This window comes from Streptomyces sp. NPDC050508 (assembly GCF_040655155.1).
GTDB lineage: Bacteria > Actinomycetota > Actinomycetes > Streptomycetales > Streptomycetaceae > Streptomyces.
Window position 1 is genome coordinate 230,687 of record NZ_JBFAJJ010000006.1, and the last position, 113,481, is coordinate 344,167.

Consider the following 113,481-nt stretch of genomic DNA (forward strand, 5'->3'; position numbering starts at 1 on the left):
CGGTGCCGCTCAGGCTGCCCTTGGGCGCCTTCTTGACGGCGACCTCGCCACCACGCGGGAGCTTCTTCGAGCCGCTCACCAGGTCCTTGAAACCCTGGCCCGCGCGGAAGCGCGGCACGGAGGTCTTCTTGACCCGAACCCGCTCGCCCGTCTGGGGGTTGCGGGCGTAACGGGCCGGACGGTCGACCTTCTCGAACGAACCGAAGCCGGTGACCGAGACCCGGTCCCCACTGACGACGGCACGGACGATGGCGTCCAGTACCGCGTCGACCGCCTCGGCGGCCTGCTGACGGCCACCGACCTTGTCGGCAATCGCTTCTACGAGCTGCGCCTTGTTCACGTCTTCCCCTTCGGAGACATTGCCAGAACGAAAGTGTTCAGGCTTTTCCGCACGTTAGGCAGATATATACCGCAAATCAAACACGAAACGGGCTAATCACCCGTGCGCCGCAACGAACTCGGCTGTCCTGGACTTGTTCAGCGTTCCTCTTCGGGGAATCGACCCGCGTCGAGGTCCGCAGTGAACCGGTCCAGTCGCCTTGTCGCGTCGGCGAGATCGTGCTTGGCCGCGGCCGTAATGACCAGCAGCTTCCGGGCCAGCGCCATCCGTACGCCCTCCGGGACTTGCAGTGCGCGCACCCTTGTGTGCGCTTCCTTGAGTTGGTCCGCGACTGCCGCATAGAGCTTGAGTTGGCCGTCGTGTTCCATGCACAGATTGTGCCATCTGGGGCGAGTTGTCGCCTGCGGGGGTCGCAACTGGTGCCTCAAACGGCCTGACGGAGCCCGGCGGCAGCCTTGGCTCAAAGCTGCGCCTACCCAGTCAACACCCTGTCTAACATGGGAAGTTGAGAGATGCGTTGGAGGCGCGCGGGGCCGTTCGAGTGCAGACATGGCTGTACCCCCAATCGTGGCGATCGGGGGTACAGACGGGGTGTCGCGTGGCCGGATCTCGACCTGTTGGGGAGTTCCGGGTCAGACCTGGACCGTCCGCGGCTTGTACGAGGGGCGCTTGGCCTCGTACGCGGAGATGTCGCCCTCGTTCTGAAGGGTGATGGAGATGTCGTCCAGTCCGTTCAGCAGCCGCCAACGGGCGTTCTCGTCGAGCTCGAAGGCCGCGGTGATGCCTTCGGCGCGCACCTCACGGGCCTCCAGGTCGACCGTGACCTCGGCCTGCGGGTCCTTCTCGGTGAGTTCCTGCAGCGCCTCCACGATCTTCTGCTCCAGAACCACCGTGAGCAGGCCGTTCTTCAGCGAGTTGCCGCGGAAGATGTCGGCGAACCGGGAGGAGACGACGGCCTTGAAGCCGTAGTTCTGCAGCGCCCACACGGCGTGCTCGCGGGAGGAGCCGGTGCCGAAGTCGGGGCCGGCGACCAGGACCGTCGCGCCCTTGCGCTCGGGGCGGTTGAGGATGAAGTTCTCGTCCTTGCGCCAGGCCTCGAAGAGCCCGTCCTCAAATCCGTCCCTGGTCACCTTCTTGAGCCAGTGGGCGGGGATGATCTGGTCGGTGTCCACGTTGCTGCGGCGCAGCGGGACGGCCCGGCCGGTGTGCGTGGTGAATGCTTCCATGACTCTCAGACTCCAGCGGGCACAGGGGCGTCGGACAGATCGGCGGGCGAGGCCAGGTGGCCCAGCACGGCGGTCGCGGCGGCGACCTGCGGCGAGACCAGGTGCGTACGGCCGCCCTTGCCCTGCCTGCCCTCGAAGTTGCGGTTGGAGGTGGACGCGGAGCGCTCACCGGGCGCCAACTGGTCCGGGTTCATGCCCAGACACATCGAGCAGCCCGCGTGCCGCCATTCGGCGCCGGCCTCCTTGAACACGACGTCCAGGCCCTCGGAAACGGCCTGCAGACCGACCCGCGCGGAGCCGGGGACGACCAGCATCCGTACGCCGTCGGCGACTTTGCGGCCCTCGACGATCGCGGCGGCCGCACGCAGGTCCTCGATACGGCCGTTGGTGCAGGAACCTACGAAGACGGTGTCCACCTTGATGTCACGCAGCGGCTGACCGGCCTCCAACCCCATGTATTCCAGGGCCTTTTCGGCGGCGAAGCGCTCCGAAGCGTCTTCGTACGAAGCCGGATCGGGGACGGTCGCCGAAAGCGGCGCGCCCTGACCGGGGTTGGTGCCCCAGGTGACGAACGGCGCCAGCGAGGGACCGTCGATGACGACCTCGGCGTCGAATTCCGCGTCCGCGTCGGTCTTCAGGGTCTTCCAGTACGCGACGGCGGCGTCCCAGTCCTCGCCCTCGGGGGCGTGGGCGCGGCCCTTGATGTACGCGAAGGTGGTCTCGTCGGGGGCGATCATGCCCGCGCGGGCGCCGGCCTCGATCGACATGTTGCAGATGGTCATGCGGGCTTCCATCGAGAGCTTCTCGATGGCCGAGCCGCGGTATTCGAGGATGTAGCCCTGGCCGCCGCCGGTGCCGATCTTCGCGATGATGGCGAGGATCAGGTCCTTGGCGGTGACGCCGTCGGGCAGTTCGCCGTCGACCGTGATGGCCATGGTCTTCGGGCGGGCCAGCGGCAGCGTCTGGGTGGCCAGCACGTGCTCCACCTGGGAGGTGCCGATGCCGAACGCCAGCGCGCCGAAGGCGCCGTGGGTGGAGGTGTGGGAGTCACCGCACACGACCGTCGTACCGGGCTGGGTCAGACCCAGCTGCGGTCCTACGACGTGCACGACGCCCTGCTCGACATCGCCCAGGGAGTGCAGGCGCACGCCGAAGTCGGCGCAGTTCTTGCGCAGCGTCTCCAGCTGGGCCCGGGAGACCGGGTCCGCGATGGGCTTGTCGATGTCGAGGGTCGGGGTGTTGTGATCCTCGGTGGCGATGGTGAGGTCGAGGCGCCGCACGGGACGCCCGGCCTGGCGGAGACCGTCGAAGGCCTGCGGGCTGGTCACCTCGTGCAGCAGGTGCAGATCGATGAAGAGGAGGTCGGGCTCGCCCTCGGCGCGCCTGACGACATGGTCGTCCCAGACCTTCTCCGCGAGTGTCCTACCCATCGCTTTCCCTCCGGCCGGCAACAGCGCCGACCCAACTAGAGATTCTTGGGAGACGGCGCTCGCACCCCTGGTTCACGGGCAGCCGCCGCCTGGCCCGTTTGGTACGCGGGCCGCTGTGCCTACAAGAGTTGCGCGTCTCACGAAAAAAGGAACTTGCGTTTCACAGAGTGAGACGCGAGTATCGTTTCATGGACAACAGTAGCGGCGTCGGCGTCCTGGACAAGGCAGCCCTTGTCCTTGGCGCTCTGGAGTCCGGTCCGGCCACCCTCGCGGGTCTGGTCGCGGCGACCGGGCTGGCACGACCCACGGCACACCGGCTGGCCGTGGCTTTGGAACACCACCGCATGGTGGCGCGCGACATGCAGGGCCGCTTCATTCTCGGCCCCCGTCTCGCCGAGCTGGCCGCGGCCGCCGGCGAGGACCGGCTGCTCGCCACGGCGGGCCCGGTGCTCACGCATCTGCGGGACATCACGGGCGAGAGCGCGCAGCTCTACCGCCGCCAGGGCGACATGCGCATCTGCGTGGCCGCGGCCGAGCGCCTGTCCGGCCTGCGGGACACGGTCCCGGTCGGTTCCACCCTCACCATGAAGGCCGGCTCCTCGGCCCAGATCCTGATGGCCTGGGAGGAGCCGGAGCGCCTGCACCGCGGCCTCCAGGGCGCCCGCTTCACGGCCACCGCCCTCTCGGGCGTACGGCGCCGGGGCTGGGCCCAGTCCATCGGTGAGCGCGAGCCGGGCGTCGCGTCCGTCTCCGCACCCGTGCGCGGCCCCTCGAACCGCGTGGTGGCCGCCGTGTCCGTCTCCGGCCCCATCGAGCGCCTGACGCGCCACCCGGGCCGTATGCACGCCCAGGCGGTCATCGACGCCGCCGCCCGCCTCTCCGAGGCCCTGCGCCGCACCGGCTGACTTTTCAGGGACGTCGACGAAGGGGCCTGCCTCAACGCCGCGGCAGGCCCCTTCGTTTCCCCCGATCCCCCCGGTTACCCGGTCTCGCCGGCCGCCTTCGCCGAACGGTGCGCGAACCGGTCCTTCGCGTAGCGGCCCCGCCGCTCCAACGGCACCTGGCCGTGCGCCCCCGCGAGTCCGAACGCCGGCATGTCGAAGTAGATCGACTCGTACGCCCCCTCGGGCACGACGTAGGCCTCGTGCCACAGCCCCACGTGCCCGCGCACCTTGCCCGCGCGCTCCTTGCTGTTCACGATCCCCCACACCTTGTGGTGGAACATGTCCGGCGAACTCGCGTACGCGTAGAGCTTCTCCTTGGACTCCCAGTACTGGACGACGTAGTACGTCCGTGGCGAGGCCGTCATCAGTACGTGCCCCAGCAGCCCCCGGGTGCTGTCCCGCGCAAGCTCCCCCAGCGTGCGGAACATCGCCAGCATCACCGGGAGCCACTGGTGCACTGCCCAGAAGTGGTTGATCCGCATGCCGATCAGCAACACGACCGCATCGCCGTCGACATCGGCGGTGGTGCGGCCCCGTACCGGTTTCGCGAACATGACGATCCCCCGGATCTCCGATCGGATAGCGGCACTATCCTTCTGAGCAATGCTTGGATAGTGACACTTCCCAAGGAGGGGCGCAAGCCCCCCGAAGAGAGGCGCGAGACATGCGGCTGGCCGAGTTGAGCAAGCGCAGCGGTGTGCCCGTCGCGACGATCAAGTACTACCTGCGCGAAGGTCTGTTGACGCCCGGCCGCCAGGTCAACACGACCACCGCCGAGTACGACGAGGAGCATCTGCGCCGGCTGCGGCTGGTGCGCGCGATGATCCAGGTCGGCCGGGTGCCGGTGGCGACGGTCCGCGAGGTGCTCGGGCATGTGGACGACGACTCGCTGGGCCGCACGATCCGCCTCGGCGCGGCGATGTGGGCGCTGCCGCAGGTGCCGGAGCCGGACGAGGACGACGAGTACGTCCGGGCCGCACACCAGGAGGTCGACAGGCTCCTGGACGAGCTCGGCTGGGAGAACGCCAAGCAGCTCTCGACCATCTCCCCCTCGTACCGCTCACTGGTGGTCTCGGTGGCCGCGTTCCGCCGGATCGGCTACGGCTGGGGGGCCGAACTGATGGCGCCGTACGCCGAGTTGATGCACCGGACGGCCGTCCTCGACCTGGACAACATGGAGGAGCACCCGTCGGAGGAGGAGCGGATCGAGTTCGCGATCCTGGGGGCGATCATCAACGAGCCGATCCTGCAGTCGCTGCACCGGCTGGCGCAGGAGGAGGAGACGGCGCGGCGGTACGGCTTCGAGTGAGCCGGGCACGAGGAAGGCCCCCCACCGAAGTGGAGGGCCTTCTCTGTATGTACCCCCGACCGGATTCGAACCGGCGCTACTGCCGTGAGAGGGCAGCGTGCTAGGCCGCTACACAACGGGGGCCTAGATCGTGCGTTTCCGCAGATCAGAGCTGGTCTACCAGGACTCGAACCTAGAATGACGGTACCAGAAACCGTAGTGTTGCCAATTACACCATAGACCAAGGTGATTCAAGGTAAAACGTACCCCCGACCGGATTCGAACCGGCGCTACTGCCGTGAGAGGGCAGCGTGCTAGGCCGCTACACAACGGGGGCCCTAGCGATCCTGCATGAGAGGTGGCGGGTGCGACCCGGACCACCTTCCTGGGAAGGATCTGTACCCCCGACCGGATTCGAACCGGCGCTACTGCCGTGAGAGGGCAGCGTGCTAGGCCGCTACACAACGGGGGCGTTGCAGAATTCAAAGCATCTGCGAGCTGGCCTACCAGGACTCGAACCTAGAATGACGGTACCAGAAACCGTAGTGTTGCCAATTACACCATAGGCCACTAAAACGCAAGCCCTTGCGGGGATCTTGTTCTAGTTGCCGCCTCCAGTTCCTGGCCCTTCGGCCCGTTCCCCGGCGGCGACAGGAACAACATTACCTGAAGGTGGACGGGGCTCCAAAACGGGTATCGGTGCCGAGGAGCGCGGGGAGTTCGGCGAGCGAGGCGATCCGGTGCCGTCCCACGAGGGCCTCACCAGGGGTGTGCCCGCCATGGCGGTCGATCCAGACGGAGAGCAGACCGGCGTCCGCCGCGCCCCGCCAGTCGATCTCCGGGTGATCTCCGACATACGCCACTTCGTGCGGCGGCAGTTCCAGCGCCTCGCAGGCCGCGAGGAAGGCCCCCGCCTCGGGCTTGGAGACGCCCAGTTCGGCCGCGCACAGGATGACCTCGAAGCGGTCGTGCACACCGAGGGCGCGCAGCTTGCGGTCCTGGACGATGAGGCTGGAGTTGGAGAGGACGGCGTGCCGGTGGGTGGCCGCGAGGGTGTCGAGGACGGGCAGGACGTCCGGGAAGAGGGCCCAGGCGGTCTCGTAGTGGACCTTGTAGCGCCGGAACCAGTCCTCGGCCTCGGCGTCGGTCAACTCCCGGTCCAGGAACAGCCGGACGCGGTCCAGTCGCTGTCCCTCGAACGTGACCTCCCCGGCCGAGAAGCGCGCCCAGTGGAACTCGGTGGCCACCCGCCAGCGCTCCAGGGCCTCCGCCACGCTCGCGTGCCCGTCGAGCAGTCCCTCGGCCAGCAGGTGCTCGCGCATGGCCGCGCGGTCCGCACCCGTGTAGTCGAACAAGGTGTCGTCGACGTCCCAGACAACGGCCCGAATGCTCATGATCCGACGGTAACCCGAGGCCCAGGGGCGCGTCTGCCCCTTGCCGGTGGTCAGACGGGCGCGACGAAGAAGTCCGTGACGAAGCAGGTGACTTCGCCGGCCGCCGTACGGCCGATCCAGGTGGGGTAGGCGCCGTCGCCCCAGCCGGAGGTGAAGGCGATCAGGTTGTGTCCGGTGTCGGGGGCGGTGATCAGGTGGGGGCCCGGGGCCCATTTGTTCCGGTCGAAGGCGTCCCACAGGGGGCCCTCGTCCGCCACGCACTCCGGGAAGGAGCCGTCGACCGACGCGTCGTAGAAGGCACCCGTGCCGGCGTCGACTCCGTAGCCGTAGAACTCGTCCTCGGTGAGTTCGGCGAGGTCCTGGCCGGGCTGGAGGGCGAGTTCCCAGGTGGTGGTGGGCTCGTCCTGTATGACCAGGCGGGCGGCTGCCACGCGCAAGTGGGGCTCGTCGGACGGGAGTTGGTCGGGTCGGGTGAGGGTCGCGACGGCCGCTTCGACTCGGTAGTGGCCGGGGCTCACGGCGACCGTGAACGGTTCGGACTCGCCCTGGCCGAGGCCGACGAAGGGGTCGCAGGCGACCACCTGGCCGGTGGGGAGCCAGAGTTGACCGCCGTCCACGAGGTGGATCACGCCGACCGTGCCGGTCTCGTCCTCCGTGAACGTGCTGCCGGGCGTGAACAGCCAGGTGTAGTCACGAGCGGTCATCGGCATGAAAGGCGCCTCTCCTGAACGATCTTCAATGATCCGGAACCCTAACGCCCCGCACTGACAACGCCGAAGGGACGACAGCCCGTTGCGGCTGCCGCCCCTTCACGCGTGCGTGCGTTACGCGGCCAGCTTGGCGAGGGCCGCGTCGATCCTGGCGAAGGTCTTCTCCTTGCCGAGGATCTCCAGGGACTCGAAGAGCGGCAGGCCGATCGTGCGGCCGGTGACGGCGACGCGGACCGGGGCCTGCGCCTTGCCGAGCTTGAGGCCGTGGGTCTCACCGGCGGCCAGGACGGCCTCCTTGAGGGACTCGGGCGAAGACCAGTCCGCCGACTCCAGCTTCTCGCGGGCCGTACGGAGCAGGGCGTCCGAGCCCTCCTTCATGGCCTTCGTCCAGGACGCCTCGTCCTCGACCGGCTCGGCCAGGAAGAGGAAGTCGACGTTGTCCGTGATCTCGGACAACACCTTCAGGCGGGTCTGCGCGTGCGGGGCGACCGCCTGCCACTTGGCCTCGTCGAAGTCCTCCGGCGCCCAGGGGGCGAAGGGGGCCCGCAGCCAGGGGGCGCAGCGCTCGGTGAAGTCCTTCACGTCGAGCAGGCGGATGTGGTCGGCGTTGATCGCCTCGCACTTCTTCAGGTCGAAGCGCGCCGGGTTGGGGTTCACGTCGGAGATCTCGAAGGCCGCGACCATCTCGTCCATCGAGAAGACGTCCCGGTCGGCCGCGAGCGACCAGCCCAGCAGGGAAAGGTAGTTGAGCAGTCCCTCGGGCAGGAAGCCGCGCTCCCGGTAGAGGTTGAGGGACGACTCGGGGTCGCGCTTGGAGAGCTTCTTGTTGCCCTCGCCCATCACGTACGGCAGGTGGCCGAAGGAGGGGATCTGCTTGGCGATGCCCAGGTCGATCAGCGCCTTGTAGAGGGCGATCTGGCGCGGGGTGGAGGAGAGCAGGTCCTCGCCGCGCAGGACGTGGGTGATCTCCATCAGGGCGTCGTCGACCGGGTTGACGAGCGTGTACAGCGGGGCGCCGTTGGCCCGGACGATGCCGTAGTCCGGGACGTTCTCCGGGGTGAACGTCAGCTCGCCGCGGACCAGGTCCGTGAAGGTGATCGTCTCGTCGGGCATCCGGAAGCGGACGATCGGCTTGCGGCCCTCGGCCTTGTACGCCTCGACCTGCTCGGCGGTGAGGTCGCGGCAGTGGCCGTCGTAGCCGGACGGCTTGCCGGCGGCGCGGGCGGCGTCGCGGCGGGCGTCCAGCTCCGCGGTGGAGCAGTAGCAGTCGTACGCGCGGCCGGCGTCCTGGAGCTGCTTCGCGATGTCCTTGTAGATGTCCATGCGCTGCGACTGGCGGTACGGCGCGTGCGGGCCGCCGACCTCGGGGCCCTCGTCCCAGTCGAAGCCCAGCCAGCGCAGCGAGTCGAGCAGCTGGTTGTACGACTCCTCGGAGTCGCGGGCCGCGTCGGTGTCCTCGATGCGGAAGACCAGGGTGCCCTGGTGGTGCTTGGCGAACGCCCAGTTGAACAGGGCGGTGCGGACCAGGCCCACGTGCGGGTTACCGGTCGGCGAGGGGCAGAAACGGACACGGACTGCTGGGGCGGATGCGCTAGCCACGCTTGACAACCTTGTTGGTGAGAGTGCCGATGCCTTCGATGGTGACGGCGACCTCGTCGCCGACGGTGAGCGGTCCGACGCCTGCCGGGGTGCCCGTGAGGATCACGTCGCCGGGGAGCAGCGTCATGGCCTCGGTGATGTTGACGATCAGATCCTCGATCGAGTGGATCATCTCGCTGGTGCGGCCGAGTTGGCGCTGCTGTCCGTTGACCGTGAGCTGGATGGTGAGGTCGCTCGGGTCGAGGTCCGTCTCCACCCAGGGGCCGAGCGGGCAGGAGGTGTCGAAGCCCTTGGCGCGGGCCCACTGCTTCTCGCGCTTCTGGACGTCCCGCGCGGTGATGTCGTTGGCGCAGGTGTAGCCGAGGATGACGTCCTTGACGCGCTCGCGCGGGACCTCGCGGCACATCCGGCCGATGACGACGGCCAGTTCGGCCTCGTGGTGGAGGTCCTCGGTGAAGGACGGGTACTGGATGTCGTCGCCGGAGCCGATCACCGAGGTGGACGGCTTGAAGAAGGCGAAGGGGACGTCCGGCACCTCGTTGCCCAGTTCCCGGGCGTGCTCGGCGTAGTTGCGGCCGTAGGCGACGACCTTGTTCGGGAGCACCGGCGGCAGCAGCCTGACCTTGCTCAGCGGGACCTTCGTGCCGGAGAGTTCGAAGTCCGCGAACGGGATGCCCTTGATGATGTCGAGGACGAGCTCGTCCGGCTTGTCGCCCTCGACCGCGCCGAAGGCGACGTTCCCGTCGATGGAGAATCTGGCGATGCGCACGGGATCCTGGCGCCCCTCACTGAGCTGGCTGGAGTCTGACGCTCCAGGCTAACGCGGTGCGGGGCCCCTGCTCGCGCGATTACTCCGCGGCGGCGGTGACCGGGATCTCCATGAGGATCGTGCGGCGCGGGTTGGCGGTCTGGGCCGGCAGGTCGAGCGAGTGTTCCTGCAGTTCCGGCGTCTGCAGCGCCTCGGCGTCCGTGAGGTGCGCCAGCGTCGTGCGTCGCGGGTTGGCAATGTTGCGGAACATCATCGTGGTCTTCACTGTTGTACTCGACCCTCGTCGTCCGTGGGTGGGCGGTTGGCAGTATGTGCCCTCATGCAAAGCGTCAGGCTAAACATCCAATTCCCGGCCGAACGCGTGAAGAGCCCTTGATCTGCATGTGAGTTTGCTCACCACCCTGTGGGCAAAGCGGCCAATACGGACCATCAACTCACCTCCACGAAACGGACATTGGCTCCCTGAAGCTGCCATTCCGCTCCTGATCATGGCGACTGGGGCACATCCCATGCCCTGTGGGGCCGTGGGGATTTGCCCCCTTTGGAGTGAATAGCTTTCTACGTCTCGTGACACTGTCCTCACGCGGTGTCACACAGGTCACAGCCTGGCCTACGGGCCTTGTTGGAGATCCGGCACTGTGCTGGAATTCCACGGACCGCCGCAGAATCAGCCCGGCGCGCAGAGGGCGCAACGCAGCGCCGAGGGCGGCGGAAGGGGGAGCAGCGCCGGTCACTCACGACCACACACTGGGGTGCGCGTTCAGGGCGCTCCCTAAGACGCCGACACCGTCCTTCCGTTCGCGCGGAGGGGCGCCTGGTCCAGAGGTTGCGACGCTAGTGCAGGGACGTTTCAAGAGGGATGGCAGTGCTTCGGCGGAGCCGGAGCCGCATGGCGGGGCTGGCCCCAAGACCGGCAGCTCCTCGCCCCAGCACGCCCAGAACCCGGGCCCGGCCCCGTCAGGCGACGGTGGAGGCCCCGGGCGCCCCGGTGTGTCCGCAGCCCCGACCCCCGCGCCCCCGGTGAAGCCGCCGGCGGGCCCGACCGGACCCGGCTCGCGCGTCGCCCTGCGCAACTGGCGCATCTCCACGCGCCTGGTGTCGCTGCTCGCGCTCCCCGTGGTCGCGGCCACCTCGCTGGGCGCCCTGCGCATCAGCGACTCCATGACCGACATCCAGCAGCTCGACAACATGAAGCTGCTGACGGACATGACCAAGCAGGCGACCGCACTCGCCACCGCACTCCAGGACGAGCGCGACCTGTCGGCCGGCCCGCTGGCCCACGGTGGCAAGGCCACCGACTACGAGGTCAAGGGCTACGAGGAGAAGACCGACCGCGCCCGCGACAACTTCATCAACGCCTCGGAAGAGGTGGACAGCGCCAGCAAGAGCGGCAACCTCCAGGGCGTCCGGGAGAGCCTCGTCGGCCTCGCCACCGAGCTGGACAACCTCGACAAGATCCGCAAGTCGGCGTACCAGTCGAAGAACAACTCGACGCAGACGGTCGACGCCTACCACCGTCTGATCACCCAGCTGCTCGACCTCTCGCAGGACATGGCGGAGGCCACCAGCAACCCGGAGATGATCCAGCGCACGCGCGCCCTGGCGGCCTTCTCCTCCGCCAAGGAGTTCTCGTCCGTACAGCGTGCCGTGATCGCGGCGGCCCTGCCCGCCAGCAACACGATCTCGGGCAGCCTCTCCGCCAACGACCGGCTGTACGCCGACTCCGCTCTGGAGAGCGAGAAGTCGGAACTGAGCATCTTCCGCAACATCTACGGCGACCAGGGCGCCGAAGAGCTCATCGCGCCCATCGAGGACAGCAACCCGATCATCGAGTCGGCGGACACCTACGCCCAGCGTGTCCTCGACAACCAGAACGGTCTGTCCTCCCTGGACAAGCGGTCGTACAAGGACTGGGTGGACGACAGCTCGACCAAGATCGAGCAGATGAAGAAGATCGAGCACTCGCTGCTCGAAGACATGGAGCAGAAGGCCCGCGAGCTGCGCTCCGCCTCCGAGCGTGAGGCGATCATCTCCGGTGCGCTGATCCTGCTCGTGCTCGGTGTCTCCCTCGTCGGCGCCTTCGTCATCGCCCGGTCCATGATCCGCTCGCTGCGCCGCCTCCAGGAGACCGCCAACAAGGTCGCCCAGGACCGGCTGCCCGAGCTGGTCAAGCAGCTGTCCGAGTCCGACCCGCAGGACGTCGACACGTCCGTGGAGTCGGTCGGTGTGCACTCCCGGGACGAGATCGGCCAGGTGGCCGCGGCCTTCGACGACGTGCACCGCGAGGCCGTCCGCCTCGCCGCCGAGCAGGCCCTCCTGCGGGGCAACGTCAACGCGATGTTCACCAACCTCTCGCGCCGCTCCCAGGGCCTCATCCAACGTCAGCTCTCGCTCATCTCCGAGCTGGAGTCCCGCGAGGCCGACCCGGACCAGCTCTCCTCGCTCTTCAAGCTCGACCACCTCGCGACCCGCATGCGCCGTAACGGTGAGAACCTCCTGGTCCTCGCCGGTGAAGAGCCCGGCCGTCGCTGGACCCGCCCGGTCCCGCTGGTCGACGTGCTCCGTGCCGCCGCCTCCGAGGTGGAGCAGTACGAGCGCATCGAGCTGGCCTCCGTGCCCACCACCGAAGTGGCCGGCCGGGTCGTCAACGACCTCGTGCACCTCCTCGCAGAGCTGCTGGAGAACGCCACCTCCTTCTCCTCCCCGCAGACCAAGGTCAAGGTCACCGGTCACGCGCTGCCCGACGGCCGTGTGCTGATCGAGATCCACGACACCGGCATCGGCCTCTCCCCCGAGGACCTCGCCGCGATCAACGAGCGGCTCGCCTCGCCGCCCACCGTGGACGTCTCCGTCTCCCGCCGCATGGGTCTGTTCGTGGTCGGCCGGCTGTCCCAGCGTCACGGCATCCGCATCCAGCTGCGTCCGTCCGACTCCGGTGGTACGACCGCGCTGGTCATGCTCCCCGTCGACGTCGCCCAGGGCGGCAAGAAGCCCGCTCCGGGCAAGCCCGGCCAGGCCGCCGTCGGCGCTGCCGCGGCAGCCGCCGCGGCCGGTGCCGGTGCGGCCCGCCGGGGCAACGGCCAGGGTGGCTCCGCGCTCGGCGCGGGTGCGCCCGCCGGTGGCAACGGTGGACTTCTCGGTGCCGGGGCCGCTCCGCGCGGCCAGGTCGGTTCCGGTCAGGGCCCGCGGGCCGCGCTGCCCGGTGCGGGCGGTGGACGTCCGGGTGGGCCCGGCGGTCCCGGTGGTCCGGGCGGTGCGCGTGGGCCTCAGGGTCCCTCGGCGCCGCAAGGCCGTCCGGCCGGTGCGGGTTCCGGTGCCGGTCTGTTCGGCCAGGCGCCCGGTGCCCCGCAGGGTCTGCAGGCCGCCGGTGCAGGTGCGCCGCAGGGCTTCAGTGACGGCCGCCAGGACGCGTTCGGCAGCCCGCAGCAGCAGAACGGCGCGGTTCCGCCGCAGCGTACGAACGACGAGCCCGAGCCGCCCCGCGGTGGTGGCCGTCGTCGCGGGCGTCAGCCGCAGCTCCCGCCGCGCGGTGGTGCGCGGGCCGAGCTGCCGGGTGGCAACAACCAGCGCCCCAGCTGGAGCGACGACAACGCGCAGCCTCCGCTGGGCCGCGGCAACCTCGACGCCCCGCGCGGCCACGACGAGCGCGACGCGGAGCAGACCTCCCGGATGCCGCGCATCGACGACCGTCAGGGCCCCGCGGCCACGACGGAGATGCCGGCGATCCCGCGTCACGACGCGCAGAGCACCGGGTCGTTCCCGCGCCCGGGTACCACCGGACCGCAGAACACGGGGTCGTTCCCCCGCCCGGGTACCGGCGCACCGCAGGACACGGGTTCGTTCCCGCGTCCCGGCGCCAACGGGTCCCAGAACACAGGGTCGTTCCCGCGTCCGGGTGCCAACGGCTCGCAGGACACCGGCTCGTTCCCCCGGCCGGACTTCGACGCCCCGCGTCCCGGCGCGAACTCCCCGCAGAACGGCGGCCAGTTCGTCCGCTCGGACGTCTTCGGCGCCCCGAACAGCCCGGCCAACAACCCGTCCAACCCGGCCAACACGGGACAGTTCGCCGTCCCGCAGGCGTACAACGGCAGCTCCACCGGCCAGTTCGCGACGCCGGGATTCGACAACGGGTCCACCGGTCAGCACAATCTGCCGGGACGTCAGAACCCCCAGAACACCGGGCAGTTCGAGCGTCCGCAGGTCAACGGGAACCGTAACGGCGCCGACTTCGGCACCGCGCGGCCGCCCGCCCCGCAGCGTCCCACCCGCCAGGAGCCCGAGGCGTTGCCGCCTGCCTCGGGTCCCGGTGACGGCAGGACGCCGCTGTACGACACGCTGGAGACCAACTGGTTCCACGGCCAGCAGGCGGAAGCGCAGAGCCAGAGCAACGGCTCCGCTCCCGCCGCCACGCAGCCGCAGGCACCGCAGGCTCCGGCGACACCCCCTCAGCGTCCTACGGGCGGTACCTGGCGCAGCTCGCCGAACGACGATCTCGTTCGGCAGGCAGAGCGCGTACGGCAACCGGCCGCGGGCGGCGTCACCACTTCCGGCCTGCCGCGCCGGGTGCCCAGGGCGAACCTCGTCCCGGGTACGGCTCAGCAGCAACAGCACCAAACGGGTCCGCAGGTCTCCCGTGCGCCTGATGACGTACGCGGCCGGCTGACCAATCTCCGTCGGGGCATCGCACAGGGTCGACAGGCCGGTACGGGTACCGGCCAGACCGGCAGCTTCCCCAGCCCCACTCACCAGCAGGAGCGTTAGTTGAGCCAGATGAGCCAGGCGGCACAGAACCTCAACTGGTTGATAACCAACTTCGTGGACAACACCCCGGGTGTGTCCCACACCGTCGTCGTATCCGCCGACGGACTCCTTCTGGCCATGTCGGAAGGTTTCCCGCGCGACCGCGCCGACCAACTCGCGGCCGTGGCATCCGGGCTGACCTCGCTGACGGCCGGCGCCTCCCGGATCTTCGAGGGCGGCGACGTGGCACAGACGGTCGTGGAGATGGAGCGAGGGTTCCTCTTCCTCATGTCCGTCTCGGACGGCTCGTCCCTGGCAGTGCTCGCGCACCCCGAGTGCGACATCGGCCTTGTCGGCTACGAGATGGCACTGCTCGTCGATCGTGCAGGGGCGGTCCTCACACCGGACCTGCGCGCCGAACTCCAGGGCAGTTTGCTTCACTGACCGGCACCGGCACCACCCGTCTCACCAAATCACCGTCCGGCCGCCACAATCCCCCCACCGGCCCTGTCAGACGGCTAGCCCGACCGACTTGCTGTCCCGCCCGGAGGATTCATGACCCCGCCCACCGCCTCTCACGACCCGTACGCCGAGCCGTACGGGGACGAGGGCGACCAGCCGCTGGTCCGTCCGTATGCGATGACCGGCGGCCGGACCCGGCCGCGCTACCAGCTCGCCATAGAGGCTCTGATCAGCACCACGGCCGACCCGGCAGCGCTGATGGGACTTCTCCCTGAGCACCAGCGCATCTGCCACCTCTGCCGCGAGGTCAAGTCGGTCGCGGAGGTGTCGGCACTCCTCGCCATGCCCCTCGGTGTGGCCCGGATCCTCGTCGCGGACCTCGCCGAGGCCGGACTGGTGGCCATCCACCAGCCGGGCGGCGACGAGAACAACGGCGGCGCTCCGGACGTGACGCTGCTCGAAAGGGTGCTCAGTGGACTTCGCAAGCTCTGACGGAGGGCGGGCGACCACCTCCGCGAAGATCGTGGTGGCGGGTGGCTTCGGCGTCGGCAAGACCACGTTCGTGGGTGCCGTCTCGGAGATCAACCCGCTGCGCACGGAGGCCGTCATGACGTCCGCGAGCGCGGGCATCGACGACCTCACCCACACCGGGGACAAGACCACCACCACGGTGGCCATGGACTTCGGCCGTATCACCCTGGACCAGGACCTGATCCTGTACCTCTTCGGTACGCCGGGTCAGGACCGCTTCTGGTTCATGTGGGACGACCTGGTGCGCGGCGCGATCGGCGCCGTCGTCCTGGTCGACACCCGTCGTCTCGCCGACTGCTTCCCCGCGGTCGACTACTTCGAGAACAGCGGGCTGCCCTTCGTCATCGCCCTCAACGGGTTCGACGGCCACCAGCCGTACAACCCGGAGGAGGTGCGCGAGGCGCTGCAGATCGGTCCGGACGCGCCGATCATCACGACGGACGCCCGGCACCGCTCGGATGCGAAGAGTGCGCTGATCACGCTGGTCGAGCACGCACTCATGGCACGTCTGCGGTAGCACTCAAGTCATCTATGACATACGGCAGTTGTCGTAGATGTACCGGAGCCGACTGTGGCCTTTGACACGGTCGGCCCCGGTGTTCATAACGTTTCGGTAGTGGAATCGGGTGGTACCGCAACGCGTCGCGGTCAACTGGTCTCGCTGCGCTCACATCAGCCCCGTCTTTTGACGGGGCTCGCTCTTTATGACCGTTTTATCTGGGGTTTACATCACTCGGAATCAGAGCTTTCCACTGTTTGGAAGTGCGGATGCTGACGTGCTGGAATGCCTGAACTGCCCAATAGTCAAAGACGTACTCAGTACTGCGGCACACCGTTGGTGCCGACCGCCGGAAGGTTGTTGGTCGAGTGAGGCGAAGCAAGAACGGTCCCGAGCCGTCGGCCCGGGGCAACTTCACCCCGCCGCCGCGCGGAGCGGCGCCCGCCCCTGTGCCAGGCTCGGAGCCCACGGGACCACCCGCCCCGAGCGGCGGCCGTTTCTCCCCCCGCAACTGGCGGGTGCCGACCAGGCTGAACGCGATCCTGCTCATACCCGTGGGCGTCGGCCTCATCATGGGCGGCTTCCAGGTCAAGAGCTCGATCGACACCTGGCAGGACGCACGGGACGCGGCGAACACCGCCCGCCTGATTCAGGCAGCCCTGGCCTACAGCAACGCGGTCACCGTCGAGCGCGACACCAGCGCCGCTCCGCTGTTGCTGGGCAAGGGTGAGAAGGACCCGACGGTCGTCGCGGTCCGCAAGGCCACCGACCAGGCCGCCGACGCCTTCGACGCAGCCGTCCAGACGATGCCGAAGCGGGCCAACCTGGAGCGCCGCCTGGAGCGCTTCCGCAAGGTGGAGCCGTCGCTGCAGACGATCCGCGCGACCGCCTACACCTCGAAGATGAAGGGCGTTCAGACCGAAGAGAGCTACGTCAACATCGAGCACCCGCTCCTTGAGTTCTCGAACGAGCTCGGCCTCGGCACCGGCAACATCACCAGCTACGGCCGGTCCGTCTACGCCATCGCACTCGCCAAGGGCGCGCTCTCCCTGGAGCGCTCCATCGGCATGCACCTGCTGGTCAAGCCCGGCCCCGGCCAGGGCAGCCTGGCCACCCAGCGCATCGCGATCACGTCGTACGCCTACCTGGAGGGCATCGCCATCCAGGAGTACCAGGCCGGTGGCACCGACGAGGACCTCGCGAAGCTGAACACGGCCACGGCGAAGATCAAGACCGACGGCGCGGCCATGGTCAAGCAGGCCGCCGCGCAGGCCAAGGCCGCGAACGAGACGTACGTACCGCCGCCGTCCAACCCGGTCGACATGGTCACGGCCATGTCGCAGCTGCAGACGACCGATGCCTCGGAGCGTGCGACGCTCGCCGAGAAGGGCATCACCGCGCAGAACTGGTGGGCGGTCACCACCCTCAAGTACAACGCGTACAACAAGCTGGAGACGAGCAAGGCCGACACCGCGGTGAGCGAGGCCTCGGTCATCTCCGACAACGCCAAGCGTGACGCCATCATCACCGGTGCCGCTGTCGTCGTCGCCCTCCTCCTCGCCTTCATCCTGGCCGGTGCGGTCGCCCGCCAGATGAGCCGCGCGATGCGCCAGCTGCGCAACGCCGCCTTCGGCATCGCCGAGCAGCGGCTGCCGATGCTGGTCGACCAGCTCTCGCGCACCGACCCGGGCCGCGTCGACACCCGCGTCCAGCCGATCCCCATCACCACCACGGACGAGATCGGCGAAGTCGCCCGGGCCTTCGACCAGGTCCACCGCGAGGCCGTCCGACTGGCCGCCGAGCAGGCCCTCCTCCGGGGCAACATCAACGCGATCTTCACCAACCTCTCGCGCCGCAACCAGTCGCTGATCGAGGGCCAACTGACCCTGATCACCGACCTGGAGAACAACGAGGCCGACCCGGACCAGCTGGAGAACCTCTTCCGCCTGGACCACCTCGCGACCCGTATGCGCCGCAACGGCGAGAACCTCCTGGTCCTCGCCGGCGAGGAGCCCGGCCGCCGCTGGGACCAGCCGGTCCCGCTGGTCGACGTGCTGCGCGCCGCCTCCTCCGAGGTGGAGCAGTACGAGCGCGTCGAGCTGTCCGGTGTCCCGGAGGCCGAGATCCACGGCCGTGCCGTGACCGACCTCGTGCACCTGCTCGCCGAGTTGCTGGAGAACGCCACCACGTTCTCCTCCCCGCAGACCAAGGTCCGCGTGACCGCGACCCGTCTCCCCGACGGCCGCGTGATGATCGAGATCCACGACAAGGGCATCGGCCTCACCGCCGAGGACTTCGCGGACATCAACCACAAGCTGGCCAACCCGCCGACCGTGGACGTCGCGATCTCCCAGCGCATGGGCCTGTTCGTGGTCGGCCGGCTGTCCGACCGGCACGGCATCCGCGTCCAGCTGCGCCCCTCGGGCGAGCAGGCCGGCACGACCTCGCTGGTCATGCTGCCCGACGCGATCACCCACGGTGGCGGTGGCGAACAGCAGCTCCAGCGCGACGAGTTCACCGTCTCGCAGATCATGCCGGAGCAGCCGCAGCAGCTCTTCCAGGGCGAGGACTTCAACCACGCCCCGATGCGCACGGCCGCCGAGCTCGGTTTCGACGACACCCGTTACTCCGAGGTGCCGGACGACATCCGCGAGCTGGACCCGGTCGGCCGCTCGCTGATGCGCGAGGAGCGCCGCGCGGCCCTGGAGTCCCAGAAGCCGGGCCAGGAGGCCCTTGAGGCGGGCGAGTACCCCGAGTTCGACGACCCGCAGCAGCAGCCGTACGGCAACGGGCAGCAGGGGTACCAGGAGCAGCCGTCGGCGTACAACGGCCAGCCGACGTACGAGGACCAGCAGCAGACGGCGTACGACGAGCCGCAGCAGCCCGCGTACGACGAGCAGTACTACGCACCGAACGGCACGGCGCCGCAGAACGACACCTTCGCCGACTCCTTCCCGGCGAACGGCGGTTACCCGGAGCCCGGGTATGCGGAGCCGGTGCAGGAGGAGCACGCGTCGGCGCACCCCGCGGCCCCGGAGACGTATCCGGCCTTCGAAGAGCCGTCCTACCAGGACGACTGGCCGCAACAGGACGGTTACCGCAACGGGTACCCGGACCAGTACGCTCCGGAGGCGGAGCCCGCGCAGGCCGCTGACGTGAGTGAGCGGGATCACGTAGGCTTCGAGCGTCCGGGACCGGCCCCTTCCGCCGTCCACGCGCTGACCGACGCCGGGTTGCCGCGCCGCGGTTCGTCCGCGAACGGCAGCAACGGCTCGCAGTCCGCGCACCAGGGGCCGTCGGCCTCCACGCCGGAGAGCAAGGTCGATATCTTCGGCACCGCGAGCAGCACCACGAACGGCAGCACCAACGGCACTACCGGCACCGTGGACTGGCGGTCGGCGAACGACGAGCGCTGGCAGCAGGCCTCGGCGCTGAAGAAGCCGAAGGCCGGCGGGGTCACCTCCTCCGGTCTGCCGCGGCGGGTACCCAAGGCCAACCTGGTCGAGGGCACCGCCGAGAGCACCCCCCAGGGCGGCCCCCAGGTCTCCCGCGCTCCCGAGGACATCCGGGGCAGGCTGAGCAACCTGCGCCGTGGGGTCCAGCGGGGACGCAGCGCGGGCAGTGAAACGAACGGTCAGGGCTTCGGCTCTGACAGCACCTACAACCAGGAGCGTTAGTGTGAGCCCGATGAGCCAGGCGGCGCAGAACCTGAACTGGTTGATCACCAACTTCGTGGACAACACCCCCGGTGTGTCCCACACGGTGGTGGTCTCCGCCGACGGACTCCTTCTGGCGATGTCCGAAGGCTTTCCGCGTGACCGTGCCGACCAGTTGGCGGCCGTCGCGTCGGGTCTGACCTCGCTGACCGCCGGTGCCTCGCGCATCTTCGAGGGCGGCAGCGTGAACCAGACGGTTGTGGAGATGGAGCGGGGATTCCTCTTCATCATGTCCGTATCCGACGGTTCCTCGCTCGCGGTACTCGCGCACCCCGAGGCGGACATCGGCCTCATTGGGTACGAGATGGCCCTTCTGGTGGACCGTGCCGGTACGGTCCTGACCCCTGACCTTCGAGCAGAGCTCCAGGGGAGCCTTCTCAACTAACAGACGGACGGTGCGTTTTGGCGTCCTGAGGCCATAAGGTTTCGGGACGCGGCTCCACATTGATGGGTGCCCGGCACAGTCGGAGGAGGAGAAAGTGGCAACACCCCCAGGCGGTTCGTCTTCGGGAAACTGGTCGTACGGCCCCGGCCAGGGGCAGGGCGACGGTTCCCAGAACCGGTACAACTTCCCCTCCTCGCCGTCCCCGCGCCGTGGCCAGCCGTACAACGCGCCCCAGGGCCCCGGTCCGTCGCCGTACGACCAGCCGCCGGCGCCGCGCATCCAGCCGGTGCAGCCGCACCGCCGCTCGCCCGAGCCCTCGCCCGCAGGGGCATCGAACAACCCCCTGGTGCGTCCGTACGCCATGACCGGCGGCCGGACTCGCCCCCGCTACCAGCTCGCCATCGAGGCGCTGGTGCACACCACCGCGCAGCCGCACCAGATGCAGGGCCAGTTGCCCGAGCATCAGCGGATCTGCAACCTCTGCCGGGAGATCAAGTCGGTGGCCGAGATCTCGGCCCTCCTGACGATTCCTCTCGGTGTGGCCAGGATCCTCGTCGCCGACTTGGCGGAGGCGGGCCTGGTCGCCATTCATCAGCCCGGCGGCGACGAGAACGCCGGCGGCCAGCCAGATGTGACACTGCTCGAAAGGGTGCTCAGTGGACTTCGCAAGCTCTAGCGGCGGTCCTTCCCGCTCCACCACCTCGGCGAAGATCGTGGTGGCGGGTGGCTTCGGCGTGGGCAAGACCACGTTCGTCGGGGCCGTCTCGGAGATCAACCCGCTGCGTACCGAGGCTGTGATGACGTCCGCGTCCGCGGGCATCGACGACCTCACCCACACCGGAGACAAGACGACCACCACGGTTGCCATGGACTTCGGACGCATCACCCTGGACCAGGACCTGATCCTGTACCTCTTCGGTACACCCGGCCAGGACCGCTTCTGGTTCATGTGGGACGACCTGGTGCGCGGCGCGATCGGCGCGATCGTGCTCGTGGACACCCGCCGTCTCGCCGACTGCTTCCCCGCGGTCGACTACTTCGAGAACTCGGGTCTCCCCTTCGTCATCGCCCTCAACGGCTTCGACGGCCAGCAGCCGTACAACCCGGACGAGGTCCGCGAGGCCCTGCAGATCGGCCCGGACACTCCGATCATCACGACGGACGCCCGGCACCGGGCGGATGCGAAGTCGGCGTTGATCACGTTGGTGGAGCACGCGTTGATGGCGCGGTTGCGGTAGGTGTAGTGGACGTGCGGCTACTGGGCTGCCTCTGACGGTTGTTGGCCGTCTGCGGGCAGTCCGTGGTCCTCGCGCAGTTCCCCGCGCCCCTTTGGGGCGCGAAGAAGGGCCCCTCTCTTTGGAGAGGGGCCCTTCTTCGTCTACGACGGCTCAGTGCCAGCTGTGCGGGGCCCGGAAGCCGCCCTCGCGCTCCAGGCGGCGCCAGCCGGCCTTGGGGAGGGGGCGGTGGGGCTCGGTCGTCGGGGCGGCCGCTGCGCGGGCCAGGAGGATGGCCGTGATGGCGGCGACTTCCTCGGGCTCGGCGTGGCCCTTCTCGACGCGAATGTCAGGGGTGCTCATAGGTTCAGTCTCCGTGGCTGAGGTTTCCGCACGGGTAGCGCGGGGGGTCCGCTGGGTTACTGCGGGGGGTTGCCGTGCTTGCGCGAGGGCAGGTCCGCGTGCTTGGTGTGCAGCATCGCGAGTGACTGGATGAGTACTTCGCGGGTCTCGGCCGGGTCGATGACGTCGTCGACGAGTCCGCGCTCCGCCGCGTAGTACGGGTGCATCAGCTCGGACTTGTACTCCTTGACCATGCGCGTCCGCATCGCCTCGGGGTCCTCGGCGTCGGCGATCTGCCGACGGAAGATGACGTTGGCGGCACCCTCGGCGCCCATCACGGCGATCTCGTTGGTGGGCCAGGCGTACGTGAGGTCGGCGCCGATGGACTGGCTGTCCATGACGATGTAGGCGCCTCCGTACGCCTTGCGCAGGATGAGCGAAATCCTCGGCACGGTGGCGTTGCAGTACGCGTAGAGCAGCTTCGCTCCGTGCCGGATGATTCCGCCGTGCTCCTGGTCGACGCCGGGGAGGAACCCCGGGACGTCCAGGAAGGTGACGATCGGAATGTTAAAAGCGTCACACATCTGGACAAAGCGCGCAGCTTTTTCACTCGCCTCGATGTCCAGGACGCCGGCCAGGGTCTGCGGCTGGTTGGCGACGATGCCGACGACCTGGCCGTCGAGGCGGGCCAGCGCGCAGATGATGTTGCGGGCCCAACGCTCGTGGATCTCAAGGTAGTCGCCGTCGTCGACGATCTCCTCGATGACCTTCGCCATGTCGTACGGCCGGTTGCCGTCCGCCGGGACCAGGTCCAGCAGGATGTCCGAGCGGCGGTCCGCCTCGTCGCTCGACTCCGCGCGGGGCGGGTTCTCGCGGTTGTTCTGCGGGAGCATCGACAGGAGGTAGCGCACCTCGGCGAGGCAGGTCTCCTCGTCGTCGTAGGCGAAGTGGCAGACGCCGCTCGTCTCCGCGTGGACGTCCGCGCCACCCAGTCCGTTCTGGGTGATCTCCTCGCCCGTCACCGCCTTGACGACGTCCGGGCCGGTGATGAACATCTGGGACGTCTCACGGACCATGAACACGAAGTCGGTGAGGGCGGGCGAGTACGCCGCGCCGCCCGCGCACGGGCCGAGCATCACGCTGATCTGCGGGATGACGCCGGACGCCTTGGTGTTGCGCTGGAAGATGCCGCCGTAGCCGGCGAGGGCCGAGACACCCTCCTGGATGCGGGCGCCCGCGCCGTCGTTCAACGACACCAGCGGTGCGCCGGCCGCGATGGCCATGTCCATGATCTTGTGGATCTTCGTGGCGTGGGCCTCGCCCAGCGCGCCGCCGAAGATCCGGAAGTCGTGCGCGTAGACGAAGACCGTGCGGCCCTCGACCGTGCCCCAGCCGGTGATGACACCGTCGGTGTACGGCTTCTTGGCCTCCAGGCCGAAGCCGACGGCGCGGTGCCGGCGCAGCTGCTCGACCTCGCGGAAGGACCCGGGGTCGAGGAGCAGGTCGATGCGCTCCCGGCCGGTCAGCTTCCCCTTGGCGTGCTGCGCCTCGGTCGCCTTCTCGCTCGGGCCGGCCAGTGCCCGCGCACGGATCTCGTGCAGCTCGGCCACTCGCCCGCGCGCGTCAGTCGGCTCACCCGGCGCCTCATCCAAAACGGTCATGTACTGACCCTACGAAGGACACCAAGGAAAGGGCGCCGTCGACTCTGCACAGTCTCCGGCCCGTTTTCCTGGTACCCCTGAACAGAACCTCACCGGCATGCAGCCGTTCCGACTGCTCAGGGGGCGTACTCGTTGTAGGGGTTACACAAAGGCGACAGCCGAGAGCCACCTCACATTCATGTGGGCGGATGCCACCCCCGGAGTGATTCCCGGACTGATTCCCGGAGGGGTTCTCGCGTTGCCGACACCGCCGGAGGAGCGTACTCGTAGTAGTTGGCGCAACACGCTTCCAATGATGTTGAAAATTGAATGGAATAGGTCTACGGTCCTTCTTGTTCGCATCGTTGAACGTTCAACAGATTCGACCCCGCACACTCCCCGTCCCCCTTAGGAGCACGTCATGGGCATCTTCGGCCGCAAGAGCGACGACACCGACACCACCTCGGCGCCCGCCGCCGTCAACCCCGACCTGGCCGCGCTGACCGGCGAGTACAGCATCGACCCGTCGCACACCACGCTCGGTTTCGTCGCCCGTCACGCCATGGTCACCAACGTCAAGGGCCACTTCCTCGACTTCACCGGCACGCTGCACCTGGACGGCAGTGACCCGGCCAAGTCCACCGCGTCCCTCGACGTCAAGATGGACAGCATCACCACGGGCTCCGACGACCGCGACGGTCACCTCAAGAGCGCGGACTTCTTCAAGACGGAGGAGTTCCCCACGATGACCTTCCGCTCCACCTCGGCCGAGGCCCTCGGCGGCGACGACTACCGCATCACCGGTGACCTGGAGATCCTCGGCACCACCAAGCCGCTCACCATCGACCTTGAGTTCAACGGTGCGGCGAAGGACCCGTTCGGCAACGAGCGCGTCGGCTTCGAGGGCAAGGCCGAGATCCTGCGCTCCGACTGGGGCCTCAGCTGGAACGCGGCCCTGGAGACCGGTGGCGTCCTCGTCTCCGACAAGATCAAGCTGAACTTCGACATCTCGGCGATCAAGAGCGCCTGAGCTTGAGCCAGACCGCCAGGTCCTCGATCTCGGCCTCCACGGCATCGGCGACGCTCCTGGTGAACTCCACGTCCTGATGGACGGCGTTCACCAGGAGCACGCCGGCCTTGCGGTCGGCAGTGGCGTCGAGCTTTCCGACGAGCTGGTCGCCGTAGAGGATCGGCAGGGCGAAGTAACCCCAGCGGCGTTTCTCGGCCGGCTTGTACATCTCCAACTGGTAGTCGTAGCCGAAGAGTTCTGTGGTGCGCTTCCGGTCGTGGGTGAGCCGGTCGAACGGGGAGAGCAGCACCGCGCGGCCGGTGAACGGCCGGTTCAGGTACGTCGGGTCGACGCGCCACTCCCCCTTCACCCCCTCGACGACGGCCGGTTCGCCGGCCTCGCCGACGACGGCGGGTTCGACCGGGAGTGCGGTGCCGGTGGCCCGGGCGATACCGAGGGCGCGCAGCCGCCGTTCGTTCCGGAGCCGGCGCGCCTCGTCGAGCGGGACGGCGGGTTCGTCCGGATAGACGCGTGACGCCAGGTCCCAGAGTCTTTCGCGTCCGGCCCGGCCCGCGATCGCGACTTCCCCCCTCAGCACCATCAGCTCCAGGAGCTGGCTGACGTTACGGTTGTGCGTCCAGCCTGACGACTTCCACGGCACCGCGCACGTGTCGGGCAACTCCCTTGAGGTGAGCGGCCCTTGACCGCCGAGCCGTTCCAGGATGTCGCGCCTGCACGCGTCGTTGGCGGCCACCCACTCGCGGTAGTGCTTCGACTCCTTCTCCCATACGGCCATGTCGGCGCGGTAGAGCGCCAGGTCCTCGCTCGGGCGGATCATCGCGCGGAGTTCGAGGAGGGTGCGGTTCGCGAGCGCGGCGGTGAGGTCCTCCCGCGCGTACGACGAGCCGAGGCGACTCCAGGCGACCAGGTCGGCGTTGGGGGCGACGGCTGCGGTGGGGTCGATCTGGAGGAGGGTCAACTGGCTTACGACAGCGTGGAGTTCGGTGGGGCGGGGGGCGTCGAGGAGTTGGGCCTGGACGGCGATGCGGCGGGCTTCGGGGCGGGTGAGTTCATGCATGGCGTGGGTGTGCTCCCGGGGTGTGTCCGAAGGTTCGGCCTGAGTACCTTCATCTCCCTCTACGCCCAGCAGCGTATGGGAGGCGGCGGTCCGGGTCAGACCTTCTGGCGCGTCCACGCCCGGCGCGCCCGGTTGCCGGCATCGGCGCGGACCGTGCGCGCGTCCCGGCCGACGTGCGCGTTCATCGCCGACCTCAGCCGGTAATGGAACGTGAAACCCGGAGCCGGTCCCGCCTTCGCGGACCGCTCCCGCACATCGGCCCTCCCGCACAGCTCGTCCCACACCCGCTGCGGGCACTCCCCGCGCCGCCAGAGGAAGTCGCAGTACGGAATGTGCGCGATCTCCAGGTTCAGCCAGCCGTCCTTCGTCAGTACGCCCTCCCACTCGGACAGGCGGAGCTTCAGATAGCCGTGCCGCCGGGTGGACTTGTCGACGCTGGTGACACCGAGCACGCGGACGAAGTCCGGGGTGCGTTCCAGCACGACCACCGGACGCTCCTTGTAGGTGTTGTCGTCGTGGGTGAGTTCGGCCGTCCACACGGCGCCGACGGCCGGTGGCCAGGGGGTCACTCCGGGAGGCGCGGGACTGGCCGGCGGCCCGGTCCTCAGCCAGCGCACCAGGCGGACGGGCACAGCGACAACGCAGCCGGCGGACAGTCCCGCCAGCGACCACCACAGGACGGCGAGCAGCAGCGTCCCTGCGGTGGCCTCGTCCGGGTCGGGGGTGAGGGTGCCGCCGGTGTGGTGGATCCAGTACCCGGTCACGACGGCCAGGAGCACCTTCCACAGTGCCGTCCGCAGCAGGACCAGCGGGAAGTAGCCGTGGTCCACGATCCGCATCAGCCCCAGTACGGCGGCGGTCGTCGCGTAGATCACGGTCATCCCGGCCATGGGCTGCCTGTCGACCCTCGCGTCCAGCGGTGCCATGACGCCCGCCACGACGCAGCAGAGGACCAGCGTGCGTACGGCGATCAGCATGCGGCTCCCTTTGAGCCGCGCGGGCGCCGTCATCCGGACCATCAGCCGGGCCACCAGAACGCACAGCACGAGCAACACCACACAGATCCAGGTGTCCCTGGTGCCGGTGAAGCCGACCCGGAACACCGGGAACATCAGCAACCACATCACCCAGGAGCCGAGGCCCACCGCCAACGGCGCCCCTGGCGTGGGTTCGGGCAACAGCCGCTTCGTCCTCAGCCGCGGATACTGCATCCCGCCCATCAACGGTGTGCTCAGACACACCAGAAGTACGGCCCCCGCCAGGATCGCCTGCACGTTTCCGCCCCCGCCTCTCGTCGCTGGCAGCAGCCTGGCCCAGCAGGCGGCGTGCCCCGCGTCGTTTCACTCTTCCGGGCCCGTGCACCTTCCGGTCTGGTAAAAGCACTACATTTCCCGCGCGAACTCGCACCACACGACCTTTCCCGGCGCCCGTTCCCCCACCCCCCACTTGTCCGCGAGCACGGCGACCAGCATCAGCCCGCGCCCGTCCTCCGCGTGCAGTGACCTGTACGGCGTCCGCACCTTGCGGAGTTCGCCGGTGCCGCTGTCGTGGACCTCGACTCGGAGTACTCCGTCGAGGTGGATACACAGGCGGAGGGCGAAACCCCGGCCCGGTGGTACGCCGTGCAGGATCGCGTTCGTCGTCAACTCGCTTACGCAGAGCAGGACATCGTCGGTCCGGTCGGTGATCTCCCAGTCCGCGAGGGTGTTCCGGGTGAACGCGCGGGCCAGCGCGACTGATCTGCGGTCGCGGCGGTAGAACGCCTCGCGGGTGTGGCCTTGTTGGAGTTGTTCGTTCATGAGGCCACTGTCACAGGGAGTCACTATCGTGGGTCAGTGAGTGAGGTCGTATTTGTTTTGTCTACGACCTCACTACGACGACTTCGGGTGTGCGCGGGGGAAAGGGACACGCATGCAATCGGCGAAGAGGCCTAAGAAGGTCGGCACTTGGGAAGCGGTGGGTGGGCTGGTCGCCCACTTCCGGAAGAAGGCGGGGTTCACGCAGGAGCGGTTCGCCGAGATCGCGAACCTGCACGTCGACACCATTCGGTCGATTGAGCAGGGGCGGCTGGCGCTCCAGGATTACCGGGCGGTGGAGTTCGATGAACTGCTCGGTACGGGTGGGGCGTTGTTCGCGCTGGTGGACAAGTTGCCGGTGCAGGCGCGGATGCCCGCGTTCGCGCAAGGACTCGTCGACAATGAGCAGGAGGCCATCGCCATCCTGTCGTACGAGACGCAGGTCGTGCCTGGTCTGCTCCAGACGGAGGCTTACGCCCGCTGCGTCTTTGAGTCCCGGCATCCGGCGGTCGAGGACGAGACGGCCGATCAGTGGGTGGCCAACCGTCTGACGCGGCAGGAGATCTGGACGCGCGAGCGGCCCCCGGTGGGGCACTTCATCCTGGAGGAGTCGATTCTGCGGCGGAACGTCGGCGGCCCGGAAGTGATGCGAGACCAGATCCGCAAGCTGATCGAGGCCAACGAACCGGCCCACATGGGCGTGCAGATCATGCCGATGGACCGGATGCCCCATGCCTCCCTCGGCGGTCCCCTGGTGCTGCTGGAGACTCCGCACCACGAGCGCCTGGCCTACCTGGAAATTCAGCGCGCCAGCTTCCTCATCGATGACCCGGAAGAGGTGAGTAACTACCACCTGAAATATGGAATGCTGCGGTCACAGGCGCTCTCTCCCTCCGAGAGCATGCGTCTCCTGGAGCGAATGCTAGGAGAGTAATGAACACCGCAGCACGGCAGTGGTTCAAGTCCAGCTACAGCAGCAGCGAAGGCGGCGACTGCCTTGAAGTCGCTTACGCCTGGCGCAAGTCCAGCTACAGCAGCAGCGAGGGCGGCAACTGCATCGAAGTCGCCGCCCACCCCGCCGCCATTCACGTTCGTGACTCCAAGGTGCCCGCCGGTCCCATCCTCACCGTCTCGCCCGGGACTTGGACAGAGTTCCTCGGTCGGGTCACGCGTCCCGGAGTCTGAACCACACTCCCCCAACCCCCAACAACCCCACCGCGTACGCCGCCAGCACCCCCAGCCCCGGCCACGGAGCGATCGCCAACCTGTCCAGGTTCGTCGTCGCCTGGATGGACAGGCCCGCCGGCATCGGGGCCCAGCGTTGCAAGCGGTGTTGCCAAGTGGGGGAGTTGAAGAGGTGGGACAGGACCGGGACGACGTAGAGGAGGCCCAGGCCCAGGGTGATCGCGCCGCCCGTGTCGCGGAGCAGGGTCGCCAGGGACAGGCCCAGTAGCGTCACCAGGACGAGGATGAGGACCGAGCCCGCTGCCGCTCGTAGCGTCGCGCCGTCCGTGGGGGTCGGGAGGATCAGGCGGGCCAGGGCCAGGGTGGGCAGCACCGCCAGCGCCCCCGCCACCGCCGTCAGCAGTGACAGGGCCGCCGCCTTTGACGCCAGTACCCGCCAGCGGCCCGGCATCGCCGTGAGCGTCGTACGGATCGTGCCCGTGGCGTACTCCGCGCCCATCGACAGCGCGCCCAGGACCAGGCATATCGCCTGGCTCAACTGGACCCCGGTGAGGGCCAGTTTGACCGTGTCCTCGTGGCAGGCGGTCGGTGTCGGGCACACCCGGGTCGTGAGGGACGAGACCGCCGCCGCGCCCATCGCCACCGTCAGGGCGACCGTTGCCGCCAGGAGCCACCAAGTGCTGGGCAGCGTACGGAGTTTGGTCCATTCGGCGTGCAGTGACCTCACGCGTCCCGCCTCCGGACCGTCCAGGCCGCCAGCAGCAGGGCCGCCGCCGTGTAGGCCACCAGGACCGTCAGGCCGTGGTACGGGGTGAGGGGGTAACAGCCCGCCTCCGGGAGGCAGTTGTGCTGGACCTGGGGGTAGTAGGTGAAGCCCTGTTGGATCGCGAAGGCCGCCGCCGGGGTTGCCCGCAGGAACCATTGCGCGACGGGTAGCGGGAGGGCGAAGGACAGGATCTGCGGGAGGATCACCAGGACCACGACCGTCGCGATCGTGCCCGCGCTGCTGCGCAGCACCACTCCCACGGCCAGGGCCAGTACCGCCACCAGGGAGAGGAGTACCGCGCTGCCCACGACCGCCCTGAGGGCCGGGTTCTCCAGCAGGGAGAGGTCGGGGAACTCGGGGGGCCTGAAGCCGTTGGAGCGGAGTGTCTTCTGGGCCAGGGTGAAGCCGATTGCCGTTGCCAGCAGGCCTGTTGTGAAGGTGATCGCCCCGATCACCGTCGCCTTCGCCGCGAGCACCTTCAGGCGCGACGGCGTCGCCGTGAACGTCGTACGGATCAGGCCCCGTTTGTATTCGCTCGTCACGAAGAGCGTACCCAGGGCGGCCATGAACAGGAGGCCCATGAAGACTCCCTGGAAGCTCATCTGGACCATGTCGGGGCTGGTTTCGTCGGGGGCGATGTCTCCCTGGCCGGTGAGGGTGTAGGTGCCGGTCGGGGACACCGTCGTCGTACCCGGTTGGCCGTTCGGGCCGTTGGGGTCGGGGGCGCCGACGTCCGTGCCCGCCCAGCCGCCGTCGGTCGACTTGCCCTGGAGGGTGAGGTGGTCGAAGGTGCCGGTCGCCTGGCCGCTGCCGGCGATCGAGCTCGTGCCGCCGAAGGACCGGTGGACGACCTCGCGGGCGGGCGCCGCCACGAACAGCCCCACCTGAACCGTCCGGCCCAGCCCCCCGACCCGCACCTCCCCCAGCTGGGTCCAATTCTGACCGTCTACCGACGCATAGCCGGTTAGTTTTTCCCCCAGCCTTTTCAGGCGGAGCCACTGCGGGGCCTTGGTCAGGTCGCTGCTCGGGCCCGCCTTGTCGTGGGTGAAGTTCCACTGCATGCGGACGCCGTGGCCGGGGGTCGCCATCACCGCCGCGTACGGCGAGCCCGGCTTCAGGCTCGACTTGACGACGATCCCGGCCTTCGTCCAGGGCCCAAGACCCCTGCCGGAGCGATCCGTCAGGCCGGTGACCCGAGTCGTGACCGTGCCGTCGCCGGTCAGTGCGCGGTGGGTGAAGCGGAAGGAGTCGTTGACCACCTCGCCACCCGGTCCGACGACGACCGGCGGGCCGCCGCTGACGCTGGAGCCGCTCGCGCCCAACTGGCAGATCACCACGGTCACCACGGCCGCCACCGCCAGCACCAGCAGCCAGGCCCTGACCGTCCAGAACTTCGTCCACTCCGCGCGCAGCAGCCGCCCGAAGCCGGCGTGCGCCGGATGGAGGGCCGAGCGGTACGGAGGGACCGTCCTCGTGGGTGTCGTCGTCATCGCGCCGTCACCTCGTCCTCGTCCTCGTCCGTGGCGGCGGAGCTGAACTCGACCGCGTCCCGGGTGAGTTCCATGTAGGCCTCCTCCAACGTCGCCCGATGTGCGCCCACTTCGGCGAAGGGGACCCTGGACGCGGAGAGCAGTTCGACGATCCGTTCGGCGGGCAGGCCGGTGACGGTGAGCGTGTCGCGGTCGGTGACGGCCACCGTGCCGCCCTCCCTGGCCAGGAGTTCCATGGCTTCCGTACGGCTGCTCGTGCGCAGGCGTACCCGGTCGCCGGAGGCCGCCGCGAGGAGGTCGGCCACGGCCGTGTCGGCGATCAGGCGGCCCCGGCCGATGACCACCAAGTGGTCGGCGGTGTCTTCGAGTTCGCTCATCAGGTGGCTGGAGACCAGGATCGCCCGGCCCTCCGTGGCGAGTTGACGGAGCAGGGTGCGGATCCACTGGATGCCCTCGGGGTCCAGGCCGTTGACCGGTTCGTCGAGGAGGAGGATCGGAGGGTCACCGAGCAACGCGGCGGCTATGCCCAGGCGTTGGCGCATACCGAGGGAGTAGCCGCCCGCCCTTCTGCGGGACGCCTGCTCCATGCCGACCTGTTCGAGGACCTCGTCGACGCGGTGCATCGGCAGGCCGTGCGAGTGGGCCAGCCAGCGGAGGTGGTCGCGGCCCCGGCGGCTGGGGTGCAGGGCGGCGGCGTCCAGGAGCGCGCCGACCTCCAACAGCGGGGTGTGCAGGGCGTGGTAGGGGCGTCCGCCGATCAGTGCCTGGCCGCCGTCGGGGGCGTCCAGGCCGAGAAGGGAGCGCATGGTGGTGGACTTGCCCGCGCCGTTGGGACCGACGAAGCCGGTCACCGTGCCGGGTTCGACCGTGAAGGAGAGGCCGTCGACCGCGAGGGTCCGGCCGAACCGCTTCCGTAGGTCACGGACTTCGATGGTTGCGTCGCTCATGGTGAGGGAGGCTAGGGGCGGCGAGCACCGCACGTCGTCACGCAGGGGAGGTCCCTCCCGCGGGGGACGCCGGGCAGGACCGGGGTCGGCACAATGGCCGGGTGGGTGTGGAGGGTTCGGCATCACCGGGGAGCGCCGTCGGGGTGAGCGCCGTCGCGGCGGAGGGGCATGAGTCGGTGACGGCCCCGCGCCGGGACCGGCTGGTCGCCGTCGGCCGTGCGGGCCTCGCCGCCGTCTCGCGCCGCGCGGCGCTCGCCGTGCCCGTCGCCCTGGCCGTCCTCGCCGTCGCCGAAGTCCTCGTCCGCAGCAGCGACTTGGCCGGTGGCCTCGCCGTACTGCCGCTGCTCGCCCTCGCCTCCACCCTCCCCCTCCCCTTCGTCCTCGGGACCGGGCGGCTCGCCCGGACCTGCGCGGCCCTCGCGCTGAGTGCCGCCTGCGTGCTCTCCCTCGTGCCCTTCGGAGTGCTCACCGCCGGTGGTGTCGTGGCCCAACTGGCGTGCGTGTACGTGCTGGGGCGGGCCGGAGCCACCCGGCTCGGCGGGCTGCTCGTCCTGCCGTACGTCGTGATCGCGCTCGGCAGCCACGAGGAGCTGACCCGGATCGTCGCCGTCCTCGTGGCGACCCTCGCCTCGGCCGCGGCGGCCACCGGGATCACCCACCATGTGCGCAGCACGGCACAGGCGCACAGCGCGACGGAGCAGGCCTTCGCGGACACGCTCCTCGAACACGCCGCCCGGGGTGAACGGGCCCGTATCGCACGGGAGTTGCACGATGTCGTCGCGCACCACATCTCGATGATCGCCGTGCAGGCGGAGACGGCCCGGCTCACCACCCCGGGGCTGCCGTCCGAGGGCGCCACCCGCCTCCTCGCCATCGGCGACACCGCGCGCACCGCCCTCACCGAGATGCGGCGACTGCTGGGCGTACTGCGGGAGGACGCGGACACCGGGGTCCAACGGCGGCCCCAACCCAGCCTCCGCCAGCTCATGGAACTCGTCGACGAGTCACGGGACGCGGCGGGTTCCCGTACCCGGCTCATCGTCAGCGGCCCCGTCGCGTCGCTCGACCCCGGCATCGAGGTCACCGCGTACCGGATCATCCAGGAGGCCCTCACCAACGCCCGCCGGCACGCGCCGGGCGCCGCCGTGGACGTGGAACTCCGGTACGGGGACGAGGACTTGGCGGTACGCGTGCGCGACAACGGACCCGGGCCGGAGGGCGACAGCCTCTCCGGCCACGGACTGCTCGGCATGCGTGAGCGGGCCGCGACCGTCGGGGGCACGTTGCTCACCGGGCCCGCTCCCGGCGGCGGTTTCCTGGTGGAGGCGCGACTGCCGGTCAAGCCGGAGGAGGCGACGGCGGCATGACCATCCGTATCGTCGTCGCCGACGACCACGAGATCGTCCGGTTCGGATACGCCGGACTCCTCGCCACCCAGGCCGACTTCGCGGTCGTCGGCACGGCCCGCGACGGCTCCGAGGCGGTGCAGGTCTGCCGGGAGCACCGACCCGACGTGGTGCTGATGGACGTACGGATGCCGGTCATGGACGGCATCGAGGCCACCGCGCGGCTCCAGGGACCTCACGCGCCCCGCGTGCTCGTCCTGACCACCTTCGACCTCGACGAACACGTCTACGACGCGCTCGCCGCCGGTGCCAGCGGCTTCCTCCTCAAGGACGTGACCGCCGAGCGGCTCTTCGAGGCGGTACGGGTCGTCGCCGCCGGTGAGGCGCTGCTCGCGCCCGGCATCACGCGACGCCTGATCGCCGAGTTCGCGCGCCTCCGCCCGAAGGCCCCCACCCAGGGCACGCTGGACGTACTCACCCCGCGCGAAACCGACGTGCTGCGGCTGCTCGCGGAGGGCCTGTCCAACCCCGAACTCGCCGAGCGGCTGCACGTCGGCGAGGAGACCGTGAAGACACACGTCAGCCGCATCCTGTCCAAGCTGGGGCTGCGTGACCGTACGCAGGCCGTGGTGATGGCCTACGAGACGGGGCTCGTCGTGCCGAGGGCAGGCTGACGGCGGCGGGCGCGCGGTACCGGCAGCAGCCACCACGCCGACGCCACCGACAGCACCGCGCCGACCGCGATCCCTTCGAGCCGGGTGGGCAGCAGGCTCAGGGCGTCCTGGCCGAAGTAGCCGAGGAGGAGGGAGAGCGCGCAGGTCATTCCGGCTGCCCAGTAGGCGTAGTTGAGGGGTCGCAGCCACAACGCCACCGCCAGGACGGCGAACATCAGCGCCACGGCTGTGTCGCCGGTGACACCGACCAGCGCCACGCCCGCGGCCAGCAGGGTGCCGACCGTGGCTCCGGATAGGCGTTCAATTCCCTTGCGCAGTACGTCGGTTCGGCCGCGGTTGCCGCTCGCGGCGACGTACGCGGTGAGGACGACCCACGGCCAGTGGTCGTCGAAGAGCAGCCTCCCCGCGATGAACGCGGCGGCGATCCCGGCCGCCATCTGGAGGGCCATGCGGGTGCTGGGGCGGGGGTGGAGGCGGGAGCGGCGCGGCGGTTGTTCGGGGGCGGGTTCCGCGCGCCAGGCCGGGGGCCCGAACCGGTCCCCCAGCCCCTGCACCAGCCAGACCCCGGCGCACGCGAGCGCCCCGACCAACGCCGACCAGCCCCAAGTGACCAGCCCGCTCTGCGCCTCGGGCGGGAGTGCGGGGCCCGGTACGACAAGGAGGGCCACTAGCGGGAGGGCCAGCAGGGTGCCGGCCTTCGTGGCGGCGGGGCCGTAGCGGCGGATCCAGATGGCGAACGCCATGCCTGCCGTGTAGACGGCGGCGCCGAGGGCGTAGTGGGAGGCGAGCAGTCGGCCGACGAAGATCGAGGCACCGGCCGTGACGGGCAGCAGTACGAGCGCGGTGAGTCGGCGGCGGGTGTCGGCGGTGCGCTGGGAACGGGCCAGGGTGAAGGTCAGGGCGACCGCGAGGACCAGCACGTCGGTGTGGAGTCCTTCGGCGCCCTCCAGCCAGAGGGCGGCGCCCCAGCAGAGCAGCACGGCCGACATCGTCAGGGCCACTTCGTACGCGTTGCGTATTAGTTTGGCGGTCACATCACGAGAATAGCCGGGTCGATGGACTCTCGATAGTAAGTATCCGCGTACAATGTCTGACATGGATCATCTCTCCGAGGCCGCCCGGATCCGTCGTGGTGTCGTACGGCTGAACCGGCGGCTACGGCAGGAGCGCGGTAACGAGGCCGGGCTCACTCCGAACCAGCTGATCGTCCTCGGTCATCTGCACCGGCATCGCTCCGCGACGCCCGGCGAGATCGCGGCGGCCGAGCGGCAGCGACCGCAGTCCCTCACGCGGGTCTTCGCCGAACTGGAGGCGGAGGGGCTGATCGCGCGCGAGCCGGGCACCGTGGACCGGCGTCAGTCCGTACTCACGCTGACGGCGGAGGGGCGAAGGGCGCTGGATCAGGACATGGTCGAGCGGGATGTGTGGCTGGCGGACGCGTTGGCGTCGCTGAGCACGACGGAGAGAGGGGTGCTGGAGCTGGCGGCGGCGTTGATGGAACGGCTCGCAGGTAGTTGATTGGCTGCGGGCCGGTGGGGGCTGGTCGCGCAGTTCCCCGCGCCCCTTAGGGAGTTGCCCTGACCGGAGTTGCGATGGGTCCGTGAGGTCTGTGAGCGCTTCAGAAGCCTCCGCCGAAGTCTCCTCCGCCACCGCCGTCGCCGCCCCCGAAGTCCCCTCCCCCGCCGTCGCCGAAGCCTCCGCCGAAGTCACCGGGGTCGAAGTTCGCGCCGGAGACGTCGCCGCCGTCGTAGCCGGCGCTGCCGAAGTCGCCGTAACCGGTGCCGTAGTCGGAGGCGTAGGACGGGGCGGACATCATGCTGCCGAGGACCGTGCCGACGAGGAGGCCGGGGAGGAGGCCGCCGCCGAAGTAGCCGCCTGCCCAGGGGCCGTAGGCCGGGCCCGCGTCCCAGTAGGGGCGGCGGCCGTAGTCGGTGTCGACCTCGCGGATCATCGGGTCGTGGCCGTCGGCGAGGCGGGTCTGGTCGGCCGCGCAGACCGGGACCTCGCGGGGTGCGCCGCCGGACGGTGTCCAGGTGGCGTCGGCGACCGACGGGCCGTGGCGCGGGTCGAAGAAGCAGGGGGCCCGGCGTTCGGGCAGCGGGCGGCCCTCGCGGCGGGCGGCGAGCTGGGCGAGGGAGAAGCGGCCGTCCTCCAGGGCCTGGGTGACCGACCGGACGTCCTCGGGTTTCGTGGCCGCCGCCATGTACGTCTTCGCCTGTTCGTATGCGTCGAGGGCGCGTTCGTAGTCGGCTCGCATCGCGTCGTCGGCGCGCGGTTCGGCCGGGTGGAAGTCGAGGCGGTCCAGTTCCTCGCCGAATGCCGTGATGTCCTCGTCGACGACCACCCGCAGCTTGTCGAGTGCCGCGCGCTGCTCCTCCTCGCGGCGGCGACGGCCGCGCTTCACCAGCGTGTACGCGCCCGCGCCACCGGCCACCAGGACCCCGCCAGCGACGATCAACGCCGTACCGGAGACTCCGCCGCCACCGTCCGAGGAGCCGCCCCACGACGACGGCGCCGAGCCGCCCATGCTGGCGAGCGCTCGGTCGGTGAAGTCGTCGAGCTGGGTCTTCGCGTCCTCGCCCTGCACGCTGCTGACCAGGTTCTTCACGGCACTGTTCGACAGGACCGAGGAGTCGGCGCGGGCGTCGAAACGGTCGCCGAGGCGGATCGCGTAGAGACCGGTGATGCCGGTGGCGGTGCGGAGGTTCGTGAAGAGGTTCGCCGTCGGGTAGTCGGCGGGGAGGACCACGACGAACACCGGCTTGTCGGCCTTCTTGATCCGCTGCGCGAGCGCGTCGGCGTCGGCGGACGACAGCCCGGAGGCCGCCGGGTCGACGTAGACCGGGCCCCCGCGCAGGGCCCGGCCGATCGTCGAGACGCCGGTGTCCGCGGCGGCGGGGGACGCCATGGTCAGCGCGGTGAGCAGCAGGGCCACAAGCAGCCCCGGGAGGCTTCGGCTCCAAGCGACAGCCTTCATAATCCGACGCTAGCCGAAGCGCCCTGAAGGGGCGCGGGGAAGTATCGATATGCGGCTCCGCCGCGTGGGCGCGATCAGCCACGACGTCGCCGCAGCCGACCGACAGCCCTCGCGCCCCTACAGCGGCTGGCTCACGCCGCCCTGTACGCCTCCTCCAGCTTCTTCACAGCCGCCGCGTACTTCCCGGTCAGCAGCAGATGGTCCGCGTCGGCGAACGGCTTCGACACCGCCGCCGTGATGTTCTGGCCCACCTTCTGCTGGACGATCAGCCGCGCCTCCGTGACGAGCGCCTTGCCCGTCTCCGCCGAGCGTGCCTTCCCCGCGGCGGCCTCCAGCGCCTTCAACGTGGACGCGCCACCCGTCGGCGTCTTCGTCACGGTCGTCAGACCCCAGCCGTACGGGAACTGCGGATCGTACGACGTGTCGCCGACGTTGATCGGCAGCTGGGCCTCCGACTTCGGCCAGGTGACCGGGAGTTGACCGGTGAAGGACCGCTTGCCGTAGAGGACGTCGGCCACGCCGTCGCCCTCCGTGCCGGGCAGCCAGGAGGCCACCAGGGCGTCGATCTTGGGGAGCCGGTCGCCGATCAGCTGCGGGCGCCCGGAGACGATCAGCACCGCGCACTTCATCGCCGCGCACACCTTGTCCACGGCTGCCTGGTCGGCGGGGGTCAACGTCAGGTCGTTGCCGTTGCCGACATCGCCGATGCCCTCGGCGTACGGGGTCTCGCCGACGACGACCACGCCAACGTCGTAACCGGTGGTGGATGCGGACGCGTCCTTGGAGTACGTGACGTCACCGCCGGCGTTCTTCATGCCCTGGAGGATCGTCGTGCCGGTGGTGTTGGTGCCGGACGAGCCCTGCCAGGTGATGGTCCAGCCGCCGGTCTGGTTGCCGAGGTCGTCGGCGTTGGAACCGGCGACGTAGACCTTCTGCGACTTCTTCAGCGGGAGCACGCCGCCCGCGTTCTTCAGCAGCACCTGCGACTCGGCCGCCGCCTGCCGCGCCACGGCCCGGTGCGAAGTCGAGCCGATCTGCGCCGCGTTGCTCGTGTCGGCGTACGGCTTCTCGAAGAGGCCGAGCTTGAACTTCTGGGTGAGGATGCGGGATACGGCGTCGTCGATCCGCTTCTCGGTGACGTGGCCCGCCTTCACCTCGGCGATGAGCGTCGAGCTGAAGTCCTTGTAGCTGTACGGGACCATCATCATGTCGACGCCCGCGTTGACCGCCGTGTCGACGTGCGCGGCGTAGTCGCCGGGGAGTTGGTCGATGGCGTTCCAGTCGCTGATGACGAAGCCGTCGAAGCCCATCCGGTTCTTGAGGACGCCGTTGATCATGTCGGCGCGGGCGTGCATCTTCACCGGGCCCAGGCCGTCGCCGACGATGTCGAGCGAGGAGTAGGACGGCATGACCGTGCCGATGCCCCGGTCCACCGCTGTTTGGTAGGGGGCCAGGTGGATGGCTTCCAGCTGCTGGCGGGTGACCGTGGTGACGCCCTGGTCGATGGTGTACGTGCCCGTCGTGGAGGAGCCGTAGGCCGTACCGCCGTCGCCGACGAAGTGCTTGGCGGTGGCGAGGACCTTGTCGTCGTCCTTCAACTGCTTGCCGTTCGCGGCTCCTTGGAGGCCCTGGATCATCGTCTCCATGGACTGCACGAGTGCCGGGTCCTCACCGAAGGACTCGTAGGAGCGGCCCCAGCGTTCGTCACGGGTGACGCAGAGGCAGGGCGCGAAGTCCCACGGGACGCCGGTCGAGCGGACCTCGCTGGCCGTCACCGCGCCTGTCTTCTGGGCGAGTTGGGGATCGCGGGTCGCGCCGATGCCGATGTTGTGCGGCATGATCGTGGCACCGGCCAGGTTGTTGTGGCCGTGGACCGCGTCGACCCCGTAGATCAGCGGGATCTGGAACCGGGTTGCCTGCGCCCGGAGTTGGAACGAGTCGATCATCTTCGCCCAGGCCGCTGCCGTGTTGGGCGTCGGGGTCGAGCCGCCGCCGGAGAGCAGTGAGCCGAGGTCGTAGGTGGCGATGTCCCCGCCGGTCCCCACGCCGCCGCGCTCGGCCTGGGTCATCTGCCCGGCCTTCTCCTCCAGCGACATGCGCTTGACCAGGTCGGCGACGCGCTTCTTGATCGGCAACTTGCTGTCCAGGTACGGCAGTCCGTGCGCGTCGATGACGACCTGCGGGGTCTCGGTCGGGGCCTTGGCGCCGGTGACCGTGAGCTTCAGCGGGATCGTCTCGGCGTTCTCGGCCGACCTGTCCTTGAGCGTGCCGACCTTGACGGTCTGGGTGGCGCCGGACACGGTGCCCGCCGGGAAGGTGAGCGTGCCGGAGACCGGGGTGTAGTCCTTGCCGGAGGTGGCGGTGCCGCCGTCGGACGCGTAGGCGACGGTCACCGGGTCGTCGAGCGGGACGGCGCCGGTGGTGGCGACGGTGACCTTGACCGTGGCCGTACCGCCCTCCTTGACCGGGTAGACGGCCGAGTCGGTGGTGACGGAGGCGCGCAGGGACTGGTCGGCCTTGCCGTACAACTCGACGTCGTCCATGGCGAATTGGCTCTTCACGCCGACGGGGAGCGTGACCGCGTAGCCCCACATCTGGGTGAGTCCGAGGACGTGGTCGATGCCGCCGACGGGCTGGTAGTCCGTGCGGTAGACGAAGTTCGTGAACGGGATCTCGATCTGCTTCCAGCCGGTGAAGTCGTCCGTGAAGGACGTCGTCCACAGCTCGGAGGCCTCGCCGTTCGTGCCACCGTCCTTGATCTCGAAGTTGGTCGCCTTGCCGGTGTTCTGGCCGTCCCACCAGAACCGGATGCCTTTGTGCGCCGACCAGTCGTGGCCGGGCGCGGTCGCGGCGTAGTCGTGGGTGAAGCCGCCGTAGCCGCTGATGTCGTAGGTGCCGGAGAGTACGTGTTCGCCCTCGGGGGCGTCCGGTCTCGCGGTCAGGGCGAGTTGGGGCGGGTCGTCGGTGTCACCGCCCCAGGTGAAGATGCCCTCGGCGGGCTGGCTCGCGAAGGGCACCTCGCCCTCGAAGCGGTCGACGGGGGTGGGTGCGGGGTCGTCGGCAGCGGACGCCTGGGTCACGGCGGCCGGTGTCAGCAGCGCGGCGCACAGTGCGGTGGAAACGAGCAGGGCGGTTCTTGGCATGGACCTTCCCTCGGCTCTGAGGCTCTGGTTCACTCTGGGTTCGCACAGTTCACTCATGACTTAGATCACGCCGTGAGTTAACTAACGGCCCGCAGACCCGTCAAGACATCTCGTCAGGAAGGGCTAACGCATCCATGTCCAGGAGAACCCCCCGCACGGCCCGGCTGCTGCTCGCCGGACTGCTCTCCGTGGCCGGCTTCACCGCGGCCGTACCCCCCGCCCACGCGGCCGGTGAACAGGTCACGGCCTGGCTCACCACCACCGACGACGCCGCCGGACGCCATGTCACGCGCGGCCTCCAGGCCCAGACTCCGTTCGCCTTCTCGTCCGGGACGGGCGGCAGCGGCGAGAACATCACCGTCGACGAGAACACCCGCTACCAGACGTTCACCGGGGGTGGCGCGTCCTTCACGGACACGGCGGCCTGGCTGATGAACAGCAGCGGCGCGCTGTCGGCGGCGACCCGGAACGCGACCATGACCAAGCTGTTCTCGCCCACGGACGGGATCGGCCTGTCGTTCCTGCGCAACCCGATGGGCGCGTCGGACCTGGCCCGGTACGGCTACTCGTACGACGACGTGGCGGCCGGCCAGACCGACCCGAACCTGACCTCGTTCTCCATCGCGCACGACCTCGCGGACGTCGTGCCGCTCACCAAGCAGGCGCTCTCACTGAACCCGTCTCTGACTGTCATGGCCTCGCCATGGACGGCACCGGCGTGGATGAAGGACAGCGGTTCGCTCAACGGGGGCTGGCTGAAGTCCGAGGACTACGCGGCCTACGCCAACTACTTCGTCAAGTACCTCCAGGCGTACAAGAACCAGGGCGTCAACGTCTCGTACGTCACCCCGCAGAACGAGCCCACCTGCTGCTCCGGCTATCCGTCGATGAGCTGGAACGCCTCCGGGCTGCAGTACTTCCTGGCCAACGACCTGCTGCCGCAGCTCCAGTCGGCCGGACTGACCACCAAGGTTCTCGCGCACGACTGGAACTGGGACGTCTACGACTCCTACGCGTCCGCGCTCGTGAACGACGCCACGATCCGCAACCACCCCAACTTCGGCGGGATCGCCTGGCACGGCTACGGCGGTGACGTCGCCGAGCAGACCACCATCCACAACCAGTACCCGACGCTGGACGCCTTCGACACCGAGCACTCGGGCGGCACCTGGGTCACGAACCAGCAGCACGACGACATGAACAACATCATCGACTACACCCGCAACTGGGGTAAGTCGGTGACCAAGTGGTCCCTCGCCGTGGACCAGAACATGGGCCCGCACAACGGCGGTTGCGGCACCTGCACGGGCCTGATCACCGTGCACAACGGCGACAGCGCGAGCGGGACCGTCGACTACACCGTCGAGTACTACACGATGGGCCAGCTGACGAAGTTCGTCCGCCCCGGCGCCCAGCGGATCGCTTCCACCGCGTCCACGAACGTGCCGAACGTGGCGTGGCGCAACCCGGACGGTTCGAAGGCGCTGATCGCGTACAACGACGCGTCCACGGCGAAGACGGTGACCATCAACTGGGGTGGCCAGCACGCGACTTACTCCCTGCCCGGCAAGACGTCCGCGACGTTCACCTGGACGGGGACGCAGTCCGGCAGCGGCAGCCAGACCGGCGCCTTCGTGGGCCTCGCGAGCAAGTGCCTCGACGTGGCCGGGGGTTCGACCACCAACGGCACGGCCGTCCAGCTCTACGACTGCAACGGCTCGACGGCCCAGCAGTGGACCGTGGGAACCGACGGAACGGTGCGTTCGCTGGGCAAGTGCCTTGACGTGACGTCGGCTTCGACGGCGGACGGGGCGAAGGTGCAGTTGTACGACTGCAACGGAACCGCCGCGCAACAGTGGTCGTACAACTCGTCGACCGGTGATTTGGTGAACACGGCGGCGAACAAGTGCCTGGATGTCACGGGCAACACGTCTACGAACGGGACTCGGGCGCAGATCTGGACGTGTACCGGGGCTGCCAATCAGAAGTGGCATCTGCAGTAGGTTTTCGCCCCCGCCGCCCCTACCCGTCCCATCCTTCTGGGGCTCTGCCCCAGACCCCGCTCCTCAAACGCCGGAGGGGCTGAAGATCAGCTCCTCCGGCGTTCGGGGCTCTTACTCCGCCGGCTCTACGCCTGCCCTCAGCAAGCCGTATGTGTACGCGTCCTCCAGTGCCTGCCACGACGCGGCGATGACGTTCTCGGCGACGCCCACCGTCGACCACTCCCCCGTGCCGTCGGACGTGGAGATCAGGACGCGGGTCGTGGAGGACGTGCCGTGGACGCCTTCCAGGATGCGGACCTTGTAGTCGACCAGGTCGAGCTTGGCGAGCTGGGGGTAGATCTTCTCCAGGGCTACGCGGAGGGCGCGGTCCAGGGCGTTGACCGGGCCGTTGCCCTCCGCCGTGGCGACGATGCGCTCGCCCTTGGCGTACAGCTTGACCGTGGCCTCGTTGGCGTGGGTGCCGTCGGGGCGGTCCTCGACGATCGCGCGCCAGGACTCGACCTCGAAGTAGGAGCGGGCCTTGCCCTCCGCCTCGGCGCGGAGGAGGAGTTCGAAGGACGCGTCGGCCGCTTCGTAGGTGTAGCCCTTGAGTTCGCGTTCCTTGACCCGGTTCACGACCCGGCCGACCAGTTCGCGGTCGCCGCTGATGTCTACGCCGAGTTCCTTGCCCTTGAGCTCGATCGACGCGCGGCCCGCCATGTCGGAGACCAGCATCCGCATGGTGTTGCCGACCTGCTCGGGGTCGATGTGCTGGTACAGGTCCGGGTCGACCTTGATCGCGGAGGCGTGCAGGCCCGCCTTGTGGGCGAAGGCGGACACTCCTACGTACGGCTGGTGCGTGGAGGGGGTCAGGTTCACCACCTCGGCGATCGCGTGCGAGATGCGGGTCATCTCGCGGAGCTTGCCGTCGGGGAGGACCTTCTTGCCGTACTTGAGCTCCAGGGCCGCTACTACGGGGAAGAGGTTGGCGTTGCCTACTCGCTCGCCGTAGCCGTTGGCCGTGCACTGGACGTGGGTGGCGCCCGCGTCGACGGCGGCGAGGGTGTTGGCGACCGCGCAGCCCGTGTCGTCCTGGGTGTGGATGCCGAGCCGGGCGCCGGTGTCGGCGAGGACCGTGGAGACGACCGCCTGGACCTGCGCCGGGAGCATCCCGCCGTTGGTGTCGCAGAGGATCACGACGGAGGCTCCGGCCTCGGCGGCGGACCGTACGACCGCCTTCGCGTACTCGGGATTCGCGCGGTAGCCGTCGAAGAAGTGTTCGCAGTCGACGAAGACGCGGCGGCCCTGGGCGGTGAGGTGGGAGACGGTGTCCCGGACCATTTCCAGGTTCTCGTCGAGGGTGGTGCGCAGGGCCAGTTCGACATGGCGGTCGTGGGACTTCGCGACCAGGGTGATGACGTCGGCGCCGGAGTCCAGGAGTGCCTTGACCTGCGGGTCCTCGGCCGCTTTCGCGCCGGCGCGGCGGGTGGCGCCGAACGCGACCAGCTGGGCGTGCTTGAAGTCGATCTCCTGCTTGGCGCGGGCGAAGAACTCGGTGTCCCGCGGGTTGGCACCCGGCCAGCCGCCCTCGATGAAGCCAACGCCGAAGTCGTCCAGGTGCCGTGCGATGGCCAGCTTGTCCGCGACGGTGAGGTTGATGCCCTCCCGCTGCGCGCCGTCACGCAGGGTCGTGTCGAAGACGTGGAACGAATCGTCGAGTTCGCTGGTTTCCGTCATGGTCTCTGGCTCCTGAGAATCTGGATCTCGGTCTGTACCGGAATGACCGGCTCCACCGTTCCCCAATGATCCCTCGCGCTGCGCTCCCGGCTGAAGGTGGGCCAGAAAAGCGAAAAACCCCTCGCGGGTGCGAGAGGTCTGCGCGCGGGTCGAGGACGACGATGGCCGCCCGTACGTGGTCGTACGTGGCGGTCACTGCGGACCGGCGCGCCTGCTGCCAATAATCGTGGCGAACGAGAGCACGGTGGCAGTCTGGCACAGACCACCGCCGCGCTCACCGTCCGTCTCATGATGCGAACAGTCGGTTGATCAACTCAGCCGGCGTACGAACACGTCGGAGACCCCGTTCGTGTCGCCCGGGACGAGGTTCGTGGCCGTGGACGAGAACGCGGCCGTACGGCCGTCCGCGTCGAGGGCGACGGTGCCCGAGGCGCCGTCGGCACCGCCGGTCAGCTGGTGGATCGCCCCGGTGCGGAGGTCCTTGACGAAGATGTCGGCGACGCCGTTCGTGTCGCCGGGGACGAGGTTCGTGGCGGCCGAACTGAACGCCGCGTAGCGGCCGTTGGCGCTCAGGCTCACGCCCTGGCTCGGGCGGTCGGCCTGGGTGCCGTCGGCCGCGGTGCTCAGCCGGACGGTCGTCCGCGCCTTCCGGTCGAACAGGAAGACGTCGGTCGTCTTGTTGGTGTCGCCGGGGACGAGGTTGTCGACGTTGGAGGAGAAGGCGACCAGGCGGGCGCTCGCGCTCATGGACGGTCCGAACGAGCCGTTCTTGTAGACGAAGCGGGTGGGGATGCTGACCTGCTCGGTGGTGCCCTTGGCCCGGTCGCGCACATACACGTTCGTGCCGTGGGTCCAGTCGTGCGCCGGGTCCAGCTGGGCCGCCGTCACGAACGCCACGTAGCGGCCGTCGGTGCCGAACGTGGCCTGGAAGGAGTCGCTGTCGCCCTCGGTGCCGTCGGTGTTGAACTGGACCAGTTCGTTCCGGCCGGTCCTGCGGTCGTGGACGATCACGTCGTCCCGGCCGTTGGTGTCACCGGGCGCGGCGTCCTCGGCCGCGGTGCTGTAGGCGACGTAGCGGCCGTTCCCGCTGATGCTGGGCTCGTAGTTCAGCTGGTAGCGGGGCGGGATCGCCGCGTGGCCGGTGCTGATGCGCTCGGTGCGGTGGGTCTTCAGGTCGCGCAGGTAGATGTCGGTGTCGTCGTTGCGGTCCCCCTTCACGAGTGCGGCCTTCGTGGCGAAGACGACGTACCGGCCGTCGGCGCTGAGCGCGGGATCGCTCGCCGGGCCTTCGGCGATGCGCTGGGTACGCCCGGTGCGAAGGTCGCGGACGAAGATGTCGGCGACGCCGTTCCGGTCGCCGGGGATGAGGTTGGCCGCGGCCGAACTGAACGCCACATAGCGGCCGTTGGCGCTGATCGCGGGCGCGACGGAGGCACCGTCGGCCTGCGTGTGGTGTGTGCCGGTGCTGACCCGCTCGATGCGGGGTGCGTGCGGTGCGGCGGTCGCGGTCACCGTGGTGCAGGCGAGCACGACGCCGGCGGAGAGGCCGACGGTGATGCGTGTGGACATGAACATGGTTCCCCCCGAAACCTTGTCTTCCCCCGGGCCCTTGCGGCGAGGGCTCCCTCCGAGGCAAACGCACCACCGACCACATGGTCAATCGGCCTTATTGCGTACAACCGGGGCGGAAGGTCACGCGTCCGCGAGGAGCCCCTCGTCGATGAACTCCCTTACGTGGCCGAGAACTTGCGCCCGGTCCGTCCCCCGCAGGCCGATCGCCACATGGAGGGAGAAGCCGTCGAGGAGGGTACGGAGACGGGTGGCGAAACGGTCCGGGTCGACGGCCCGGAACTCACCCCGTGACACGCCCTCCGCGATCAGCGCGACCAGGTCGCGGTGCCAGACACCCTCGATGGCGGCCTGCCGGTCGCGGGCCGCCTCGTCGGCGTTCTGCGAGCGGTTCCAGACCTCCAGCCACAGCGTCCAGTGCGGGTCGCGGTGACCGTCCGGGACATACAGGTCGACGTACGCGTCGACCCGCTCGCGGACCGTGGCCCCCGTGCGGGTGAGCAGGCGTCCGCGCTCGGCGCCCAGCCTGCCCTCGCTCCACTCCAGGGTCTGGAGCAGCAGTTCGTCCTTGGAGTGGAAGTAGTAGAGGAGGTGGCCGCTGCTCATGCCGACCTCGCGGCCGAGCGCCGCCATGGTGAGCTGCTCCAGACCGTGTTCGGCGATCATGCGCATCGCGGCGGCGAGCACGTCCTCGCGCGGCGGCGCGTTCTTCCGCGCACCGGCCATTCCTGGCTCCTCCGGTCCTAGATCTTCGGCTGCTGTTGGGTGATGCAGTGGATGCCGCCACCGCCCGCGAAGATCGTACGGGCGTCCACCAGGGTCACCGTCCGCTCGGGGAAGAGGCGGCGGAAGATCCCGGCGGCGATCTCGTCCTGCGGGTCGTCGAAGGCGCAGAGCACGACCCCACCGTTGCAGAGGTAGTGGTTGATGTAGGAGTAGTCGGCCCAGTGGCCGTCGGCCTCCAGCACGGTCGGGGCGGGGACCTCGACGACCTCCAGGCGGCGGCCCTTCGCGTCGGTCTCGGCGCTGAGGAGCGCGAGGTACTCCTGGGAGCGGGCGTGGTCCGGGTGGGCCGGGTCGCGCTGGCTGTGGACCAGTACGGTGCCGGGCCGGGCGAAGGCCGCGACGATGTCGACGTGGCCCTGGGTGCCGTAGACGCCGTAGTCGCCGGTGAGGCCGTGCGGGAGCCAGATGGCCTTGGTGGTGCCGAGCTTGGCGTGGATCTCCGCCTCGACCTGCTCGCGCGTCCAGCCGGGGTTGCGGCCGGCGCCGAGCTGGACCGTTTCGGTGAGCAGGACCGTGCCCTCGCCGTCGACGTGGATCGCGCCGCCCTCGTTGACGAGTTTCGAGGTGTACGTCTTCACGCCGGCGAGGTCCGCGACGTGCGAGCCGATCTTCGCGTCGTGCTCCCAGCGGGCCCAGTCCTGGCCGCCCCAGCCGTTGAACGTCCAGTCCACGGCGGCCAGTTCACGACCATCGGTGACGAAGGTGGGGCCGATGTCCCGCATCCACGCGTCGTCCAGCTCACGCTCGAACAGGTCCACGTCCGGGCCGAGCAGTTCGCGCGCCGACGCGCCCTGACCCGGCCCGTGCACCATCGTCACCGGTTCGAAGCGGCGTACGGCGTGGGCCACGGACGCCCAGGCGACGCGGGCCTCCGCCAGCTCCTCGGCGTTGGTGAAGGTCGGGTTGGGTCCGGGCCAGGCCATCCAGGTGCGTTCGTGCGGGGCCCACTCGGGAGGCATTCGGAAGCTCATCAGAAGTCCTAGGTCGTCTGCGTACTAGAGGAAGTAGAGGCGGTTGAGGGAGACGGACTCGGCCGGCTCGGAGCGCAGCGGTTCGCCGTCGAGGGTGACCAGGCCGGTGCGCTGATCGACATCGACCGCTCCGGTACGGGAGTTGAGGCGCAGGTCGGCGGGACCGATGCCCCGGGTGCCGCGAACTGCCACGCGTCTACGGCGAGTTGGCATCGAGTCGTTGCCCTGGTCGAGGGCGGCCTGCGCGACGAACGCCACGGAGATGTCGGCGGGTGTGGTGCCGTGGGCGCCGAACTGCGGTCCCAGGACAAGGGGTTCGCAGGTGTCGGTCGCCGCGTTGGGGTCGCCGACCACGCCGTACGCCGGGAACCCGGACTTCAGGACGAGCTGCGGTTTCGCGCCGAAGTACTCCGGCCGCCACAGCACGATGTCGGCCAGCTTGCCCACCTCGATGGAGCCCACCTCGTGCGAAAGGCCGTGCGCGATGGCGGGGTTGATGGTCAGCTTGGCGATGTAGCGCAGGACGCGTTCGTTGTCGTGGCCGACGTCCGGGGCGCCGAGTTCGGCCTTCATCTTCCCGGCCATGGCGAACGTACGGCGCACGGTCTCGCCCGCTCTGCCCATGCCCTGCGCGTCGGACGAGGTGATGCCGATCGCGCCCAGGTCGTGCAGCACGTCCTCGGCGCCCATCGTCCCGGCGCGGATGCGGTCGCGGGCCATCGCGGCGTCGCCGGGCAGGTCGGTCTTCAGGTCGTGGACGGAGACGATCATGCCGTAGTGCTCGGCGACCGCGTCCCGGCCGAAGGGGAGGGTGGGGTTGGTGGAGGAGCCGATGACGTTGGCAACTCCGGCCATTTTCAAGACGTTCGGCACGTGTCCGCCGCCGCAGCCCTCAATGTGGAAGGCGTGGATCGTCCGCCCCTCCAACACCCGCAGGGTGTCCTCGACGGACAGGCACTCGTTCAACCCGTCGCTGTGCAGGGCGACTTGGACGTCGTACTCCTCGGCGACCCGCAACGCGGTGTCCAGCGCGCGGGTGTGGGCGCCCATGTCCTCGTGCACCTTGAAGCCGGACGCGCCACCCTCGGCGAGGGCCTCCACCAGCGGGGCCGCGTCGGACGACGAACCCCGGCCCAGGAAGCCGATGTTGACCGGCCAGGCGTCGAAGGCGTTGAACGCGTGCCGCAGCGCCCAGGGCGAGTTGACGCCGACGCCCCACACCGGGCCGAACTCCTGCCCGATGATCGTGGTCACGCCGGAGGCGAGGGAGGCCTCCATGATGCGCGGCGAGAGGAGATGTACGTGCGTGTCGACGGCCCCGGCGGTGGCGATGAGCCCTTCCCCGGACACGATCGAGGTGCCCGTCCCCACGACGACGTCGACCCCGTCGAGGGTGTCGGGGTTCCCGGCCCGCCCGATGGAGCAGATCCGCCCCTCCCGAATCCCGATGGACACCTTCCGGATGCCCTGCGCCGCGTCGATCACGACGACGTTGCTGATCACGACATCGCAGGTGTCACGCACGGCGGCGGCCTTGAGGTGCAGTCCGTCGCGGGCGGTCTTGCCGAACCCGGCGAGGAACTCGTCGCCGTAGCGCTGGGAGTCGGACTCGACGCGGATGGTCAGCCCCGAGTCGCCGAGGCGGACCCGGTCGCCGGCACGGGGGCCGTGGGTGGCGGCGTACTCGTACGGGTTCACAGCTCAACTCCCAGGTAACCGCAGGCAGTTGCCCGCCGCAGGGCCTCCTCGCGGGCGCCCGGCGCGTCCAGCGGTCCGTCGACGAGGCCCGCGAAACCGATCGCGATCCGCTCGCCGCCGATCGGCAGCAGGCCGACGTCGGCGGTCTCGCCCGGGCCGAAGCGGACGGACGATCCGGCGGGTACGGCGAGGCGCATGCCGTAGGCCTCGGCGCGGGGGAAGTCGAGGCGCGGGTTGGCCTCGAAGAAGTGGAAGTGGGAGGTCACGGAGACGGGGACGGTCGCGGTGTTGGTGACCGTGACCCGGACGACGGCCTCGGGCTCGGCGTGCACGGGCCCCGGCAGCAGCGCGCCCGGAGCCCCGTCCCCCAGGCCGCCGCCGATCGGATCCGAGACCACCGCGAGCCGCGAACCGTCGTCGAAAACGGCCTCGACATGCACCTCGGTGACGACATCGGCGACACCCGGCAGGACGTCGTCCGGCCCCAGGACCGACCGGGCACGCTCGATCGCGAGGGCGAGTCGAGCGCCGTCACGGGCCGCCTCGCACACCGTGTCCGCAATGAGCGCGGTGGCCTCCGGCACGTTGAGTCTCAGGCCGCGCGCCTTGCGGGCGCGGGCCAGTTCGGCGGCCGAGAAGAGCAGCAGCCGGTCGCGTTCCGTCGGGGTCAGCCTCATCCCACATCCCTTCTTTAGAGCATCACTCTAAACCGTAAAACCCATCTCTGGAATGGTTGACGCGCGACCACCTCTCGGTTCACATTGAACGTCACTCTAAGAAAGAGATGGCCCACCATGCCGATCGAACAACACGGAGTCGACACCATCCCCGACGCGGAACGCACCAGCGGTCCGCGCGACCTCGTGTCGATCCTGCTCGGTTCCAACCTCTGTCTCGGCGTGATCATCTTCGGCTGGCTGCCGCCGTCCTTCGGCCTCGGCTGGTGGGCCTCCGTCTCCTCGATCGTCGCGGGCACGGTGGTCGGGACGCTGTTCACGGCCCCGCTGGCACTGGTCTCCCTGCGCACCGCCACGAACCTGTCGACGTCGTCCGGCGCCCAGTTCGGGGTGCGGGGCCGCTTGGTCGGCTCGGTCGTGGGCCTGCTCCTCGCCCTCGGCTACACCGCGCTGACCGTGTGGATCGGCGGCGATGTGATGGTGGGCGTGCTGCACCGGCTGTTCGGGCTGCCGGCGGGCGGGGCGTCGTACGCCGTCGTGTACGCGCTGCTCGCCGGGGCGACCGTCGCGGGCGCGGTCTACGGCTACCGGGTGCTGCTCGCGATGTCCCGCGTGCTCTCCGTCGGCATGACGGCGCTGCTGATCCTGGGCGTGGTCGCGTACGCCCCGCACTTCTCGACGGGCGCGCTGCCGGGGACGGGCGGCTATCTGCTGGGCGGGTTCTGGCCGACGTGGTGTCTGGCGACGGTGGCGGCGGGACTGTCCGGCCCGATCGCCTTCATCACCCTGCTGGGCGACTACACGCGCTACATCTCCCCGGCCCGCCACACCTCCCGCACGGTCCTGCACGCGACCTGGCTCGGCCTGATCGCGGGTCTCCTGGTCCCCCAGCTCTTCGGCACGTTCACGGCGTACGGGGCGCGGGCGGCCCTCGACTACGCGGGCCCGCTGGTGTCGGCATCCCCCACCTGGTACCTCGTCCCACTCCTCCTCGCCGCCTCCGCGGGCTCGGTCGGCAACGCCGGGCTGATGCTCTACTCCATGGGCCTCGACCTGGACGCGATCCTGCCCCGCGCGTCCCGGGCGCGGGCCACGTGCGCGGTCGCGGTCGTCGCCACGGTGTGCGTGTTCGTCGGCCACTACGCCTGGAACGCGCAGTCGGCGATGACGTCCTTCGTACTGTTGCTGACGGCGATCGGCACACCGTGGGCGGTCATCACGCTGATCGGCTTCGTGCGGTGCGGGGGAATGTACGACGCGGACGCCCTCCAGGTCTTCAACCGCCGCTCCCGGGGCGGAATTTACTGGTACCGGGCGGGCTGGAATGTCCCGGCGGTGATCTCCTGGGCGGTGGGGGCGGGGGTCGGGCTGCTCGCCGTGTCCCTGCCGTCTTACGAGGGACCATTGCTGTCGCTGACCCGGGGGGTGGACTGCAGTTTCGTGCTGTCGGGCGTGGTGGGCGGGCTGCTGTACCTGCTGCTCACGCCGTGGGCAACCACAGGCCCGGGCATCTCGCCCCTGCCCGCAGCGCGACGGGGCGCTACGGCAGGCCCACGGCCTTGAGGATGGAGAGCGCGAGCGCGAGTGTGGCTCCCACCGCGACGGCCGCCGACCGGACCACTCCCGGCCAGGGTTTCTCCTCCTTCAGCGCGAGCAGCGCGGCGCAGGCGCCGACCAGCAAACTGACCAACAACACCACACAACCCCAGGCCAAGAGGAGCTGAGCGTTTGCGCGCATGACAAGTTGACCTCTCCGTACGGGTGAGCAGACCATCGGCGGACAGACACGCCCTACCGTTGGGAAAAAGCGAAGGCGGCTCTCGCCTCAGCCGGCCTCAAGGCCCGGCAGGAACCGGCTCGCGCCGAAAGCGGGCTTCAGGTCGCTGAACCAGGTCGCGCCCTCGTCGTACGCGGCGAAGAACGGCCGGTCCACGAGGGCGGGGTCGCGGGCCTGGATCAGGTGGAGGACGAAGACCTTCTCGCCCGCCACCTCCGCGATGCCGTCGACGCAGACCTTGCCCGGCATCGCCGACATGACCGGGCCGCGGACCGTGCGGGCGAGGCCGGAGACGCGGGCGTAGGCGTCGCGAAAGATCTGGTGGCCGCGGGCCAGGGGGACGCCGAAGTAGCCCTGGGGGCCGGTGTCGCGCTCCACGAACTGGTAGTACGGCACCGCGCCGAGCGTGGTCGTCTCGTCCCACAGCTCGGCCCAGGCCTCGGCGCTGTCGTTGATGCCGGCCACCAGCGGGCCCTGACAGCGGATCACGGCGCCCGTGCCCCGTACCCGGCGCATCGCCTCCCGTACGACGGGCGGGCGCAGCTCCTGCGGGTGGGTGAAGTGGGCCATCAACGCCAGGTGTCGGCCGCTCGCCACCACCTTTTCGAAGAGGCGCAGCAGGTCGTCGGCGTCCCGGTCGGTCGTGAAGCGGTACGGCCAGAAGGCCAGGGACTTGGTGCCGATGCGGATCGAGCGGATCGTGTCGATCTCCAGGAGGGGGGCGACGTAGCGGGTCAAGACCTCAGTGCTCATGACCAGGGGGTCGCCGCCGGTGATCAGCGCGCTGGTGACCTCGGGATGGGCCTTGAGGTAGGAGGTGGTCGTGCCGATGTCGTCGGTGGCGATGCGGAGTTCGGACTCGCCGACGAACTGGGGCCAGCGGAAGCAGTACGTGCAGTAGGCGTGGCAGGTCTGGCCCTGGCGCGGGAAGATCAGCACCGTTTCGGGGTACTTGTGCTGGAGGCCCGCGAGGCGCTCCCCCTCGTGCGTGGGCACGTTGGCGTCCAACTGGCCCGAGGGATGCGGGTTCAGCTTCATCCGGATCTCGTGGGCCGCGCGCAGGACTTCGGCCTTGGGCGCCTCCTGGGAGAGGAGGTCCGCCATCTGCTTGAGATCGGGCTCGGGCAACATCCCGGCCTGCGGGAACGTCAGCCGGAAGATCGGGTCGTCGGGTACCGCCGCCCAGTCGATCAACTCGTCCACGACATACGTGTTCGTACGGAACGGCAGGACCGAGGAGACGGCCCGCAGGGCGAGCCGTTCGGTGGCCGACAGGGACACGCGCTTCAGCAGGCCGTCCAGGTCACGGGGTGTGAAGGCGCGAAATCGGGTGCTCGTGGAGGGAGCGAGGTGGAGCGCTGAACTCATTGGTGCAGGGCCTCTATTCCGTGACCGGGACCGCTATTCCGTGACCAGGACCGCCGGCCGCAACTCGACGAATGCGGTCGCCGACGCATCGTACTTCTCCGCGAAGTTCTGCCTGAGCAGCTCATGCAGCTCGCTCTCGTCGTCGACGACGATCAGCTCATGGGCGCCCGGCACGTTCAATGCCTCGCTGAACGCGGTGAGTTGGTCGAGGCGGTGGCGTGCCATGTACGAGACGACGTCGGGCCCGGCGATGTACAGACAGTCGTCGACGTAGACGAAGCGACAGGTGAACTCGCGGCGGCCGTCGGTCGCGTCGACGAGGGTCACCGGGAAATGGGTGAACCGTTCCATCGGCTTGCTCTGCTGCCACAGTTCGTCGAAGCGCTGCTCGACGAAGGCGCCGAGCGGGGAGCGGACGGCGACTTCGAGTTGGACGCCCTCACCGGAGAGACGGCCGACGGTGAGGAAGGAGACCAGCGAGCGTTCGTCCCAGCGGTAGAGGGTCACGCCGGGGGAGGTCGAGCAGAGCCGGACTTCGAGGAACTGCCGTGAGGTGTCGTCGAGTCGGCGGGCGAAGTGCCCGAGCGTGCGCAGGTTGCGCAGGATGTCACGGCGGATGTCGGCGCTCTGCTCGCCCAGTTCACGGCCGCGGAGGATCACGGCGAGGGAGTCGGGGTCCAGGAGCAGGATCTGGACCCGGGCGCCGTGCGCGGTCGCGGACCTGATGCCGCGGAAGAGGCGTTCGGAGTACTGGGGGCCGAACAGGTTGGAGAAGGTGTCCAGCACCTTCACGTTCGAGGTCGAGCCGTAGACCTGGGCGCTGAACCACTCGTAGTCGAGCCGGGTGTGCTCGCGGACCCTGCCCTCCTGGGCGCGGGAGATCAGCGGGCCGATCACGAAGACGGTGATGACGACGCCGACGATGTCGGTGCCCAGGTTGAGGGCGAGGTTCTCGCCGTAGTTGTCCATGTGCTTGGCGAACCACAGCAACAGGCCCGCGCCGGCGGCGAGCAGGAGGAGCACGGTGAGGCTCTGCGGGCGGCGCGGGGTGCGCAGGGCGCGGAGCAGCCAGCGCGGCCTCGCCAGCGGCGACCGTCCGTTCACCCGTACTCCCTCCCCCGTGGATTCAGGAGATACCCGTACGGGGGAGGAGCTACGCGTCGAACAGGGTTCCGGCCGTCGGGCTCAGCCCAGCTTGTGCATCCAGCCGTGCTGGTCGGCGGTGTCGCCGCGCTGGATGTCGAGGAGGGCTTCGCGCAGGCGGAGGGTGACCTCGCCGGGCCGGCCGCCCGACTGCGTCCACTCGGCGCCGGTGCGCTTGACCGTGCCGACCGGGGTGATGACCGCGGCCGTACCGCAGGCGAAGACCTCCGTCAGGGTGCCGTTCGCGGAGTCGCGCTGCCACTGGTCGACGGAGACGCGGCCCTCCTCGGGCTCGTAACCGAGGTCGCGGGCGAGGGTGAGGAGGGAGTCGCGGGTGATGCCCTCCAGGATCGAGCCCGTCAGGGTCGGGGTGACGATCCGGTTGCCGTAGACGAAGTACAGGTTCATGCCGCCGAGTTCCTCGACCCACTTGCGCTCGACCGCGTCGAGGTAGCAGACCTGGGCGCAGCCCTGCTCGGCGGCCTCGGCCTGGGCGAGGAGGGAGGCGGCGTAGTTGCCGCCGGTCTTGGCGTCGCCCACGCCGCCGGGGACGGCGCGGACGTGGTCCTCGGAGACCCAGATGGAGACGGGCTCCACGCCACCGGGGAAGTAGGCGCCGGCCGGGGAGGCGATGACGAGGAAGAGGTACTCGTTGGCGGGCCGCACGCCCAGGCCGACCTCGGTCGCGATCATGAACGGGCGCAGGTACAGGGACTCCTCGCCGCCGTGCGGCGGGATCCAGTCGCGGTCCTGCTGGACCAGCAGGTCACAGGCCTCGATGAACGTCTCGACCGGCAGCTCGGGCATGCCGATCCGGCGGGCGGAGGTCTGGAAGCGGCGGGCGTTCCTCTCGGGGCGGAAGGTGGCCACGGAGCCGTCGGCCTGCCGGTAGGCCTTGAGTCCCTCGAAGATCTCCTGCCCGTAGTGCAGGGTCATGTTCGCGGGGTCGAGGGAGAGCGGGCCGTACGGCACGAGCTGGCCGTCGTGCCAGCCGCGGCCCTCGGTCCACTTGATCGTCACCATGTGATCGGTGAAGTAGCGGCCGAACCCGGGGTTCGTCAGAATCGCGTCGCGCTCGGCGGCGGAAAGTGGCGAGGCCGAGGGCTTGAGCTCGATCGTGGGCGTCGTCATGTTGGTTGTCCTTCACCGGTTGTGTGTGACGGGCCGCGCTCACGCCCTCGACTGCCAGTGGCCAGTGTTAGGACGTCCGAGCATTCCCTCATTCCGCGGCTCCGCGTTCGATTATCGCGCGTGGTGGACCGATGGGGGCACCACCCACGCGTTTAGCAGTGGGGGAGAAACGGCGTGAATGCGACCCAGGGATGATGGTGGCACCCGGCGGGGACGTAAGAAAAGCCGCCGGGTGCGGTTGCGACCCGGCGGCTTCGAAATACTGCGAGAGTTTTTCGAGTGAAGCGGCGGGTCAGCCGGCTACTCGTACGGCGAGCGCGTCGCCGATCTCGGTGGTGCTGCGGGCGGGCTTGCCGGTGCGCTCCGCGAGGTCGGCGGAGACGGCGTCCTCGATGCGGACGGCCTCGGACTCGTAGCCGAGGTGGCGCAGCAGGAGGGCGACGGACAGGACCGTGGCGGTGGGGTCGGCCTTGCCCTGGCCCGCGATGTCGGGCGCGGAGCCGTGCACGGGCTCGAACATCGAGGGGAACTCGCCGGACGGGTTGATGTTCCCGCTCGCGGCGACGCCGATGCCGCCGGAGACGGCCGCGGCGAGGTCGGTGATGATGTCGCCGAAGAGGTTGTCGGTGACGATCACGTCGAAGCGGGCGGGGTCGGTGACGAGGTAGATCGTCGCCGCGTCCACGTGGATGTAGTCGGTGGTGACCTCGGGGAACTCGGCGGCGACCTTGTTGAAGACGTTCGTCCACAGGTGGCCCGCGAAGGTCAGCACGTTGTTCTTGTGGACCAGCGTGAGCTTCTTGCGGGGGCGGGCCTGGGCGCGGGCGAAGGCGTCACGGACGACGCGCTCGACACCGAAGGCCGTGTTGACGGAGACCTCGGTGGCGACCTCGTGCTCGGTGCCCTTGCGGATGGTGCCGCCGTTGCCGGTGTACGGGCCCTCGGTGCCCTCGCGGACCACGACGAAGTCGATCTCCGGCTCACCGGCGAGCGGGGTCGCCACTCCCGGGAGCAGCTTGCTCGGCCGCAGGTTCACGTGGTGGTCGAAGGCGAAGCGGAGCTTCAGCAGGAAGCCGCGCTCCAGCACACCGGACGGGACCGACGGGTCACCGATCGCGCCCAGCAGGATCGCGTCGTGCGGCTTCAGCGCGGCCAGGTCGTCCTCGGTGAGGGTCTCACCGGTGGCGTGGTAGCGCCGGGCGCCGAAGTCGAACTCCTTGGTCTCCAGCTTCACGTCCTGCGGAAGGACGGCGGAGAGGACTTTGAGACCTTCGGCCACGACTTCCTGACCGATGCCGTCACCGGGGATCACTGCGAGATCGATGCTGCGAGACATGCCGGACACCGTACTCCGCGTCCCATGGGATGACACGGGGTGTCCGCGATACGGACAGCGCGGAGTGGCGGGCGTGAGCCGTTCGACGTACGTTCACCCTTACGCATAGCCCCCGTTGACGTTCACTGGGAACTTCATCGACATGACTGCGCTTATCGGGGGGACACCCCCCGAACCCCCCGTACCCGACTGCGGCATCCCGGAGCGCCTCGCGACCCGGATGAGCATGGCCGAGCAGTACGAGTACCTGCGCACCAAGCTGTCCCGGCGCCGCGCGCTGGTGTCGGCGGGTGCGGTGGCGGGCGGGCTGCTGACGGGGTGTGCCGGCAAGAGCACCGCCGACGGCAAGGCGGCGCTCCCCTCCCCCGCCACGTCGAAGGTGCCCGGCGCCGTCGTCACCCCCTTCGGCCGCCATCTCGCCTTCGGCGCCGATCCGAAGACGGCGATGCGGATCTCCTGGCAGGTGCCGTTCGCGGTCAGGAAGCCGTACGTCCGCGTCGGCACGAAGCCGGACGACCTGAGCCGCCGGATCACCGCCGAGGTCCGTGACCTGCACACCCCGGGCGTGACCGGCGTCCGCCCGGCCGTCGAGCAGTACTACGTCCACGCGGCCCTGGACGGCCTGAGCCCCGGCACGACGTACTACTACGGCGTCGGCCACGAGGGCTTCGACCCGGCGACGCCGGCCCACCGCTCGACGATCGGCTCGTTCCGTACGGCGCCGGGGAACCCGGAGAGGTTCGCGTTCACGGCCTTCGGCGACCAGGGCGTGAGCAACGCGGCCGTCGCCAACGACCATGTCCTGCTGGGCCAGAACCCCGCCTTCCACCTGCACGCCGGTGACATCTGCTACGCGGACACCAACGGCCTGGGCAGGACGACGGACGGCTACGACCCGACGTACTGGAACCTGTTCCTCAAGCAGAACGAGCCGGTCTCCCGCACCGTCCCGTGGATGGTGACGACCGGCAACCACGACATGGAGGCCTGGTACTCCCCCGACGGCTACGGCGGCCAGCTCGCCCGCTGGTCCCTCCCGGAGAACGGCTTCGACCCGACGCACGCGCCGGGCGTGTACTCCTTCGTCTACGGCAACGTCGGCGTCGTGGCGCTCGACGCGAACGACGTGTCGTACGAGATCACCGCCAACCTCGGCTACACGGACGGGAAGCAGACGAAATGGCTGGACGGCAGGCTGCGTGAGCTGAGGGCGACCAAGGGGGTGGACTTCGTCGTGGTCTTCTTCCACCACTGCGCCTACTCGACCTCCGCGCACGCCTCGGACGGTGGGGTGCGGGCCGAGTGGCTGCCGCTGTTCGCGAAGCACCAGGTGGACCTCGTGATCAACGGGCACAACCACGTGTACGAGCGGACCGACGCGATCAAGAACGGCGCGGTCGGCAGGGCGGTACCGATCGGCGCGTCGACCGATCCGACGCGGGACGGGATCGTGTACGTCACGGCGGGCGGCGGCGGGCGGGATCTGTACGGCTTCCCGGCGGGCGTCAAGGAGAGCTACGAGGGGCATGTCACCCGGCACGGGCAGGTCGACACCGTCCAGTGGGCGAAGGGCCAGCACACCGAGGCGGAGACGGTGGAGTGGTCGCGGGTGCGCTACCGGGGCTTCTCCCTCCTCTCGGTCGAGGCGGAGAGCGGTAGCACGCCCAGGCTCAAGGTGTCGGCGCTGGACCAGAACGGCACGCGCATCGACCACTTCGAGGTGCGGCGCGGTCGGTGAGACCGCGCCGCACCCCGTGCGGGCGCGGCTCCCGGTAAGTGGTGACTGCTGGCAGTCAGGTGGCTCAGTGGCCGGTCTCGCCGCCGTTGTCCCGGCGGTCGAGGGCGCGCTGGAGGGCTGCGGCGGCGTTCTTGCGCTCGGACTCGCTCGTGCGGGACACGTGGCGAACTCGGCGGTGGGCGGTCGTCTCGGCCATGGAGAATCGACTCCTTCGATACATCCTGGAGTGCGGAAGGTGTGTGCGAGACGCCGGAGGGGGCGGGGAGCGACGGACCGCAGGGGTTGCCTGCACGGTGTCCGGCTCACGACCGCCATTCGCTTGGTCGAGCGAGACGTTCGGCTTCTACAAAGCTAGGACAGGACCGCGCATCTGTCTCCACAATTACTCGGACTTCCTACTATCTGAGACGGTGAAACGAGTCACGTGGCGCTGACCTGCGGTTTCGCAATATGAGCCGTCTGATCTGTCCGAGCTGTCAGAGCACATCCCCGTCGCGCCAGTCGAAGAGCAGTTCCTGCCCGTGGTCCAGCGGTCCCGCGAGCGCGGGGCGGACGTACGTGCTGTCCTCCTCCTCGGGCAGGTGGACGATGCCGTCCGGGCCGAGCGCGGAGATCTTGCCGCCCCACAGCCGCCAGCCGCGCGCGGTGTAGAGGCGGGCGCCGTCGTCGCTGGCGCCGAGCAGCCCGACGTCGTAGGCGTGATCGACGATCCGTTCCAGCTCGGCCATGACCCGCCCGCCGTAGCCCTTGCGCCGGGCGTCGGGCCGTACGCCGACCCCTTCCACGTACCCGACCCGCAGCCAGCGCCCGCGATACCGCACCCGGCGCATGACGACCGAGCCGTGCGCGACGAGCCCGGTGTCGTCGGCGAGCAGGGCGTGGAGGCCGCCGAGGCCGTGCTCCCAGTCCTGGTCGGTGAGGTCGCCGCCGAAGGCGGCGTCCAGGAGTTCGCGGGCGGCGCGGAGTTCGGCCGGGGTGAGGTCGGCCGTGTGGGCGGTGCGCATACGGATGGTCACGGAGTGAGTATCAGGGAAGAGGGCTCACAGCGCTGCCGTCATCACCGCATCGCGAAATCCGTACGGATCCTCGACCCACGGAAGATGCCCGGCCGCCGCCAGGGTCACCCGGCGCACGCGGGGCAGCGCCCGCACGAGCGAGTCGACGGCCGACCGGGGCCGGATGTCCCGTTCCCCGTCCACGACGACCACGGGCAGGTCCAGCGCCTGACAGGCGGCGTACAGGGCGGGGGTGCCCGAGGTCTGCCTCGCCTCGGCGTTCAGGGCTTTGTTGCAGGGGGAGTTGATGGGAAACCAGGGGGCCCTGTACTCGGCGTGCTGGATCGCCCGTTCCAGATCACCGTCAGCCAACTCCCACCAGGGGATGGGAGGTTCGGGGTACCACCAGCCCCAGACGCCCGACGAAGTCCCTCCTGAAGGGGCTGGACTTGTCGAACACCGGCACGCTCCGCAAAAGCCAACGCACAGGTCAAGGCCAGCTGCAATGCCCCAGGGACACTCGGCTCAACCAGCCACGCCAACTTGAAGTGCCGTCGTACGGCGCCGAGATCGGCTACGAACCGGTCGACGGTCCACGACCCCGCACACGGCTCGAAGTGCCCGCACTGATTCCAACGAGCCACCACGGCACGGTCGTTGAGCATCCCGGCCACGTCCTCGAACATGCCCCACTGCCCGGGCCCACCCTCTGCGCAACCCCAGAGGCTCAACCTGTCCAGCTGTCTGGAGAAACACAAGGGGCCGGACAACCGCCCGGCCCCTCACGTCACCTGACTGTGCGTCAGCCCATGTGCGGGTACGTGTAGTCCGTCGGCGCGACCAGGGTCTCCTTGATGGCGCGGGTCAGGGTCCAGCGCATCAGGTTCTGCGGGGCGCCGGCCTTGTCGTTGGTGCCGGAGGAGCGACCGCCGCCGAAGGGCTGCTGGCCGACGACCGCGCCGGTCGACTTGTCGTTGATGTAGAAGTTGCCGGCCGCGTAGCGGAGCCGCTCCATCGTGTACGCCGCCGCCGCACGGTCGTTGGAGATGACCGAGCCGGTGAGGGCGTAGTCCGAGACCGACTCCATCTGGGTCAGCATCTCGTCGTAGTTCTCGTCCTCGTAGACGTGCACGGCGAGGAACGGGCCGAAGTACTCAGTGGTGAATACCTCGTTGGCCGGGTCGCTGCACTCGACGACGGTCGGGCGGACGAAGTAGCCGACCGAGTCGTCGTAGGAGCCGCCCGCGACGATCGTGCAGGTCGGGTCCGCCTTCGCGCGGTCGATGGCCGCCTTGTTCTTGGCGAAGGAGCGCTCGTCGATGACCGCGCCGACGAAGTTCGACAGGTCGGTGACGTCACCCATGGTCAGGTAGTCGACCTCGGCCGCGAAGTCCTCCTTGAAACCGGAGTTCCAGATCGACGCCGGGATGTACGCCCGGGAGGTCGCGGAGCACTTCTGGCCCTGGTACTCGAAGGAGCCCCGGGTCAACGCCGTCTTGAGCACCGCACGGTCCGCGCTCGGGTGGGCGACGACGAAGTCCTTGCCGCCGGTCTCGCCGACCAGACGCGGGTACGAGCGGTACTTCTCGATGTTGTTGCCGACCGTCTTCCACAGGTACTGGAAGGTCTTGGTCGACCCGGTGAAGTGGATGGCAGCCAGGTCGCGGTGCTCAAGGGCGACCTTCGACACCTCGATGCCGTCACCGGTGACGAGGTTGATGACACCCTTCGGGAGACCCGCCTCCTCCAGCAACTGCATCAGCAGCACGGCGGAATGGGTCTGCGTCGGCGACGGCTTCCAGACCACGACGTTGCCCATGAGAGCCGGAGCCGTCGGCAAGTTACCTGCGATCGCAGTGAAGTTGAACGGCGTGATCGCGTAGACGAAGCCTTCGAGCGGGCGGTGGTCGAGCCGGTTCCAGACGCCCGGGGAGTTGGCCGGGGGCTGCTCGGCGAGCAGGTCGCGGGCGTACTTGACGTTGAAGCGCCAGAAGTCGACGAGCTCGCAGGGACAGTCGATCTCGGCCTGCTGGGCGGTCTTCGACTGGCCGAGCATGGTGGAGGCGGCGAGGGTCTCGCGCCAAGGGCCGGAGAGCAGCTCGGCGGCGCGCAGGATGATCGCGGCACGGTCGTCGAAGGCCATCGCACGCCAGGCGGGCGCGGCGGCGAGGGCCGCGTCGATCGCGTCCTGGGCATCGCCCTGGGTGGCGTTGGCGTAAGTGCCCAGCCGCGCCTTGTGGTTGTGCGGCTGTACGACGTCGACGCGCTCGCCGCCGCCCATCCGCCGCTCGCCGCCGATGGTCATCGGCAGGTCGATCGGGTTCTCGGCCAGCTCCTTGAGCTTGACCTCAAGACGGGCACGCTCGGGAGAGCCGGGCGCGTAGCCGTGCACCGGCTCGTTGACGGGGGTGGGGACCTGGGTCACGGCGTCCATGACATACCTCTTCCGAGTGAATCCACGGCTTCAGCCTGGGGCCGCTGAAGCGGTTGCGTATGGTGAGCGGCGGTCAGGGCTTGACCGTCGCGAGTTCGCTCCGGCGAGTTCGCGAGAAGCCCCTTCGGGGGCGGAGTCACGAGATCCGTAACTCCTTTCCACGGGTCTGGGTCCGGCTCAGCCGGCCGCAAGGCGTCGCCTGTCGGCCCCCGAAGATTTCTCGGGGGCCGACAGGCGACGCTCGCCCAGTGCATCAGCCTCTGCTGACCATCGAGCGCATGAAAAACCGCAGGTTGGCCGGCTTCTCCGCCAAGCGGCGCATGAAGTAGCCGTACCAGTCCGTGCCGTAGGCCGTGTAGACGCGCATCCGGTGGCCTTCGGCGGCGAGCCGCAGGTGCTCGTCGCTCCTGATGCCGTACAGCATCTGGAACTCGTACTCGTCGAGCTTGCGGCCTGCCCGCCGGGCGAGTTCCTGGCCGATGGAGATGAGGCGCGGGTCGTGGGAGCCGATCATCGGGTACCCCTCGCCCTCCATCAGGATGCGCAGGATCCGGACGTACGCCTTGTCGATCTCGTGCTTCTGCTGGTACGCGACCTCGGCGGGCTCCTTGTAGGCGCCCTTCACGAGCCGGACGCGGCTGCCGGCCTCGGCGAGGCGGCGGGCGTCGGCCTCGGTGCGGAAGAGGTAGGCCTGGATGACGCAGCCGGTCTGTGGGAAGTCCTGCCGCAGCTCCTCGTGGATCGCGAACATCGAGTCGAGGGTGGTGTGGTCCTCGGCGTCGAGCGTGACGGTCGTCCCGATGGCGGCGGCGGCCTCGACGACGGGCCGGACGTTCGCGAGGGCCAGCTCATGCCCGCCGTCCAGCGCCTGCCCGAACATGGACAGCTTGATCGACATCTCGGCCCGGGTGCCCAGCTCCAACTCCTTGAGGCGGTCGACGAGTTGGAGATACGCGTCGCGGGCGGCGGCGGCCTGCTCGGGGGTGGTGATGTCCTCGCCGACGACGTCCATCGTCAGCTCCAGACCCTTGGCGGTGAGGTCCTGGATGATCGGCACGATCTCGTCCACGGTCTCGCCGGGGATGAAGCGGTCGACGACCTGCTTGGTCACCGGCGCCGCCGAGATCAGCCGACGCATCTGATCGCTGCGCGAGGCGGCGAGAATCACGGGACCCAGCACGGGGTACCTCCAAGCAGTCGGACATACGGGGAACCACCGTGAAACCTAGGGTTGTCTCCGATCGTCGACCATCGACAGCTGTCACGCATCCGTGCCGCAGATCTCAGACAGATGTATGAAGGCGGCCGAGAATCGGCGCGGGAATGCGCGAGAATGCCCGAGTGACATCCGATTCCAGAGGCGAATACCAGGAGCTGGTGGACGAGATCTCGGAACTTCTCGGCGCCCCGGCGACCCTGGAGAACCGCGACTTCGAGCTGATCGCCTTCGGGGCCTACGACGGTGAGGGCGACCTGGACCCGTCGGCCCTGGACCCGGTCCGCACGCGCTCGATCCTGACCCGGCGCTCCACGGCGGCGATCCGCACCTGGTTCGAGGGCTTCGGCATCACCCGGGCGACAGGGCCGGTCCGGATTCCGCCGACCCCGGAGGCCGGGGTCTATCGCGGCCGTATCTGCCTGCCCGTACGCCATCGGGGTGTCGTCCTCGGCTACGTCTGGCTCCTGGACGACGATCCCGGGCCCACCGCCCCGCAGCTGGACGCGGCCATGGAGGTGACGGCCCGTATCGGCGCGCTGCTCGCGGACGAGGCGCAGGCGGGAGCCGACCTCACGCGCGAATTGCGGGCGGTCCTCACCGCCGAGCGCGGCTGGCAGCGGGACATGGCGGTGGCGGCGCTGCGTACGGCCCTGGGCCCGCGTGGCGAGGGCCCGCACACGGTGGTCTGCGTGGCCCCCTGGCCGTCGACCGCCAATCCGGACGAGGCCCCGTCCGCCCGTACGGTGCCGCACGCGACGGCGCTGTGCACGGTGCCGTGGGGGGCGGAGGGGCAGCAGTGCCTGGCGGTGCTGGTACGGCTGCGGTCGACGGACGCGGGGAGTTCGGCGGAGGCAGCGGCGGCCCGCCTGCTGAAGGACGGCCCGCCCGGCGCCCACCGCGCAGCGGGCATCGGCCGACCCTGCGCCGGTCTCGCCGACCTCGGCACCACCTGGCAGGAGGCCACGGCGGCGGCCCGGGCGGCTCTCGCGGAACCCCGTTTCGCCCCGGTGGCCGACTGGTCCCGTATCGGCCCGTACCGCCTCCTGACCGCCCTCCCCCCGGAGACCGCCCACGACCCGGCGGTCGCTCCTCTCCTCTCCCCCGCCCACCACGAACTGGCCCGCACCGCCGAGGTGTACCTCGACCGTGCGGGCCAAGCGGGGCGTACGGCAGCCGAGTTGGGGATTCATCGGCAGACGCTGTACTACCGGCTGTCGCGGGTGGAGCAGTTGACGGGCCTGGACCTGGACGACGGCGAGGACCGGCTGCTGCTCCACATGGCGCTGAAGTCGGCTCGCCTGTAAGGGAGTTCGGGGTCCGCTGCCCGATGGGTCAGCAGGTTCGCCCGACGTAGTGGGCGCCCTGGATGCGGTGGGCGGAGCCCAGCCAGGTCGTGCCGGGCCGGACGCACGCCTCGTGGTCGCGTGCCCGGGCGACCCGGACCTTGATGACGACATGCGAGCCGTCGGTGGTGCAGTGGCGGTAGTAGGCGTCGGTACTGGTCTTGTAGAAGCCGCACGGGCCGGCGGACGCGGGGCCGGCGGCGGCCACCGCACTGAGAGAGGTGAGCACGAGCGCTGCGGCACCGAGGGCGCTGGTCACGACACGACGAACTCGCAAAGGAAACTCCTTGGTCGGCGATCGGGCGGGTAGTCGAATACCGGCCCTACGATCGCCGCGCCGATCGGTGCGGTCGGTCGAACTCCGCACCGCGTCACCCGGTGAATCGATTTGTCGCTACACCGATCGGGTGGCATCTGCCCCCGGGTAGGTTGGGCGCAGAAGTGTGACACTTTCCGGCGAAGTGTCACACTTCCACGAAGAGGGGCTTCACGGGCGGGTGTCGGCAGGACTCTAGTGTCGGTGTCATGACGACCGGCCCGACCCCCGCACTCCTCACCCGCCCCCTCCTCCTCCGCTTCATCAGCATGGTCGGTGCCAGTCTCAGCTTCTTCCTGCTGCTCTCGGTCGTACCGGCGTATGCGGCCGAGCGGGGCGGCGGGGGCGCGGCGGGTCTGGCGACCGGTTCGCTGATGCTCGCGACGGTTCTCGGGGAGTTGGTGACGCCGCGGCTCGTCGGCCGCTTCGGCTATCGACTGACCCTGATCGCAGGGCTGTTCCTGCTCGGCGCCCCGGCGCTGGTGCTGACCGTGTCCGGGCACGTCGCCTGGATCGTCGCGGTCTGCTTCGTGCGCGGGCTCGGTTTCGCGCTGACGATCGTCGCGGGCGGCGCCCTCACCGCGTCGCTGATCCCGGACGAACGCCGGGGCGAGGGGCTCGCGTTGGTGGGTGTGGTGTCCGGTGTTCCGTCGCTGGTCGCGCTACCGCTGGGGCTGTGGCTCGCCGGGCGCGCGGGCTACGGCCCGGTGGCCGTGGCCGGTGGCCTCGCCGCGCTGGCCGCGATCGTCTTCGTCCTCGGACTGCCGGATCGAGCGGACCAGGCGGACCGCTCCGAGCGACCGCTGGGCGTCGTACGGGGACTGCGAACAGGCGCTCTGCTCCGGCCGGTTGTGGTCTTCGCAGCCACCGCGACCGCCGCCGGCATCCTCGTCACCTTCCTGCCGCTGGCCGTCCCGTCCGCGTCCGCCGGAGTCGTCGCGGCGGCCCTGTTCGTACAGACCGCGACCTCGACCCTGACCCGCTGGCTCGCAGGCCGCCACGGCGACCGCCACGGCAGCGCCCGCCTCGTCCTCCCCGGCCTGCTTCTGTCGGCGGCGGGCGTCCTGGTCATCGCCCCAACTACCAACCCAATAGCGGTCATCACGGGCACCGCCCTGTTCGGCGCGGGCTTCGGCATCACCCAGAACGCCACGCTGACCCTGATGTACACCCGCGTCTCCGCCAACTCCTACGGCACGGTCAGCGCCCTGTGGAACCTGGCCTACGACGGCGGAATGGGCGTCGGCGCGGCAGGCTTCGGCATCACGGCCGGCCTGACCGGCTACCCCTGGGCCTTCGCGCTGACCGCGCTGCTCATGCTGGTCGCGGTGGCACCGGCGCTGCGGGACCGGCGGATCACCGCGCCTTCCGCGCACCCTCCAGCACCTGCCGCAGACCCTCGGTGAGTTGCTCGGCGTCCGGCGCGGTCTTCGGGTCGAAGGTCCACTGCATGATGAGCCCGGACATCACGATCATGTAGAACGCGCCGAGGGTGTCGGCCGTCTCGTCCGACACCTCCTCCTCCGGCACTCCCATGAGCAGCGAGACCAGCCCTCGGCCGCCCTCGCGCTGCGCGAGCGACAACTGATCGCGGGCCTCCGGGAGTTGGTCGCCCATCGCCATGATCTCCCCGCTGAGCCGCCACATCGAGCCCGGCTCACGGAGCGAGGCGACGACGTTCGACCACACCTCCCTGAACCGCTCCAGCGAGCCCGGCGCCCCTTCGAGCCGCTCCCCCCACTCGAAGGACATGCCGTCCACCAGCGAGACGTACGCCTGCGCGAGCAGCGCGTCCTTCGAGCCGTAGTGATAGCCGATGGACGCGAGGTTCGTCCCCGACTCCTTGACGATGTCGCGCGCCGTCGTGCGCGCGAACCCCTTCTCCAGCAGGCAGCGCTTCGCGCCTTCGAGCAGATCCTCACGGTGTCCCATGCGCACCAGCCTACCGCCGATCCATACACCCGTCCTAGACGCACGAATTAGACGAGCGATTTATACGTGCGTCATAGACAAGCGTTTAAGACGCGCGTACATTCCCTCTCATGACGAACTCGACGAGCTCGACGAACCCCCCGAGCACCCCCAACTCCCGCGCCGGGCGCCGCGAATGGACCGCCCTCGGCGTCCTGATGCTGCCGCTGCTCCTGGTCTCGATGGACGTCTCCGTCCTCTACTTCGCCATCCCGGCGATCAGCGCGGACCTGGAGCCCAGCGGCACCCAGCAGCTGTGGATCTTCGACATCTACGCCTTCGTCCTGGCCGGCCTGCTGATGACGATGGGCTCGGTCGGCGACCGCATCGGCCGCCGTCGGCTCCTCCTGATCGGCGCCGCGGCCTTCGGCACCGCGTCCCTGATCGCCGCCTACGCGAACAGCGCCGAGACCCTCATCGCCGCCCGCGCGGTCCTCGGCATCGGCGGCGCGACCCTGATGCCCTCGACGATGGCGCTGCTGCGCACGATGTTCACCGACCCCGGCCAGCGCGCGAAGGCGATCGGTCTGTGGTCCGGCGTGATGACCGCGGGCGTCGCCCTCGGCTCGGTGCTGAGCGGTGTCCTCGTCCAGTACTTCTGGTGGGGTTCGGTCTTCCTGATCAACCTCCCCGCGATGGCGCTGCTCCTGCTCATCGGCCCGTTCCTGCTCCCCGAGTCGAAGAACCCCGCCCCCGGCCGCTTCGACTGGCCGAGCGTCCCGCTGTCCCTGGCCGGCGTCCTGCCCGTGATCTACGGCCTCAAGGAGATCCCCTCCGAGGGCTGGCACGTCCAGTACGTCGTCTCGATCACGGTAGGCCTGCTCTTCGCGGCCCTGTTCGTCCACCGCCAGCGCACCGCCGCCTCCCCGATGATCGACCCGACCCTGTTCCGCGCCCGCGGCTTCGCCCCCTCCGTCGTCCTGAACCTGGTCTCCGCCTTCGGCATGATGGGCTCGGCCTTCTTCACCACGCAGTACCTGCAGTCGGTGCTCGGCAAGAGTTCGATGGAGGCGGCCCTGTGGGCACTGCTCCCCTCGGTGCCGATCGGCATGGCGGCCCCGCTCGCAACAACCCTCGTTCAAAAGGGAGTTGACCGCGCCCATGTCGTCGCGGCCGGCTTCGCCCTCGCCTCCGCCGGCTACGGCATGCTGGCCCTGGTCGGCACCGACTCCCTCTGGCTCGCCCTCGCCGCCGCCGGTGTCCTCGCCTCCGGGATCGTCATGGTGATGTCCCAGATCATGGACCTCGCGCTGGGCAGCGCCCCGGTGGAGAAGGCGGGCGTAGCGTCCTCCCTCATGGAAACGGGCGCGGAGTTCGGCGGCGCCCTCGGCATGGCCCTGCTGGGCTCCATCGGTACCGCGATCTACCGCCACGGCATCCCCGCCTCGGCCCCCGCCCCGGCCCACGAGACCCTCGGCGGCGCCCTTGCCGTCGCCCGCCAACTGCCGGGGCACGCGGGAGATGCCCTGACAGCGACCGCGCGACAGGCCTTCACCGACGGCATGCACGGCGCGGCGATCGCGGGTGCGGTGTTGCTGCTGGGGGCGGCGTTCGCGGCGGCGCGGACATTGCGGGGGGTGCGGGTGCCGGTGCAGGAGAGCAGGGAGAAGGCCTCTGCGTGAGCCCCAACTACACAGAAACGCCGGGCGGGTTGAGGATCATCTCCTCAACCCGCCCGGCGTTCTTGCGAAACGTCGAACGGGAACGTCAGACCAGGTTCACCGAACGAGCCGACGTCGCCCCGATCTCCTCGGCCACCTCCGCCAGCACACCCGCAGCCACCGTGTCATCGACGGTCAGCACGGCCAGCGCCTCGCCGCCCGCCACCGACCGCGACACCTGCATACCCGCGATGTTGATCCCGGCCTCACCGAAGACACGACCGACCGTGCCGACAACCCCGGGCCGGTCCTCGTACCGCAGCACCACCATGTGGTCGGCGAGCGCGAGGTCGACGTCGTAGTCGCCGACCGCGACGATCTTCTGCAGGTTCTTGGGACCGGCCAGCGTGCCGGAGACCGCGACCTCCTCGCCGTTGCTCAGCGTGCCGCGCACGGTGACGACGTTACGGTGGTCGGCGGACTCGGAGCTGGTCGTCAGCCGTACCTCGACCCCCCGCTCCTGCGCGAACAGCGGAGCGTTGACGTACGACACGGTCTCGTCGACGACGTCCTCGAACACACCCTTGAGCGCGGACAGTTCGAGCACCTTGACGTCGTGCTGGGTGATCTCGCCGTAGACCTCGACGTCGAGCCGCGCCGCGACCTCGCCCGCGAGGGCGGTGAAGATGCGGCCGAGCTTCTCGGCGAGGGGCAGGCCCGGCTTGACGTCCTCGGCGATGACGCCGCCCTGGACGTTCACCGCGTCGGGGACGAGTTCACCGGCGAGGGCGAGGCGCACCGACTTGGCGACCGAGACACCGGCCTTCTCCTGCGCCTCGTCCGTGGAGGCGCCGAGGTGCGGGGTGGAGACGACCTGGTCGAACTCGAACAGCGGGGAGTCCGTGCAGGGCTCCTTCGCGTACACGTCGAGTCCGGCGCCGGCGACGCGGCCCTCCTTGAGCGCGGAGTACAGCGCGGCCTCGTCGACGATCCCGCCGCGCGCGGCGTTGACGATGCGCACGGTCGGCTTGACCTTGCGCAGCGCCTCGTCGCCGATCAGACCGACCGTCTCCGGGGTCTTGGGCAGGTGCACGGTGATGAAGTCGGAGACTTCGAGCAGCTCGTCCAGCGACAGGACCTTGACGCCCATCTGCGCGGCCCGTGCGGGCTGGACGTAGGGGTCGTAGGCGACGACCTTCATGCCGAACGCGGACATGCGCTGTGCCACGAGGGCACCGATACGTCCCAGACCCACGACACCCAGGGTCTTCTCGGCCAGCTCGACGCCCGTGTACTTGCTGCGCTTCCACTCGCCGTTCTTCAGCGCGGCGTTGGCCTGCGGGATGTGGCGTGCGGTCGCCAGCAGCAGACCGCAGGCCAGCTCGGCGGCGGTGACGATGTTCGAGGTGGGGGCGTTGACGACCATCACGCCGGCCTTGGTGGCGGCGGAGACGTCGACGTTGTCCAGGCCGACGCCGGCTCGTGCGACGACCTTCAACTTCCGTGCGGCGGCGACCGCCTCGGCGTCGACCTTGGTGGCCGAGCGGATCAGGATCGCGTCCACGTCGGCGATCGCGGGGAGCAGCTCGCCCCGGTCGGCGCCGTTGCAGTGCCGGATCTCGAAGTCCGGGCCGAGGGCGTCCACCGTCGCGGGCGACAGCTCTTCAGCGATGAGTACGACAGGTTTCGAGCTCACGTGAGTCCTCACAAGTCCATTGCGTGCGGACGGCCGTCCCGACGGCCGCAGGCGGTGGAGGTACGGGCCGCGTGGAGACGCACGACGCTGTGGGCCTGACGCGTATTAGTACGGCAGTGTAGTGGCGCTCCGACAGTCGTCTTACGCCTCTGCGGAAGGATCACCCGTCCGAGGCTGGACGGGTTGGACAAAGGGGCCGGAGTGCTCACTCCGGCCCCTTGGCCTCAGGACTTACGCCTCTTCGTCGACCCAGCTCATCAGCTTGCGGAGCTGCTTGCCGGTGGTCTCCAGCAGGGACTCGGCGTCCTTCTGCTTGTACTCGTTGTACTTCTTCAGGCCACCGTGATACTCGGCCATCCACTCACGCGCGAAGGTGCCGTCCTGGATCTCGGCGAGGACCTGCTTCATCGTGGCCTTGGTCTCGTCCGTGATGATCCGCGGGCCGGTGACGTAGTCGCCCCACTCGGCGGTCTCGGAGATCGACCAGCGCATCTTCTCCAGGCCGCCCTCGTACATGAGGTCGACGATGAGCTTCAGCTCGTGGAGGCACTCGAAGTACGCGATCTCGGGCTGGTAACCGGCCTCGGTCAGCGTCTCGAAACCGGCCTTGACCAGCGCGGCCGTACCACCGCAGAGAACGGCCTGCTCACCGAACAGGTCGGTCTCGGTCTCCTCGGTGAAGGTCGTCTTGATGACGCCGGCGCGGGTGCCGCCGATGCCCTTCGCGTACGACAGCGCGAGCGCGAAGCCGTTGCCGGTCGCGTCCTGCTCGACGGCCGCGATACACGGAACGCCGCGGCCCTCCTCGTACTGGCGGCGGACGAGGTGGCCCGGGCCCTTGGGGGCGACCATGCAGACGTCGACGCCGGCCGGCGGCTTGATGAAGTCGAAGCGGATGTTCAGGCCGTGGCCGAAGAACAGCGCGTCGCCGTCCTTGAGGTTGTCCTTGATGGACTCCTCGTAGACCTGGGCCTGGATCGGGTCCGGCACGAGGATCATGATGACGTCGGCCTCGGCGGCGGCCTCGGACGGGGTCACCACGCGCAGGCCCTGCTCCTCGGCCTTCGCCTTGGACTTGGAGCCCTCGTGCAGACCGACGCGCACGTCGACGCCGGAGTCACGGAGCGACAGCGCGTGGGCGTGGCCCTGGCTGCCGTAGCCGATGACCGCGACCTTGCGGCCCTGGATGATGGACAGGTCGGCGTCGGCGTCGTAGAACAGCTCGGCCACTTTGGGTTCTCTCCTTGGTGTGCAGGTGTTGCGTCCCACCGTATGACGGCGGGCGGAAACGAAGTTCGGGGGTCTCGGAATGCGGGCGGCCGGGGCCGCCCGCACACGGGTCTACGCGGAGCGGTCGAGCGCGCGCAGCGAGCGGTCGGTGATGGAGCGGGCGCCGCGGCCGATGGCGATCGTGCCGGACTGCACCAGCTCCTTGATGCCGTACGGCTCCAGCATCTTGAGCATGGCGGTCAGCTTGTCGCTGGAGCCGGTGGCCTCGATGGTGACGGCCTCCGGGGAGACGTCGACCGTCTTGGCGCGGAAGAGCTGGACGATCTCGACGATCTGGGAGCGCGTCTCGTTGTCGGCGCGCACCTTCACCAGAACGAGTTCGCGCTGAACCGCGGAACCCGCCTCCAGCTCGACGATCTTCAGCACGTTGACGAGCTTGTTGAGCTGCTTGGTGACCTGTTCGAGCGGGAGTGCCTCGATCACGTTCACCACGATCGTGATGCGGGAGATGTCGGGGTGTTCGGTGACACCGACGGCGAGGGAGTCGATGTTGAAGCCGCGCCGGGAGAACAGGGCGGTGATCCGGGCGAGGACACCTGGCTTGTTCTCGACCAGGACCGAGAGCGTGTGCTTGGACATTTCTCTTTCGTCTCTCTCGCTCAGTCGTCTTCGTTGTCGCCGAAGTCGGGGCGGACGTCCCGGGCGAACATGACCTCGTCGTTGGAGGTGCCGGCCGCGACCATCGGCCACACCATGGCGTCCTCGTGGACGATGAAGTCGATCACGACGGGGCGGTCGTTGATCGAGTTCGCCTCCTCGATGCACTTGTCGAGGTCGTCGGGGGACTCGCAGCGGATCGCGTAACAGCCCATCGCCTCCGACAACTTGACGAAGTCGGGGATGCGGGTGCCTGCGCTCGGCTGCTTGCCGTCCGCCTCCGGGCCGCTGTGCAGCACGGTGTTGGAGTAGCGCTGGTTGTAGAACAGGGTCTGCCACTGGCGGACCATGCCGAGGGCGCCGTTGTTGATGATGGCGACCTTGATCGGGATGTTGTTCAGGGCGCAGGTGGTCAGTTCCTGGTTGGTCATCTGGAAGCAGCCGTCGCCGTCGATCGCCCAGACCGTCCGGTCCGGCACTCCGGCCTTGGCGCCCATCGCGGCCGGGACCGCGTAGCCCATCGTCCCCGCGCCACCGGAGTTGAGCCAGGTCGCCGGCTTCTCGTACTGGATGTAGTGCGCGGCCCACATCTGGTGCTGGCCGACGCCCGCCGCGAAGATCGTTCCCTCCGGGGCGAGTTGACCGACGCGCTCGATGACCTGCTGCGGGGAGAGCGAGCCGTTGTCGGGCTGCTCGTAGCCGAGCGGGTACGTCTCGCGCCAGCGGTTGAGGTCCTTCCACCAGGCGCTGTAGTCGCCGGTGTGGCCCTCGCTGTGCTCCTTCTGGACGGCCTGGACGAGGTCGGCGATGACCTCGCGGGCGTCCCCGACGATCGGCACGTCGGCCGCGCGGTTCTTGCCGATCTCCGCGGGGTCGATGTCGGCGTGGACGATCTTGGCGTGCGGGGCGAAGCTGTCCAGCTTGCCGGTGACGCGGTCGTCGAAGCGGGCTCCGAGGGCGACGATCAGGTCGGCCTTCTGCAGCGCGGTGACGGCGGTGACCGCACCGTGCATGCCCGGCATTCCCACGTGCAGCTCGTGACTGTCGGGGAATGCGCCGAGCGCCATCAGGGTGGTGGTGACGGGCGCTCCGGTGAGTTCTGCGAGGACCTTCAGTTCGGCGGTGGCGTGTGCCTTGAGGACACCGCCGCCGACGTAGAGGACGGGCCGCTTCGCGGCGGTGATCAGCTTGGCGGCCTCGCGGATCTGCTTGGCGTGCGGCTTGGTCACCGGGCGGTAGCCGGGCAGATCCATGACCGGCGGCCAGGAGAAGGTGGTCTTCGCCTGGAGGGCGTCCTTCGCGATGTCGACCAGCACCGGGCCCGGGCGGCCGGTGGAGGCGATGTGGAAGGCCTGCGCGATGACGCGCGGGATGTCCTCGGCCTGGGTGACCAGGAAGTTGTGCTTGGTGACCGGCATCGTGATGCCGACGATGTCCGCCTCCTGGAAGGCGTCCGTGCCGATCGCCTTCGACGCGACCTGCCCGGTGATCGCCACGAGCGCCACCGAGTCCATGTGCGCGTCGGCGATCGGGGTCACCAGGTTGGTGGCGCCGGGCCCTGAGGTCGCCATGCAGACGCCGACCTTGCCGGTGGCCTGCGCGTAGCCGGTGGCCGCGTGGCCCGCGCCCTGCTCGTGGCGGACCAGCACGTGACGCACCCGCGTCGAGTCCATCAGCGGGTCGTAGGCCGGAAGGATCGCACCGCCGGGGATGCCGAATACCGTGTCGGCCCCGACTTCCTCAAGAGAGCGGATGAGGGACTGCGCGCCCGTGACGTGCTCGGGGGCGGACTGCTGTCCTCCGGATCGGGGCCGCGGCTGCGGATGGGCCCCGGTGGCCTGCTCGGTCATCGTCATTCTCTTCTCGATGCTGAGGGTTTTTGCGAGGTTTGTGCGGGGTTCTGCTGCTGCACCACTGGATCTTGTGCAACAAAAAACCCCTCGTGCCGTGAGGCAAGCGAGGGGAGCGCGCCGGGTGCGGTCGCTGGGAGTTCCGGGTCCGTCCGGACGTCACCAGCTTCAGCCGACGCGCTTTCCAAGTACGAGAATTCGGGTGCGCATGGCATTGACCCTCCCCCCGGCACGCATCCACTGTCAAGTGGGTGGGACGGGAGTCTCATTATGTGAGCGGAGGGCTGTTCCGCCCCCGAAAACCACCGGCACGTTACTGGTGTACACCCCTGAGCCGCCGCCCGCGAACGCGGGCTCGGCCGGGCCGTGCGGCACCGGATAGTGACCGCGCGACAGGGCCCTGCGCAGCCGGTATTCGTCCAGCGGCCCGGAGAAGGCCATGCCCTGCCCGTGCGTACAGCCCATCGCGCGCAGGGCGACCACCTGTTCGGGCAGATCCACCCCGTCGGCGACGGACTGCAGCCCGAGATCGCAGGCGATCCGGAGCAGCCCGCTGGTGATCTTGTGCAGCCGCGCGGACTCGACGACGCCCTCGACCAGACTGCGGTCCAGTTTCAGTACGTCGACGGGCAGCCGCCGTAGCGTCGTGATGGCCGCGTAGCCACTCCCGAATCCGTCGAGGGCGATCCGGACGCCGAGCCGCCGCAGCGCGGTCAGGCGCCGCTCCAACTCGTCCAGGGAGATCCTCGGGTCGGTGTCGGACAGTTCGATCACCAGCGAACCGGACGGCAGCCCGTGCCGGGTCAGCAGGGCCTCGATCGAGCCGAGCGGCATCGACCGGTCCAGGAGCCGACGGGCGCTCATCCGGACGGCCACGGACACGGCGAGCCCGGTCGCGGTGCGCTCGGCGGCCTGTTCCACGGCCTCCTCCAGCATCCAGCGCCCCAGCTCGGCGGTCTTGTCGTTGTCCTCGGCCACCCGCAGGAACTCGGCCGGCGTGAACAGCACCCCCTGCGACGAACGCCAGCGCGCCTGTGTGGAGACCGAGGTGATCCGGCCGTCCGTCAGCGACACCACGGGCTGGTGCAGCAGCGCGAACTCACCGTCGTGCAGTGCGGCCCGCAGCCGCGTGGCCAGCTCCGCCTTCCGTACGACGTCCTGCTGCATCTGTGGGGCGTACAGCTCGACCCGGCCCTTGCCCGCCCCCTTGGCGCGGTACATCGCGAGGTCTGCGTTGCGCAGCAACTCCCCCGCGCCCAGGCCTGGTTCGGCGAAGGCGACGCCGATGGAGGCGGCGACCCGGACATCGTTGCCGTCGATGAGGTAGGGCTGGGACAGGGTGATTCTCAGGCGGTCGGCGAGTTCCATGATGTGCCGCTCGCGGGCGGCGCGGTCCCGGGTGCCGTCGCCGACGATCAGGGCCGCGAACTCGTCGCCGCCCAGCCGGGACGCGGTGTCGCCGTGCCGGACCGAGTCCTGGAGTCTGCGGGCGGCCTGGACGAGCAGTTCGTCTCCGGCCTGGTGCCCGATGGTGTCGTTGACGGCCTTGAAGCCGTCGAGGTCGATGAAGAGGACGGCCGTGCCGCGGTCGGTGGAACGGCGGCCGGACAGGGCCTGCTGGACGCGCTTGGTGAACAGGGCGCGGTTGGGCAGGTCGGTGAGCGGGTCGTGCTCGGCGTTGTGCTGCAACTGTGCCTGCAGGCGCACGCGTTCGGTCACGTCCCGGCTGTTGAAGATCAGGCCGCCGTGGTGGCGGTTGACCGTCGACTCGACGTTCAGCCAACCGCCGTCGCCGGAGCGGAAGCGGCACTCGATACGGGTGGTGGACTCGTCGTAGGGGCCGGCGGTGAGGAAGCGGCGCACCTCGTGCACCACGCAGCCCAGGTCCTCGGGGTGGATGAGCGAGGCCAGTTCGGTCCCGACCAGTTCCTCCGCGGCCTTGCCGTAGACACCGGCGGCGGCCGGGGAGACGTAGCGGAGGATGCCGTTCGGGGCGGCGATCATGATGACGTCGCTGGAGCCCTGCACCAGGGAGCGGAAGTGGTTCTCCTTCTGGGCCAGCTCCTGGGTGAGGGTGATGTTGTCGAGCAGCATGATGCCCTGGCGCACCACGAGGGCGAGGACCACGCAGCCCGCGGTGATGAGCACCACGCGGTCGGGGCTGCGGCCGTTCAGGACGTTGTAGAGAATCCCCAACGTGCAGACGGCGGCGGCGAGATACGGGGTGAGCGCGGCCAGCGAACCGGCGATGGGCCGGGTGGCCGGGTACCGGCCGTGGTCGCCGCCCTGCACGGGAGGCTGCGGGATTCCGACCCGCGGTCCAGGCCGGTGTTCATGCACCACGCGCGTGTGCCCCTCGGCCTCGGGCTGGGTGTGCCGGGGCGTGGCCCACGGGGCGTACGCGAGGAGCAGCGAGCCGGCGAACCAGCCCGCGTCGAGCAACTGGCCCGAGTGGTAGTTGTTGTGGAGCAGCGGTGAGGTGAACAGGGCGTCGCACATCACGGTCAGGGCCAGCGCGCCGATCGCGGTGTTCACGGCGGTGCGGTTGACCGAGGAGCGCCGGAAGTGCAGCGCGAGCACCATGCTGACCAGCGCGATGTCGAGCAGCGGGTACGCCAGCGACAGCGCCGTGTGGGCCACGCTCGGCCCGTCGAACTTGGCCGCCTGCGCGAGCGCGAGGCTCCAGGACAGCGTGAGCAGCGAGCCTCCGATCAGCCAGGCGTCCAGCGCAAGACAGACCCAACCGGCCTTGGTGACAGGCCGTTTGGCGAGGACCAGGAGCCCGACGATGGCGGGCGGCGCGAAGCACAGGAAGAACAGATCGGCGAAACTGGGGCTGGGTACGGTCCGTTCGAGCACGACCTCGTACCACCCCCAGACTCCGTTGCCCAGCGCAGCCATCGCCGAGGAGAGCGAGAAGAGCAACCAGGCTGGTCGAAAGCGGATACGGCGGTTTCGCGCGTAGAGGAAACACGAGACGGCGGCGGTACCCGCTGCCGCGCTGAGCCCGAAGTCACCCATGATCAGGGCGACTTGGTGCGACCCCCAGTCGAGCGCGGAACCGACGGCGTATCCCGCGCACACCAGGGCCAGGACGAGTTGCTGGACCAGGCTCCACCCGCCGCCGGAACCCGGCGGTCGAGGCAGCCGCGCTCCCGGCGAAGTCCGGTCCCGGAGCGCCCCGTTGAGAGTGGTCGTGGCAGACGGTGGCGAACTCACCGGGCCCTCCCGGTCCGCGTCGCCCCCGGGTCCCCCGGGCCCCGGTGCGCTGGATGAGCGTGCCTGCGGCGGCTGTTGGGCCTGCGGTGGTGATGACTGTGGTTGCTGTGATGTCCGCCGCGACCGCCATGACTTCCGTGACCGCAGTGGTTGCCGTGGTGGCCGCGTCTGCGCGCGGCGGTGCGCCAGGGTCGCCGTCGGCGGCCCCGCCGCGTCGGATCGCTCGTCCATAGGCCGTGCATCGCCCGTCGCCCCCCTCACAGTCTGAAATGTCCATCCCCGGCGCCGAACGGTGCGCGGCGCAGCCCCTGCCGGGACGATACACCAGTCTCGTCACTCAGGGACATAGTTCCTCTACGCTCCGTGACGACCAGCGGAGATGTGCGCACACACCGCTTCCGGAAGGTTGCGGAGGGTACCGGAATCGGATTACACGCCTGTTGCGACTAGTTCCCCGTCTCGCCCGTCGTAAGGATCACGTTGCGCAACGGCCGCCGGTTCACGAACAGTTCCAGCTGGCCGACGATCAACCGCTTCACGCGCGGCAGGAACGCCGAGGTGGGCCCGCCGACATGCGGACTGATCAGCACGCCCGGCGCCTGCCACAACGGGTGCCCCTGGGGCAGCGGTTCGGGGTCGGTGACGTCCAACGCCGCGGTGATCCGGCCGCTTTCCAGCTCCGCGAGCAGCGCCTTGGTGTCCACGACGGGCCCGCGGGCCACGTTGACCAGCAGTGCCCCGTCCTTCATCCGGGCCAGGAACTCGGCGTCGACCAGGTGACGGGTGGTCTCGTCGAGCGGCGTGGACAGGATGACGACGTCCGCTTCCGGGAGCAGGGCGGGCAGTTCGGTGAGCGGATGCACCGGCCCGCGCGCGGTGGTACGCGCGGAGCGCGCCACCCGCGCCACCCGCGCGAGCTCGAAGGGAGTGAGCCGGTCCTCGATGGCGGACCCGATGGCCCCGTAGCCGACGATGAGGACGGACTTGTCGGCGAGGGCGGGCCGGAACCCACCGCGCCACTCCCCCTTGTCCTGCGCCCGCACGAAGTCGGGGACGCCACGCAGCGAGGCGAGGATCAGCGTCAGGGTGAGCTCGCCGGTGCTCGCCTCGTGCACTCCGCGCGCGTTGCACAACTGCACACCGGGGCGCAGGTACTTGAGCCCCGGCTGCACATGGTCGATGCCGGCCGACAGCGTCTGTACGACCTGCACGGAGCCCATCTCGGGCAGCGGCCGCAGGCCGATCTCGCTGCTCTTCATGTAGGGCACGACGTAGAAGGCACACTCGGCCGGGTCTGCGGGAAAGTCCTCACCCCCGTCCCAGAACAGGTAGTTGGGCCCCTCGGGGAGCCCTTCGATCTCCTCCGGCGGGATGGGCAGCCACACGTCAACAGTCATGGTCAGGAGGCTAGGGCCTGTGCGGCGGGTCAGGCCGGAGAAAATCAACGGCACCTCGTCGGCGCAGGTGAGCGGGGGCTGGTGCGTGCAGCTGCAAGGCGGAGGAGGGCGACAACGCGGAGCGTTGGCAACCGACGACAACGCGGCAGATGTGCGTGCCAGCCCCCGCGTCTCCGGCAGGACCCGCCGCACAGGCCCTAGGTCAGGGCCGTGTGCGCGTAGAGGTTAGGTTTGTGGGCCAGGAGAGGGAGGGTCGCAAGCAGGTGGAGCGCAGGACGATCGGCGCGGGGGCGCTCGCCGTGGGGGCCGTCGGACTCGGCTGCATGCCGATGAACTGGGCCTACAGCGGGTCGCGGCAAAGGGGCGACGAGTCGGTCAGGGCGGTGCACCGGGCGCTCGATCTGGGTGTGACGCTCCTGGACACCGCCGACATGTACGGCCCGTTCACCAACGAGCTTCTGTTGGGGCGGGTGTTGAAGGAGCGGCGCGAGGACGCGTTCGTGTCGACCAAGGTCGGCCTGCTGGTGGGCGAACAGCACATCGTGGCCAACGGCCGCCCCGGCTACGTCAGACGAGCGTGCGACGCGTCACTGCGCCGCCTGCAGACGGACGTGATCGACCTCTACCAACTGCACCGCGCCGACCCCGAGGTTCCCGTCGAGGAGACGTGGGGTGCGATGGCGGACCTCGTACAGGCCGGAAAAGTAAGGGCGTTGGGGATGTGCGCGGTCGGTGCCCGTGCCGCGCGCCGACCCGGAGCACGCCTCCATGACGGAACGATCCGCCAACTACAGCGCGTGCAACAGGTGTTCCCCGTGAGCGCGGTGCAGGCCGAGCTGTCGGTGTGGTCGACGGAGGCGCTGGACGCGCTGCTGCCGTGGTGCGCGGCACGCGGGGTCGGCTTCCTCGCGGCGATGCCCCTCGGCAACGGCTTCCTGACCGGGACCCTCACCCCGGGTGAGGGCTTCGAACCGGACGACGTGCGCGCCCGTCACCCCCGCTTCACCGCCGAGATGACCGCCGCGAACCAGCCGATCGTGGCCGGCCTGCGGCGCGTGGCCCGCCGCCACGGTCCGGAGGTGACCCCGGCACAGGTGGCCCTGGCGTGGGCACTGGCGCAGGGACCGCACGTGGTGCCGGTACCGGGCGCCAAGCAGGAGCGCTGGGTGACGGAGAACGCGGGGGCGGCGGGACTGTGTCTGACGGCGGAGGATCTCGCCGAGGTGGCGGAACTGCCGGCGGCGCGGGGATCGTGGGACTGATCGCCGACCCGGCTGCACGGGGGTCGTGGGGCTGACAGCCGACCCGGCCGCACGGCCTGACGGCTCGATCGTGCGTCGGTGCGCGGTGATCGGGAACCCGTGCGGCGCGAGCGGTGTATGAAAAGTAGAACCAGCCGCGAGGACCGTCCGAGTGAGCCCTCCACCGGAGGCCGCCACAGAGAATCCGCCCGTCGAAAGGACCTGATCGTGCAACGTCGAGCTGTGTCGGCCGCACTGGCCGTGACCGCACTCCTGCTGACGGCCGGCTGCTCCTCCGACGGCGGAGGCTCGCCCGGCGACGGCACCAGCACTTCGTCCGGCGGCGCCGGTACGGCGACGGGGTCGTCGCCCTCCGCGCAGGCCGCCGAGCAGCCCCCGCCCGCCAAGGGCACGGTGAAGGTACTGCGCACGGTCACCGAGGGACTGAAGACACCGTGGGGCCTCGCGCCCTTGCCCGACGGGAACCTGCTGGTCTCGTCCCGCGACGACGGCACGATCACGCGGATCAACGAGAAGACGGGGCAGAAGACCGAGCTGGGCAAGGTGTCCGGGGTGTCCCCGGCCGGCGAGGGCGGCCTCCTCGGCATCGCGCTCTCCCCGGACTACGCCTCGGACCACATGATCTACGCCTACTTCACCTCGGCCTCGGACAACCGCATCGTCCGCGTCCTGTACGACGAGAAGAAGCCGGCCGGTGAGCAGCTGGGCGCGCCCGACACGATCTTCAAGGGCATCCCGAAGGGCTACATCCACAACGGCGGCCGGATCGCCTTCGGCCCGGACGGGATGCTGTACGCGGGCACGGGCGAGAGCGGACAGCGGGGCCTGGCGCAGGACAAGAAGTCCCTGGGCGGCAAGATCCTGCGGCTGACCCCGGAGGGCGACCCGGCCCCGGGCAACCCGTTCCCGAACTCGCCGGTGTACACCTACGGCCACCGCAATGTGCAGGGCCTCGCCTGGGACTCCAAACAGCGGCTGTTCGCCTCGGAGTTCGGCCAGGACACCTGGGACGAGCTGAACGCGATCAAGCCTGGCGACAACTACGGCTGGCCGGTCGCCGAGGGCAAGTCGAGCAACCCCGAGTACCACAACCCGATCACCGAGTGGCACACGGACGACGCCTCCCCCAGCGGCATCGCCTATGCCGAGGGCTCCATATGGATGGCGGGGCTGAAGGGGCAGCGCCTGTGGCGCATCCCGCTGGACGGCACCAAGGCGTCGGCCGCCCCGCAGGCCTTGCTCACCGGCGAGTACGGCCGGCTGCGCACGGTGGTGTCGGCCGGCGGCGACAAGCTGTGGCTCGTCACCAGCAACACGGACGGCCGGGGCACGCCTAAGTCGGGGGACGATCGGATTCTGGAGCTTCAGGTGACGTAGCGGACACGTCGGCGGAAGGGTCGGGCAGGCGTACGACGACCTTGCCCGACTCCAGGTCTATCGGACCGCGTCCGGGGTCTCCGTCGGCGACGTCGACCCTGGTCATCTCCAGGCGGTTGGCCTCGTCCTGGGTGTGCTTGCGGCCCGGCGAGAACAACTCCTCGAACATGTTGAACACGGCGCCTCCCCTGTGCCGGTCCCCTACAGCGTACGACTCATCTCGCCGAGCGCACGGTGAGCGGGTCGGGCGGGAACAGCTCCAGCCGGTGGGCGAGGGCCGCGGCCTCTCCCCGGCCCGATACGCCGAGCTTGCCGAGGATGTTCGAGACGTGGACGCTCGCGGTCTTCGGGGAGATGAAGAGTTTCTCGGCGATCTGCCGGTTGGTGCGGCCGGCGGAGACCAGGCGCAGGACGTCGCGCTCCCGGCTGGTGAGGCCGAGCGCCTCGACGGGGTCGGCGGGGACAGCTCTCCGCGCCGGGACCCTGGTGAGCGTCAGCCGGGCCCGCTGGGCGAGCAGGGCGACGGAGTCGGCGAGCGGGCGGGCGCCGAGGTGCTCGGCGACGGCGGCGGCCAGCCGGAGCAGTTCGGTGGCGCGGTCGCGCTCGTCGTCACCGCCGTCGGAGTCGGACAGGAGGGCTTCGGCGAGGCGGTGGCGGACGCGGGCGAGGTCGTAGGGGCGATCCAGGCATTCGAAGGCCTCGACCGCCTCGGACCAGTCGTCGGGGGTGCCGCGTCCGTCGGCGTGCAGCAGTTCGGCGCGGAGCCAGCGTTCGTGGGCCCGCCAGACGGGGACGTTCGTGGCCACCGGCTTGGCGGCCTCCCGGATGCGGTCGAGGATCTTGGGCCGGTCGGTGTCGGCGACGGGCAGGCCGATGGACTGGGTCTCCGCGACGGCCGCGGCGAGCAGCAGGGGCCAGACGTCGAACTGTGTGCCGGGCCGGAAGCCGGAGTCCAGGGCCTGTTCGAGGGTGGCCCGGGCGTCCAGGAGGCGGCCTTCGGCGGCGGCGATCTGGATCTCGATCCGCTCCAGGGGCTGGTGGTGCTGGGGTGCGACATCGAGGGTGCCGAAGTGGTCGCGGGCCGCTGCCAGTTGGCGGCGGGCCTCGGCCACATCGCCCCGGGCGAAGGCGAGTTCGGCGCGGAGTGTGGCGTTGAACCCGCGTGGTTTGGTCCGCCGGCTCACGAGCTCCGCCTTGGTCACGGCCTCGGTGGCCTCGTCCCAACGCCCCAGGGTGAAGAGGGATTCGGCGAGGTTTCCCCAGATCCAGGCCTCTTTGTCGAACTGGCCGAACTTCTTGGCGTAGACGAGCCCCGTCTCCAGGATCGGCACGGCCTCGCGGGAGCGGCCGACCGATTCGAGGGAGGACGGAAGGTTGACATAGCTGCGCCCGGCGACGGTGGTGATGCCCTCGTCGACCGTCCGTTCGTTCACCTCGGCCAGCTCGGCGAGGCCCGCTTCGACGTCGCCAGAGGCGACCATGAGGCCGGCCAGAGTGAGGCGCGCGTCCATCTCGATCTCGCGGGCGCCCACCATGCGCGCGTACTCGACCGCACGCTCGGCGGCCACGTAGGCGTCCGGACCGGGCACATGGACCATGGACCAGCCGGCGACCTGGGCCAGTACCTCGGCGTGCACTTCGGAGGGCGGCAGTCCGCGGACCAGTTCCTGGGCGGCGGCCAGTTCGGGCCAGCCGTCGCCGCGGGCCTGGTGCCGGACCAGGACGGAGCGCTGCACCCAGAACCAGGCGGCCCGCAGCGGGTCCCCCTCGTCCTCCAGGAGGTGCAGTGCCCGCTTGGTGATCTTCAGCGCGCGCTCGCGCTCCCCGCTCAGCCGGCCGGCGACGGCGGCCTCCGCCATCAGGTCGAGGTAGCGCAGGGGTGTGGTCTCCGGGTCGCAGCCGCAGGGTGGATAGACCTCGGTGTAGTCGACGGGGCGCAGGGCTGCGCGTACGGCGTCGGGGGCGGTGTCCCACAGCTCCATCGCCCGCTCCAGGAGCCGCAGTTGCTCGGAGTGGGCGTGTCGGCCGCGGGCCGCGACAGAGGCGTCCAGGACGGCGGGGAGGGCCTTGGCCGGGTCGTGGGCGTGGTACCAGTAGCTCGCCAGGCGCATGACGCGCTGGTCGGCGGGGACGAGCGTCGGGTCGGCCTCCAGCGCTTCGGCGTAGCGGCGGTTGAGGCGGGAGCGCTCGCCGGGCAGCAGGTCGTCGCCGACCGCCTCGCGGACCAGGGAGTGGCGGAAGCGGTAGCCGTCGCCGCCGGGGGCGGCCTGGAGGATGTTGGCGCCGACGGTGGCCCGGAGCGCCTCGATGAGGTCGTCCTCGGCGAGCCGGGCGACGGCGGCGAGCAGCCGGTACTCGACGGTGGAGCCGCCCTCGGCCACGATCCGGGCGACCCGCTGGGCGCTCTCGGGCAGTGACTCGACACGGACGAGGAGCAGGTCGCGCAGCGAGTCGGTGAGGCTGCTGCGGCAGCCGTCGTGGGCGGCGACGGCGAGTTCCTCGACGAAGAAGGCGTTGCCGTCGGAGCGTTCGAAGATCTCGTCGACCTGGGCGGGGTCCGGTTCGGCGGCGCGGATGCCGGCGATCTGGCGGCCCACTTCCTGCCGGTTGAAGCGGCCGAGTTCGATGCGGCGGACCGTGCGGAGCCGGTCGAGTTCGGCGAGCAGGGGGCGCAGCGGGTGGCGGCGGTGGATGTCGTCGGCGCGGTAGGTGGCGAGGACGAGGAGGCGGCCGGTGCGCAGGGTACGGAAGAGGTAGGCGAGGAGGTGGCGGGTGGAGGCGTCGGCCCAGTGCAGGTCCTCCAGGGCGACGACGACGGTGCGGTCGGCGGCGACGCGCTCAAGGAGGCGTGCGGTGAGTTCGAAGAGGCGGGCCATGCCCTCCTCGTCGTGGCCGCGGGCCCGCCCGCCGGTGGCCGCCTCCGCCAACTCGGGGAGCAGCCGGGCGAGTTCCTCCTCCTGTCCGGCGGCTGCCGCGGACAGCTCGGCGGGCAGTTCGCGGCGCAGGGCGCGCAGGGCCGTGGAGAACGGGGCGAAGGGCAGTCCGTCCGCGCCGATCTCGACACAGCCGCCGAGGGCGACGACGGCGCCGCGGCGGCAGGCGGCGGTGGCGAACTCCTCGACGAGCCTGGTCTTGCCGACGCCGGCCTCGCCGCCCAGCAGCAACGCCTGCGGCTCGCCCGCGGCAGCGCGGGCGAGCGCCTCGTTCAGCGTGTCCAGTTCGCCGGTCCGGCCGACGAAGACCGGACTGACGGACCTGGTCTCCACGTTTCCGAGCATGTCACGCGGGTCTGACAACGCGGCACCGGTTTTCGGGCGGGCGACCGCGGGGAGGAGCGCCTCGCCGACCTGCCGGGCAGGTGCCGTACGACCGCCCTCCCGTGCCCGGCCGCTCACCACGCGCGGGCGAACAGGTGCCGGCGGGAGCGGCTGCTGTGCACCTCCCCCTCGGCGGCCTGGCGGGCCTGCTCGCGGCGGGCGGCGCGGCGGCTGCGGACGGTCTCGCGGGCCAGGCGCTCGTTGGCGGCCTGACGGCGGAGTTCGGCGGAGCGGATCTGGTGGATCTCGTACTCGTACATCTCAAGTCCCTTGGTGGAGTTCGGTTTCGGGCTTCGCTTTCTGCGATGCCTCAACCTTCGTCTCCAAGGGGGGTCCGCCACATCGGGAGAGTTCCGCATCTTGCGGGGCCCGGCGGGCCTTAGACATGCGTAAGGGGTCTTAGGGCCTCCGTAAGGTACTTACGGAGGCCCTAAGACCCCTGGGAACGTGCGGTGAGACTGCCTGTCGTCAGGTGGCCGACGGCAGGCTGAGCAGCAGGTCGGTGTACTTGAGGACGGCCAGCAGCAGTCCTACGACGCCGAGTGCGACGCCCGCCCAGGCGACCGACTTGATCCAGGTGGCCTGCGGCTTGCCCGGGGTGCCGAACGCGGGCCGGATGAGGGCCGCGACACCGACGAGCGCGGCGACCAGCGCGAAGATGCCGGCCCACAGCGCGGTGGTGTGCCAGGCGTCGCCGTAGACCTCCTTGATCTGGGTGGACACGCTCGCGGTGGAGGCGGTGTGGAGCTGGCCCACGAGGGTCTCGCGGGCGGCGGCGACGGAGCCGATCCAGCCGCCGGAGAGCGAGATGAAGCCGAGTGCGGCCGAGACCACTGCGGCGGCGCCCTGGCCGACGCCGGAGGGACCCTCCTCCTGGTCGTGCTGGAGCTTCGCGAGCTCGGCCGCGTACTCCTCCTCGGTGAGGTCGTCGTCGTGCTCGACCTCGTCCGCAGCCTCGTTCTCGCCTTCCGTCGCGGTCACTTCCTCGTCGGTCTTGGTGACATCGGTCTTGGTGACGTCGACGGTCTCCGCGTCGCTCTTCACCTCGGTGGCCTCGTTCGCGGCCTCGTCAACAGTCTTGGTACCCATGGTGCGCACGGTAGGGGTGGTTTCTGAGAAGTTCCTTAAAGATCGCTGTGTTGCGCACGCGCGCGTGCCTCGCGCCACTCGGGGGCGAGTACGGACCACACCTCTATGTCGTGCCGTACGCCCCCGTGGGGGTGGGATTCGCGGAGGACCGCGTCCCTGGTCATGCCCATGCGGCGGGCAACATTCAGGCTCTTCTCATTGCCCGCGGCGGCATGCCATTCGACGCGGTGGATGCCGCGCTGTTCGATCGCGAAGTCGATGAGAATCCGTATCGCGCGGGTGATCAGCCCGCGACCGGCAGCGGCGGGTTCCAGCCAGCAGCCGACCTCGCAGTTGCCCTGGTCGGCGTGGAAGTTCAGGAAGAGGACCCCGCCCACGAGCTTCCCGTCCAGCCAGATGCCGTGCAGGGACGCGCTGTCGGCGGCGCGCAGGTCGGCGTAGCGCTGGAGCATCTCGCGCGTGGACTCGACGTCGGTCGCCTTCGAGCCGAAGGTGATGAACTGGCCGATGAACTCCCGGCCGCGGTCCAGATGCGCGAGGAACTCCTCGGCGTGCCACGGCTCCAGGGGACGCAGTTCGGCTCCGTCGTCACCCAGGGATATCGCGTACATCCTGCTCCTGCTCCTTCGCCAGGACGTCCGCCACCTCGGCGTCCGTCGCGGCGGCCAGCCTCTCATGGGCGGCGCGGCACTCGGGGGGCTCGATGCTGATGCGGGGCAGGACGCGGTCGAGGCCCCGGGGCAGCCACCAGTTGGCGCCGCCGAGGAGGTGCATGAGGGCGGGCACCAGGAGGGTGCGCAGGACGAAGGCGTCCAGGGCGACGGCGGACGCGAGGGCGATGCCGAACATGGCGATCACGCGGTCGCCGCTGAGCACGAAGGCGAGGAAGACCGAGATCATGATGACGGCGGCCGAGTTGATCACCCGGCTGGTCTCGGCGAGGCCGACACGGACGGCGCGGCGGTTGTCGCCGGTTTCCAGCCATTCCTCGTACATCCGGCTGACCAGGAAGACCTGGTAGTCCATGGAGAGCCCGAAGAGGACCGACACCATGATCACGGGGAGGAAGGGTTCGATCGGTCCGGCGCGTCCGAGGCCGAGGAACTCGCTCCCCCAGCCCCACTGGAAGATCGCGACGACGACTCCGAAGGCGGCGGCCACGGCGGCGACGTTCATCGCGGCGGCCTTGAGGGGGATGCCGATCGACCGGAAGGCGAGCAGGAGCAGCACACAGCCGAGCGAGATGACGACCCCGACGAACAGCGGGAGTTTGCCGACGATGACGGCGGCGAAGTCGTCGTAGCCGGCCGTCACGCCACCCACGTGGATGTCGAGCGAGGTGCCCGTCTCGGCCCGCGGCAGTACCTCGGTGCGCAGCCGGTCGACGAGTGCGCTGGTCTTCTGTGACTGCGGTGCCGAGTCAGGGACGACCGAGAAGTACCCGGTGGAGCCGCTGCTGTCGTAGGTCACCGGGGTCACGGAGGCGACGCCCTCGGTGGTGCGCAGGGTGGCGTCGAGGTTGTCGAGGGTGAGCTTGTCCTCGGCGCCGTCGATCTTGGTGACGAGGGTCAGCGGGCCGTTGACGCCGGGGCCGAATCCTTCGGCGAGGAGGTCGTAGGCCTGGCGGGTGGTCGACGACTTGGGGTCGTTGCCCTGGTCGGAGGTGCCCAGGTGGAGCGCGAAGGTGGGCAGCGCGAGGACGGCCATGACGATCAGGGCGAGGGTGCCGAGCAGTTTGGGCCGGCGCTCGACGAACGCGGACCAGCGGGCGGCGAGGCCGGTGGGCAGCTCCGGCTGGGGCCCGTGGTCGGCCAGTCGGCGCCGTTCGCGGCGGCTCAGGGCGCGGGGGCCGATGAAGGCCAGCAGGGCCGGGAGAAGCGTCACGGAGGCCGCCACGGTGAGCACCACGGTCAACGAGGCGGCGATAGCGACCCCGTTGAGGAAGCCGAGCCGCAGGATCAGCATCCCGAGGAGGGCGATGCACACCGTGGCGCCCGCGAAGACGACCGCGCGCCCGGTGGTGACGACCGCGTTGGTGACCGCTTCGGTGACGGACAGCCCGCGCTTGAGCCCGCGGCGGTGTCTGGTCACGATGAACAGCGCGTAGTCGATGCCGACGCCGAGCCCGATCAGCATGCCGAGCATGGGCGCGAAGTCGGCGACGGTCATGGCGTGCCCGAGCAGCACGATCGCCGCGTACGCGGTGCCGACGCTCAACAGGGCGGTACCGATGGGCAGCAGCGAGGCCGCGAGCGACCCGAAGGCGAGGAACAGCACGAGCGCGGCCACGGCGACCCCGACGATCTCGGCGGTGTGCCCGCTCGACGACTCGGTGGCCCCGATGGCGCTGCCGCCCAACTCCACCTGGAGCCCGTCGGTCTCGGCAGCCTTGGCCGCGCTCACGACCGCCTGCGCCTCGGACTTGCCGATGTCCTCGGCCTGGTGCGCGAAGGTGACGGTGGCGTACGCGGTCCGTCCGTCGGCGCTGATCCGACCCGTGCCCTGGCCGTCGTAGGGGCTGACCACGGAGGCCACTCCGGGCAGGTTCGCGATCTTGTCCAGGGCCCCGGTCATGGTCTGTTCGACGTCGGCGGCACGGACGGAGCCGGGCGAGGTGTGCCAGACAACGGTGTCACTGTCGCCGCCGAGACCCGGGAAGCCCTCCTTGAGCAGCTGGGTGGCGCGGCCCGACTCGGTGCCGGGGGCCTCGTAGTCGTTCGAGTACGCCGAGCCGGTGACGGAGGCGGCCGCGGTGACCCCGCCGAACGCGAGGAGCCACAACAGGACGGCGACGAGGCGGTGCCGCACACACCAGCGGGCAAGGGCTGCCACGAACGTGCTCCCGGGGATGGTGAATTGTGGATCTTTGACCGGGAAAATTCGTTCAAGGGATGAACAGCCCGCAAAGAACGCATGAGCAATACGGGGCCCACTCTTGCAGCCGAAAATGATCGTTTATCGCGTTCATGCACTTATTCACAGGAGTGCGAGCCAGATCACAGGACAGTAACGGCAACTCTGTCACGCCACCCGGCTCAGTCGAACTGGTCCCCCAGCGCCATCACCATCGCGCCGACGACCAGCAGCCACAGCGCCCGCCTGGTACGCCCTCTGGACCCGAGCACCGACGCGAGCGCACACACCGCGGCGCCCACGGCGTAGGCGGCCGGAACCACCGCCGGCGCCGACCCGCTGGCCCGGAGCGCCGCCGCGGCCACACCGGCGAGGGCCAGCACGGCACCGGTCAGCGCGGCCGTCCAACGGGCCCGCCGCGCGTCCAGCACCGCATCCCCGAAGTCCGGTATCTCGGAATCTCCGCGTCCGTCCATGGCGGGGGAGCGTAGCGCGTCCGCCTGAGAAACCTGGTGCGCGGCCAACCGACGTCCTCCACAATCTCGTTGCTTCCTCACAGCAACCTACGCAGAACCGGAGGACCGCGTTCACCGATGCCCGACACCGACTTGCCCAACCGTCTGACCCACCCCGACTACCCGCGCAGCAACGGCTACGACGCCCGCTGGACGATCGAGAACCAGATGGGCCCGCACGCCCTGTGGCTGCTGGAGTGGCTGGCCCCGGCGCTCGGCCTGGACACCCTGCGACCGGGCGCCCGCGTCCTGGACCTGGGCTGCGGGCGCGCCATGACCTCCGTCTTCCTCGCCAAGGAGTACGACCTCCAGGTCACCGCCGCCGACCTGTGGGTGAAGCCCGAAGAGAACGCCGTACGGATCGCCGAGGCGGGCGTCGCGGACCGGGTGCTCCCCCTGCATGTGGAGGCGCACGATCTCCCCTTCGGGGACGGCACGTTCGACGCGATCGTGTCGATCGACGCCTACCAGTATTTCGGCACCGCCGACCTCTATCTGCCCACTCTGACAAGGCTGTTGAAGCCGGGCGGACGGATCGGCGCCGTGATGCCCGCATTGCGGGAGGAGCTGCCGGGCGACGAACCGCCGGAGCATCTGAAGCAGTACTGGGAATGGGACCCGGGCTTCTGGGCCTTCCACTCCCCCGCCTGGTGGCGCAGGCACTGGACACGCAGCAGGGCCGTGGAGGTCGAGACGGCCGACTGGCTGCCCGACGGATGGCGCGACTGGCTGTTGTGGAGCGAGGTGTGCGCCCAGGAGAGCCCGAGCGAGTTCATGGCGGACATGGCACGCAAGTCGGTGGAGCTGGTACACGCCGACGTGGACCATCTGATCGGCTTCACACGCGTCGTGGGGCGCCGCCTCTGACGTGACCCGCCTGGGGGGATGCATCGGTTGCGATGCATCCCCCAGGGAGTTCACTCGCGTCAGCCTTCGCTGACGCCCAGCTGCTCCAGGATCAGTTCCTTGACGCGGGCCGCGTCGGCCTGGCCTCGGGTGGCCTTCATGACCGCGCCGACCAGGGCGCCGGCCGCCGCCACCTTGCCGCCGCGGATCTTGTCGGCGATGCCCGGGTTGCCGGCAATGGCCTCCTGGACGGCGGTGGTGAGGGCGCCGTCGTCGGAGACGACCTTCAGGCCGCGCTTCTCGACGACCTCGTCCGGGGTGCCCTCGCCGGCGAGGACGCCTTCGATGACCTGGCGGGCCAGCTTGTCGTTCAGGTCGCCTGCGGTCACCAGCACGGTGACGCGGGCGACCTGCTCCGGCGTGATGGGCAGCTCGTCGAGCGCCTTGCCGGACTCGTTGGCGCTGCGGGCGAGTTCACCCATCCACCACTTGCGCGCGGAGGCCGAGTCCGCACCGGCGTCGATCGTGGCGACGATCGAGTCGATGGCACCGGCGTTGAGGATCGACTGCATGTCGAACGCGCCGATCCCCCACTCCTCGCTCAGCCGGTTGCGGCGGGCCAGCGGCTGCTCCGGAAGCCCGGCGCGGATCTCCTCGACCCACGCGCGCGAGGGGGCCACCGGCACCAGGTCCGGCTCGGGGAAGTACCGGTAGTCCTCCGCCTCCTCCTTCACGCGGCCCGAGGTCGTGGACCCGGTGTCCTCGTGGAAGTGGCGGGTCTCCTGGATGATCGTGCCGCCGGAGTTCAGCACCGCGGCGTGGCGCTGGATCTCGTAACGGGCGGCACGCTCCACGGAACGCAGCGAGTTGACGTTCTTCGTCTCGCTCCGGGTGCCGAACTTCTCGCGGCCGTGCGGGCGCAGCGACAGGTTCACGTCGCAGCGCATCTGCCCCTGCTCCATGCGGGCTTCCGACACACCGAGCGCCCGGATCAGCTCGCGCAGCTCGGCGACGTACGCCTTGGCGACCTCGGGAGCACGCTCACCGGCGCCCTCGATCGGCTTGGTGACGATCTCGATGAGCGGGATGCCGGCGCGGTTGTAGTCGAGCAGCGAGTGCGAGGCGCCGTGGATACGGCCCGTCGCGCCGCCGACGTGCAGCGACTTGCCGGTGTCCTCCTCCATGTGGGCGCGCTCGATCTGCACCCGGAAGGTCTCGCCGTCCTCCAACTGGACGTCCAGATAGCCGTTGAAGGCGATCGGCTCGTCGTACTGGGAGGTCTGGAAGTTCTTCGGCATGTCCGGATAGAAGTAGTTCTTCCGGGCGAAGCGGCACCACTCGGCGATCTCGCAGTTCAGCGCGAGACCGATCTTGATCGCGGACTCGACGCCGATCGCGTTGACGACCGGGAGCGCGCCGGGCATGCCGAGGCAGGTCGGGCAGGTCTGCGAGTTCGGTTCGGCGCCCAGTTCGGTCGAACAGCCGCAGAACATCTTGGTCTTGGTGCCGAGTTCGACATGGACCTCAAGGCCCATGACGGGGTCGTACGACGCCAGCGCGTCCTCGTACGACTCCAGGTCGGTCGTGGTGGTCACGGTGAACTTTCCCTCTCAGCCCAGCAGGACGTCGTCGTCGCCCAGCCGCTTCAGCTCGCGGTACAGGATGGCGAAGCCGGTGACGATCGCGACGGCGGACACCGTGGCGTCGATCAGACGGAGCGTGTCGTGCTCGGAGCGCGCCTTCTTGATCTGCTTGGCGACACCCAGCGCGCCGAACGCGGTGGTGGCCATCGACACATACGTGCCGGACTTGGACTTCTTGAAGCCCTTGGCCTTCGACAGTGCATTGCTCACAGCGACGGAGCCTCCTCAAGCAGCGGGTGGCCCCACTTTTCCACGAAGGCGGCCTCGACGGCGGCGCCGACCTTGTAAAGCCGGTCGTCCTTCAGCGCCGGGGCGATGATCTGCAGCCCGACCGGGAGGCCGTCCTCCGGCGCGAGGCCGCAGGGCAGCGACATGGCCGAGTTGCCCGCCAGGTTGGTCGGGATGGTGCACAGGTCCGCGAGGTACATCGCCATCGGGTCGTCGGCACGCTCGCCGATCGGGAAGGCGGTGGTCGGCGTCGTCGGCGACACGATCACGTCGACGCTCTCGAACGACTTCTCGAAGTCGCGGGTGATGAGCGTACGGACCTTCTGGGCACTGCCGTAGTACGCGTCGTAGTAGCCGGAACTCAGCGCGTACGTCCCGAGCATGATGCGGCGCTTCACCTCGGGGCCGAAGCCCGCCTCACGGGTGAGGGAGGTGACCTCTTCGGCCGAGTGGGTGCCGTCGTCGCCGACACGGAGGCCGTAGCGCAGGCCGTCGAAGCGGGCGAGGTTGGAGGAGCACTCGGAGGGCGCGATCAGGTAGTACGCCGACAGGGCGAGGTCGAAGGACGGGCAGTCCAGCTCGACGATCTCGGCGCCCAGTTCCTTCAGTACGGCGACGGCCTCGTCGAAGCGCTGGATGACGCCGGCCTGGTAGCCCTCGCCGCGGAATTGCTTGACGACGCCGACGCGCATGCCCTGCACGCTGCCGTTCCGTGCGGCCTCGACGACCGGCGGGACCGGGGCGTCGATGGACGTGGAGTCCAGCGGGTCGTGCCCGGCGATGACCTCGTGCAGGAGGGCCGCGTCCAGGACCGTACGGGCGCAGGGCCCGCCCTGGTCGAGGGAGGACGAGAAGGCGACCATGCCGTAGCGGGAGACCGCGCCGTACGTCGGCTTCACGCCGACCGTGCCGGTGACGGCGGCCGGCTGACGGATCGAGCCGCCGGTGTCGGTGCCGATCGCGAGCGGCGCCTGGAAGGAGGCGAGCGCGGCGGAGGAACCGCCGCCGGAGCCGCCGGGGATCTTGGTCAGATCCCACGGGTTGCCGGTCGGCCCATACGCGCTGTTCTCGGTGCTCGACCCCATGGCGAACTCGTCCATGTTGGTCTTGCCGAGGATGACCACGTCGGCGGCCTTCAGCCGCTTGGTGACCGTCGCGTCGTACGGCGGGATCCAGCCTTCGAGGATCTTGGAGCCGACCGTGGTCGGGATGCCCTCGGTGGTGAAGATGTCCTTGAGCGCGAGCGGGACGCCGGCCAGCGGGCCGAGCTGCTCGCCCCTGGCCCGCTTCTCGTCGACGGCACGGGCCTGCGCGAGGGCGCCCTCGCGGTCGACGTGCAGGAAGGCGTGTACCTTCGCGTCGACCTCCTCGATCCGGGCGAGGTGGGCCTCGGTGACCTCGACGGCCGTGAGGACGCCGGACGCGATGTTCGCGGCGGTCTCGGCGGCGGTGAGCCGGATGATGCTGCTGTGGTCCGTCATGGTGATTAGTCCTCCCCCAGGATCTGCGGCACCTTGAAACGCTGCTGCTCCTGGGCCGGGGCGCCGGAGAGCGCCTGCTCGGGGGTGAGCGAGGGACGGACCTCGTCCGCGCGCATGACGTTCGTCAGCGGCAGCGGGTGGGAGGTCGGCGGTACGTCTTGGTCGGCGACCTCGCTGACGCGGGCGACCGCGCCGATGATGTCGTCCAGCTGTCCCGCGAAGTGTTCGAGCTCTTCGGGCTTCAGCTCCAGACGCGCCAGCCGGGCGAGGTGGGCGACCTCCTCGCGCGTGATGCCAGGCATGCAGCGTTCCTCTGGGGTGAGTGTGTGTGGTTTGGCGCCAATCCTATGGGGCGGGGGCCCTCAGCCGTTAAACGGTTTCTCCGGAGCCCCGGTCCTCAGCCTCTCGCATCCCACACCGCGCTCTTCATGAAGTGGTTGTCGTACAGCTCCTGCACCTCCAGGAGGCTCTCCGGACCGACCTCTCCGAGGGCGATGCGCTGCAGGTGACGGAAGTACTCGAAGCGCTCGACGCCGGGCGTGATGACGATGAGGAGGTCGGCGTCGGCGCCGGGTGCGGCGGCGAAGGCGTGGGGCAGGCCCGGCGGGACGACGACGAGGTCACCGGGTCCGGCGGTGACGACCTGGTCGCCGGAGAGGATCTCGGCGGCGCCGTCCAGCAGGAAGAACATCTCGGCGGAGTTGGTGTGCCAGTGCGGTTTGGCGCCGTCCGCTCCCCCGGTGAGGGTGACGCGCTGGGTGGACAGCGCACCGCCGGTCGCACTGCTGTCGGCCAGCAACTTCACCGTGGTGGGAGCGCGCCCGACCACCTCGGCCTCGGCATCGCGGACGATCACGGACTCATCGAACTTCGGTACGAGCAACGACATTTCGGGACCCCGTTCGGATTTCTGGCTTCTGGCTTCTGACTTCAGACGAGGAACAGCAGCACGGCACTGATCAGTACAACGATCGCCGTGGCGAAGTGGATCCCGAAGGCCATGGCCTTCGTCCCGCCGTTGCGCAGCACTATCAGGGTGTCGCCGAACGGCACGAGTGCCACGCAGAGCATGAACCAGGCCTCGGGGCGCGCCCCGGCGAAGACCAGCAGCGCAAGGCCCACCAGACCCAGCGTGCCGTCCCTGAGGCCCTTGATCGCGAGGTAGGCGCCGGCGTCGCCGGCGGGATCGGCCGGAACTCCGTAACCGGCGGCGGCGGCGCCGGGCTGGAACAGGAACCGGTAGCCGAGAAACAGGCAGAACAGGTCCAGCACGATCGCCAGGGTGTACGCGGTGATGGTCATGCCACTTCTCCTCGTCTCGTTTTTCTAGCATTGCTAGCGACAAGAGCGAAGCTAGCAGAGCGTCGACAGGAAGGCTAGCGATGCTAGAATTCCGGGCATGACGATTCAGACGCGCCGGGAGCGCGAACGGGCGGAGCGGGAGCGGCTGATCGTCTCGGCCGCGCGGGAACTGGCCGAGACGGAGGGCTGGGACGCGGTGACGACACGGCGGCTGGCGGCCGTGATCGAGTACAGCCAGCCCGTGCTCTACAGCCACTTCAAGGACAAGGGCGCCATCATGGCGGCGGTCGCGGTGCAGGGCTGCGAGGAGATCGCGGCCGAGATGCGCACGGCACGCACGGCGGCGAAGGGCGCCCGCGCGGCGCTGACCGCGGTGGGCGAGACGTACACGTCGTTCGCGCGTCGCCGCCCCGCGCTCTACGACGTCATGTTCACGCACACGGTCGACCTGCCGTTCGCCACCCCGGAGGCACCGGCGGCCTTGCAGGCGGCGTTCGGCGAACTGTTCAAGGCAGTCCAGCCGATCGCGGCCAAGGGCGACGACGTAGGCCTACTCACCGAGACCTATTGGGCAGGCCTGCACGGCCTGGTAACCCTGATGCGCAGCGGCCGCCTACCGGAGGAGGACCACGACCAACGTCTGGCGCTACTGATCGCCCACTTCACAACAGGCGTGAGTTGAGCCACCTAAGGGGCGCGGGGCCGTGTCGATTTGCGGCTCCGCCGCGTGGGCGCGCCCAGCCACAACGGACCCGCACCCGAAAGTCAGCCGATCCGCCCCGGATCATCCGCCGCAGCCGCCGGCAACGCGGCGCGAGGCCGCTGCCACCCGCGAGAGCCCCGCGCCCGCAACCACGCCGTCATATCGTCCGCAGGCATCGCCGCAGCGACCAGCCACCCCTGCACCGCGTCACACCCCAGATCCCGCAACCGCTCCCACGTCTCGTCGTCCTCAACCCCCTCCGCCACGACGAGCAGCCCAAGGGAATGCGCCAGATCAACGGTGCAGCGCACAATCTCCGCGTCCTCGTTGTCCACCGCGAGCCGCGCCACGAACGACCGGTCGATCTTCAACTCGCTGACCGGCAGCCGCCGTAGATGCACCAGGGACGAGTACCCCGTACCGAAGTCGTCGAGAGACATCTTCACGCCGTGGCCGGTCAGCCCGTTGAGGGTGTCGGCGGCGCGCTGGGGGTCCTCCAGGAGGACGTGTTCCGTGATCTCCAGTTGGAGGGAGCCCGCCGGGACGCCGTGCCGGGCGAGGCGTGCGGCGACCGAGCCCGCGAAGCCGGGGGTGTGGACGTCGCGCGGGGAGACGTTCACCGCGACCGGCACGAACAGGCCCTGGGCCCGCCATCTGGCGACCTGGGCGAGCGCCGTGTCGAGCACGTACTCCGTCAGGTGGGGCATCAGCCCGGACGACTCGGCGATCGCTATGAACTCGTCCGGCGGCACCTTCCCGCGCTCGGGATGCACCCACCGCACCAGCGCCTCCAGGCCCGCGACCTGACCGTCGAATTGGACCTTGGGCTGGTAGTGCAGCTGCACCTCGTGCGCGTCGAGCGCCCGGCGCAGATCCCCCAACAGGCCCAGCCGGTCGGGGGTGTTGGAGTCCCGCTTGGACTCGTAGACCTCTACGCCCGTGCGGTCCCGCTTCGCCTGGTACATCGCGACGTCGGCCCGGCGCAGCAGTCCCTCGGCGTCGAGGGCGTGGTCGGGGAAGACGGCGACGCCCGCGCTGGCCTCCAGGACGAGGGTGAGCCCGTCGAGGTCGAGCGGGGAGCTGAGCGCCGAGACGAGGTTGCGGGCGACCCGGGTCGCGGACGTGGTGGAGTCGGCGACGGGCAGCAGAACGGCGAACTCGTCACCGCCGAGCCGCGCGGCCTCCGCCCCGCGCGGCAACGCCACCCGCAGCCGGTCGGCTATCTGCAACAGCAGCCGGTCACCGGCGAGATGGCCCAGGGTGTCGTTGACCGATCGAAACCGGTCGAGGTCGATCAGCATGAGGGCGGCCTTGGCACCGATGCGCTCGGCGTCGTCCAGGGCGGTCCAGATGCGCTCCAGGAGCCACTGCCGGTTGGGCAGCCCGGTGAGGGGGTCGCGCAGTTGCTCCTCGGCCCTGGCCCGGGCCATCCACAGAGTGGAGTCGAGGGCGATCAGCGGGATCGAGAACAGGGGCAGCAGGACCGGCTGCGCTACGGCGACCACACAGATCAGCGGGGCTATGCCGAGCAGGGCGACCGCCATGAGGCCCTGTCTGAGCAGGGCGGTGCGGGCGACGGTGGGCAGTCCGCCGTGGCGCGGGGCGTGCAGGTACCAGAGCAGGGTGCGGGTCACCGCGAGGTAGGCGACGGCGACCAGGACCACTTCGGGGGCGGTGTAGACGGTCCAGGTGTCGGGGTTCCAGGGCTTCTCGACGGACGGCACCCGGCCGAAGGCGCCCAGCACGAGTGCTCCGGCGGCTATGCCGAGGATGTCCACCGCGCCGTGCAGCACGCCTTGGCGCCAGCGGTTGCGCCGGGCTATGCCGACCAGGACGACGACGGTGAGGCTGACCATGCCGGCGGCGACCCAGCCGTAGAGCAGCAGGACGCCGAGGGTGAGGGCGGCGCCGGAGCCGGTGCCGCCCCACCAGCGGGCGCGGCCGAGGGCGACGAGGTGGCCGACGATGATGCCGGTGAGGACGGCGAGCGACCAGCCGACCGTGCCGGACGGGAAGAGTGCGTGGTCGCCGGTGAACGCCCGGAAGAATCCGGCGCCGAGGACGAACCCGGCCGCGGCCACGACCGCCGTGGGCAGCGCGGGCCAGGTCAGATGGCGTTCGGGTTCGGCGCCCGGCATGCCCGGGGCGTGCTGGGCGGAGAGCGGTGCGGAGTGACGCGCGTCCGGTGTGGAGTACTGTCCGGTGGCGCGCGGCTGTGTCGCGCCCGGACGCTCCACGGGGCGCGCACCCCAACGACTCCCCCGCCAGGCGCCGGTGAGCCGGCGCAGGAGTGAGTCCGGGGGGGCGCTCTCGGTCGGTTCCATTCCCGTCCCTCTCACAGCCGGCGGTGCCCACGCCACGCGGTCCGATGCCCGACTTCCATCAACGGCACCGCGTTTGGAAAACCCTTCCCCTTGCTCACCAAGAGCAGGGGGTTGCCCCAACCGCAGCTGGGCACGGCAGGTGCACACCTCAACAGTAGGCCGCAGAAGGCTTCCACGGGCACCGGTCGTAGACGGTTGCCCGAATGCGACCCGGCCACCCGTATGCATCTGGTATGCGCCGATCGGGTGGCCTTCAACCGCTGCTCCTCGCTACTCCTCGACCGGAAGCGCGACTTCGGCGGCCGCCTCGGGCCCCTGTTCCAACAGGACCGTGAAGCCGTCCTCGTTCAGAACAGGCACCTTGACCTGCATCGCCTTGTCGTACTTCGAACCAGGATTGTCACCTACGACAACGAAAGAGGTCTTCTTCGAAACAGAACCGGTCACTTTCGCTCCCCGGCTCTGCAGGGCGTCCTTCGCCCCGTCCCGCGTGAAGTGTTCGAGTGTGCCGGTGACGACCACGGTCAGCCCTTCGAGCGGACGCGGGCCCTCGTCCTCGCCGGACCCCTCGTCCTCCATGCGAACACCGGCGGCCCGCCACTTGCGGAGGATCTCCTGGTGCCAGTCCTCGGCGAACCACTCCTTGAGCGAGGCGGCGATGATGGCGCCGACGCCGGCGGTGTCCGCCAACTCCTTCTCGGTGGCCTGCTCGATACGCTCGATCGAGCGGAACTCGCGGGCCAGCGCCTCGGCCGCGACCGGGCCGACATGACGGATCGACAGGCCGGTGAGGATGCGGGCGAGCGGGCGGTCCTTGGCCGCCGCGATGGTCTCCAGCATCGCGAGCGCGTTCTTCTTGGGCTCGCCCTGCTGGTTGGCGAAGACCGTCGCGATCTTCTCCTCGCCGGTCTTCGGGTCGCGCTTGGGCAGCCCGCTGTCCTGGTCGAGGACGTACGCCTTGATGGGCAGCAACTGCTCGATGGTGAGCCCGAACAGGTCGCCCTCGTCCTTCAGCGGCGGGTCCGCCGGCTCCAGCGGCTTGGTGAGGGCGGCGGCCGACACATAGCCGAAGTGGTCGATGTCGAGCGCCTTGCGGCCCGCGAGGTAGAAGAGGCGCTCCCTCAACTGGGCAGGGCACGTACGGGCGTTCGGGCAGCGGAGGTCGATGTCGCCCTCCTTCATCGGCCGCAGCGGCGTACCGCACTCGGGGCACTCGGCCGGCATCACGAACTCCCGCTCGCTGCCGTCGCGCAGGTCGGCGACCGGGCCGAGGATCTCCGGGATGACGTCACCGGCCTTGCGCAGCACCACCGTGTCGCCGATGAGGACGCCCTTGGCCTTGACGACCTCCTGGTTGTGCAGCGTCGCGAACTCGACCTCCGAACCGGCCACCGTGACCGGCTCGACCTGGGCGTACGGCGTGACCCGGCCCGTACGGCCCACACCCACACGGATGTTGACCAGCTTGGTGTTGACCTCCTCGGGCGCGTACTTCCACGCGATCGCCCAGCGCGGGGCGCGGGAGGTGGAGCCGAGCCGCCCCTGGAGGGGGATCTCGTCGAGCTTGACGACGACGCCGTCGATCTCGTGCGCCACGGAGTGACGGTTCTCGCCGTAGTACCTGATGAACTCCCGTACGCCGTCGAGGTCGTCGACGACCTTGTTGTGCGGGGAGGTGGGCAGGCCCCAGGTCTTCAGGAGGTCGTAGGCCTCGGAGAGGCGGGTGAGGGGGTCGAAGCCCTCCAGGGCGCCGATGCCGTGCACGACCATGTGCAGCGGGCGGGTGGCGGTGACGCGCGGGTCCTTCTGGCGGAGTGAACCCGCCGCCGCGTTACGGGGGTTGGCGAAGGGCTTGTCGCCGGCCTCGACCAGCCGGGCGTTCAGCTCCTCGAACTTCTCCATCGGGAAGTAGACCTCGCCGCGGATCTCCACGAGGTCGGGCACGCGCTCGCCGGTCAGCCGGTCCGGGATCTCCGCGATCGTACGGACGTTGGGCGTGATGTCCTCGCCCGTACGGCCGTCACCGCGGGTCGCCGCGCGCGTGAGGCGGCCCTGCTCATACGTCAGGTTGACGGCGAGGCCGTCGACCTTCAGCTCGCACAGGAAGTGGTAGTCGGAGGTGCCGACGTCCTTGTGGACGCGCTCGGCCCAGGCCGCCAACTCCAGGTCGTCGAAGGCGTTGTCCAGGGAGAGCATCCGCGAGCGGTGGACGACGGAGGTGAACTCCGTCTCGTACGCCCCCGCGACCTTCTGCGTCGGAGAGTCGGGCGTGCGCAGCTCGGGGTGCTCCTCCTCCAACGCCTCCAGGGCGCGCAGGAGTTTGTCGAAGTCCGCGTCGCTGACGACCGGAGCGTCGTTCACGTAGTACCGGAAGCGGTGCTCCTCGATCTGCTCAGCGAGCTGCGCGTGCTTCTCCCGTGCCTCTGCGGGCACCGTCGTCTCCGCCTGCCTGTCGCCGGCCACCGTGTTGTCCTTCCGTCACTCAGGGTTGTCCGCGAGGGATCTCGCCGCCCGGACGCAGTGGGCGAGAGCATGGCGCGCGTACTCGGGAGAAGCCCCCGCGAGTCCGCACGACGGGGTGATCGTGACCGCCTCCGCGAGCAGTCCCGGTCGCAGCCCCAGCCTGCGCCACAGCGTCCTGACACCCATGACGCTACCGGCAGGGTCTGACAATGCCGTGTCCGTGCCCGGCACGACACCGGCGAAGAGCCGCGTGCCCGCCTCGACCGCCTCGCCGATCACGTCGTCGTCACGCTCGGTGAGGAGCGAGAAGTCGAAGGACACCGCTGCCGCACCCGCCCGGCGCAGCAGGGCGAACGGCACGTCCGGTGCGCAGGAGTGGACGACGACCGGGCCGTTCTGGTGCACCCCGACGACCTCGCGGAGCGTGTCCTCGACGAGTTGGCGGTCGACGGCGCGGTGGGTGCGGTAGCCGCTGGCGGATCTGACATGTCCGCGCAGGACGGCCATGAGGGACGGTTCGTCGAGTTGCACCACGATCTGGGCGCCGGGGACGCGGCGTTGTACGTCGGCGAGGTGGTTGCGCAGCCCCTCGGCGAGCGAGCCCGCGAGGTCCCGGCCGGCCCCGAGGTCGGAGAGCACGGATTCGCCGTTCCTCAACTCCAGGCCGGCAGCGAGGGTCCAGGGCCCCACGGCCTGCACCTTGAGCGGGCCCTCGTACCCCTGCGTGAACTCCTCGAAGGCGTCGAGGTCCTCCCCCAGCCACGCCCACGCCCGCTTCGTGTCCCGACCCGGCCGGTCCCCGATCCGCCAACCGCTGGGCTCCACGCGCGCGTACACCTCGACGAGCAGCCCGGCGGTCCGGCCGATCATGTCCGCGCCGGGTCCCCGGGCAGGCAGCTCGGGCAGGAACGGGAAGTCCTCGAAGGCGCCGGTCGCGGTCTTCGCGGCCTCGCGGGCGTCAACACCGGGGAGTGAACCGACACCGGTGGCGGGACCGAAGCTGAACTGGCTGTTGTTGCTCACCCCGGAAGACTACGGAACCCTCCGGGGGTGTGGCGGCGACCCTGGGGGCTCCGCCCCCAGACCCCGGCCTTTGCCCACCCACCACCCGTTTACTGTCGGTCAAAAGGCGAACCTTTCAAGCAACCGAGTCGGGTGGTGGGTGGGCAAAGGCCCGGGGGTCCAGGGGGCGGAGCCCCTTGGCGGGGTCTGGGGCGGAGCCCCGGGAGGCAACCTCAGCGGCCCGGTCGCACCGTCAGGTCGTTGACCTCCGCGTCCCCCGGCAGGTCGATCGCCATGAGGATCGTCGTCGCGACCGACTCGGGGTCGATCCACTGGGAGGGGTCGTACTGCTTGCCCTCCTGTTGGTGGACCTTGGCCTGCATGGGGCTGGCGGTGCGGCCGGGGTAGACCGAGGTGACGCGGACGCCGTTGGGGTGTTCCTCGTGACGCAGGGAGTCCGCCAGGGCCTTCAGGCCGTGCTTGGAGGCGGCGTACGCGGACCAGTCGGCGCTCGCCCGCAGGCCCGCGCCGGAGTTCACGAAGAGGACGTGGCCGCCGGACACCCGGAGTTGGGGCAGGAAGTGGCGGGTCAGTTCGGCAGGGGCGATCAGGTTCACGTTGAGCTGGTGACGCCACGTCTTGGGGGTGAGGTCGCCCACCGGGCCGAGGTCGACCACTCCGGCGATGTGCAGGAGCGTGTCCACCCGGTCGGGCAGGATCTGGTGCGAGAACGCCCAGCTGAGCCGCTCGGGGTCCGCGAGGTCGCCGACCAGGGTGCTCGCCCCGGGGTACTCCCCCGCCAGTTCCTTCGCGCGGCCCGCGTCGCGCGCGTGGAGCACGAGTTCGTCCCCGCGCGCGTGCAGCCGGCGGGCGACGGCCGCGCCGATGCCGGAACCGGCCCCGGTGATCACATGTGTAGCCATGCCCGCCATGCTCGCATCACCGCATGCCGAGCGATTCTTCCAGGTAGGCCAGCGCCCCCACCGGCTCGTCCGCGAAGAACACCAGGTCGGTGAGCGGGACGGGCAGGAACCCCTCGTCCTCCATGCGCCGGAACTGCGTCTTCAGGCCGTCGTAGAAGCCCGCCGTGTTGAGCAGCACCACCGGCTTGTCGGTGTGGCCGTGCTTCTTCAGCTCCAGGATCTCCGTCGCCTCGTCCAGCGTCCCGGTGCCGCCCACCATGACGACCACGGCGTCGGCCTTCTCCAGGAGCAGCTTCTTGCGTTCGGCGAGGTCGCCCGCGATCACCATCTCGTCGGCGTCCGCCCGCGCGGAGGCCGCAAGGAAGGTCACCGAGACGCCCACCAGCCGTCCACCGGCGGCCTGTACGCCGTCGGCGACCACCTTCATCAGCCCGGACTCTGAACCGCCCCACACGAGGGTGTGCCCGCCCTTGCCGAGCAGTTCCGCGAACTCCCGCGCGGGGCGCGTGTAGCGCTCGTCCAGGTCGGCGGCGGAGAGAAAGACACAGATCTTCATGTCGTCACCGTACGGGGGAAGAACCTGGGGTCCGCGAGTGCTTTTCCGGTATGGCTGAAGGACACACGATCACGATCGAGCAGGGCGACCGGCCAGTCCGCGTCGTCCACGGCGACCAGGTGCTGGCGGAGACCGACCGACCCCTCGTCCTCAGGGAGACCGGCTGTCCCGTGCGGTACTACCTCCCCCCGGAGGACGTACGACTGGACCTGTTGACCCCCTCCGAGACCCACACCCACTGCCCCTTCAAGGGCGACGCGTCGTACTGGTCGCTCCCGGACGCGGCCGACCTGGTGTGGGCGTACCCCGAGCCCAAGCCCGACGTCGCGCAGATCAAGGACCACCTGTGCTTCTACGAAGTAGAAGTGTTGTGACCGATTAGTCGTCCGTCCTGCGGCAGTCTCCATGGCATGGACAAGAAGACTGTTTCGCGCGATGGCACTGCCATCGCGTACGAGCGCATCGGTGCGGGTCCGCCCGTCGTCCTGGTGGGTGGCGCGATGACGACGGGCGACGGGCTGCTGCCGCTCGCGGCACAGCTCGCGCACCGGTTCCAGGCCGTTCCGTACGACCGCCGGGGTCGTGGCGCCAGTGGCGACACGGCCCCGTTCGCCGTCGCCCGTGAGGTGGAGGACCTCGCGGCCCTGATCGACGCCGTGGGCGGCAGCGCGGCCCTGTACGGCCACTCCTCGGGCGCCGCGCTGGTCCTGCACGCGGCGGCGAGCGGCCTGCCGGTCACCGAAGTCGCCCTGTACGAGCCGCCGTTCGCCCTGGACGCGAGCGGCGCCAAGGAGCGCGCGGAGTACACCGAGCGGCTGACGGAACTGCTCGCCGAGGGACGCCGCGGTGACGCCGTCGAGCTGTTCATGGCGCTCACCGGCGCGCCCCCGGAGATGATCGAGGGCGCCCGCCGCTCCCCCATGTGGTCCGGCATGGAGGCCATCGCCCCCACCCTCGCCTACGACGACGCGGCCATGGGGGATGGGTTGGTGCCGGCGGAGCGGCTGGCGTCGCTGTCCGTGCCGGTGCTCACCATCGCGGGCGGCGCGAGTGCCGAGTGGATGCGGGAGGCCGCGCGGGCCGTGGCGGACGCGGCGCCGGACGGGACGTATCGCAGTCTGGACGGTCAGACCCACATGGTGGACCCGACCGTCCTCGCCCCGTTGCTGGTGGAGTTCTTCACGCGGTGACCCCGGAGGGTCACGCCATCGCCGTCGCCGCGCGCGTGGTCGTCGCGATCGTCGCCGACCCCACCACGCGCGTGTCGTCGTAGAGCACGATCGCCTGGCCGGGGGCCACGCCCCGTACCGGCTCGGTGAACGCGACCTCCAGGGTGTCGTCGACGAGTTCGGCGGTCACCTCGGTCTCGCCGCCGTGGGCGCGGAGTTGGGCGGTGTAGGTGCCGGGGCCGGTGGGCGCCGTGCCGCACCAGCGGGGCTTGACGGCGGTGAGGCCGCTGACGTCCAGGGAGGCGGCCGGGCCGACCGTCACCGTGTTGTCGACCGGGGAGATGTCCAGGACGTAGCGCGGCTTGCCGTCGGCGGCCGGGGTGCCGATGCGCAGGCCCTTGCGCTGGCCGATGGTGAAGCCGTACGCGCCCTCGTGCGAGCCGACGACGGAGCCGGACTCGTCGACGATGTCGCCCTCGGCCTTGCCGAGGCGGTCGGCGAGGAAGCCCTGGGTGTCGCCGTCGGCGATGAAGCAGATGTCGTGCGAGTCGGGCTTCTTGGCGACCGCGAGGTTGCGGCGCTCGGCCTCGGCGCGGATCTCGTCCTTCGTCGTCACGGTGTCGCCGAGCGGGAACAGGGCGTGCGCGAGCTGCCGCTCGTCCAGGACGCCGAGGACGTACGACTGGTCCTTGGCCATGTCGGAGGCGCGGTGCAGTTCGCGGCTGCCGTCCTCGTTCACGATCACCTGGGCGTAGTGGCCGGTGCAGACGGCGTCGAAGCCGAGCGCGAGGGCCTTGTCGAGGAGCGCGGCGAACTTGATCTTCTCGTTGCAGCGCAGGCAGGGGTTCGGGGTGCGGCCGGCCTCGTACTCGGCGACGAAGTCCTCGACGACGTCCTCGCGGAAACGGTCGGCGAGGTCCCAGACGTAGAAGGGGATGCCGATGACGTCGGCGGCGCGGCGGGCGTCCCGGGAGTCCTCGATCGTGCAACAGCCACGCGCGCCCGTGCGGAACGATTGCGGGTTCGCGGAGAGCGCGAGGTGGACGCCGGTCACGTCGTGGCCGGCTTCGGCGGCGCGGGCGGCGGCGACGGCGGAGTCGACCCCGCCGGACATGGCGGCGAGTACGCGAAGGGGACGGGGGCGCTGCGAGGTCTCAGTCATAACCCTTCCAGGGTAAGGGGCATCGGGAACCGGGACCCGCGGGTATCCGTTGACGATCACATGGGGGATGCAGAAGAAGAGGTCGGGCAGACGAAGGGGCGGCGGCCCGGGCGGCGCGCGCTGCTCATCGGTGGTGCCGTGGCCGCCGTGGGGACGGCCGCGCTGGCGCGGGACGAGCTGTCGCGGCTGTGGTGGCGGCTGCCGGGGGTGGAGAGGCCGCGGACGCCGGGTGCGGTCGACTTCCGGGGTGCGGCGTGGGTGGCGGCGTCCTCGGCGAACTACCGGCGGGCGGACCGGCCCGACGACTACGCGATAGACCGGGTGGTCATCCATGTCACCCAGGGCAGCTACGGCAGTGCGGTGAAGGCCTTCGAGGACCCCGCGCACCAGGCCGCCGCGCACTACATCGTCCGCAAGGACGGGCACATCACGCAGATGATCCGCGAGCTGGACGTGGCCTTCCACGCGGGCAACCGGGAGTACAACGAACGCAGTGTCGGCATCGAGCACGAGGGCTTCGTGGAGCGGGCGTCGTCGTTCACGGACGCGATGTACGCGGCCTCGGCGCGGCTGACGGCGGAGATATGCGGGCGGTACGGAATTCCTGTGGACCGGAAGCATGTCATCGGGCACGTGGAGGTGCCGGGGACCGATCACACGGACCCGGGGCGGTACTGGGACTGGGACCGGTACATGGCACTCGTAAGGCGGGCACATCGGACGCAAGTGTGATGCTGGTCACATGCCGGTTTGGCTATGAGTCGTTTCAGTCACGGCGGGTGTCCGATGCGTCCCCCGCTCCGGATGTGACCTGGGGTACGCCAACTCGGCTTTCGGCCAAGGGGAGTTGGGGAGCTGTCGCGCACGCTTACCTTTCATAGATTGCTGTGCTGACTACTAACAACCCCCCAGTCTTTACACAGCCCTTAGGTCAAATCTCTGGCCCCATGACACACACCAGCGAGCCCGCGTCCGGAGAGAACAGAGACGCGAAGGGCAACCACCGCAAATCCATGGCCGAGAAGCGCGAGCACGGCAAGGACATCGCGGTCCGGGGCAAGGGAATGCACCGGCGCAAGTTCCTCGGCGGTATGGCCGGGGCCGGTATCGCGGCGGTCGTGGGGGCCGGGACGACGTTCTCCCTGCTGAGTGGCGCGGCGAAGAACAAGGCGTCCGCGGCGGACAGCACCCTGGTCATCCCGGACCTCCTGGAGGGCACGACCACCGACAGCACCACGACGTTCACCCTGGAGGCCAAGACCGGCACCGCCGAGGTGCTGAGCGGGGTCACCAGCGACACCATGGGCTACAACCAGTCGTTCCTCGGCCCCACCATGAAGTGGACCAACGGCGACACCGTCCTGCTGAACATCACCAACAGCCTGGGCGCGGACACCACCGTCCACTTCCACGGCGCCCACGTCCCGGCCAAGATGGACGGCGGCCCGCAGGTCGCCTTCTCCGACGGCACGACCTGGTCGCCCACGTTCACGGTCAAGGACCCGGCCACCACGCTCTGGTACCACCCGCACGCGCTGGGCACCACCGCCAAGCAGGCCGTGCACGGCCTGGCCGGGATGATCATCGTCGAGGACTCCACGGACGCGACCGCCGCCCTCCCCAGCGACTACGGCGTCGACGACGTCCCGCTGATCTTCCAGTGCCTCGCCGTCGACAGCGCCGGTGACATCAAGTACGACCTGACGGGCTACCTCAGCAGCGGTCTCAGCTACCCGCTGCTGCTCAACGGCACGAACGTCGACTCCACCACGCTCGGCTTCACGGCCACCAAGACCCGCACCCGGTTCCGGGCGCTGAACGCCTCGCCGTCGGACATCATCACCATCCAGCGCAGCGACGGCGGCACCCTCACCCAGATCTCCACCGACCAGGGTTATCTGACCGAGGCGACCGACGTCACGACCATCCGGCTGGTGGCCGGCGCCCGCGCCGAGTTCACGATGGACCTGTCGGCGGACGCCACGCTCCAGGCCGTCGTCACCACCGGCTGGGTCCGCGGCGGCAGCGGCACCTACGACGTCCTCGCGATCACCGCGAGCGGCACGGACACCCCGGACGACCTGCCGTCCACCCTCAACACCATCGACCGGTACGACACCAGCGACTTCACCGCCCGCACCATCACACTCGGCCAGAGCGGCACGACCATGCTGATCAACGGCTCGGCCGGCACGAGCATGTCGTCCATGGCGATGATCAGCACCACGGTGGGGGCCAAGGAAGTCTGGACGATCAAGAACAGCACCCAGCTGGAACACTCGTTCCATCTGCACGACGTGCCGTACCAGCTCATATCGATCAACGGCGAGACACCGACAGGGGTCGAACTCGGCTGGTACGACACCTACGAAGTGGTCGGTGGCGGCTCGATCGAGATCGCCATGGAGTTCACGGACTTCTCCGACGACACCTACATGTACATGCTCCACTGCCATCTCCTCCAACACGAGGACGAGGGCATGATGGCCGCCCTCATGGTGACGGACAGTTAGACGGCGCACGATGTCCCGGTGCCCGGCGTCGGCCTCCCCCGTGGATGCCGGACACCTCGAACCGGGGAGAGCCTGCGGGCTCTCCCCGGTTCTCCGTATGTCCGGGTCAGGTCAGCCCGGCGGCACGGGCCCGCTCCACCGCCGGCCCGATCGCCTTCGCGACCGCCTCCACGTCAGCCTCCGTGGAGGTGTGGCCGAGGGAGAAGCGCAGAGTGCCGCGGGCCAGGTCCGGATCGGTGCCGGTGGCGAGCAGGACGTGGCTGGGCTGGGCGACGCCCGCCGTGCAGGCCGAGCCGGTGGAGCACTCGATGCCCTGGGCGTCCAGGAGGAGGAGCAGGGAGTCGCCCTCACAACCCGGGAACGTGAAGTGGGCGTTGGCCGGGAGGCGGTCCACCGGGTCACCGCCGAGGATCGCGTCCGGAACCGCCGTACGGACGGCCGAGACGAGGTCGTCGCGCAGGGCGCCGATCTCGCGGGCGAACGACTCGCGCTGTTCGGCGGCCAGTCGGCCGGCGACCGCGAAGGAGGCGACGGCGGGGACGTCGAGGGTGCCGGAGCGGACATGGCGTTCCTGGCCGCCGCCGTGCAGGACGGGTACGGGGGTGTACTCGCGGCCCAGCAGCAGGGCGCCGATGCCGTACGGGCCGCCGATCTTGTGGCCGGAGACGGTCGCCGCGGCGAGGCCGGAGGCGGCGAAGTCGACGGGGACCTGACCGAAGGCCTGGACGGCGTCGGCATGCAGCGGGATGCCGAACTCGGCCGCCACATCGGCGAGTTCACGGACCGGCATGACCGTGCCGATCTCGTTGTTGGCCCACATCACGGTGGCGAGGGCCACGTCATCGGGGTTGCGGGCGATGGCCTCGCGCAGCACCTCGGGGTGGACACGGCCGTAGGAGTCGACCGGGAGGTACTCGACGGTGGCGCCCTCGTGTTCGCCCAGCCAGTGCACGGCGTCCAGGACGGCGTGGTGCTCGACGGGGCTGGCCAGGACGCGGGTGCGGGCCGGGTCGGCGTCGCGGCGGGACCAGTACAGGCCCTTCACCGCGAGGTTGTCGGCCTCGGTGCCGCCGGAGGTGAACACGACCTCGCTGGGGCGGGCGCCGAGCGCTTCGGCGAGGCCCTCCCGGGCCTCTTCGACCGTACGGCGGGCCCGTCGGCCGGAAGCGTGGAGGGAGGAGGCGTTGCCCGTGATGCTCAGGTGGGCCGTCATCGCCTCGACTGCCTCGGGGAGCATCGGGGTGGTCGCGGCGTGGTCGAGGTATGCCATGGTGACGCCGATTCTACGGGCCCCGGTGGGCGCCCCGGAGGGGCGGGCGGTCTGCCGCCGGACGGGGCGGTGGTGGCGCGGCTCGTCCCGGGCCGCTCGTCACCACATCCGTGTCGGTCGCATCCGGTGGCTCCCGGAAGGATCTCCGGTCGCTCCTAGAAGCTCCAGGAGAGTGTGCTGTCGATCTGCATGAAGGCGACGAGGACCAGCAGATCGGCGATGCCGAGTCCCAGGCCGAGGAAGGCACGGCCGCGGCGGGTGGTGCCGCGCCACAGTGCCGCGCCGGCCAGGGCGATGGCGATCGGGCCGAGGAACACGTTGAGCACGAGCAGGCCGACGAGGCCGAGGATGAAGGACGCGACGGCCATGCCGTCGGCGTCACGACGCCCGGTGGCCACGGCCTTGTTGGTGGTGGTGCTGGTTGCCGGTGCGGTGAGTTGCATGGTGGGTCAGCTCCCGATGATCGGGTGGACGAATGGGCGGACGGACGGGCGGACGGCGGTCAGTTGGCGGTCGTGCTGCCACGGCGGCCGTGCCGCTCGCGGAGCGCGAAGATGCCCAGCCATACGGCGATGACGGTGGCGGCGACGGCGGTGAAGGCGAGTGACGCGTGGGCCACGGTGCCCATCACGACGCCGAACAGCAGGAGCGCTACGACGAGGAACAGCATGGGATGGATCCCCCTCCGAGATGACTCTCGTTAAGTTTCGGTGAACGATTGTAGTAACACTTGTTCACTGACTTTGAGTCTAGCGTCTCCGGCGGCTTTTCAATTCCGGAGAACAGTTGTTAACTGGATGACATGAGTCACACTCTCGGCATCCGGCAGGTACAGAAGCAGAAGACCCGACAGGCGTTGCTGGACGCCGCGTTGGGGCTGCTGGAGGAGCAGAGCCTGAGCAGTCTGGGTCTGCGCGAGGTCACCCGTGCCGTGGGCGTGGCTCCGACCGCCTTCTACCGGCACTTCCGCTCGACGGCCGACCTCGGTACGGCGCTCGTCGAGGAGGCGCTGGGCAGTCTGCATCCGATGATCCGGCAGACGGTGGCCCCGGCGGACAGTGGCCAACGCATCGTGCGCGCGGTCGAGTTGATCGCCCACCACGTGGACACGCACCCGGCCCACGTCCGCTTCATCGCCCGCGAGCGGCACGGCGGGGTCCAGCCGGTACGGGAGGCCATCCGGGAGCAACTCGCCCGGTTCGCCGAGGAGGTGAAGGCCGAGCTGGCCAAGGACCCGGAGTCGAGCGGCTGGGACGACTCCGACCTGCTGATGCTGGCCCACCTCTATGTCGACCAGATGCTCATCACCGCCTCACTCTTCCTGGAGGCGCTGGAGGCCTCGGCCGAGGAGCGCGAGCGCGTGGCCCAACTCGCCGAACAGCAGATGCGGTTGATCAGCGTCGGCCGCAGGCACTGGCTCGGCTGAGCACCGAACCGGCAGCAGACATACGACGGGGGCGGCGCACCCGGTGTACGAGTGCGCCGCCCCCTGTCGTGCGGGAGTCGCGGTCAGCCCTGCTGCGGGGCCCCGCTCATCTGGCCGCCGCCCGGGCCGCCGCCGCACCCGCCGCCAGGGCCGCCGCCCTGGCCGCCTCCGCCGCCCGGACCACCGGTCGGCATGCCGGACGGGTTGCCGGTCGGCTGACCCGTCGGCTTGCCCGAGGCCGCGGCGCCCGTGGGCGCGCCGGACGGCGCACCGCTGGGCCGTACCGTGGAATTGCCGGTCGGCATGCCGGAGGCCGCGGAACAGGACTGTGTGGAACCGGAGTTGCCGCTGCCGGAGGACGACGAGTCGCTCGACCCGCAGGCCGCCAGGGCCAGGGGCGAGAGCGCCAGCAGGGCCACTGCGGGGATGAGACGCGCACGCTTCATGAGAAACAACTCCAAAAACGATGAGGATGTCTTGTGACGGGAACTCAATCAACGCCGCTTAGGGCTTCCTTGTCGGCGCCCTGTCCTCACCCTGTGCGCCAGGTAAAGGGCAGCCCAAGAGACCACCGTGACCAGGGACTTCACGATGACGCCTCCCCTACTCGCTGGTACAGCTCCGTGACAGAAGCAGCCGCCGCGGCCAGCTCCGCGCGCACTTCGGGCGGCGATACGACCTCCAACGCGTCGGCGAACTGGAGCAGTTGACGCGCCTCGCGGACGACGCCGTAGGACAGCCGGGCCGTCACCCAGTCGTTCTCGCCGTCGTCCTCGGGGAGTTCGGCCAGCGAGGAGGCGTTGAGGCGCACGAACATGTCGAGGTGGGAGCGGCGGACGCGGACGGTGACGTCGAGTCCGCCGGGGCGTTCCTCGACCTGGCGGCGCAACTCCTCCCAGGCATGGGCGAGTTCGACACCCGGGCGGCGCTTCACCGGGTCGGGCAGGAGGGTGGCCGAGTGCACGCGGTCGGCGCGGAAGAGGCGGGGTCGCGCACGACGGTCGGCGACCAGGTACCAGACGCCGGCCTTGGAGACGAGGCCGTACGGGTCGACGGTGTAGGTGCTCGGTTCCCTGGCGCCGCTGTGCCGGTAGCGCAGTCGCAGGCGCCGGTCGGCGAAGACCGCGTCCTGCAACACGTCGAGGTCCACGGCGGGTTGGGGTCCGCCCTTCCAGCGGGTGGCGTCGACGAGGATGCGTCGGGAGGTCACCTCGGCGGCCGGGCGGTACGGCGCGGGCAGCGCGGCCATCACCTTGCGCAGCGCGGAGCCGAGCGCCGCGTCGAGGCCGAGTGCGGCGTGGGCGCCCTGCGCGGCCAGGATGAACAGGGCGCGCGACTCGTCGGCGGTCAGTCCCGTGACGTCCGTACGGAACCCGGCGAGCAGCTCGATCCCGCCGTGCCGCCCGCGCTCGGCGTACACCGGCACCCCGGAGGCGGACAGCGCCTCGACGTCCCGGTAGATGGTCCGCACCGACACCTCCAGCCGGTCGGCGAGTTCGTGCGCGGGGACGCGGCCCCGGGTCTGCAGGAGCAGCAGGATCGAGAGGAGTCTGTCGGCCTTCACACCCCCAGAGTCCACGGCCCGAAAACCTCGCGCAAATGTTGACGGAAACTGTCAGGTTATGGGTCCAGCATCGGAGCCATGAACACCAACGCGAACGACCCCCGCCCCCTGTACACCCGCGCCGCCGAGCAGGCCGCCGAGCTGATCAGGACGGTGGGACCGGAGCAGCTGTCCCTCCCCACCCCGTGCGCGGAGTTCGACGTACGGACCCTGCTGAGCCATCTCGCCGGCGGCGCCCACCGCATCGCGACCGTCGGCGAGGGCGGCGACGGCATGGCCGTACGCCCCTTCGTGGACGGCATCGACGACGACGGCTGGCCGGCCGCGTACGACAAGGCCCGCGTCCGGGTCGGGGACGCCTGGGCCGACGACACCCGCCTGGACGCGCTGGTCCGGGTGCCGTGGGGCGAGGCACCGGGCCGTATCGCACTCTCCGGCTATGTGATGGAGGGCGTCACCCACACCTGGGACCTCTCCGAGGCACTGGGCCACCCCATCCAACTCGACCCGGAGCTGGCCGAGTTCGCGCTGGCGATCGCCCGCCGGGTCCTCCCGGACGAACAGCGGGACGCCGACACCCCCTTCGACACGGCCCAGCCGGCACCCGAAGGAGCGGACGCCTACCGGCAGTTGGCAGCCTGGCTGGGCCGCAGGCCGCTCGACTGAGTCCGGCGCGGGCCGCGTGGCCAGCCGGTGGATCGAATGCGGCGTCACGAAGCTCACGACCCACACCTGGGACCCCAAAAGGCCGACACCTGCCAGCAGTTGGGACCGGGCTCGGACAAAAGCAGGCCAGCCGCCCGGTGGCGGCCACGGATCGAATACGGCGCCACGGAGCCCGCGGTCCGCACCTGTGCCCCGCCGATCGAGCCCGGCGCAGGCCGAGCGGTCGGCCGGGGCGCACCGCCGACCACGCGGCGGACACCCGGACCGCATGCCCGTCACGAAGAGCCCGGCCACACCCAAGACCCCGAAGCACCCTCACCAGGACGCAGCCGACACCCGATGAAGCCGCCCCTACCGGCAGTCGGCGGACCGGACCGAAACCCGCCGGCCGAGCCCGGCGCAGCCCGACCAGTCGGCCGGGGCGTACCACCTACCACGCGGCGGACACCCGGACCGCATACACGCCACGAAAAGCGCTGCCGCACTCAGGACCTCGGTGATCTCCCTCATCAGGACGCAGCCGACACCCGAAGAAGCCGCCCCCTACCAGCAGTTGGCGGCCCAGCTGGGGCGAATGTCAGGCAGCCACCTTGCTCACCATCGCCCGCCCAAGGGCGGCAGCGGCCGCCGGCCGAAACGGACCCCGAACCCCCCGAGTTCGCGCCCACTGCCCCGAAGTAGCCCTCCCCAGCCGGGCGTTGGCAGACCGGCCGGAGCGAAACTCCCTCAGCTCAGTCTCGCCCGCGCCAGCTGCCGTGACTGTGCCACCAGTCGGTCCCTGCTGTCCCAGACCTCCGCGTCCTCCTCCAGGAAGCCGCCGGCCAGGTTGCGGGTGGTGATGGAGATGCGGAGGGGGCCCGGGGCCGGGCGGGAGCGGACGTGGACCGTGAGTTCCACCGTGGGCACCCAGCCCTTGAGGCCGATCTCGAAGGCCGTCGGGGGGAGTGCGTCCACCGCGAGGAGGAGGGAGAGCGGGTCGGCGTCGCGGCCGTCCGCAAGGCCGAACCAGGAGCGCATCTCGCCCTTGCCGGAGGGGGCGCCCAGGGCCCAGCCGAGGGTGGACGGGTCGAGCTTGAGCATCAGGCGGTCGGCGATGGCCGAGCTGCCGGAGACCGGGGCGGGTCCGTCCTGCGGGCCGAAGCACTGGTCCATCGGCGGAAACACCGGCGGGCGGGCCGTCGTGCGGACGTCGTCCGGGAGGGCGTCCAGGTCGCCGTAGGAGGCGAGGACTCGGATGCGCTCGACCTCCGTGCCCTCTTCGTCGTACTGGAAGAGGGACGCCTGGCCGGTGGAGAGGGTGCGGCCGGTGCGGACGGTGTCCGTGCGGATGACCGCCGGGCCCGGTTGGGACGCCGTGAGGTAGTGCGCGGAGATCGTGAACGGGTCGTTGTGGGGTAGAGCGTCCGCCAAGGCGCGGCCCAGGACGGCTAGGAGGTAGCCGCCGTTGACTGCGCTGATGATCGTCCAGCCGGCTGAGAGGTCGATGTCGTAGACGCCCGGGGCGCGACGGGTGACCGCCGTGTCGCGGTCGAACTCGCTGTCGCCGATCGTGGCCCGCACGGGCGCCGGCGCGGATGCTGCTTCTGGCATGAATGAACCGTACAACAAGACATTACTAAGCGGTAGCTTTGGTGTTGCGGGTATATGAAAACACCGGCAATCCATCGGCCACCCGGGTGAGGAACCGGCAATTTCTTGGTAAGTGTCCGAACTCGTCCGTGACCCCGGGCCCTCGATCCCCCTCTTTGGGGACATGAGCCTCACCGGGACTCCGTTCCTCTACACCGCCGTCGTGCTGACGATCGTCGCCCTCATACTGCCGCTCGTGCTGTGGTCGCGGCTGCGCGGCCCCAAGGCCGTACGCGTGGCGGCGCGGGCCCTGATGCTGCTGTTCGCCCAGGCCACGGCCGTCACCCTGGTCTTCGTGATGGTCAACAACCAGAACAACCTGTACGACAACTGGGCCGACCTCCTAGGCACCGGCAACCACGTCCAGCAGGCCGCCGACCTCGGCAAGGACGGCACCGGCGGTATCGCGCTGAAACGGTTGCCCAAGGTCAGGCAGGCGTTCGCCCCGGCCAGGGGTCCCGGCATGAGCTCCGCGGGCCAGGTTGAGGTCACCCAGCTCAAGGGCCGGGTGTCGGGCGTGAACGCCGAGGTCTACGTGTGGACCCCGCCGCAGTACAAGGAGGCGGCCTACCGCCACAAGAAGTTCCCGGTCGTGGAACTGCTGCCGGGCTGGCCCGGCTCGGCGAAGGCCTGGTTCGGGTCGATGCACGTGACCCAGCAGTTGGAGCCGCTGATGAAGAGCGGACGGATCGCGCCGTTCATCCTGGTCGCGCCGCG

The 113,481-nt window shown here is 69.8% G+C and carries 103 protein-coding genes and 5 tRNA genes (2 of these 108 only partly in view); 33 read left to right on the plus strand and 75 right to left on the minus strand.

Annotated features, from left to right (window positions below):
• The 4 genes from AB0I69_RS19295 to leuC all read right to left on the minus strand — a co-directional run.
• Window positions 1–340: the 5' portion of an HU family DNA-binding protein gene (locus AB0I69_RS19295; RefSeq protein ID WP_363096835.1), read on the minus strand. 311 nt of this gene lie to the left of the window's left edge; only the first 340 of its 651 coding nucleotides appear in the window; its start codon is at window positions 338–340; its stop codon lies beyond the left edge, outside the window.
• 137 nt (window positions 341–477) lie between these two features.
• A complete protein-coding gene (locus tag AB0I69_RS19300; RefSeq protein WP_019068724.1) occupies window positions 478–708 on the minus strand; it encodes a hypothetical protein in 231 nt (76 codons plus the stop codon).
• Between the two features lie 264 nt (window positions 709–972).
• The gene (gene leuD / locus AB0I69_RS19305; protein ID WP_363096836.1) at window positions 973–1,566 is read right to left on the minus strand and encodes a 3-isopropylmalate dehydratase small subunit; all 594 of its coding nucleotides are present in this window, start codon (window positions 1,564–1,566) and stop codon (window positions 973–975) included.
• Between the two features lie 5 nt (window positions 1,567–1,571).
• Window positions 1,572–2,996: a 3-isopropylmalate dehydratase large subunit gene (gene leuC / locus AB0I69_RS19310; protein WP_363096837.1), complete on the minus strand. Its 1,425-nt coding sequence runs from the start codon at window positions 2,994–2,996 to the stop codon at window positions 1,572–1,574.
• Window positions 2,997–3,184: 188 nt separating this feature from the next.
• Between leuC and ndgR the strand changes: the two genes are divergently transcribed.
• Window positions 3,185–3,901, plus strand: coding sequence for an IclR family transcriptional regulator NdgR (gene ndgR / locus AB0I69_RS19315; RefSeq protein WP_019068721.1), 717 nt, complete (start codon window positions 3,185–3,187; stop codon window positions 3,899–3,901).
• A gap of 74 nt (window positions 3,902–3,975) precedes the next feature.
• Here the strand turns inward: ndgR and AB0I69_RS19320 are convergent, their stop codons facing one another.
• The gene (locus AB0I69_RS19320; RefSeq protein WP_363096838.1) at window positions 3,976–4,494 is read right to left on the minus strand and encodes a DUF4188 domain-containing protein; all 519 of its coding nucleotides are present in this window, start codon (window positions 4,492–4,494) and stop codon (window positions 3,976–3,978) included.
• A 110-nt stretch (window positions 4,495–4,604) separates the two neighbouring features.
• Here AB0I69_RS19320 and AB0I69_RS19325 point away from each other — a divergent pair, with 110 nt between their 5' ends.
• Complete coding sequence (locus tag AB0I69_RS19325; RefSeq protein WP_363096839.1) at window positions 4,605–5,249, plus strand: MerR family transcriptional regulator; 645 nt, start codon at window positions 4,605–4,607, stop codon at window positions 5,247–5,249.
• Window positions 5,250–5,299: 50 nt separating this feature from the next.
• Here the strand turns inward: AB0I69_RS19325 and AB0I69_RS19330 are convergent.
• The 10 genes from AB0I69_RS19330 to AB0I69_RS19375 all read right to left on the minus strand — a co-directional run bounded on the left by AB0I69_RS19330 (window position 5,300) and on the right by AB0I69_RS19375 (window position 9,965).
• Window positions 5,300–5,372, minus strand: a tRNA-Glu gene (locus tag AB0I69_RS19330).
• Window positions 5,373–5,400: 28 nt separating this feature from the next.
• Window positions 5,401–5,472 (minus strand) — tRNA-Gln (locus tag AB0I69_RS19335).
• 20 nt (window positions 5,473–5,492) lie between these two features.
• Window positions 5,493–5,565, minus strand: a tRNA-Glu gene (locus tag AB0I69_RS19340).
• Window positions 5,566–5,627: 62 nt separating this feature from the next.
• Window positions 5,628–5,700 (minus strand) — tRNA-Glu (locus tag AB0I69_RS19345).
• A gap of 26 nt (window positions 5,701–5,726) precedes the next feature.
• A tRNA-Gln gene (locus tag AB0I69_RS19350) sits at window positions 5,727–5,798 on the minus strand.
• Between the two features lie 92 nt (window positions 5,799–5,890).
• Complete coding sequence (locus AB0I69_RS19355) at window positions 5,891–6,622, minus strand: HAD family hydrolase (RefSeq protein ID WP_363096840.1); 732 nt, start codon at window positions 6,620–6,622, stop codon at window positions 5,891–5,893.
• A gap of 50 nt (window positions 6,623–6,672) precedes the next feature.
• Window positions 6,673–7,332 carry a DUF4241 domain-containing protein gene (locus AB0I69_RS19360; RefSeq protein WP_363096841.1) on the minus strand — a complete coding sequence of 220 codons (660 nt, stop codon included), beginning with the start codon at window positions 7,330–7,332 and terminating at the stop codon, window positions 6,673–6,675.
• A gap of 114 nt (window positions 7,333–7,446) precedes the next feature.
• Window positions 7,447–8,931 carry a glutamate--tRNA ligase gene (gene gltX, locus AB0I69_RS19365; RefSeq protein WP_363096842.1) on the minus strand — a complete coding sequence of 495 codons (1,485 nt, stop codon included), beginning with the start codon at window positions 8,929–8,931 and terminating at the stop codon, window positions 7,447–7,449.
• A complete protein-coding gene (locus tag AB0I69_RS19370; protein WP_200713355.1) occupies window positions 8,924–9,700 on the minus strand; it encodes a fumarylacetoacetate hydrolase family protein in 777 nt (258 codons plus the stop codon). Before AB0I69_RS19370 ends, gltX begins: the two co-directional genes overlap by 8 nt.
• Before the next feature lie 79 nt (window positions 9,701–9,779).
• Window positions 9,780–9,965 carry a hypothetical protein gene (locus tag AB0I69_RS19375; RefSeq protein WP_363096843.1) on the minus strand — a complete coding sequence of 62 codons (186 nt, stop codon included), beginning with the start codon at window positions 9,963–9,965 and terminating at the stop codon, window positions 9,780–9,782.
• A 572-nt stretch (window positions 9,966–10,537) separates the two neighbouring features.
• Here AB0I69_RS19375 and AB0I69_RS19380 point away from each other — a divergent pair.
• The 8 genes from AB0I69_RS19380 (at window position 10,538) to AB0I69_RS19415 (ending at window position 21,271) form a co-directional block, all read left to right on the plus strand.
• Entirely contained in the window at window positions 10,538–14,461 is a 3,924-nt protein-coding gene (locus AB0I69_RS19380; protein WP_363096844.1) for a nitrate- and nitrite sensing domain-containing protein, read from the plus strand.
• A 9-nt stretch (window positions 14,462–14,470) separates the two neighbouring features.
• On the plus strand, window positions 14,471–14,884 hold the full coding sequence (locus AB0I69_RS19385; protein ID WP_005479910.1) for a roadblock/LC7 domain-containing protein: 414 nt from the start codon (window positions 14,471–14,473) through the stop codon (window positions 14,882–14,884).
• A gap of 111 nt (window positions 14,885–14,995) precedes the next feature.
• Entirely contained in the window at window positions 14,996–15,394 is a 399-nt protein-coding gene (locus AB0I69_RS19390; RefSeq protein WP_019058642.1) for a DUF742 domain-containing protein, read from the plus strand.
• Complete coding sequence (locus AB0I69_RS19395) at window positions 15,375–15,950, plus strand: ATP/GTP-binding protein (protein ID WP_006375318.1); 576 nt, start codon at window positions 15,375–15,377, stop codon at window positions 15,948–15,950. Before AB0I69_RS19390 ends, AB0I69_RS19395 begins: the two co-directional genes overlap by 20 nt.
• Before the next feature lie 350 nt (window positions 15,951–16,300).
• Window positions 16,301–19,609 carry a nitrate- and nitrite sensing domain-containing protein gene (locus AB0I69_RS19400; protein ID WP_363096845.1) on the plus strand — a complete coding sequence of 1,103 codons (3,309 nt, stop codon included), beginning with the start codon at window positions 16,301–16,303 and terminating at the stop codon, window positions 19,607–19,609.
• A gap of 10 nt (window positions 19,610–19,619) precedes the next feature.
• Window positions 19,620–20,033, plus strand: a complete 414-nt coding sequence (locus tag AB0I69_RS19405; protein WP_005479603.1) for a roadblock/LC7 domain-containing protein — start codon at window positions 19,620–19,622, stop codon at window positions 20,031–20,033.
• 94 nt (window positions 20,034–20,127) lie between these two features.
• Entirely contained in the window at window positions 20,128–20,709 is a 582-nt protein-coding gene (locus AB0I69_RS19410) for a DUF742 domain-containing protein (protein ID WP_363096846.1), read from the plus strand.
• Window positions 20,690–21,271: an ATP/GTP-binding protein gene (locus AB0I69_RS19415; protein ID WP_009314218.1), complete on the plus strand. Its 582-nt coding sequence runs from the start codon at window positions 20,690–20,692 to the stop codon at window positions 21,269–21,271. Before AB0I69_RS19410 ends, AB0I69_RS19415 begins: the two co-directional genes overlap by 20 nt.
• Window positions 21,272–21,421: 150 nt before the next feature.
• On the opposite strand, the gene AB0I69_RS19420 is transcribed toward AB0I69_RS19415, so the two are convergent.
• Window positions 21,422–21,610: an acyl-CoA carboxylase subunit epsilon gene (locus AB0I69_RS19420; protein ID WP_363096847.1), complete on the minus strand. Its 189-nt coding sequence runs from the start codon at window positions 21,608–21,610 to the stop codon at window positions 21,422–21,424.
• A 56-nt stretch (window positions 21,611–21,666) separates the two neighbouring features.
• Window positions 21,667–23,250, minus strand: a complete 1,584-nt coding sequence (locus AB0I69_RS19425; protein WP_363096848.1) for an acyl-CoA carboxylase subunit beta — start codon at window positions 23,248–23,250, stop codon at window positions 21,667–21,669.
• A 400-nt stretch (window positions 23,251–23,650) separates the two neighbouring features.
• Between AB0I69_RS19425 and AB0I69_RS19430 the strand changes: the two genes are divergently transcribed.
• Window positions 23,651–24,259, plus strand: a complete 609-nt coding sequence (locus tag AB0I69_RS19430; RefSeq protein WP_363096849.1) for a YceI family protein — start codon at window positions 23,651–23,653, stop codon at window positions 24,257–24,259.
• Here the strand turns inward: AB0I69_RS19430 and AB0I69_RS19435 are convergent.
• The 3 genes from AB0I69_RS19435 to AB0I69_RS19445 all read right to left on the minus strand — a co-directional run bounded on the left by AB0I69_RS19435 (window position 24,246) and on the right by AB0I69_RS19445 (window position 27,115).
• Window positions 24,246–25,316: a crosslink repair DNA glycosylase YcaQ family protein gene (locus AB0I69_RS19435; protein WP_363096850.1), complete on the minus strand. Its 1,071-nt coding sequence runs from the start codon at window positions 25,314–25,316 to the stop codon at window positions 24,246–24,248. The genes AB0I69_RS19430 and AB0I69_RS19435 overlap by 14 nt on opposite strands.
• A gap of 95 nt (window positions 25,317–25,411) precedes the next feature.
• The gene (locus tag AB0I69_RS19440; RefSeq protein ID WP_363096851.1) at window positions 25,412–26,590 is read right to left on the minus strand and encodes a hypothetical protein; all 1,179 of its coding nucleotides are present in this window, start codon (window positions 26,588–26,590) and stop codon (window positions 25,412–25,414) included.
• A 108-nt stretch (window positions 26,591–26,698) separates the two neighbouring features.
• Window positions 26,699–27,115 (minus strand): ATP-binding protein, encoded by a 417-nt coding sequence (locus tag AB0I69_RS19445; RefSeq protein WP_363096852.1) that lies wholly within the window; start codon window positions 27,113–27,115, stop codon window positions 26,699–26,701.
• Window positions 27,116–27,227: 112 nt separating this feature from the next.
• On the opposite strand from AB0I69_RS19445, the gene AB0I69_RS19450 reads away from it, so the two are divergent.
• Together AB0I69_RS19450 and AB0I69_RS19455 are read left to right on the plus strand one after the other, a co-directional pair.
• Entirely contained in the window at window positions 27,228–28,046 is an 819-nt protein-coding gene (locus tag AB0I69_RS19450; protein ID WP_363096853.1) for a helix-turn-helix transcriptional regulator, read from the plus strand.
• A complete protein-coding gene (locus AB0I69_RS19455; RefSeq protein WP_363096854.1) occupies window positions 28,046–28,297 on the plus strand; it encodes a DUF397 domain-containing protein in 252 nt (83 codons plus the stop codon). The genes AB0I69_RS19450 and AB0I69_RS19455 overlap by 1 nt, the downstream gene beginning before the upstream one ends.
• On the opposite strand, the gene AB0I69_RS19460 is transcribed toward AB0I69_RS19455, so the two are convergent.
• The 3 genes from AB0I69_RS19460 to AB0I69_RS19470 are packed head-to-tail and all read right to left on the minus strand — an operon-like array spanning window position 28,278 to window position 31,500.
• On the minus strand, window positions 28,278–29,024 hold the full coding sequence (locus tag AB0I69_RS19460) for an ABC transporter permease (protein ID WP_363096855.1): 747 nt from the start codon (window positions 29,022–29,024) through the stop codon (window positions 28,278–28,280). The genes AB0I69_RS19455 and AB0I69_RS19460 overlap by 20 nt on opposite strands.
• Window positions 29,021–30,553: a hypothetical protein gene (locus AB0I69_RS19465; RefSeq protein ID WP_363096856.1), complete on the minus strand. Its 1,533-nt coding sequence runs from the start codon at window positions 30,551–30,553 to the stop codon at window positions 29,021–29,023. Before AB0I69_RS19465 ends, AB0I69_RS19460 begins: the two co-directional genes overlap by 4 nt.
• Window positions 30,550–31,500 carry an ATP-binding cassette domain-containing protein gene (locus tag AB0I69_RS19470; protein ID WP_363096857.1) on the minus strand — a complete coding sequence of 317 codons (951 nt, stop codon included), beginning with the start codon at window positions 31,498–31,500 and terminating at the stop codon, window positions 30,550–30,552. Before AB0I69_RS19470 ends, AB0I69_RS19465 begins: the two co-directional genes overlap by 4 nt.
• A gap of 143 nt (window positions 31,501–31,643) precedes the next feature.
• On the opposite strand from AB0I69_RS19470, the gene AB0I69_RS19475 reads away from it, so the two are divergent.
• Entirely contained in the window at window positions 31,644–32,867 is a 1,224-nt protein-coding gene (locus AB0I69_RS19475) for a sensor histidine kinase (protein ID WP_363096858.1), read from the plus strand.
• Window positions 32,864–33,520 (plus strand): response regulator transcription factor, encoded by a 657-nt coding sequence (locus tag AB0I69_RS19480; protein WP_363096859.1) that lies wholly within the window; start codon window positions 32,864–32,866, stop codon window positions 33,518–33,520. The genes AB0I69_RS19475 and AB0I69_RS19480 overlap by 4 nt, the downstream gene beginning before the upstream one ends.
• Here the strand turns inward: AB0I69_RS19480 and AB0I69_RS19485 are convergent.
• Window positions 33,484–34,554: an FUSC family protein gene (locus AB0I69_RS19485; protein ID WP_363096860.1), complete on the minus strand. Its 1,071-nt coding sequence runs from the start codon at window positions 34,552–34,554 to the stop codon at window positions 33,484–33,486. The genes AB0I69_RS19480 and AB0I69_RS19485 overlap by 37 nt on opposite strands.
• A gap of 61 nt (window positions 34,555–34,615) precedes the next feature.
• Between AB0I69_RS19485 and AB0I69_RS19490 the strand changes: the two genes are divergently transcribed.
• Entirely contained in the window at window positions 34,616–35,038 is a 423-nt protein-coding gene (locus AB0I69_RS19490; RefSeq protein WP_363096861.1) for a MarR family transcriptional regulator, read from the plus strand.
• Between the two features lie 100 nt (window positions 35,039–35,138).
• Here the strand turns inward: AB0I69_RS19490 and AB0I69_RS19495 are convergent, their stop codons facing one another.
• Together AB0I69_RS19495 and AB0I69_RS19500 are read right to left on the minus strand one after the other, a co-directional pair.
• Window positions 35,139–36,497, minus strand: a complete 1,359-nt coding sequence (locus tag AB0I69_RS19495) for a hypothetical protein (RefSeq protein WP_363096862.1) — start codon at window positions 36,495–36,497, stop codon at window positions 35,139–35,141.
• A gap of 131 nt (window positions 36,498–36,628) precedes the next feature.
• Window positions 36,629–39,640 (minus strand): glycoside hydrolase family 3 N-terminal domain-containing protein, encoded by a 3,012-nt coding sequence (locus AB0I69_RS19500; RefSeq protein ID WP_363096863.1) that lies wholly within the window; start codon window positions 39,638–39,640, stop codon window positions 36,629–36,631.
• 134 nt (window positions 39,641–39,774) lie between these two features.
• Between AB0I69_RS19500 and AB0I69_RS19505 the strand changes: the two genes are divergently transcribed.
• Entirely contained in the window at window positions 39,775–41,643 is a 1,869-nt protein-coding gene (locus AB0I69_RS19505) for a ricin-type beta-trefoil lectin domain protein (protein WP_363096864.1), read from the plus strand.
• 111 nt (window positions 41,644–41,754) lie between these two features.
• Here AB0I69_RS19505 and cimA read toward each other — a convergent pair whose 3' ends face one another.
• From cimA to ureA, 6 genes are all read right to left on the minus strand, one after another.
• Window positions 41,755–43,359, minus strand: a complete 1,605-nt coding sequence (cimA, locus tag AB0I69_RS19510; protein ID WP_363096865.1) for a citramalate synthase — start codon at window positions 43,357–43,359, stop codon at window positions 41,755–41,757.
• A gap of 309 nt (window positions 43,360–43,668) precedes the next feature.
• Window positions 43,669–44,928, minus strand: a complete 1,260-nt coding sequence (locus AB0I69_RS19515; RefSeq protein ID WP_363096866.1) for a hypothetical protein — start codon at window positions 44,926–44,928, stop codon at window positions 43,669–43,671.
• Between the two features lie 123 nt (window positions 44,929–45,051).
• Window positions 45,052–45,654, minus strand: a complete 603-nt coding sequence (locus tag AB0I69_RS19520; protein WP_363096867.1) for a TetR/AcrR family transcriptional regulator — start codon at window positions 45,652–45,654, stop codon at window positions 45,052–45,054.
• A 17-nt stretch (window positions 45,655–45,671) separates the two neighbouring features.
• A complete protein-coding gene (locus AB0I69_RS19525) occupies window positions 45,672–46,685 on the minus strand; it encodes an agmatine deiminase family protein (protein ID WP_363096868.1) in 1,014 nt (337 codons plus the stop codon).
• Window positions 46,686–46,709: 24 nt separating this feature from the next.
• Entirely contained in the window at window positions 46,710–48,383 is a 1,674-nt protein-coding gene (locus AB0I69_RS19530) for an urease subunit alpha (protein WP_363096869.1), read from the minus strand.
• Window positions 48,380–49,060 (minus strand): urease subunit gamma, encoded by a 681-nt coding sequence (gene ureA, locus AB0I69_RS19535; protein WP_363096870.1) that lies wholly within the window; start codon window positions 49,058–49,060, stop codon window positions 48,380–48,382. The genes AB0I69_RS19530 and ureA overlap by 4 nt, the downstream gene beginning before the upstream one ends.
• 117 nt (window positions 49,061–49,177) lie before the next feature.
• Here ureA and AB0I69_RS19540 point away from each other — a divergent pair, with 117 nt between their 5' ends.
• On the plus strand, window positions 49,178–50,623 hold the full coding sequence (locus tag AB0I69_RS19540; protein WP_363096871.1) for a cytosine permease: 1,446 nt from the start codon (window positions 49,178–49,180) through the stop codon (window positions 50,621–50,623).
• On the opposite strand, the gene AB0I69_RS19545 is transcribed toward AB0I69_RS19540, so the two are convergent.
• The 5 genes from AB0I69_RS19545 to AB0I69_RS19565 all read right to left on the minus strand — a co-directional run bounded on the left by AB0I69_RS19545 (window position 50,601) and on the right by AB0I69_RS19565 (window position 55,815).
• Complete coding sequence (locus AB0I69_RS19545) at window positions 50,601–50,798, minus strand: hypothetical protein (RefSeq protein ID WP_363096872.1); 198 nt, start codon at window positions 50,796–50,798, stop codon at window positions 50,601–50,603. The genes AB0I69_RS19540 and AB0I69_RS19545 overlap by 23 nt on opposite strands.
• 87 nt (window positions 50,799–50,885) lie before the next feature.
• Window positions 50,886–52,205 carry a lysine 2,3-aminomutase gene (locus tag AB0I69_RS19550; protein WP_363096873.1) on the minus strand — a complete coding sequence of 440 codons (1,320 nt, stop codon included), beginning with the start codon at window positions 52,203–52,205 and terminating at the stop codon, window positions 50,886–50,888.
• A gap of 33 nt (window positions 52,206–52,238) precedes the next feature.
• Complete coding sequence (locus AB0I69_RS19555; RefSeq protein ID WP_363096874.1) at window positions 52,239–53,309, minus strand: hypothetical protein; 1,071 nt, start codon at window positions 53,307–53,309, stop codon at window positions 52,239–52,241.
• A gap of 81 nt (window positions 53,310–53,390) precedes the next feature.
• On the minus strand, window positions 53,391–54,479 hold the full coding sequence (locus AB0I69_RS19560; protein WP_363096875.1) for a branched-chain amino acid aminotransferase: 1,089 nt from the start codon (window positions 54,477–54,479) through the stop codon (window positions 53,391–53,393).
• A gap of 292 nt (window positions 54,480–54,771) precedes the next feature.
• Window positions 54,772–55,815, minus strand: a complete 1,044-nt coding sequence (locus AB0I69_RS19565; RefSeq protein ID WP_363096876.1) for a 3-isopropylmalate dehydrogenase — start codon at window positions 55,813–55,815, stop codon at window positions 54,772–54,774.
• 142 nt (window positions 55,816–55,957) lie between these two features.
• On the opposite strand from AB0I69_RS19565, the gene AB0I69_RS19570 reads away from it, so the two are divergent.
• Window positions 55,958–57,553: a metallophosphoesterase family protein gene (locus tag AB0I69_RS19570; protein WP_363096877.1), complete on the plus strand. Its 1,596-nt coding sequence runs from the start codon at window positions 55,958–55,960 to the stop codon at window positions 57,551–57,553.
• Between the two features lie 64 nt (window positions 57,554–57,617).
• Here the strand turns inward: AB0I69_RS19570 and AB0I69_RS19575 are convergent, their stop codons facing one another.
• From AB0I69_RS19575 to AB0I69_RS19595, 5 genes are all read right to left on the minus strand, one after another.
• Window positions 57,618–57,749, minus strand: a complete 132-nt coding sequence (locus AB0I69_RS19575; protein WP_363096878.1) for a hypothetical protein — start codon at window positions 57,747–57,749, stop codon at window positions 57,618–57,620.
• A 280-nt stretch (window positions 57,750–58,029) separates the two neighbouring features.
• Window positions 58,030–58,569: a GNAT family N-acetyltransferase gene (locus AB0I69_RS19580; protein ID WP_363096879.1), complete on the minus strand. Its 540-nt coding sequence runs from the start codon at window positions 58,567–58,569 to the stop codon at window positions 58,030–58,032.
• A gap of 24 nt (window positions 58,570–58,593) precedes the next feature.
• Window positions 58,594–58,920, minus strand: a complete 327-nt coding sequence (locus AB0I69_RS19585; RefSeq protein ID WP_363096880.1) for a hypothetical protein — start codon at window positions 58,918–58,920, stop codon at window positions 58,594–58,596.
• 430 nt (window positions 58,921–59,350) lie between these two features.
• On the minus strand, window positions 59,351–60,982 hold the full coding sequence (gene pruA, locus AB0I69_RS19590; protein ID WP_363096881.1) for an L-glutamate gamma-semialdehyde dehydrogenase: 1,632 nt from the start codon (window positions 60,980–60,982) through the stop codon (window positions 59,351–59,353).
• Window positions 60,983–61,235: 253 nt separating this feature from the next.
• Entirely contained in the window at window positions 61,236–62,162 is a 927-nt protein-coding gene (locus AB0I69_RS19595; RefSeq protein ID WP_363096882.1) for a proline dehydrogenase family protein, read from the minus strand.
• 143 nt (window positions 62,163–62,305) lie between these two features.
• Here AB0I69_RS19595 and AB0I69_RS19600 point away from each other — a divergent pair, with 143 nt between their 5' ends.
• Window positions 62,306–63,505, plus strand: a complete 1,200-nt coding sequence (locus AB0I69_RS19600) for a helix-turn-helix domain-containing protein (protein WP_363096883.1) — start codon at window positions 62,306–62,308, stop codon at window positions 63,503–63,505.
• Between the two features lie 28 nt (window positions 63,506–63,533).
• Here AB0I69_RS19600 and AB0I69_RS19605 read toward each other — a convergent pair whose 3' ends face one another.
• Window positions 63,534–63,821 carry a DUF6355 family natural product biosynthesis protein gene (locus AB0I69_RS19605; RefSeq protein ID WP_363096884.1) on the minus strand — a complete coding sequence of 96 codons (288 nt, stop codon included), beginning with the start codon at window positions 63,819–63,821 and terminating at the stop codon, window positions 63,534–63,536.
• Window positions 63,822–64,069: 248 nt separating this feature from the next.
• On the opposite strand from AB0I69_RS19605, the gene AB0I69_RS19610 reads away from it, so the two are divergent.
• Complete coding sequence (locus tag AB0I69_RS19610) at window positions 64,070–65,266, plus strand: MFS transporter (RefSeq protein ID WP_363096885.1); 1,197 nt, start codon at window positions 64,070–64,072, stop codon at window positions 65,264–65,266.
• On the opposite strand, the gene AB0I69_RS19615 is transcribed toward AB0I69_RS19610, so the two are convergent.
• Entirely contained in the window at window positions 65,217–65,792 is a 576-nt protein-coding gene (locus AB0I69_RS19615) for a TetR/AcrR family transcriptional regulator (RefSeq protein ID WP_363096886.1), read from the minus strand. The two genes, AB0I69_RS19610 and AB0I69_RS19615, sit on opposite strands and share 50 nt — an antisense overlap.
• Window positions 65,793–65,902: 110 nt before the next feature.
• Here AB0I69_RS19615 and AB0I69_RS19620 point away from each other — a divergent pair, with 110 nt between their 5' ends.
• Window positions 65,903–67,453 (plus strand): MFS transporter, encoded by a 1,551-nt coding sequence (locus tag AB0I69_RS19620; protein WP_363096887.1) that lies wholly within the window; start codon window positions 65,903–65,905, stop codon window positions 67,451–67,453.
• An 85-nt stretch (window positions 67,454–67,538) separates the two neighbouring features.
• Here AB0I69_RS19620 and serA read toward each other — a convergent pair whose 3' ends face one another.
• The 6 genes from serA to AB0I69_RS19650 form a co-directional block, all read right to left on the minus strand.
• On the minus strand, window positions 67,539–69,128 hold the full coding sequence (serA, locus tag AB0I69_RS19625) for a phosphoglycerate dehydrogenase (RefSeq protein WP_363096888.1): 1,590 nt from the start codon (window positions 69,126–69,128) through the stop codon (window positions 67,539–67,541).
• 231 nt (window positions 69,129–69,359) lie between these two features.
• Window positions 69,360–70,358 (minus strand): ketol-acid reductoisomerase, encoded by a 999-nt coding sequence (gene ilvC / locus AB0I69_RS19630; RefSeq protein WP_019068660.1) that lies wholly within the window; start codon window positions 70,356–70,358, stop codon window positions 69,360–69,362.
• 111 nt (window positions 70,359–70,469) lie between these two features.
• Window positions 70,470–70,997, minus strand: coding sequence for an acetolactate synthase small subunit (gene ilvN / locus AB0I69_RS19635; RefSeq protein ID WP_355920856.1), 528 nt, complete (start codon window positions 70,995–70,997; stop codon window positions 70,470–70,472).
• Between the two features lie 20 nt (window positions 70,998–71,017).
• On the minus strand, window positions 71,018–72,871 hold the full coding sequence (locus tag AB0I69_RS19640) for an acetolactate synthase large subunit (protein WP_363096889.1): 1,854 nt from the start codon (window positions 72,869–72,871) through the stop codon (window positions 71,018–71,020).
• Window positions 72,872–73,108: 237 nt separating this feature from the next.
• Entirely contained in the window at window positions 73,109–76,084 is a 2,976-nt protein-coding gene (locus tag AB0I69_RS19645; RefSeq protein WP_363096890.1) for an EAL domain-containing protein, read from the minus strand.
• A gap of 446 nt (window positions 76,085–76,530) precedes the next feature.
• Window positions 76,531–77,481, minus strand: a complete 951-nt coding sequence (locus AB0I69_RS19650; protein ID WP_363096891.1) for a 2-hydroxyacid dehydrogenase — start codon at window positions 77,479–77,481, stop codon at window positions 76,531–76,533.
• A gap of 263 nt (window positions 77,482–77,744) precedes the next feature.
• On the opposite strand from AB0I69_RS19650, the gene AB0I69_RS19655 reads away from it, so the two are divergent.
• Together AB0I69_RS19655 and AB0I69_RS19660 are read left to right on the plus strand one after the other, a co-directional pair.
• Window positions 77,745–78,743: an aldo/keto reductase gene (locus AB0I69_RS19655; protein ID WP_363096892.1), complete on the plus strand. Its 999-nt coding sequence runs from the start codon at window positions 77,745–77,747 to the stop codon at window positions 78,741–78,743.
• A 222-nt stretch (window positions 78,744–78,965) separates the two neighbouring features.
• Window positions 78,966–80,120, plus strand: coding sequence for a PQQ-dependent sugar dehydrogenase (locus AB0I69_RS19660; RefSeq protein ID WP_363097120.1), 1,155 nt, complete (start codon window positions 78,966–78,968; stop codon window positions 80,118–80,120).
• On the opposite strand, the gene AB0I69_RS19665 is transcribed toward AB0I69_RS19660, so the two are convergent.
• From AB0I69_RS19665 to AB0I69_RS19695, 7 genes are all read right to left on the minus strand, one after another.
• Window positions 80,077–80,298 carry a DUF6191 domain-containing protein gene (locus AB0I69_RS19665; protein WP_363096893.1) on the minus strand — a complete coding sequence of 74 codons (222 nt, stop codon included), beginning with the start codon at window positions 80,296–80,298 and terminating at the stop codon, window positions 80,077–80,079. The two genes, AB0I69_RS19660 and AB0I69_RS19665, sit on opposite strands and share 44 nt — an antisense overlap.
• A 37-nt stretch (window positions 80,299–80,335) precedes the next feature.
• Window positions 80,336–83,398: an AAA family ATPase gene (locus AB0I69_RS19670; RefSeq protein ID WP_363096894.1), complete on the minus strand. Its 3,063-nt coding sequence runs from the start codon at window positions 83,396–83,398 to the stop codon at window positions 80,336–80,338.
• Between the two features lie 113 nt (window positions 83,399–83,511).
• On the minus strand, window positions 83,512–83,697 hold the full coding sequence (locus tag AB0I69_RS19675) for a hypothetical protein (RefSeq protein ID WP_363096895.1): 186 nt from the start codon (window positions 83,695–83,697) through the stop codon (window positions 83,512–83,514).
• A gap of 208 nt (window positions 83,698–83,905) precedes the next feature.
• The gene (locus tag AB0I69_RS19680; RefSeq protein WP_363096896.1) at window positions 83,906–84,526 is read right to left on the minus strand and encodes a hypothetical protein; all 621 of its coding nucleotides are present in this window, start codon (window positions 84,524–84,526) and stop codon (window positions 83,906–83,908) included.
• 35 nt (window positions 84,527–84,561) lie between these two features.
• The gene (locus tag AB0I69_RS19685) at window positions 84,562–85,137 is read right to left on the minus strand and encodes a GNAT family protein (protein WP_363096897.1); all 576 of its coding nucleotides are present in this window, start codon (window positions 85,135–85,137) and stop codon (window positions 84,562–84,564) included.
• Complete coding sequence (locus tag AB0I69_RS19690) at window positions 85,115–87,358, minus strand: MMPL family transporter (protein ID WP_363096898.1); 2,244 nt, start codon at window positions 87,356–87,358, stop codon at window positions 85,115–85,117. The genes AB0I69_RS19685 and AB0I69_RS19690 overlap by 23 nt, the downstream gene beginning before the upstream one ends.
• A 203-nt stretch (window positions 87,359–87,561) precedes the next feature.
• The gene (locus AB0I69_RS19695; RefSeq protein WP_363096899.1) at window positions 87,562–87,855 is read right to left on the minus strand and encodes a hypothetical protein; all 294 of its coding nucleotides are present in this window, start codon (window positions 87,853–87,855) and stop codon (window positions 87,562–87,564) included.
• Window positions 87,856–87,972: 117 nt separating this feature from the next.
• Here AB0I69_RS19695 and AB0I69_RS19700 point away from each other — a divergent pair, with 117 nt between their 5' ends.
• Window positions 87,973–88,761, plus strand: a complete 789-nt coding sequence (locus AB0I69_RS19700; RefSeq protein WP_363096900.1) for a methyltransferase domain-containing protein — start codon at window positions 87,973–87,975, stop codon at window positions 88,759–88,761.
• A 59-nt stretch (window positions 88,762–88,820) separates the two neighbouring features.
• Here the strand turns inward: AB0I69_RS19700 and gatB are convergent, their stop codons facing one another.
• The 6 genes from gatB to AB0I69_RS19730 form a co-directional block, all read right to left on the minus strand.
• Window positions 88,821–90,335, minus strand: coding sequence for an Asp-tRNA(Asn)/Glu-tRNA(Gln) amidotransferase subunit GatB (gene gatB, locus AB0I69_RS19705; RefSeq protein WP_363096901.1), 1,515 nt, complete (start codon window positions 90,333–90,335; stop codon window positions 88,821–88,823).
• 15 nt (window positions 90,336–90,350) lie between these two features.
• Window positions 90,351–90,593: a hypothetical protein gene (locus AB0I69_RS19710; protein WP_363096902.1), complete on the minus strand. Its 243-nt coding sequence runs from the start codon at window positions 90,591–90,593 to the stop codon at window positions 90,351–90,353.
• A complete protein-coding gene (gatA, locus tag AB0I69_RS19715; protein ID WP_363096903.1) occupies window positions 90,590–92,092 on the minus strand; it encodes an Asp-tRNA(Asn)/Glu-tRNA(Gln) amidotransferase subunit GatA in 1,503 nt (500 codons plus the stop codon). The genes AB0I69_RS19710 and gatA overlap by 4 nt, the downstream gene beginning before the upstream one ends.
• 5 nt (window positions 92,093–92,097) lie before the next feature.
• The gene (gatC, locus tag AB0I69_RS19720; RefSeq protein WP_007384860.1) at window positions 92,098–92,394 is read right to left on the minus strand and encodes an Asp-tRNA(Asn)/Glu-tRNA(Gln) amidotransferase subunit GatC; all 297 of its coding nucleotides are present in this window, start codon (window positions 92,392–92,394) and stop codon (window positions 92,098–92,100) included.
• A gap of 95 nt (window positions 92,395–92,489) precedes the next feature.
• Window positions 92,490–92,981, minus strand: a complete 492-nt coding sequence (locus AB0I69_RS19725) for a cupin domain-containing protein (protein WP_363096904.1) — start codon at window positions 92,979–92,981, stop codon at window positions 92,490–92,492.
• 41 nt (window positions 92,982–93,022) lie between these two features.
• A complete protein-coding gene (locus tag AB0I69_RS19730; RefSeq protein ID WP_363096905.1) occupies window positions 93,023–93,394 on the minus strand; it encodes a DUF4267 domain-containing protein in 372 nt (123 codons plus the stop codon).
• A gap of 97 nt (window positions 93,395–93,491) precedes the next feature.
• Here AB0I69_RS19730 and AB0I69_RS19735 point away from each other — a divergent pair, with 97 nt between their 5' ends.
• Window positions 93,492–94,076, plus strand: coding sequence for a TetR/AcrR family transcriptional regulator (locus AB0I69_RS19735; protein WP_363096906.1), 585 nt, complete (start codon window positions 93,492–93,494; stop codon window positions 94,074–94,076).
• 83 nt (window positions 94,077–94,159) lie between these two features.
• On the opposite strand, the gene AB0I69_RS19740 is transcribed toward AB0I69_RS19735, so the two are convergent.
• The 5 genes from AB0I69_RS19740 to AB0I69_RS19760 form a co-directional block, all read right to left on the minus strand.
• Window positions 94,160–96,421: a bifunctional diguanylate cyclase/phosphodiesterase gene (locus AB0I69_RS19740; protein WP_363096907.1), complete on the minus strand. Its 2,262-nt coding sequence runs from the start codon at window positions 96,419–96,421 to the stop codon at window positions 94,160–94,162.
• Between the two features lie 270 nt (window positions 96,422–96,691).
• Window positions 96,692–98,884, minus strand: a complete 2,193-nt coding sequence (gene ligA, locus AB0I69_RS19745) for an NAD-dependent DNA ligase LigA (RefSeq protein ID WP_363096908.1) — start codon at window positions 98,882–98,884, stop codon at window positions 96,692–96,694.
• 15 nt (window positions 98,885–98,899) lie between these two features.
• Window positions 98,900–99,907 carry a methionine synthase gene (locus AB0I69_RS19750; RefSeq protein ID WP_363096909.1) on the minus strand — a complete coding sequence of 336 codons (1,008 nt, stop codon included), beginning with the start codon at window positions 99,905–99,907 and terminating at the stop codon, window positions 98,900–98,902.
• A gap of 212 nt (window positions 99,908–100,119) precedes the next feature.
• Entirely contained in the window at window positions 100,120–100,818 is a 699-nt protein-coding gene (locus AB0I69_RS19755; RefSeq protein ID WP_363096910.1) for an SDR family oxidoreductase, read from the minus strand.
• A gap of 7 nt (window positions 100,819–100,825) precedes the next feature.
• Entirely contained in the window at window positions 100,826–101,365 is a 540-nt protein-coding gene (locus tag AB0I69_RS19760; RefSeq protein WP_363096911.1) for a TIGR00730 family Rossman fold protein, read from the minus strand.
• A gap of 50 nt (window positions 101,366–101,415) precedes the next feature.
• Here AB0I69_RS19760 and AB0I69_RS19765 point away from each other — a divergent pair, with 50 nt between their 5' ends.
• Both AB0I69_RS19765 and AB0I69_RS19770 read left to right on the plus strand, forming a co-directional pair.
• A complete protein-coding gene (locus tag AB0I69_RS19765; RefSeq protein ID WP_363096912.1) occupies window positions 101,416–101,739 on the plus strand; it encodes a DUF427 domain-containing protein in 324 nt (107 codons plus the stop codon).
• A gap of 36 nt (window positions 101,740–101,775) precedes the next feature.
• Window positions 101,776–102,555 (plus strand): alpha/beta hydrolase, encoded by a 780-nt coding sequence (locus AB0I69_RS19770; RefSeq protein ID WP_363096913.1) that lies wholly within the window; start codon window positions 101,776–101,778, stop codon window positions 102,553–102,555.
• Window positions 102,556–102,565: 10 nt separating this feature from the next.
• On the opposite strand, the gene mnmA is transcribed toward AB0I69_RS19770, so the two are convergent.
• Entirely contained in the window at window positions 102,566–103,696 is a 1,131-nt protein-coding gene (gene mnmA / locus AB0I69_RS19775) for a tRNA 2-thiouridine(34) synthase MnmA (RefSeq protein WP_363096914.1), read from the minus strand.
• A gap of 60 nt (window positions 103,697–103,756) precedes the next feature.
• Here mnmA and AB0I69_RS19780 point away from each other — a divergent pair, with 60 nt between their 5' ends.
• Complete coding sequence (locus AB0I69_RS19780) at window positions 103,757–104,428, plus strand: peptidoglycan recognition family protein (RefSeq protein ID WP_363096915.1); 672 nt, start codon at window positions 103,757–103,759, stop codon at window positions 104,426–104,428.
• Window positions 104,429–104,643: 215 nt separating this feature from the next.
• Window positions 104,644–106,209, plus strand: coding sequence for a multicopper oxidase domain-containing protein (locus tag AB0I69_RS19785; protein WP_363096916.1), 1,566 nt, complete (start codon window positions 104,644–104,646; stop codon window positions 106,207–106,209).
• Between the two features lie 106 nt (window positions 106,210–106,315).
• Here the strand turns inward: AB0I69_RS19785 and AB0I69_RS19790 are convergent, their stop codons facing one another.
• The 3 genes from AB0I69_RS19790 to AB0I69_RS19800 all read right to left on the minus strand — a co-directional run bounded on the left by AB0I69_RS19790 (window position 106,316) and on the right by AB0I69_RS19800 (window position 108,149).
• Window positions 106,316–107,479, minus strand: a complete 1,164-nt coding sequence (locus AB0I69_RS19790; RefSeq protein WP_363096917.1) for a cysteine desulfurase family protein — start codon at window positions 107,477–107,479, stop codon at window positions 106,316–106,318.
• A gap of 155 nt (window positions 107,480–107,634) precedes the next feature.
• On the minus strand, window positions 107,635–107,922 hold the full coding sequence (locus AB0I69_RS19795) for a DUF4190 domain-containing protein (protein ID WP_363096918.1): 288 nt from the start codon (window positions 107,920–107,922) through the stop codon (window positions 107,635–107,637).
• 59 nt (window positions 107,923–107,981) lie between these two features.
• The gene (locus tag AB0I69_RS19800; RefSeq protein WP_363096919.1) at window positions 107,982–108,149 is read right to left on the minus strand and encodes a hypothetical protein; all 168 of its coding nucleotides are present in this window, start codon (window positions 108,147–108,149) and stop codon (window positions 107,982–107,984) included.
• A 132-nt stretch (window positions 108,150–108,281) separates the two neighbouring features.
• Between AB0I69_RS19800 and AB0I69_RS19805 the strand changes: the two genes are divergently transcribed.
• Window positions 108,282–108,905, plus strand: a complete 624-nt coding sequence (locus tag AB0I69_RS19805) for a TetR family transcriptional regulator (protein WP_363096920.1) — start codon at window positions 108,282–108,284, stop codon at window positions 108,903–108,905.
• 83 nt (window positions 108,906–108,988) lie between these two features.
• On the opposite strand, the gene AB0I69_RS19810 is transcribed toward AB0I69_RS19805, so the two are convergent.
• Window positions 108,989–109,351: a hypothetical protein gene (locus tag AB0I69_RS19810; RefSeq protein ID WP_363096921.1), complete on the minus strand. Its 363-nt coding sequence runs from the start codon at window positions 109,349–109,351 to the stop codon at window positions 108,989–108,991.
• Window positions 109,352–109,491: 140 nt separating this feature from the next.
• Window positions 109,492–110,469 (minus strand): YafY family protein, encoded by a 978-nt coding sequence (locus AB0I69_RS19815; RefSeq protein WP_363096922.1) that lies wholly within the window; start codon window positions 110,467–110,469, stop codon window positions 109,492–109,494.
• 78 nt (window positions 110,470–110,547) lie between these two features.
• On the opposite strand from AB0I69_RS19815, the gene AB0I69_RS19820 reads away from it, so the two are divergent.
• A complete protein-coding gene (locus AB0I69_RS19820) occupies window positions 110,548–111,135 on the plus strand; it encodes a TIGR03086 family metal-binding protein (protein ID WP_363096923.1) in 588 nt (195 codons plus the stop codon).
• 726 nt (window positions 111,136–111,861) lie between these two features.
• On the opposite strand, the gene AB0I69_RS19825 is transcribed toward AB0I69_RS19820, so the two are convergent.
• Window positions 111,862–112,725: a thioesterase family protein gene (locus AB0I69_RS19825; protein WP_363096924.1), complete on the minus strand. Its 864-nt coding sequence runs from the start codon at window positions 112,723–112,725 to the stop codon at window positions 111,862–111,864.
• A gap of 163 nt (window positions 112,726–112,888) precedes the next feature.
• On the opposite strand from AB0I69_RS19825, the gene AB0I69_RS19830 reads away from it, so the two are divergent.
• On the plus strand, window positions 112,889–113,481 hold the start of the coding sequence (locus AB0I69_RS19830; RefSeq protein ID WP_363096925.1) for an alpha/beta hydrolase-fold protein. It continues 646 nt past the right edge of the window; the window shows 593 of its 1,239 coding nt (coding positions 1–593); the start codon lies at window positions 112,889–112,891; the stop codon falls past the right edge of the window.

Bases quoted from the DNA above. Each gene is read 5' to 3' on its own strand.
- AB0I69_RS19300 (WP_019068724.1), bottom strand. From the start codon at position 708: ATGGAACACGACGGCCAACTCAAGCTCTATGCGGCAGTCGCGGACCAA.
- leuD (WP_363096836.1), bottom strand. From the start codon at position 1,566: ATGGAAGCATTCACCACGCACACCGGCCGGGCCGTCCCGCTGCGCCGC.
- leuC (WP_363096837.1), bottom strand. From the start codon at position 2,996: ATGGGTAGGACACTCGCGGAGAAGGTCTGGGACGACCATGTCGTCAGG.
- ndgR (WP_019068721.1), top strand. From the start codon at position 3,185: ATGGACAACAGTAGCGGCGTCGGCGTCCTGGACAAGGCAGCCCTTGTC.
- AB0I69_RS19320 (WP_363096838.1), bottom strand. From the start codon at position 4,494: ATGTTCGCGAAACCGGTACGGGGCCGCACCACCGCCGATGTCGACGGC.
- AB0I69_RS19325 (WP_363096839.1), top strand. From the start codon at position 4,605: ATGCGGCTGGCCGAGTTGAGCAAGCGCAGCGGTGTGCCCGTCGCGACG.
- AB0I69_RS19355 (WP_363096840.1), bottom strand. From the start codon at position 6,622: ATGAGCATTCGGGCCGTTGTCTGGGACGTCGACGACACCTTGTTCGAC.
- AB0I69_RS19360 (WP_363096841.1), bottom strand. From the start codon at position 7,332: ATGCCGATGACCGCTCGTGACTACACCTGGCTGTTCACGCCCGGCAGC.
- AB0I69_RS19385 (WP_005479910.1), top strand. From the start codon at position 14,471: ATGAGCCAGGCGGCACAGAACCTCAACTGGTTGATAACCAACTTCGTG.
- AB0I69_RS19390 (WP_019058642.1), top strand. From the start codon at position 14,996: ATGACCCCGCCCACCGCCTCTCACGACCCGTACGCCGAGCCGTACGGG.
- AB0I69_RS19405 (WP_005479603.1), top strand. From the start codon at position 19,620: ATGAGCCAGGCGGCGCAGAACCTGAACTGGTTGATCACCAACTTCGTG.
- AB0I69_RS19420 (WP_363096847.1), bottom strand. From the start codon at position 21,610: ATGAGCACCCCTGACATTCGCGTCGAGAAGGGCCACGCCGAGCCCGAG.
- AB0I69_RS19425 (WP_363096848.1), bottom strand. From the start codon at position 23,250: ATGACCGTTTTGGATGAGGCGCCGGGTGAGCCGACTGACGCGCGCGGG.
- AB0I69_RS19430 (WP_363096849.1), top strand. From the start codon at position 23,651: ATGGGCATCTTCGGCCGCAAGAGCGACGACACCGACACCACCTCGGCG.
- AB0I69_RS19435 (WP_363096850.1), bottom strand. From the start codon at position 25,316: ATGCATGAACTCACCCGCCCCGAAGCCCGCCGCATCGCCGTCCAGGCC.
- AB0I69_RS19445 (WP_363096852.1), bottom strand. From the start codon at position 27,115: ATGAACGAACAACTCCAACAAGGCCACACCCGCGAGGCGTTCTACCGC.
- AB0I69_RS19450 (WP_363096853.1), top strand. From the start codon at position 27,228: ATGCAATCGGCGAAGAGGCCTAAGAAGGTCGGCACTTGGGAAGCGGTG.
- AB0I69_RS19455 (WP_363096854.1), top strand. From the start codon at position 28,046: ATGAACACCGCAGCACGGCAGTGGTTCAAGTCCAGCTACAGCAGCAGC.
- AB0I69_RS19465 (WP_363096856.1), bottom strand. From the start codon at position 30,553: ATGACGACGACACCCACGAGGACGGTCCCTCCGTACCGCTCGGCCCTC.
- AB0I69_RS19470 (WP_363096857.1), bottom strand. From the start codon at position 31,500: ATGAGCGACGCAACCATCGAAGTCCGTGACCTACGGAAGCGGTTCGGC.
- AB0I69_RS19480 (WP_363096859.1), top strand. From the start codon at position 32,864: ATGACCATCCGTATCGTCGTCGCCGACGACCACGAGATCGTCCGGTTC.
- AB0I69_RS19490 (WP_363096861.1), top strand. From the start codon at position 34,616: ATGGATCATCTCTCCGAGGCCGCCCGGATCCGTCGTGGTGTCGTACGG.
- AB0I69_RS19495 (WP_363096862.1), bottom strand. From the start codon at position 36,497: ATGAAGGCTGTCGCTTGGAGCCGAAGCCTCCCGGGGCTGCTTGTGGCC.
- AB0I69_RS19500 (WP_363096863.1), bottom strand. From the start codon at position 39,640: ATGCCAAGAACCGCCCTGCTCGTTTCCACCGCACTGTGCGCCGCGCTG.
- AB0I69_RS19505 (WP_363096864.1), top strand. From the start codon at position 39,775: ATGTCCAGGAGAACCCCCCGCACGGCCCGGCTGCTGCTCGCCGGACTG.
- cimA (WP_363096865.1), bottom strand. From the start codon at position 43,359: ATGACGGAAACCAGCGAACTCGACGATTCGTTCCACGTCTTCGACACG.
- AB0I69_RS19515 (WP_363096866.1), bottom strand. From the start codon at position 44,928: ATGTCCACACGCATCACCGTCGGCCTCTCCGCCGGCGTCGTGCTCGCC.
- AB0I69_RS19520 (WP_363096867.1), bottom strand. From the start codon at position 45,654: ATGGCCGGTGCGCGGAAGAACGCGCCGCCGCGCGAGGACGTGCTCGCC.
- AB0I69_RS19525 (WP_363096868.1), bottom strand. From the start codon at position 46,685: ATGAGCTTCCGAATGCCTCCCGAGTGGGCCCCGCACGAACGCACCTGG.
- ureA (WP_363096870.1), bottom strand. From the start codon at position 49,060: ATGAGGCTGACCCCGACGGAACGCGACCGGCTGCTGCTCTTCTCGGCC.
- AB0I69_RS19540 (WP_363096871.1), top strand. From the start codon at position 49,178: ATGCCGATCGAACAACACGGAGTCGACACCATCCCCGACGCGGAACGC.
- AB0I69_RS19545 (WP_363096872.1), bottom strand. From the start codon at position 50,798: ATGCGCGCAAACGCTCAGCTCCTCTTGGCCTGGGGTTGTGTGGTGTTG.
- AB0I69_RS19550 (WP_363096873.1), bottom strand. From the start codon at position 52,205: ATGAGTTCAGCGCTCCACCTCGCTCCCTCCACGAGCACCCGATTTCGC.
- AB0I69_RS19560 (WP_363096875.1), bottom strand. From the start codon at position 54,479: ATGACGACGCCCACGATCGAGCTCAAGCCCTCGGCCTCGCCACTTTCC.
- AB0I69_RS19565 (WP_363096876.1), bottom strand. From the start codon at position 55,815: ATGTCTCGCAGCATCGATCTCGCAGTGATCCCCGGTGACGGCATCGGT.
- AB0I69_RS19570 (WP_363096877.1), top strand. From the start codon at position 55,958: ATGACTGCGCTTATCGGGGGGACACCCCCCGAACCCCCCGTACCCGAC.
- AB0I69_RS19575 (WP_363096878.1), bottom strand. From the start codon at position 57,749: ATGGCCGAGACGACCGCCCACCGCCGAGTTCGCCACGTGTCCCGCACG.
- pruA (WP_363096881.1), bottom strand. From the start codon at position 60,982: ATGGACGCCGTGACCCAGGTCCCCACCCCCGTCAACGAGCCGGTGCAC.
- AB0I69_RS19600 (WP_363096883.1), top strand. From the start codon at position 62,306: ATGCGCGAGAATGCCCGAGTGACATCCGATTCCAGAGGCGAATACCAG.
- AB0I69_RS19610 (WP_363096885.1), top strand. From the start codon at position 64,070: ATGACGACCGGCCCGACCCCCGCACTCCTCACCCGCCCCCTCCTCCTC.
- AB0I69_RS19615 (WP_363096886.1), bottom strand. From the start codon at position 65,792: ATGGGACACCGTGAGGATCTGCTCGAAGGCGCGAAGCGCTGCCTGCTG.
- AB0I69_RS19620 (WP_363096887.1), top strand. From the start codon at position 65,903: ATGACGAACTCGACGAGCTCGACGAACCCCCCGAGCACCCCCAACTCC.
- ilvN (WP_355920856.1), bottom strand. From the start codon at position 70,997: ATGTCCAAGCACACGCTCTCGGTCCTGGTCGAGAACAAGCCAGGTGTC.
- AB0I69_RS19640 (WP_363096889.1), bottom strand. From the start codon at position 72,871: ATGACGATGACCGAGCAGGCCACCGGGGCCCATCCGCAGCCGCGGCCC.
- AB0I69_RS19650 (WP_363096891.1), bottom strand. From the start codon at position 77,481: ATGACTGTTGACGTGTGGCTGCCCATCCCGCCGGAGGAGATCGAAGGG.
- AB0I69_RS19670 (WP_363096894.1), bottom strand. From the start codon at position 83,398: ATGCTCGGAAACGTGGAGACCAGGTCCGTCAGTCCGGTCTTCGTCGGC.
- AB0I69_RS19675 (WP_363096895.1), bottom strand. From the start codon at position 83,697: ATGTACGAGTACGAGATCCACCAGATCCGCTCCGCCGAACTCCGCCGT.
- AB0I69_RS19680 (WP_363096896.1), bottom strand. From the start codon at position 84,526: ATGGGTACCAAGACTGTTGACGAGGCCGCGAACGAGGCCACCGAGGTG.
- AB0I69_RS19685 (WP_363096897.1), bottom strand. From the start codon at position 85,137: ATGTACGCGATATCCCTGGGTGACGACGGAGCCGAACTGCGTCCCCTG.
- AB0I69_RS19695 (WP_363096899.1), bottom strand. From the start codon at position 87,855: ATGGACGGACGCGGAGATTCCGAGATACCGGACTTCGGGGATGCGGTG.
- AB0I69_RS19700 (WP_363096900.1), top strand. From the start codon at position 87,973: ATGCCCGACACCGACTTGCCCAACCGTCTGACCCACCCCGACTACCCG.
- gatA (WP_363096903.1), bottom strand. From the start codon at position 92,092: ATGACGGACCACAGCAGCATCATCCGGCTCACCGCCGCCGAGACCGCC.
- gatC (WP_007384860.1), bottom strand. From the start codon at position 92,394: ATGCCTGGCATCACGCGCGAGGAGGTCGCCCACCTCGCCCGGCTGGCG.
- AB0I69_RS19725 (WP_363096904.1), bottom strand. From the start codon at position 92,981: ATGTCGTTGCTCGTACCGAAGTTCGATGAGTCCGTGATCGTCCGCGAT.
- AB0I69_RS19730 (WP_363096905.1), bottom strand. From the start codon at position 93,394: ATGACCATCACCGCGTACACCCTGGCGATCGTGCTGGACCTGTTCTGC.
- AB0I69_RS19735 (WP_363096906.1), top strand. From the start codon at position 93,492: ATGACGATTCAGACGCGCCGGGAGCGCGAACGGGCGGAGCGGGAGCGG.
- AB0I69_RS19740 (WP_363096907.1), bottom strand. From the start codon at position 96,421: ATGGAACCGACCGAGAGCGCCCCCCCGGACTCACTCCTGCGCCGGCTC.
- AB0I69_RS19755 (WP_363096910.1), bottom strand. From the start codon at position 100,818: ATGGCGGGCATGGCTACACATGTGATCACCGGGGCCGGTTCCGGCATC.
- AB0I69_RS19760 (WP_363096911.1), bottom strand. From the start codon at position 101,365: ATGAAGATCTGTGTCTTTCTCTCCGCCGCCGACCTGGACGAGCGCTAC.
- AB0I69_RS19765 (WP_363096912.1), top strand. From the start codon at position 101,416: ATGGCTGAAGGACACACGATCACGATCGAGCAGGGCGACCGGCCAGTC.
- AB0I69_RS19770 (WP_363096913.1), top strand. From the start codon at position 101,776: ATGGACAAGAAGACTGTTTCGCGCGATGGCACTGCCATCGCGTACGAG.
- mnmA (WP_363096914.1), bottom strand. From the start codon at position 103,696: ATGACTGAGACCTCGCAGCGCCCCCGTCCCCTTCGCGTACTCGCCGCC.
- AB0I69_RS19780 (WP_363096915.1), top strand. From the start codon at position 103,757: ATGGGGGATGCAGAAGAAGAGGTCGGGCAGACGAAGGGGCGGCGGCCC.
- AB0I69_RS19785 (WP_363096916.1), top strand. From the start codon at position 104,644: ATGACACACACCAGCGAGCCCGCGTCCGGAGAGAACAGAGACGCGAAG.
- AB0I69_RS19790 (WP_363096917.1), bottom strand. From the start codon at position 107,479: ATGGCATACCTCGACCACGCCGCGACCACCCCGATGCTCCCCGAGGCA.
- AB0I69_RS19795 (WP_363096918.1), bottom strand. From the start codon at position 107,922: ATGCAACTCACCGCACCGGCAACCAGCACCACCACCAACAAGGCCGTG.
- AB0I69_RS19800 (WP_363096919.1), bottom strand. From the start codon at position 108,149: ATGCTGTTCCTCGTCGTAGCGCTCCTGCTGTTCGGCGTCGTGATGGGC.
- AB0I69_RS19805 (WP_363096920.1), top strand. From the start codon at position 108,282: ATGAGTCACACTCTCGGCATCCGGCAGGTACAGAAGCAGAAGACCCGA.
- AB0I69_RS19810 (WP_363096921.1), bottom strand. From the start codon at position 109,351: ATGAAGCGTGCGCGTCTCATCCCCGCAGTGGCCCTGCTGGCGCTCTCG.
- AB0I69_RS19820 (WP_363096923.1), top strand. From the start codon at position 110,548: ATGAACACCAACGCGAACGACCCCCGCCCCCTGTACACCCGCGCCGCC.
- AB0I69_RS19825 (WP_363096924.1), bottom strand. From the start codon at position 112,725: ATGCCAGAAGCAGCATCCGCGCCGGCGCCCGTGCGGGCCACGATCGGC.